The organism is Neorhizobium phenanthreniclasticum (assembly GCF_040066075.1).
GTDB classification, from domain to species: Bacteria; Pseudomonadota; Alphaproteobacteria; order Rhizobiales; family Rhizobiaceae; genus Neorhizobium; species Neorhizobium petrolearium.
Genome location: NZ_JBEAAL010000017.1, coordinates 57,672 through 164,365 on the forward strand (window position 1 = coordinate 57,672; position 106,694 = coordinate 164,365).

The 106,694-nt window shown below is 57.1% G+C and carries 88 protein-coding genes and 7 pseudogenes (1 of these 95 only partly in view); 65 read left to right on the forward strand and 30 right to left on the reverse strand.

Annotated features, from left to right (window positions below; all coding sequences use genetic code 11):
• From ABK249_RS20365 to ABK249_RS20405, 9 genes are all read left to right on the forward strand, one after another.
• Positions 1-5,338, forward strand: the 3' portion of a protein-coding gene (locus ABK249_RS20365; RefSeq protein WP_348863748.1) for an MBG domain-containing protein. Its footprint begins 1,886 nt before the window's first position; only the last 5,338 of its 7,224 coding nucleotides appear in the window; the start codon falls outside the window, past its left edge; the stop codon is at positions 5,336-5,338.
• Positions 5,335-7,122 (forward strand): ShlB/FhaC/HecB family hemolysin secretion/activation protein, encoded by a 1,788-nt coding sequence (locus ABK249_RS20370; protein WP_348863749.1) that lies wholly within the window; start codon positions 5,335-5,337, stop codon positions 7,120-7,122. The genes ABK249_RS20365 and ABK249_RS20370 overlap by 4 nt, the downstream gene beginning before the upstream one ends.
• A gap of 46 nt (positions 7,123-7,168) precedes the next feature.
• Complete coding sequence (locus ABK249_RS20375; protein WP_227703484.1) at positions 7,169-7,729, forward strand: invasion associated locus B family protein; 561 nt, start codon at positions 7,169-7,171, stop codon at positions 7,727-7,729.
• A 515-nt stretch (positions 7,730-8,244) separates the two neighbouring features.
• Positions 8,245-9,120, forward strand: coding sequence for a zinc metalloprotease HtpX (locus ABK249_RS20380; protein WP_348863751.1), 876 nt, complete (start codon positions 8,245-8,247; stop codon positions 9,118-9,120).
• 387 nt (positions 9,121-9,507) lie between these two features.
• On the forward strand, positions 9,508-9,723 hold the full coding sequence (locus tag ABK249_RS20385; RefSeq protein WP_348863752.1) for a hypothetical protein: 216 nt from the start codon (positions 9,508-9,510) through the stop codon (positions 9,721-9,723).
• A 49-nt stretch (positions 9,724-9,772) separates the two neighbouring features.
• The gene (locus tag ABK249_RS20390) at positions 9,773-10,213 is read left to right on the forward strand and encodes a DUF2267 domain-containing protein (RefSeq protein WP_227703487.1); all 441 of its coding nucleotides are present in this window, start codon (positions 9,773-9,775) and stop codon (positions 10,211-10,213) included.
• Positions 10,214-10,250: 37 nt separating this feature from the next.
• Positions 10,251-11,549 carry a glycosyltransferase gene (locus ABK249_RS20395; RefSeq protein WP_348863753.1) on the forward strand — a complete coding sequence of 433 codons (1,299 nt, stop codon included), beginning with the start codon at positions 10,251-10,253 and terminating at the stop codon, positions 11,547-11,549.
• A gap of 177 nt (positions 11,550-11,726) precedes the next feature.
• Positions 11,727-12,254 (forward strand): Hsp20/alpha crystallin family protein, encoded by a 528-nt coding sequence (locus tag ABK249_RS20400; RefSeq protein WP_227703489.1) that lies wholly within the window; start codon positions 11,727-11,729, stop codon positions 12,252-12,254.
• A 155-nt stretch (positions 12,255-12,409) separates the two neighbouring features.
• Positions 12,410-14,146 carry an HAD-IIB family hydrolase gene (locus tag ABK249_RS20405; protein ID WP_348863754.1) on the forward strand — a complete coding sequence of 579 codons (1,737 nt, stop codon included), beginning with the start codon at positions 12,410-12,412 and terminating at the stop codon, positions 14,144-14,146.
• Between the two features lie 127 nt (positions 14,147-14,273).
• Here ABK249_RS20405 and ABK249_RS20410 read toward each other — a convergent pair.
• From ABK249_RS20410 to ABK249_RS20435, 6 genes and pseudogenes are all read right to left on the reverse strand, one after another.
• Positions 14,274-14,597 (reverse strand): annotated as a pseudogene (locus ABK249_RS20410) (DDE-type integrase/transposase/recombinase); the annotation flags it as partial.
• 21 nt (positions 14,598-14,618) lie between these two features.
• Positions 14,619-15,656, reverse strand: a complete 1,038-nt coding sequence (locus ABK249_RS20415; protein ID WP_348863755.1) for a nucleotidyl transferase AbiEii/AbiGii toxin family protein — start codon at positions 15,654-15,656, stop codon at positions 14,619-14,621.
• Positions 15,649-16,239, reverse strand: coding sequence for a DUF6088 family protein (locus ABK249_RS20420; protein WP_037146528.1), 591 nt, complete (start codon positions 16,237-16,239; stop codon positions 15,649-15,651). Before ABK249_RS20420 ends, ABK249_RS20415 begins: the two co-directional genes overlap by 8 nt.
• Before the next feature lie 39 nt (positions 16,240-16,278).
• Positions 16,279-16,509, reverse strand: a complete 231-nt coding sequence (locus tag ABK249_RS20425) for a hotdog domain-containing protein (RefSeq protein WP_081952708.1) — start codon at positions 16,507-16,509, stop codon at positions 16,279-16,281.
• 48 nt (positions 16,510-16,557) lie between these two features.
• Positions 16,558-17,313 carry a hypothetical protein gene (locus tag ABK249_RS20430; RefSeq protein WP_227703492.1) on the reverse strand — a complete coding sequence of 252 codons (756 nt, stop codon included), beginning with the start codon at positions 17,311-17,313 and terminating at the stop codon, positions 16,558-16,560.
• 194 nt (positions 17,314-17,507) lie between these two features.
• Complete coding sequence (locus tag ABK249_RS20435) at positions 17,508-18,935, reverse strand: mannose-1-phosphate guanylyltransferase/mannose-6-phosphate isomerase (RefSeq protein WP_348863756.1); 1,428 nt, start codon at positions 18,933-18,935, stop codon at positions 17,508-17,510.
• A gap of 824 nt (positions 18,936-19,759) precedes the next feature.
• On the opposite strand from ABK249_RS20435, the gene ABK249_RS20440 reads away from it, so the two are divergent.
• From ABK249_RS20440 to ABK249_RS20455, 4 genes are all read left to right on the forward strand, one after another.
• On the forward strand, positions 19,760-20,872 hold the full coding sequence (locus tag ABK249_RS20440) for an acyltransferase family protein (protein WP_348863757.1): 1,113 nt from the start codon (positions 19,760-19,762) through the stop codon (positions 20,870-20,872).
• A complete protein-coding gene (locus ABK249_RS20445; RefSeq protein ID WP_037146534.1) occupies positions 20,862-22,283 on the forward strand; it encodes an integral cytoplasmic membrane protein in 1,422 nt (473 codons plus the stop codon). Before ABK249_RS20440 ends, ABK249_RS20445 begins: the two co-directional genes overlap by 11 nt.
• Before the next feature lie 107 nt (positions 22,284-22,390).
• Positions 22,391-24,031, forward strand: coding sequence for a GMC family oxidoreductase (locus ABK249_RS20450; protein WP_348863758.1), 1,641 nt, complete (start codon positions 22,391-22,393; stop codon positions 24,029-24,031).
• Complete coding sequence (locus tag ABK249_RS20455) at positions 24,021-25,043, forward strand: NAD-dependent epimerase/dehydratase family protein (RefSeq protein WP_348863759.1); 1,023 nt, start codon at positions 24,021-24,023, stop codon at positions 25,041-25,043. Before ABK249_RS20450 ends, ABK249_RS20455 begins: the two co-directional genes overlap by 11 nt.
• On the opposite strand, the gene ABK249_RS20460 is transcribed toward ABK249_RS20455, so the two are convergent.
• The 3 genes from ABK249_RS20460 to ABK249_RS20470 all read right to left on the reverse strand — a co-directional run bounded on the left by ABK249_RS20460 (position 25,040) and on the right by ABK249_RS20470 (position 27,922).
• On the reverse strand, positions 25,040-25,333 hold the full coding sequence (locus tag ABK249_RS20460; RefSeq protein ID WP_348863760.1) for a hypothetical protein: 294 nt from the start codon (positions 25,331-25,333) through the stop codon (positions 25,040-25,042). The two genes, ABK249_RS20455 and ABK249_RS20460, sit on opposite strands and share 4 nt — an antisense overlap.
• A 122-nt stretch (positions 25,334-25,455) precedes the next feature.
• Positions 25,456-26,739 carry a polysaccharide biosynthesis/export family protein gene (locus ABK249_RS20465; protein WP_348863761.1) on the reverse strand — a complete coding sequence of 428 codons (1,284 nt, stop codon included), beginning with the start codon at positions 26,737-26,739 and terminating at the stop codon, positions 25,456-25,458.
• Positions 26,740-26,851: 112 nt separating this feature from the next.
• Positions 26,852-27,922, reverse strand: a complete 1,071-nt coding sequence (locus ABK249_RS20470) for a glycosyltransferase (RefSeq protein WP_037146544.1) — start codon at positions 27,920-27,922, stop codon at positions 26,852-26,854.
• A gap of 325 nt (positions 27,923-28,247) precedes the next feature.
• Between ABK249_RS20470 and ABK249_RS20475 the strand changes: the two genes are divergently transcribed.
• From ABK249_RS20475 to ABK249_RS20485, 3 genes are all read left to right on the forward strand, one after another.
• Positions 28,248-28,973: a sugar transferase gene (locus tag ABK249_RS20475; RefSeq protein WP_081952709.1), complete on the forward strand. Its 726-nt coding sequence runs from the start codon at positions 28,248-28,250 to the stop codon at positions 28,971-28,973.
• Positions 28,974-29,189: 216 nt separating this feature from the next.
• A complete protein-coding gene (locus ABK249_RS20480; protein ID WP_348863762.1) occupies positions 29,190-31,214 on the forward strand; it encodes a glycosyltransferase in 2,025 nt (674 codons plus the stop codon).
• Positions 31,211-32,878: a Wzz/FepE/Etk N-terminal domain-containing protein gene (locus ABK249_RS20485; protein ID WP_348863763.1), complete on the forward strand. Its 1,668-nt coding sequence runs from the start codon at positions 31,211-31,213 to the stop codon at positions 32,876-32,878. The genes ABK249_RS20480 and ABK249_RS20485 overlap by 4 nt, the downstream gene beginning before the upstream one ends.
• A gap of 215 nt (positions 32,879-33,093) precedes the next feature.
• On the opposite strand, the gene ABK249_RS20490 is transcribed toward ABK249_RS20485, so the two are convergent.
• The gene (locus ABK249_RS20490; RefSeq protein WP_348863764.1) at positions 33,094-34,530 is read right to left on the reverse strand and encodes a lipopolysaccharide biosynthesis protein; all 1,437 of its coding nucleotides are present in this window, start codon (positions 34,528-34,530) and stop codon (positions 33,094-33,096) included.
• Positions 34,531-34,706: 176 nt separating this feature from the next.
• The gene (locus tag ABK249_RS20495; protein ID WP_348863765.1) at positions 34,707-36,731 is read right to left on the reverse strand and encodes a hydrolase; all 2,025 of its coding nucleotides are present in this window, start codon (positions 36,729-36,731) and stop codon (positions 34,707-34,709) included.
• Between the two features lie 233 nt (positions 36,732-36,964).
• On the opposite strand from ABK249_RS20495, the gene ABK249_RS20500 reads away from it, so the two are divergent.
• Positions 36,965-38,290 carry an FAD-dependent oxidoreductase gene (locus ABK249_RS20500; protein ID WP_037146554.1) on the forward strand — a complete coding sequence of 442 codons (1,326 nt, stop codon included), beginning with the start codon at positions 36,965-36,967 and terminating at the stop codon, positions 38,288-38,290.
• A 109-nt stretch (positions 38,291-38,399) separates the two neighbouring features.
• Positions 38,400-39,470 carry a glycosyltransferase family 4 protein gene (locus ABK249_RS20505; RefSeq protein WP_348863766.1) on the forward strand — a complete coding sequence of 357 codons (1,071 nt, stop codon included), beginning with the start codon at positions 38,400-38,402 and terminating at the stop codon, positions 39,468-39,470.
• Positions 39,471-39,512: 42 nt separating this feature from the next.
• Here the strand turns inward: ABK249_RS20505 and ABK249_RS20510 are convergent, their stop codons facing one another.
• Positions 39,513-40,535, reverse strand: coding sequence for a glycosyltransferase family 2 protein (locus ABK249_RS20510; protein ID WP_348863767.1), 1,023 nt, complete (start codon positions 40,533-40,535; stop codon positions 39,513-39,515).
• 356 nt (positions 40,536-40,891) lie between these two features.
• Here ABK249_RS20510 and ABK249_RS20515 point away from each other — a divergent pair, with 356 nt between their 5' ends.
• The 11 genes from ABK249_RS20515 (at position 40,892) to ABK249_RS20565 (ending at position 51,041) form a co-directional block, all read left to right on the forward strand.
• Positions 40,892-42,046: a glycosyltransferase gene (locus ABK249_RS20515; RefSeq protein WP_348863769.1), complete on the forward strand. Its 1,155-nt coding sequence runs from the start codon at positions 40,892-40,894 to the stop codon at positions 42,044-42,046.
• 23 nt (positions 42,047-42,069) lie between these two features.
• Positions 42,070-42,999 (forward strand): glycoside hydrolase family 16 protein, encoded by a 930-nt coding sequence (locus ABK249_RS20520; RefSeq protein ID WP_037146559.1) that lies wholly within the window; start codon positions 42,070-42,072, stop codon positions 42,997-42,999.
• 131 nt (positions 43,000-43,130) lie between these two features.
• Positions 43,131-44,168, forward strand: a complete 1,038-nt coding sequence (locus tag ABK249_RS20525) for an NAD-dependent epimerase/dehydratase family protein (protein ID WP_037146561.1) — start codon at positions 43,131-43,133, stop codon at positions 44,166-44,168.
• A complete protein-coding gene (locus ABK249_RS20530) occupies positions 44,165-46,237 on the forward strand; it encodes an acyltransferase family protein (RefSeq protein ID WP_348863771.1) in 2,073 nt (690 codons plus the stop codon). The genes ABK249_RS20525 and ABK249_RS20530 overlap by 4 nt, the downstream gene beginning before the upstream one ends.
• Positions 46,238-46,253: 16 nt before the next feature.
• Positions 46,254-46,496, forward strand: coding sequence for a DUF6894 family protein (locus ABK249_RS20535; RefSeq protein ID WP_037146563.1), 243 nt, complete (start codon positions 46,254-46,256; stop codon positions 46,494-46,496).
• A 163-nt stretch (positions 46,497-46,659) separates the two neighbouring features.
• Positions 46,660-46,782 (forward strand): hypothetical protein, encoded by a 123-nt coding sequence (locus ABK249_RS20540; protein ID WP_280114081.1) that lies wholly within the window; start codon positions 46,660-46,662, stop codon positions 46,780-46,782.
• A gap of 435 nt (positions 46,783-47,217) precedes the next feature.
• Positions 47,218-47,595, forward strand: coding sequence for a helix-turn-helix domain-containing protein (locus tag ABK249_RS20545; protein WP_037146668.1), 378 nt, complete (start codon positions 47,218-47,220; stop codon positions 47,593-47,595).
• Positions 47,595-48,827, forward strand: coding sequence for a type II toxin-antitoxin system HipA family toxin (locus ABK249_RS20550; protein ID WP_037146566.1), 1,233 nt, complete (start codon positions 47,595-47,597; stop codon positions 48,825-48,827). Before ABK249_RS20545 ends, ABK249_RS20550 begins: the two co-directional genes overlap by 1 nt.
• A 657-nt stretch (positions 48,828-49,484) precedes the next feature.
• Positions 49,485-49,751, forward strand: coding sequence for a hypothetical protein (locus ABK249_RS20555; protein ID WP_037146670.1), 267 nt, complete (start codon positions 49,485-49,487; stop codon positions 49,749-49,751).
• Positions 49,752-50,394: 643 nt separating this feature from the next.
• Positions 50,395-50,790, forward strand: a complete 396-nt coding sequence (locus tag ABK249_RS20560) for a hypothetical protein (RefSeq protein WP_348863772.1) — start codon at positions 50,395-50,397, stop codon at positions 50,788-50,790.
• On the forward strand, positions 50,787-51,041 hold the full coding sequence (locus ABK249_RS20565) for a hypothetical protein (protein ID WP_348863773.1): 255 nt from the start codon (positions 50,787-50,789) through the stop codon (positions 51,039-51,041). The genes ABK249_RS20560 and ABK249_RS20565 overlap by 4 nt, the downstream gene beginning before the upstream one ends.
• A gap of 315 nt (positions 51,042-51,356) precedes the next feature.
• On the opposite strand, the gene ABK249_RS20570 is transcribed toward ABK249_RS20565, so the two are convergent.
• Positions 51,357-53,216: an ABC transporter ATP-binding protein gene (locus tag ABK249_RS20570; RefSeq protein ID WP_348863774.1), complete on the reverse strand. Its 1,860-nt coding sequence runs from the start codon at positions 53,214-53,216 to the stop codon at positions 51,357-51,359.
• Between the two features lie 567 nt (positions 53,217-53,783).
• On the opposite strand from ABK249_RS20570, the gene ABK249_RS20575 reads away from it, so the two are divergent.
• Complete coding sequence (locus tag ABK249_RS20575) at positions 53,784-54,218, forward strand: MarR family winged helix-turn-helix transcriptional regulator (RefSeq protein ID WP_348863775.1); 435 nt, start codon at positions 53,784-53,786, stop codon at positions 54,216-54,218.
• A gap of 81 nt (positions 54,219-54,299) precedes the next feature.
• Here ABK249_RS20575 and ABK249_RS20580 read toward each other — a convergent pair whose 3' ends face one another.
• The 7 genes from ABK249_RS20580 to ABK249_RS20615 form a co-directional block, all read right to left on the reverse strand.
• Entirely contained in the window at positions 54,300-54,542 is a 243-nt protein-coding gene (locus ABK249_RS20580) for a hypothetical protein (protein ID WP_348863776.1), read from the reverse strand.
• A 422-nt stretch (positions 54,543-54,964) separates the two neighbouring features.
• Positions 54,965-55,270, reverse strand: coding sequence for a hypothetical protein (locus ABK249_RS20585; RefSeq protein ID WP_052182664.1), 306 nt, complete (start codon positions 55,268-55,270; stop codon positions 54,965-54,967).
• A gap of 957 nt (positions 55,271-56,227) precedes the next feature.
• Positions 56,228-57,028, reverse strand: coding sequence for a class I SAM-dependent methyltransferase (locus tag ABK249_RS20590; RefSeq protein ID WP_348863777.1), 801 nt, complete (start codon positions 57,026-57,028; stop codon positions 56,228-56,230).
• 23 nt (positions 57,029-57,051) lie between these two features.
• On the reverse strand, positions 57,052-57,741 hold the full coding sequence (locus ABK249_RS20595) for a hypothetical protein (RefSeq protein ID WP_348863778.1): 690 nt from the start codon (positions 57,739-57,741) through the stop codon (positions 57,052-57,054).
• Between the two features lie 643 nt (positions 57,742-58,384).
• Positions 58,385-58,807, reverse strand: coding sequence for a universal stress protein (locus ABK249_RS20605; protein WP_415926459.1), 423 nt, complete (start codon positions 58,805-58,807; stop codon positions 58,385-58,387).
• 62 nt (positions 58,808-58,869) lie between these two features.
• Positions 58,870-59,061 (reverse strand): hypothetical protein, encoded by a 192-nt coding sequence (locus ABK249_RS20610; RefSeq protein WP_348863780.1) that lies wholly within the window; start codon positions 59,059-59,061, stop codon positions 58,870-58,872.
• A 28-nt stretch (positions 59,062-59,089) separates the two neighbouring features.
• Positions 59,090-59,647 (reverse strand): nitroreductase family protein, encoded by a 558-nt coding sequence (locus ABK249_RS20615; protein WP_348863781.1) that lies wholly within the window; start codon positions 59,645-59,647, stop codon positions 59,090-59,092.
• A gap of 189 nt (positions 59,648-59,836) precedes the next feature.
• On the opposite strand from ABK249_RS20615, the gene ABK249_RS20620 reads away from it, so the two are divergent.
• Together ABK249_RS20620 and ABK249_RS20625 are read left to right on the forward strand one after the other, a co-directional pair.
• Complete coding sequence (locus ABK249_RS20620; RefSeq protein WP_348863783.1) at positions 59,837-60,877, forward strand: zinc-dependent alcohol dehydrogenase family protein; 1,041 nt, start codon at positions 59,837-59,839, stop codon at positions 60,875-60,877.
• 61 nt (positions 60,878-60,938) lie between these two features.
• A pseudogene (locus ABK249_RS20625) lies at positions 60,939-61,303 on the forward strand (site-specific integrase); the annotation flags it as partial.
• Between the two features lie 85 nt (positions 61,304-61,388).
• On the opposite strand, the gene ABK249_RS20630 reads toward ABK249_RS20625, so the two are convergent.
• Positions 61,389-62,099, reverse strand: a complete 711-nt coding sequence (locus ABK249_RS20630) for a GntR family transcriptional regulator (protein WP_348863784.1) — start codon at positions 62,097-62,099, stop codon at positions 61,389-61,391.
• A 230-nt stretch (positions 62,100-62,329) separates the two neighbouring features.
• Between ABK249_RS20630 and ABK249_RS20635 the strand changes: the two genes are divergently transcribed.
• The 8 genes and pseudogenes from ABK249_RS20635 to ABK249_RS20670 all read left to right on the forward strand — a co-directional run bounded on the left by ABK249_RS20635 (position 62,330) and on the right by ABK249_RS20670 (position 69,139).
• A complete protein-coding gene (locus ABK249_RS20635) occupies positions 62,330-63,910 on the forward strand; it encodes an ABC transporter substrate-binding protein (protein WP_348863785.1) in 1,581 nt (526 codons plus the stop codon).
• 1 nt (position 63,911) lies between these two features.
• Complete coding sequence (locus tag ABK249_RS20640) at positions 63,912-64,925, forward strand: ABC transporter ATP-binding protein (protein ID WP_415926460.1); 1,014 nt, start codon at positions 63,912-63,914, stop codon at positions 64,923-64,925.
• Entirely contained in the window at positions 64,922-65,938 is a 1,017-nt protein-coding gene (locus ABK249_RS20645; protein WP_348863788.1) for an ABC transporter ATP-binding protein, read from the forward strand. The genes ABK249_RS20640 and ABK249_RS20645 overlap by 4 nt, the downstream gene beginning before the upstream one ends.
• 1 nt (position 65,939) lies before the next feature.
• Complete coding sequence (locus ABK249_RS20650) at positions 65,940-66,875, forward strand: ABC transporter permease (protein WP_348863789.1); 936 nt, start codon at positions 65,940-65,942, stop codon at positions 66,873-66,875.
• Between the two features lie 92 nt (positions 66,876-66,967).
• The gene (locus tag ABK249_RS20655; protein WP_227705168.1) at positions 66,968-67,822 is read left to right on the forward strand and encodes an ABC transporter permease; all 855 of its coding nucleotides are present in this window, start codon (positions 66,968-66,970) and stop codon (positions 67,820-67,822) included.
• Positions 67,823-67,871: 49 nt separating this feature from the next.
• Entirely contained in the window at positions 67,872-68,690 is an 819-nt protein-coding gene (locus tag ABK249_RS20660) for a sugar phosphate isomerase/epimerase family protein (RefSeq protein WP_348863790.1), read from the forward strand.
• Positions 68,691-68,838: 148 nt separating this feature from the next.
• Positions 68,839-69,027 (forward strand): annotated as a pseudogene (locus tag ABK249_RS20665) (ISNCY family transposase); the annotation flags it as partial.
• On the forward strand, positions 69,017-69,139 hold the full coding sequence (locus tag ABK249_RS20670) for a hypothetical protein (protein WP_415926461.1): 123 nt from the start codon (positions 69,017-69,019) through the stop codon (positions 69,137-69,139). The pseudogene ABK249_RS20665 and the gene ABK249_RS20670, both read left to right, overlap by 11 nt.
• 206 nt (positions 69,140-69,345) lie before the next feature.
• On the opposite strand, the gene ABK249_RS34030 is transcribed toward ABK249_RS20670, so the two are convergent.
• Together ABK249_RS34030 and ABK249_RS20675 are read right to left on the reverse strand one after the other, a co-directional pair.
• A complete protein-coding gene (locus ABK249_RS34030; protein ID WP_463139871.1) occupies positions 69,346-69,570 on the reverse strand; it encodes a GGDEF domain-containing protein in 225 nt (74 codons plus the stop codon).
• Between the two features lie 182 nt (positions 69,571-69,752).
• Positions 69,753-71,240 (reverse strand): annotated as a pseudogene (locus ABK249_RS20675) (sensor domain-containing diguanylate cyclase); the annotation flags it as partial.
• 745 nt (positions 71,241-71,985) lie between these two features.
• On the opposite strand from ABK249_RS20675, the gene proV reads away from it, so the two are divergent.
• The 7 genes and pseudogenes from proV to ABK249_RS20710 all read left to right on the forward strand — a co-directional run bounded on the left by proV (position 71,986) and on the right by ABK249_RS20710 (position 79,824).
• Complete coding sequence (gene proV / locus ABK249_RS20680) at positions 71,986-73,218, forward strand: glycine betaine/L-proline ABC transporter ATP-binding protein ProV (RefSeq protein WP_348863792.1); 1,233 nt, start codon at positions 71,986-71,988, stop codon at positions 73,216-73,218.
• A gap of 24 nt (positions 73,219-73,242) precedes the next feature.
• Positions 73,243-74,124, forward strand: a complete 882-nt coding sequence (locus tag ABK249_RS20685) for an ABC transporter permease (protein ID WP_037146592.1) — start codon at positions 73,243-73,245, stop codon at positions 74,122-74,124.
• A 64-nt stretch (positions 74,125-74,188) separates the two neighbouring features.
• Positions 74,189-75,064: a glycine betaine ABC transporter substrate-binding protein gene (locus ABK249_RS20690; RefSeq protein WP_348863793.1), complete on the forward strand. Its 876-nt coding sequence runs from the start codon at positions 74,189-74,191 to the stop codon at positions 75,062-75,064.
• A gap of 66 nt (positions 75,065-75,130) precedes the next feature.
• A complete protein-coding gene (locus tag ABK249_RS20695; protein WP_348863794.1) occupies positions 75,131-75,445 on the forward strand; it encodes a helix-turn-helix domain-containing protein in 315 nt (104 codons plus the stop codon).
• Between the two features lie 172 nt (positions 75,446-75,617).
• Positions 75,618-75,793 (forward strand): annotated as a pseudogene (locus tag ABK249_RS20700) (IS630 family transposase); the annotation flags it as partial.
• 1,132 nt (positions 75,794-76,925) lie between these two features.
• On the forward strand, positions 76,926-78,014 hold the full coding sequence (locus ABK249_RS20705; protein ID WP_348863795.1) for a class I SAM-dependent methyltransferase: 1,089 nt from the start codon (positions 76,926-76,928) through the stop codon (positions 78,012-78,014).
• Positions 78,015-78,634: 620 nt separating this feature from the next.
• Positions 78,635-79,824 (forward strand): IS3 family transposase gene (locus ABK249_RS20710; RefSeq protein WP_348863797.1). Its coding sequence is split into 2 segments (ribosomal slippage): positions 78,635-78,887 and positions 78,887-79,824, totalling 1,191 coding nucleotides; the frame shifts between segments, so codons are not numbered across the junction.
• A gap of 141 nt (positions 79,825-79,965) precedes the next feature.
• Here the strand turns inward: ABK249_RS20710 and ABK249_RS20715 are convergent.
• Together ABK249_RS20715 and ABK249_RS20720 are read right to left on the reverse strand one after the other, a co-directional pair.
• Positions 79,966-81,300 (reverse strand): hypothetical protein, encoded by a 1,335-nt coding sequence (locus ABK249_RS20715; RefSeq protein ID WP_348863798.1) that lies wholly within the window; start codon positions 81,298-81,300, stop codon positions 79,966-79,968.
• A 163-nt stretch (positions 81,301-81,463) separates the two neighbouring features.
• Entirely contained in the window at positions 81,464-85,528 is a 4,065-nt protein-coding gene (locus tag ABK249_RS20720; protein ID WP_348863799.1) for a glycosyltransferase, read from the reverse strand.
• Between the two features lie 309 nt (positions 85,529-85,837).
• Between ABK249_RS20720 and ABK249_RS20725 the strand changes: the two genes are divergently transcribed.
• The 9 genes from ABK249_RS20725 (at position 85,838) to ABK249_RS20765 (ending at position 95,764) form a co-directional block, all read left to right on the forward strand.
• Positions 85,838-86,770: a phosphoglycerate dehydrogenase gene (locus ABK249_RS20725; protein ID WP_348863800.1), complete on the forward strand. Its 933-nt coding sequence runs from the start codon at positions 85,838-85,840 to the stop codon at positions 86,768-86,770.
• 32 nt (positions 86,771-86,802) lie between these two features.
• Positions 86,803-87,837: a Gfo/Idh/MocA family protein gene (locus tag ABK249_RS20730; protein ID WP_348863801.1), complete on the forward strand. Its 1,035-nt coding sequence runs from the start codon at positions 86,803-86,805 to the stop codon at positions 87,835-87,837.
• The gene (locus ABK249_RS20735; protein ID WP_348863803.1) at positions 87,834-88,412 is read left to right on the forward strand and encodes a D-sedoheptulose-7-phosphate isomerase; all 579 of its coding nucleotides are present in this window, start codon (positions 87,834-87,836) and stop codon (positions 88,410-88,412) included. The genes ABK249_RS20730 and ABK249_RS20735 overlap by 4 nt, the downstream gene beginning before the upstream one ends.
• A gap of 31 nt (positions 88,413-88,443) precedes the next feature.
• A complete protein-coding gene (locus ABK249_RS20740; protein WP_348863805.1) occupies positions 88,444-89,235 on the forward strand; it encodes a hypothetical protein in 792 nt (263 codons plus the stop codon).
• Positions 89,232-90,026, forward strand: coding sequence for an inositol monophosphatase family protein (locus ABK249_RS20745; RefSeq protein WP_348863807.1), 795 nt, complete (start codon positions 89,232-89,234; stop codon positions 90,024-90,026). The genes ABK249_RS20740 and ABK249_RS20745 overlap by 4 nt, the downstream gene beginning before the upstream one ends.
• A gap of 17 nt (positions 90,027-90,043) precedes the next feature.
• Positions 90,044-90,721 (forward strand): acylneuraminate cytidylyltransferase family protein, encoded by a 678-nt coding sequence (locus ABK249_RS20750; protein WP_348863809.1) that lies wholly within the window; start codon positions 90,044-90,046, stop codon positions 90,719-90,721.
• Positions 90,722-90,856: 135 nt separating this feature from the next.
• Complete coding sequence (locus tag ABK249_RS20755; RefSeq protein ID WP_348863811.1) at positions 90,857-92,248, forward strand: HAD family hydrolase; 1,392 nt, start codon at positions 90,857-90,859, stop codon at positions 92,246-92,248.
• A gap of 163 nt (positions 92,249-92,411) precedes the next feature.
• Positions 92,412-94,436, forward strand: coding sequence for a GSCFA domain-containing protein (locus ABK249_RS20760; RefSeq protein ID WP_348863813.1), 2,025 nt, complete (start codon positions 92,412-92,414; stop codon positions 94,434-94,436).
• Complete coding sequence (locus tag ABK249_RS20765) at positions 94,433-95,764, forward strand: hypothetical protein (protein ID WP_348863815.1); 1,332 nt, start codon at positions 94,433-94,435, stop codon at positions 95,762-95,764. Before ABK249_RS20760 ends, ABK249_RS20765 begins: the two co-directional genes overlap by 4 nt.
• Positions 95,765-95,962: 198 nt before the next feature.
• Here the strand turns inward: ABK249_RS20765 and ABK249_RS20770 are convergent, their stop codons facing one another.
• Positions 95,963-97,192 carry a hypothetical protein gene (locus tag ABK249_RS20770; protein WP_348863816.1) on the reverse strand — a complete coding sequence of 410 codons (1,230 nt, stop codon included), beginning with the start codon at positions 97,190-97,192 and terminating at the stop codon, positions 95,963-95,965.
• Between the two features lie 147 nt (positions 97,193-97,339).
• On the opposite strand from ABK249_RS20770, the gene ABK249_RS20775 reads away from it, so the two are divergent.
• Complete coding sequence (locus tag ABK249_RS20775; RefSeq protein WP_348863818.1) at positions 97,340-97,519, forward strand: hypothetical protein; 180 nt, start codon at positions 97,340-97,342, stop codon at positions 97,517-97,519.
• A 128-nt stretch (positions 97,520-97,647) separates the two neighbouring features.
• The gene (glf, locus tag ABK249_RS20780; RefSeq protein WP_348863819.1) at positions 97,648-98,790 is read left to right on the forward strand and encodes a UDP-galactopyranose mutase; all 1,143 of its coding nucleotides are present in this window, start codon (positions 97,648-97,650) and stop codon (positions 98,788-98,790) included.
• Between the two features lie 87 nt (positions 98,791-98,877).
• On the opposite strand, the pseudogene ABK249_RS20785 reads toward glf, so the two are convergent.
• A pseudogene (locus tag ABK249_RS20785) lies at positions 98,878-99,060 on the reverse strand (hypothetical protein); the annotation flags it as partial.
• Positions 99,061-99,131: 71 nt separating this feature from the next.
• Between ABK249_RS20785 and ABK249_RS20790 the strand changes: the two are divergent.
• Both ABK249_RS20790 and ABK249_RS20795 read left to right on the forward strand, forming a co-directional pair.
• A pseudogene (locus ABK249_RS20790) lies at positions 99,132-99,239 on the forward strand (IS66-like element accessory protein TnpA); the annotation flags it as partial.
• 46 nt (positions 99,240-99,285) lie between these two features.
• A complete protein-coding gene (locus ABK249_RS20795; protein ID WP_348863821.1) occupies positions 99,286-99,525 on the forward strand; it encodes a hypothetical protein in 240 nt (79 codons plus the stop codon).
• 12 nt (positions 99,526-99,537) lie between these two features.
• Here ABK249_RS20795 and tnpB read toward each other — a convergent pair whose 3' ends face one another.
• Together tnpB and tnpA are read right to left on the reverse strand one after the other, a co-directional pair.
• Entirely contained in the window at positions 99,538-99,705 is a 168-nt protein-coding gene (tnpB, locus tag ABK249_RS33940) for an IS66 family insertion sequence element accessory protein TnpB (protein ID WP_415926462.1), read from the reverse strand.
• A complete protein-coding gene (gene tnpA, locus ABK249_RS20800) occupies positions 99,702-100,043 on the reverse strand; it encodes an IS66-like element accessory protein TnpA (RefSeq protein ID WP_348863823.1) in 342 nt (113 codons plus the stop codon). The genes tnpB and tnpA overlap by 4 nt, the downstream gene beginning before the upstream one ends.
• A 355-nt stretch (positions 100,044-100,398) precedes the next feature.
• On the opposite strand from tnpA, the gene ABK249_RS20805 reads away from it, so the two are divergent.
• Entirely contained in the window at positions 100,399-101,169 is a 771-nt protein-coding gene (locus ABK249_RS20805; RefSeq protein ID WP_348863824.1) for an ABC transporter permease, read from the forward strand.
• A gap of 219 nt (positions 101,170-101,388) precedes the next feature.
• Here ABK249_RS20805 and ABK249_RS20810 read toward each other — a convergent pair whose 3' ends face one another.
• Complete coding sequence (locus ABK249_RS20810; RefSeq protein ID WP_348863826.1) at positions 101,389-101,571, reverse strand: hypothetical protein; 183 nt, start codon at positions 101,569-101,571, stop codon at positions 101,389-101,391.
• A gap of 625 nt (positions 101,572-102,196) precedes the next feature.
• Between ABK249_RS20810 and ABK249_RS20815 the strand changes: the two genes are divergently transcribed.
• The 4 genes from ABK249_RS20815 to ABK249_RS20830 form a co-directional block, all read left to right on the forward strand.
• The gene (locus ABK249_RS20815) at positions 102,197-102,568 is read left to right on the forward strand and encodes a plasmid mobilization protein (protein WP_348863828.1); all 372 of its coding nucleotides are present in this window, start codon (positions 102,197-102,199) and stop codon (positions 102,566-102,568) included.
• A 1-nt stretch (position 102,569) separates the two neighbouring features.
• On the forward strand, positions 102,570-104,768 hold the full coding sequence (locus ABK249_RS20820) for a relaxase/mobilization nuclease domain-containing protein (protein ID WP_348863829.1): 2,199 nt from the start codon (positions 102,570-102,572) through the stop codon (positions 104,766-104,768).
• 162 nt (positions 104,769-104,930) lie between these two features.
• Positions 104,931-105,860, forward strand: a complete 930-nt coding sequence (locus ABK249_RS20825) for a HEPN domain-containing protein (protein WP_348863831.1) — start codon at positions 104,931-104,933, stop codon at positions 105,858-105,860.
• A gap of 500 nt (positions 105,861-106,360) precedes the next feature.
• Positions 106,361-106,694 (forward strand): group II truncated hemoglobin (locus ABK249_RS20830; protein WP_348863833.1); only part of this gene is annotated, 334 nt, incomplete at its 3' end.

Genomic DNA, 106,694 nt, shown 5'->3' on the forward strand with positions numbered 1-106,694 from the left:
GCTGAGCGGTCTCGGGCACACGGTGGACGGATTGACCATCAACCGTCCTGGGCAAACAATCACCGGACTGATCGGCGCCTTGTGGGGGACCGTCAGGGACCTGACCCTGTCGAACGCATCGGTCTCCGGCAGCGGAAGGGTCGGCGCCGTTGTCGGCAACGTGCTCGCGGGCTCGCTCATAAATGTGCATGCGACGGGCAGCGTGACGGGCGCGGCGGGCCAGATCGGCGGGCTGGTCGGCTGGCTTGACCAGGGGTCTATCTCCGGGTCCTCGTCGGCCGTGACCGTCAGTGGCGGGGACGAAGTCGGCGGACTGGTCGGCCGTCTGCGTGCCGGCTCGATTTCCGATTCCTACGCCACGGGTTCAGTCACCGCAACCGGCGACTATGCCGGCGGCCTTGCAGGCGGTATCTATCAGGGCGGCACTGTCACCAATGTCTATGCCAGCGGCAGGGTGACGGGCCCGTCCAATACAGGCGGATTGATCGGCGGGGAAACGCTGGCGGGCCCGGTCACGGTATCGAACGCCTATTGGGACGTGAATTCCACCGGGCAGAGCACGAGCTTCGCCGGCACGGGCATCTCCAACGCCTCGGCCTATACGCAGGCGACCTATGCCGGCTTCGATTTCACCAATACCTGGGTGATGATCGCCGGCCAGACACGGCCGATACTGCGCAACGAATATTCAACCGTGGTCACAACCCCGGCTGCGCTGCAACTCATGTCGCTTGACCTTTCGGCAAGCTACACGCTGGGTGCCGATATAGACCTGACGGACGCATTCACTGCAGTCGGCGGTTACTACAGCGGCCTGTGGCGTGCTTCCGGCTTCGTGCCCATCGGCGACAACAGTTTTCTCTTTACCGGCAGTTTCGACGGCCAGGGCCACACCATCAGCGGCCTGACGATCAACCGCGCCGGAACCAACTATGTCGGCCTGTTCGGCTATACGAACGGCGCCACGATCGGCAACGTGACGCTCTCCGGCGGCAGCATCATCGGCAATGACGACGTCGGCGCGCTTATCGGCTACATGGTCGGCGGCTCGGTATCGGCGGCATCGGCGAGTGCGACCATTTCGGGAGTAAGCACCGGAGAGGCCAATTCCGGCGGCCTCATCGGAGCGGTCAATGGCGGCGCTGTGAGCGGTTCCTCGGCAAGCGGCAACGTCACGGGTGCCGGCTATCAGGTCGGTGGCCTTGTCGGCTACCTCCTCAACGGCGGCACGATCACGCGATCCTACGCCACGGGCAATGTCACCGGCACGAGCACCAGCGCGGGCAACGGTTATATCGGCGGTTTGGTCGGTGCCAACGGCTATAGCCTCGACGGCGGCACCATCAGTCAGTCCTACGCCACCGGCACGGTCACGGGCAGTTCCGGTCCCATCGGTGGCTTCGTCGGGCATAACGAGGGGACGATCACGGATTCCTATGCGACCGGCCGCGTGGTCGGTCTGGGATCGGCTTCCAACATCGGCGGGTTCGTCGGGGTGAATTATGTCAACGGCACCATCACCAATGCCTATTCGACCGGCTACGTGACCGGCGGCGCGCAGGTTGGCGGCTTCGCCGGCTACAACAACAACAGCGCCTCGGCAATCACCAACGCCTACTGGAACACCCAGACCAGCGGACAGTCGGTCGGCATCTCTGGCGGCCCCGGCAGTGCTACGGCCCGCACCACTGCCCAGCTCCAGGGCAGCCTGCCTGCCGGCTTCTCCTCGTCCATATGGGGAACTGGCGCGAACCTATATCCGTATTTCAAGTGGCAATACGCAGCGACGCCGGTCGCCGTTTCGGGCACCGCCTATAGCGATGCCGGCACGACGGCGCTGGCGGGTGCGAATGTGACCGCCGTATCCGCCGGCAGCGGCATGGGCAGCGCCGTCACTGGCGCCAACGGCTATTACTACATCATGCTCGCCCCCGGTTCCTCGCTCGCTTCGACCGGCGTCCTGACCTATCTCGACAATGGATCGACCAAGGGGAGCGCCTTCTCCGATATCGCCGGCGCCAACGGCGCGCAGAACGTCGCAATCTATGGCACGGCGGCGCACCTGATTACGGGCCAGACCGCGCTTACGGCAACTCAGGCCAACTATCTCGCCACGTTCGGCAGCTATGCCGACACCGATCTCGGCTTTCTCTCCCCGTCCTCCTTCGCGTCGCTCACCACGTCGGGCGGCTACGGCGTCTATCTCAACGCCTCCGGCAACTACTCGCTCGACGCTGACCTCGGTTCTGCAGGCCTGTTGTCGATCGACAGCGGCGGCAGCTTCGGCGTCAGCGGCACGGTCGAACTGTCGGCGGGGGGAGACCTCGACATCGCGGACGCCATCTCCTGGTCGGATGCCTCCAGCCTGAGGCTCACCACGGTCGCCAGCAGCGACATCACGCTGGGCGGAGCCGTCAGCGCCGCCAACGGCACGCTCGTCATCTCCGCAGCCGGCACCGCCACCACGTCGAGCGCCATCGATGTGGGCCTCTTCTCCCTCACTGCCGGCACCTGGAGACAGGTAGCCGGCACACTCGCCTCCTTCAACGCCACCGACTTCCGCCTCGGCACCGGCACCACCTTCCTGCGCGCCACGGGCGGCGACGGCACCTCGGCGACGCCTTACCAGATCGTCGACGTCTTCGGCCTGCAGGGCCTCGCCTCGGCGAGCCTGCTTACAGAGGATTTCGTTCTCGTCGCGGATATCGACGCCTCCGGCTCTTCCAGCTGGAATTCGGGCGCGGGCTTTGCCTCCATCGGCGAAGCCACCACATCCTTCACCGGAAGTCTCGACGGCGACGGGCACACCATCAGCGGCCTCGTCGTCAACAGACCGACCACCGATGCGGGCCTGTTCGGGGTCATTGGCAGCGGTGGCGCTGTTAGCGATCTGGCGGTCGCAGGTTCGGTGCGAGGTCTCAATGCCGGCCTCGTCGCAGGCGTAAGTGCCGGCGCGATCAGCAACGTTGCGACGTCGGGCAGTGTGGGCAATACGGGCTCTATTGCCGCGGGTTCCCTTGGCGGCATCGCCGGCATCAACGACGGCACCATCACCAATGTTGCATCCTCGGCCACGGTGGGCAGTGCCGACGACAGCATCGCCGGCGGGGTTGCCGGCACCAACAGCGGCACGATAAGCGCCTCCTACGCCACCGGGTCGGTGAGCGTGGGCGACGATGGCCGCGCGGGAGGTCTCGTAGGCTATAATTCCACCGGCAATATCAGCAATGCTTTCGCCACCGGGGCGGTCACGGCCGGTGCCGGCGTCGCCGGAACCGCCGGCGGCCTCGTCGGCGTCAATTCTGCGGCGATCATCAATACCTATGCCACAGGGAATATCTCCGGCGGCTCCACGTCCGGCGGCCTCGTCGGCGTCAATAGCGGAACCGTGGCGAACAGTTATGCCGCCGGTACGGTGCCATCTTCGGCAGCCCCCTATGGCGGGTTGATCGGCAACAATGCCGGCACTGTCACCGCGAGCTTCTGGAATACCGCCACCTCCGGCACCGACCTCGGGGTCGGGGTCGGATCCGCCAGCGGGATAACGGGACTGGCAATGGTCCAGATGTCAAGTCTTTCGACGTTCACAGGTGCCGGTTGGGACATCGACGACGCGGGCGGCACAGGCGCGGCCTGGCGCATTTATGACGGTTTTACCATGCCGCTCCTGCGCAGCTTCATGTCGAACCTCACCGTAACCGGCGGCAACAGTTCCAAGACCTATGACGGTTCGGCAAGCTCCTCGAGCGTCGGTACGGTCGTCTATAATCCTTCTGGCTACGACACGTCGCTTGTATTCGGCACCGCGTCGTACACGGCTTCCAGCGCCAATGCCGGCACCTATTCCGGCGCCGGCCTGACGCTCTCTGGACTTTATTCGAGCCAATTCGGTTATGATATGACCTTCACGCCCGGCACGCTCGTGATCGGAAGGGCGGCGCTGACGGTGACGGCAAACAATGCAAACAAGACCTATGACGGCGTTGCCTATTTGGGTGGCAACGGTGTGACCTACAGCGGTTTCGTGGGCGGCGATACAGCGGCGAGCCTCGGAGGCACACTTGCCTATGGTGGCACGTCGCAGGCAGCGACGAATGTCGGCAGTTATTCGATCACCGCCTCGGGCCTGACGTCTGGCAATTACGCCATCACCTACCTCCCCGGCACGCTGACGGTCTCGCCAGCTGCGCTGACGGTGACGGCGAACGCGCAGACGATTGCCTACGGCAATAGCGTTCCTGTGTTGACCTATTCGATCACGGCCGGCAGCCTTTTCGGTGGCGACACGCTGACCGGCGCGCTCACGACGGCCGCTTCGTCTACGTCCAATGTCGGCACCTACGGCATTGCGCAGGGCTCGCTTGCGGCATCGTCCAACTACGATCTGACCTTCGTCGGAGGCGACCTGACGATCGCCAGGCGGTCGATTACTGTCACGGCCGACGACCTGACGCGCGTCTACGGCGAGGCAAACCCGCCTTTCACCTACACGATCGGCGGCATGGGCCTCGTCGGTAGCGACACGCTCTCCGGCGAATTGGCCACTTTGGCAACGTCTTCGTCCAATGTCGGCACCTACGGCATTGCGCAAGGCACGCTTGCGGCATCGTCCAACTACGATCTGACCTTCGTCGGTGGCGACCTGACGATCGGCAGACGATCGATTACCGTCACGGCTGACGACCTGTCGCGCGTCTACGGCGAGGCAAACCTGCCTTTCACCTACACGATCGGCGGCATGGGCCTCGCCGGTAGCGACACGCTCTCCGGCGAATTGGCCACTTTGGCAACGTCTTCGTCCAATGTCGGCACCTACGGCATTGCGCAAGGCACGCTTGCGGCATCGACCAACTACGATCTGACCTTCGTCGGTGGCGACCTGACGATCGGCAGACGATCGATTACCGTCACGGCTGACGACCTGTCGCGCGTCTACGGCGAGGCAAACCCGCCTTTCACCTACACGATCGGCGGCATGGGGCTCGTCGGTACTGACACGCTCTCCGGTGCGCTGGCCACTTTGGCAACGTCTTCGTCCGATGTCGGCATCTACGGCATCACGCAAGGCACGCTTTCAGCGGATGGAAACTATTCGCTGAGCTTCTTTGAGGGAACGTTGACGATTACAGCAGCGTCGGCACCACCTATGCCCCCTCTCCCGCCGAGACCAGCCTTCGAACCATCGCAGCCCCTTGGACTTGGCGGCCAACCTTCCTCCGGGATCAACGACCCCTCTATGTGCCCAGCGGGAATGGTGATGGGCGGCGCTTGCGTATCACTTCCCCATCCGGCGAACCTGCCGATCGGCCCGTTCCTTACCGTCGGAGCGCTTCGGTGATCATTCACAAACCTGTTATCACCGGCATTCGTTGGTCTTCTTTCATCGGCCGGTCGTCATCGTTTGCGGCAGTTGCGCTGTTCGCCACAACAGGCAATCTAGCTGCCCAGTCGCCGGTGGTGGAACGTAACCTACCTCCAGCGGTCAGTGCCGCGGCCCCCACGGTCTCACTTCCGGACGAAGCGGTGATTGCAGCCGACGAACAGCCTTTAGGTCCTGATCTCGTCGGCATCCGCCTGATCGGGCCCGAAGAACAGCCAGACATCGGCCGTACACGCGGTATCGTGATCGGCGGCATCGGCGAGGGAAAAAATCTTGAACCGGAGTTAGTGCGTGTCCTTCGACCTTTCATAGGGCGGCCGCTGTCCATGTCGCTGATAGCCGATGCCCAATCCACCATCGCCGGCGTCTACCGGCATGCCGGCTATCCGTTCGTATCGGTAACGATCCCGCCTCAGGAGATTACCGCCGGTGTCGTCAATCTTCGGGTGATGGAGTTCAAATTCGGCTCGGTGACCGCAAGGAGTGCGGGGGGCACAGCCGCGAGCGGTCTTGCCGCTCAGGTAAGGGTCCCTGAAGCCGGGCGGATTTCCTCAGCCAGCGTTAACGAGGATCTGGCCTGGCTCAACCGATCTCCGTTCCGGCGCGTACAGGGCCTGTTTTCGCCAGGTTCGGCGACCGGAAATTCTGATCTGGTTCTGGATGTCACTTCTGGCAAGCCTTGGCAGGTCTATGCGGGTTACTCCAACACGGGGACCAAAGCCACAGGACATGACCGTTTCTTTCTCGGCGCGGGGCTTGCAATACCCGGCATCGATGGAGCGTTCGGCACGTATCAACTGACCGGATCATCAGATCTCTTCGAGGATCTCAGCGGCCTTTTTCCGGACCATAGCGATGGCCGCGCACGCTATCTGAGCCATTCGGCTCGCTTCGTCCTTCCACTCGACGGGCGCCAGGCGATCGATTTCAGCCCATCCTATATCGCCACGCGTCAAACGGAAGAAGGCTTCACTTTCGACAGCACGATTATCGAACTTCCGCTTTATTATCGCAGTGCGCTTTCCAACATCCTGCCGGGTATTTATGGCGGTGAAGTCTATGCCGGCGTCGAATACAAGCATCTGTCCCGCGATACCTTCTTCGCCGGGCTAGACCTCGGAGGTGCACAGGCAGAGGTGTTCCAATTAGGCTTTGGCTGGACGCACAGGTTTGCGGACGATCTCGGATCGACCGAAATCGATCTCCATATCAAGGCCAACCCCGGCGGTCTCTTCGGAGACAATACCGCCCGCGCATGGAACGTCTATTCGAATGGAACCGTCGCCGATACAAGCTACGCCTATTTGGCCGGCAGCGTTATCCGGGACACCGAGTTGGCAGCGGGCTTTCGATTTTCCAACAACGTCGTCTTTCAGTTGGCGGGCCAGTCTTTGCCTGATACCGAAAGGCTGTCGATCGGAGGATTGGACGGCGTGCGCGGATACGGCCTCAACGATGCGGTAGCCGACACCGGCATCATTCTTCGCAACGAATTGCGGCTCCCCACACTTTCGCCGCTTGGCAGCGACCGGCTTTCGCCCTTCGCCTTCATCGATCTTGGATTCGGATGGGACAGGATCTCCGACGAGAAGCTGTCGCTTGCCGGAACCGGTTTTGGTGTCGACTATAGTCTGGCCCAGAACCTCAATTTCAACGCCACAGCGGCATTCGCACTCGTTGACGAAGGCAGCCTCAGCGCCGGTGATTTCGACTTCAAACTCAGGCTGACGGCACGTTATTGATGCAGGCGGCTGTGAACCCAAAAAACGCAAGGAATAAGCAAAACACATGATCATCCACAACCCGTTCAAACGCGCCCTCACCGCAGCGTTGTTGTTGGGCTCGTCCCTGTTCCCAGCTCTTCAAGATCAAGCTCTTGCCCAGACGGCGCAGGCCACCCTGCCGGGCGGCGCCAACTCACTGCAGGAGACCTATCAGGACTGGAGGGTCGCCTGCGGCGTCGCTCAAAGCGGCAAAGTTTGTTCCATGTCGCAGTTTCAGCAACAACAAAACGGCCAGCGAATTCTCGCAATCGAACTGCAGCCGAGCAAGGATGGAAGCGTCACAGGCGTTCTGGCGATGCCGTTCGGATTACAGCTTGACGCCGGCGCGAACCTGAAGATTGATAGCAATCCTCCGCTTCCCAACCTAAGGTTCTCCACTTGCGTCCCCGCCGGATGCCTTCTACCGGTCAACTTCTCAGCAGCGAACGTCGCGACCCTCAAGACTGCCGCGACACTGAACATCACAGCGATTTCGCTCGAGGCTTCGCAGCCGGTCAATCTTTCCGTCTCGCTCAAAGGCTTTGCAGCAGCCCTTGAACGTCTCAACCAGCTTCTGAAGGGATGATGGGAAGGCTATGCGAAATATCACTAAATCCCAATCGCCAGTCCGACATGCGTAGTACCGCTACACGCGGCTACGAATGCGGAATAACGACGCGTATTCCGGAAATAGGTCGCCGCTGGGACCGCGACTCGATGCCGGCCCCCTGAGCGTCGATCTGTAAATGTACAAACTCTATAACTGAACTCATTGAAAAAGTTCACAATCCCGGTCGGCATGCAGGATCGTGATCGTTTGCCTGCCTTCCTGCCGCAAGCAAATCCCACAGCGCATCAGGTTCGCAGACGCGGCAGAGGTGGAATGAAACATCAGCGGCAAGATGGAACATTGCTCAACGCCTTGGCTTGCACCTCCTTAATCAACGCAACCGGAGTGCGACTGGCGTCCGTCGCCGCAATCGGTGCCGCCTCCAGGGGTGGAAAATGCGGCGGATCGTTTGCGCCATCTTGACCGCGCTCAACGCAGCCCGGTCGCCCTCCCGTTAAGATTTGCCGTGCTGGCAAAGAGTGGGAAGAGCGATGGACCGGCGGAAAATCATCAAAAAGCAATTGAGAACCGCACTTCATTCGGCTGTTCTCATCCTGGGCATGGCCATTATTGCAGCGCTTTGTGCCTACGGTTTGTGGGGCTGGAAAGGCATGTTCGCGGCCTTCTCGGGCGTCATACTCGGTTCAGCGCTGGCTCCGTCCTTTCCAGCCGAAGCGATCCTCCGCACCTACGGCGCCCGCCCCCTCGGCCGCGACGAACTGCCCGACCTGTTCGCGGCGGTAAGTACGCTATCCGTGCACGCCTCGCTGCCCAACGCGCCTGAACTCTGGTACATGCCCACACAAAAACCGCTCGCCCTCACGGTCGGCGTGCCGTCCAAATCTGCCATCATGCTTTCCAACGGCTTGATACGGCTGCTTACGAGACGCGAACTGATCGCCGTCATCGCCCACGAAATCGGTCATGTGCGCAACAACGATCTGCGCATCACGACGATCGCCGATATGCTTGCTCGCATGGCCTCCATCTTCGCCAATGCGGGCATCCTGCTTACGCTGTTCAACATCCCGCTTGTTATTGCCGAGCGCATGCATTTTTCGTGGCCAACCATCGTTTTGCTGATCGTCTCACCGACGATCGCCAGCCTGCTGCAACTGGCGCTGTCGCGCACCCGCGAGTTCGAAGCCGACATGGCTGCCGCAGATCTGACAGGCGATCCTGAAGCTCTGGTCGCGGCGTTGATGAAGATGGAGACCGTCGAGGGACGTTTTTGGGAATCCATTTCGCCCGGCCGCCGTATGCCTGATCTGCGTCTCCTTCGCACGCATCCTCTGACCCGCGAACGCGTAGGTCGTCTACGTGAGCGCGGGACGCATAATCACTTCAGCCGCCTGCCCTTGCCTTAACGGACTTCCAACCCATCCAGAGCCGATCCCGGAGGGGCGATCAACTTCAAATAGCATCCATACCGCGCCGGGCAACCCGCATATCGTCAGCTATGAACGAACCTAGCGCGGCAGGCGACAGGAGGCCGCCCATGCCTCGACTGAAAGGACGATCATCCCGCTCACGAGATAATCTACGGGTGTGCCTGGCCGACGAACGACATCTTTCGAAAAGAGCATGCGAATGTTTTCTTGAGTATTCCAAAATCCTTTGAGCTTGATCTCGATCACTGTTCGCTTGCCGGATGTCGTTATCATGGCCCCAATACCAACCTTATGGAGGCCGCCGTGCCGCTGAAATTAAAGTCAGGTTTTTTGACGTCGTCGGGAGACGAAGGACGGCTGCTGATGGATTCCGGGACCGGCGACGAGGTGGTCGTGGTTTCCTACAACGCGCTTGAGGCGATCGCAGACCCGCCGCGCGCCGACGAGTTCAGGCTGCAGCAATATATCGAGGCCTTCAGCCAGATCGCCAGCAACAAGTTCGACGAAAAGCAGTTCGGCCGGGCCGGCCACATTCGCGTCACGTCCGAGGACGTCCGCAACTGGCGCGTCTCTGCCTGACCGGCTTCGGTCTTGTCCCTTGCCGTTCTTCCAGACCATGGAGGTTGAAATGAGTGATACCCAGGTTGCAGCCCTCGATCACACGATCCAGCAGACGAATATCTGGCTGAAAAGGCTCGTGGACGATCATCATTTTGCTGACCGGCAACAGGCCTATAATGCGCTTCGGGCCGTGCTTCAGGCACTGCGCGGCCAGTTGACGGAGGAACAGGCGGTTCACCTGTCCGCTCAACTGCCGATCCTCGTTCGCGGCATCTATTTCGAAGGCTGGCATCTTGCCGCCGAAAAGAACAACACCCGCACCGTCGAGGAGTTTGCAGAAGAGGTGAACAAGCGCCTGCCGCCCCAGTTTCCGCGCGATCCGAAAACGACGACCGAAGCCGTCTTCGACCTTTTATGGAAGGAACTCGATCCCGGCCAGACTGCAAAGCTGATCGACGGCCTGCCGCTTCCTTTGCACCTGCTGTGGCCGATGGCTGCCCGCCGCTGACACGATAGGCGGCTATAGCGCGGCAACGGCGTCCAGCATGAATATCGTGATGTTCACCAACACCTTCACGCCGCATGTCAGCGGAGTGGCAAACAGCGTAGCCTCTCTTTCGGCAGGCCTGCGGGAGATGGGGCATCGCGTGCTGGTGATCGCGCCCGAATTTCCCGATATGCCCGCGCGGGAAGCGGATGTCGTGCGGGTCCCTGCGATCGAGCGGTTCAACAAGACGGATTTCTCGCTGCCCCTGCCATTGATCGGACCGTTGCAGGAGGTCCTTGATGAATTTCGGCCCGATATCGTCCATTCCCATCACCCCTTCCTTCTGGGAGATGCTGCGCTGAGGGTCGCGGCCGAACGCCAATTGCCGGTCATCTATACCTATCACACGCGTTACGAACTCTATGGCCACTACATCGCCACGGACGTTCCGCCGCTCGGCAAGCTGGTGCTGAGCCTGATGCTCGGCTATTGCGACCTTTGCGATGCAGTTATCGCGCCGAGCGAGAGCATGGCGGCTTTCCTGGTCAAAAATGGCGTCGAGACTCCCGTTCACGTGATCCCGTCCGGGATCGACCCTGATCGTTTCGGCAACGGGGATTTTTCACGCGGCAGGGCGGCGGCCGGCATCCCTGAGAAGGCTTTCTGCGCCGGGCATGTGGGACGCCTTGCGCCGGAAAAGAACCTCACCTACCTCTCGCAAGCCGTAAAACGGTTCCTGATCAGCGAACCGGATGCCCATTTCCTCGTCGTCGGTAACGGGGAGATGAAGGATAGTCTCGCTGCACAGTTCAGTTCGTCCGGCCTGTCCGATCGTGTCCATTTTGCGGGCGTGCTGCGGGGACAAGATCTTGCGGACGCCTATGCCGCGATGGACGTCTTCGCCTTCTCGTCTCTATCGGAGACGCAAGGGATGGTGCTCGCCGAGGCGATGACCGCCGGCGTTCCTGTCGTAGCGCTTGACGCTCCGGGAGCACGGGAAATGGTTCGGGATCGCCAGAATGGTCGGCTTCTTCCTACCAATGCCTCGACGTCGGAATTCGAACACGCCCTGCATTGGCTGTTTTCCCGTCGAGCCGGCGATCGCCGGGCGCTCGCCAACAAAGCCCGCCGGACAGCGCTGGCGTTCGACCGGAAAGTCACGATAGGAAAGACCCTGTCACTTTACCGGGGGGCGGTGTTGTCGCGCTCACTGGTCAACCGCATGGACGACAGGGCATGGCAGGCGGCGTCGCGACGAATTGCGACGGACTGGGAGATCCTGCGCAATTTCGGACAGGCCGTTAAGGACGCGCTGGTCGAGCGGGACGACGACAAGCAGACGACGCCCGTATCCTGAGGAATTCTTAATGCCGAAGCCGCCAAAATGGCGATGAGTGCTTGATCCGCGTCGATGTGACGGCGAGGCTAGCGGCCTTTGATGACGACGCTCCTGATCGGGAACGGAGAACCGGACTGCACCGGGTCCTCGACCATACTCAGATGCAGTCTCCCATTTTTAGAATAGGAGAAGGTTATGGCTGAACCAGCAAGCAAGCTTCCCGTCAAGAACGAAGAAAAATCGGTTCGTCCGGCGGGCGTCTGGTCTCCCTTCGAGACCCTTCGCTCGGAAACCGACCGTCTGTTCGACGACTTCGCCCCCTCTTCCTGGCGGCCGTTGGGGCGTTCCCTGTTCGGCCGGGAGATGCCGTCCCTAAACGGCTGGGCGGTCGTCGCTCCGGCCGTTGATGTCGTGGAGAAGGATGACGCCTTTGAGGTTAGCGCGGAAATTCCCGGCATCGATCAGCAAGACATCAAAGTAATGCTCTCCAATGGTTTTCTCACCATCCGCGGTGAAAAGCAGGAGGAAAAAGAAGACAAACAGAAGGAATATCACGTCTCCGAACGGCGTTACGGCTCCTTCCAACGGTCCTTCCAAATCCCTGACGGCGTCGATGCCGACAAGGTAGAAGCATCGTTCAAGAAGGGCATCCTGAACATCAAGCTGCCGAAAAGCGCCGAAGCCAAGAAGAACGAGCGCCAGATCGAAATAAAGGCTTCGTGAAGACGGTTTCCAATCGGGCATCATATCCTCTTTCGATGCGATGCCCGATCGCTCGACGGACGAGCGCATGTCACAAGTGACACGTGCGGCGAACCTGCATCACTGCTTTCACAACGCGGCCGCCCACGACGGACCACCTAATACCGGAGGACCGAATGTATTTCTTAGCCCTGGCCGTGGATTTTGATGGAACCATTGCCGAACACGGCTATGTGACACCTGCCACCGTGTCAGCGCTGGAGCGCTTGCGCCAGACCGGAAGAAAGCTGCTTCTGGTGACAGGCCGCGAGCTGAACGATCTGCAGCATGCATTCACGCAATTGGAAATCTTCGACGTTGTCATCGCAGAAAATGGCGCACTCCTGTTCGAACCGGGGACGCAAGAGGAAACGCGGCTCGCACCGCCGCCGCCTATCGAGCTGGTGCAGATGCTTGCGGACCGCAAGGTGACGCCCATTTCCGTTGGCAGATCAATCATCGCGACATGGCGACCGCATGAGACGGCGGTCATGAATGCCATCGAAGAGCTTGGCCTGGAGATGCAGATCATCTTCAACAAGGGCGCGGTCATGGTCCTGCCGGCCAATGTCAACAAGGCCTCAGGCCTACGTCACGCGCTTGCAACCCTCGGCATCTCGCCCCTCAATACGGTGGGTGCGGGAGATGCTGAGAACGACCACGCCTTTCTAGCCTGCTGCGGCTGTTCCGCGGCGGTCGCCAATGCAGTCCCTTCCCTGAAGAAAGAAGCTGACCTCGTCCTGTCAAAGGATCACGGCGACGGGATCGCGGAACTGGTCGAGAAACTGATCCGCGACGACAGGCTCCTCCTCCCCCTGACCAAGCGGGCGATCCTCGCCGGCGTTAGTCTCGAAGGCGAAGAGATCTATATCGAACCATCGGACATCATCCTGATCATCGGCAATTCCGGCTGCGGGAAATCCAGCTACATCACACTGCTGACGGAACGGATGGCCGAACGCGGATTCGAATTCTGCGTCGTCGATCCGGAAGGAGATTATCTCGGCCTTGATCACGCCGTGACTATCGGCGGACTTGCGGACCCACCCGCTACCGAAGAAGCTCTTCGGCTTCTGTTGCAGGCCAATATAGACGTCGTGGTGAACACGCTGGCGCTCAACCACGACGATCGCAGGCACATGTTCATGGATCTTGTTCCGGCCGTGAAAAAGCTCCAGCGGAGCTCGGGACGTCCCCACTGGTTCGTTGTTGATGAAGCACATCAATTTTTGCCGCCTCACGATCCCGGCAATAGGGCGGCGCCTCGGCTTGCGGCTGGCGCGATACTCGTCACGGTCGATCCCGCACGGCTTGCGCCGGCTGCGCTCGCGGAGGCATCGACGGTGATTGCCATGGGAAGTTCCGCCGGTCGGCTGCTGCAAGATCTGGCAGACATTCTGAAGATCCCAGGGCCGGCGCATGCACCTCAGACGCAGGGCACCGACTTCCTGCTCTGGTCGCCGCGGACGAACCGGCCGCCGCTTGTTCTCAAGCAGGAAAAGCCACAGCAGGCGCATCACCGGCATCGCGGAAAATATGCGACAGGCGATGTCGGAGAGTGGCGGAGCTTCTATTTTCGGGGGCCGCAGCTCGATATCAACTACCAGGCCAGCAACCTAGCCGAGTTTTTTTTGCACCAGAGCGACGAGGTCGATGACGAAATCTGGCTGCACCATCTTCGGTCGGGCGATTATTCAGCCTGGTTCCGTCATGTCATCCGCGACGACATCCTGGCAGCTGACGCCGCTCAGATTGAGAGAAACGAAAGCCTTTCGCCTCTGGAAAGCAGGAAGCGGATCCGGCAGCCGGTCACGGCGCGATACGTGATACCGGCGGTCTATAACGGTTCCGCAAGCCTCCCCACAGCATCGTGAACCAAAACGTTCCGTCTCGTCTCTACAAACGACCCGTGGAGCGGTCCCTGCCGTTGATCGAGGCGGGCACGCTGATCGGTGATGTCACATTGTTCGATTGAAGCCATGCGAAGGGGTGTGATTGAAATCAAGCGACCGCGCCGGTCACAGCCTTCCATTGCGCCATAGAGCGGATTCGATGAATGTGGATGGCGATTGCGGAGTGCTTCTGGTGGGACGGGACGAAGTGATTTCTGATTGCCGAAAAGACAGAAATGAACCGTTGCAATCCGCCGGTGGATCGAAAGCCTTGCATCGCCCGCTCTCGTTTCCGCAGCGGCAGGTGGGAATTTTCCGCCCGATTGTTCAGGCCTTTATGCGATCGATGTTCGACGGTAGGCATGAGATCCCGCTTTGCCGCTCCATATGAGCGAAGTTTGTCGGTGATGATCCGCTTCGGTGTGAGGGCTTCCCCCAAATATGCAGGATTGAATCAGCTATTGATTGTTTCTTGGAGCTTTCTAATTTTGGCCAGTATGTCGTCGAAAGAGAGCGGCCTTTCATCAAACATCATGGGCGCCGTGGCGCGATAGTCAGCGCGCAAATCTTTGATACGGGACTCGCTCGGCATCAGTCTCAAAGTACCAGGCCTCGCTGTATCATAGTTGGCCCAACTGGACCGGAAGAAGGTCGCCTTGTGCTTTACCACTGTTACTAGAAGGTCGAAATCGCCGGCCGCGGCTTTTCCCTCCTCGGTGTCGAGGAGCATCGCGAGATCATAATAGTGGCGGGAGAAATACTGCGGCGTTGCGGTCTCGGCGGGACGGTGCGACTCGGCGTGCAGCGCGGTCGCCTTTTCCCAGAAGGTCCGCTGCGCGGAAAGAACAGTCACGGAGCATTCCGGATCTTTGAAGAAATCCGGAAAATCCTCCGCCGCGTAGGGATGAATAAACTTCTGCTCGGTCGGCCATGGATCGCCGCGCGCACCGAGCTCAAGCTTCACCCGCGGAGTGATGTAGGCCATGCCTTCATATTCAAAGCTCGCAAGCGCAGGCGGATAGTGGAAGTTCACTGTCTGCACGTCGTTGGCATCTATTTCCAGCGACCACTTACCCTCGCTCGGCTCGCCCAATTGCTCGACGATCGCGGACTTGAGCGCCGGAAGAAGCTTCTCGGCAATATGCCGCTCGACGTCACTCACCAAGGCTTCAATCAGTTTGTTCGCTTGTTTCTTACTGATACCTTCCTTTTCCGGATCGCGGTCGCCGGTGTAGCCGAGCTCCGCTCGATCGAACGAAAGGTCGATGTCCTCGGAAAAGCGGCGGATGGCGCCGAATGCCTTGGAAAGGGATGTACCACCCTTGAAAACGAGGGTGGCTGCATCTTTTTTCTGCAGGCCGAAAAGACGCTTCAAAGTCCAGCAGACCCAGAAGTCCTTTTCGACGATCGTGTTGTCAACCCCTCGAAGGGCGCCTGTTTCGCCAAACAGGGCGGCTCGATCATCAGCCGGAAGGAGAGCCACCCTATCCATCGATCTCACCTGACGCGTTAGCGATCGATACGAGTGTCGGCCTCATCCAGGCTGGGGCCTGAACCGCAGAGGACGCAAGCATCTTCTTGTCGTTGGCTGACAGGCGGCGCACTGCAACCTGCGCAACGTCGCCGGCACGCATCGCTCCCACATGGCGAAGCGCTTGCACGACCGTGCCAGCCGCACTGCCAGGAGCGATCAAATGCTTGGGCGAGGCATGTCGCAGATCGACGACGCGCTTTCCCAAGACGATCTTGCGGGAGGGACCGTCGGTGAGGTAGGTGGTCTTCGCTGGCACCTGCGTGGTAAGCCCAAGTGCGTTCGCCGCGCGGGCGCCAGCAATCTGCAACTGAGAACCGGTCTCCCGTGCCAGCGCCTGGGCGATATCGTCCGGAGCTGGCGAAAGCAGCCCAAGCTGCGGATGGGCTTTCGGGAAATCGTACAGGCCGCGCGCGAGGCGCCGGAGCTTACCGCTCTTGACCAGTCGGGAAAGTGCTTGGTCCACGGCGGCGCGGCCAGCGATGCCCAAAAAGTCACTTGGCGTGAAGACGCCGCCGCGCCCGCGGGCGCGGACGCGCTTCATAATCTGATCCGGTACTGATGTCGCAGCGCTTTTCATAGGTCATAAAATAGTGCATCTTTTTCTGACATTCAAGTTCCGCATTTGGGGCCGAGCCCACTGGAAGGAAAAGCCAACGGTCATCGAGCTTCTTCCCGTGGCGACGACCCTGGCGATGGCCTCTACGATCGCTCCGACGCGGACCGGATGATGAAAATCGAGGCGCTCCGACGATGCGAGCACGGCAAGCTTCCGGCACAGTCTCGACGCTGCGACAAAGGCCGCCTTGGTCATGAAGGCGATCGCAGTGGTTCGTTAGGGCCACTTCTGCGATCCCGATTGTCAGCGAAGGCGCAGTCGTCGCTTTAGAAAACTATCTGCATGCGGATCTGCATAATGAAACAACGCCGTCGCCCGAACCGCGTCTTCATCGACCGGCTCATTCGTATGAATGCTGCGGTAACCCCAAAAAAGATACAGATTGCCCGGCACCATGGAAATGCGGTTGATCTTGACACCGTCAGCGCGGCGGCGAAGTAACCGCTGCATCAACACATTGTCGAGGATTGCCTTATCGGCGAGATTAAGCACGTAGGTCGACCGGATTTTCCGTGTATTGGGAATGATCAAGAAGTCGCCGCGCTTTCCAGATTGGGGAATTTGCACGGGCACCAGCGCGGTAATCACGTAAGAATCGTAGTGAAACATCAAGGAGTGTTTGGCAACGCTCCTTCCCGTAAGGCAGCGAAGGATCTGATAGAATTTCACCTCCGGTGCTTGCCGTCCAAGACTGCTGAAATAGAGGCGTGAAAAAAGAGCTTTGAATTCGTCGCAATTGCCAAGCTCGTCCAACCCGGACCCGCCGAGTTGATTGCTGGCGAGAGAGACAGACTGGTTCCCTCCAAGAGCAATGGCTGCGGCTACAAAGTCTTGCAGTCTGCCGAGATCGTCGGCCGAAAGAAAATCGGGCGCGCAATAGATCCCATCCTTATCGATTTTTTGGGCGATGCCGTGGACATCACTGTCTGACAGAGCAGACAGCCATCGTTTTGCACTGGTAAGATGAGGCATGGCAGGCTCCACATCAAAACTGAACATTGTTCCGGCTTCCAGTTCCCGTAAAACATATGCCGCGATATCACATATCGCGTTCTTCTGGCTTCTGCAGGCCTAGCGAGTCCGGTTGCAGCGCAAGCCCATATCCGGAATTTTCTGAGACGCATTCAACCAACTGGGCCTCGGGTTCACCACATCCTGCTGCGAAAATACCTCCGTGACCAAAGTCAGCTTCATCAGTTACGGCCGAATTCGTCGACGATGCGCATGATGTCGTCTTCGCCGAGATAGGAACCGGTCTGGACCTCGATCATCTCCAGCATGATCTTGCCCGGATTGGCGAGCCGGTGCACCTCGCCCTGGGGTATGTAGACGGATTCGTTTTCCCTCACGATCGTGACCTCCTCGCCGACTGTCACCTCTGCCGTACCCTTGACGCAGATCCAGTGTTCCGAGCGATGATGATGCTTCTGCAGCGACAGTTTCTTGCCGGGCGTTACGAACAGACGCTTCACCTGAAAGCGGTCGCCGTTAAGGATGGACGTATACCCGCCCCAAGGCCGGTAGGAGGTCGGGTGCGTTTCGGTGAGCGCCGCCGTCGTTTTCATGGCGGCGAGTTGCTTGACAAGCGTACCCACCTGCTGGCTGTCTTCCAACCTGCCCACATAGACGGCGTCCTCGCTGGCGATCACCGCAACCCCCTCCAGTCCCTGTACGGCCAGATGGCTGGTGCGAGACATCACCAGCGAGTTGCGGGTGTTGACCAGCGTGGCATTGCCAGAGGCGACATTCCCGGCGTCGTCACGGGCACCAAGCTTCCAGACCGCGTCCCAGCTTCCAAGGTCCGACCAGAGGAAGGACGAAGGCACCACGGCGGCATTGGCCGTCCTTTCCATGATCGCGTAATCGACCGAGATGTCCGGGCTGGCCGAAAACGCCTCCGCGTCGAGGCGGATGAAGTCAAGATCGCTGGCGGCCGTGGCGACGGCCGCCCTTGCGGCCTTCTCGACTTCCGGAGCAAAGCGGCTCATTTCGTGGAGCACCTGCGCGGCCATGAACATGAAGATACCGGAGTTCCACGCAAAGCCACCGGCGGCAACCATCTTCTGCGCGTCCGGCAAGGCCGGTTTCTCGACGAACCGTTTCACCTCGCATGCACCGGTCGCAAGCTTTTCACCGATCTCGATATAGCCATAGCCGGTCGCGGGCTCCGTCGGTTTTATTCCGAACGTTACCAGCTTTCCGGAAAGGGCCGTTTCTCGGGCAATACGGATCGCCTCGAAATAATCCTCACCGGCCGTGATCTCGTGGTCGGAGGCGAGGACCTGCAACACGGCGTCCTCGCCGAATTTGTCGGCGGCGAACGCCGCCGCGGCCGCAACTGCCGGGGCGGTATTGCGCGCCGCCGGTTCAAGCAGAATGCCGGAAAGCTTAACACCGAGTTCGCGCGCCTGTTCCGCGACGAGGAACCGGAAATCCTCATTGGTGATGACGACCGGCGCCTCGTAGAGCGCCTTGTCGGATACGCGCGACAGCGTCGATTGGAACAGCGTCTGCTCGCCAACGAACTGGATGAATTGCTTGGGCGCGCTAGCGCGTGAGAGCGGCCAAAGCCGGGTACCCTTGCCGCCCGCCATGACGACGGGAATGATCTTGGCTGTCATGCAAATGATCTCCGGTATTTTCGTCTGGCATGACCGATCGAGTTTGCGCGGCCCATGCGCGGATCAGTCCAAGCCCTCCATCCAGCAGGGTTTCAACGTCTCTTGCCAACCGCGCCTCGACATAGCAGCGCATTTCGGTGACAAGCCCTCGAAGACCGCTCGTTTCAAATTTCATGATATGGCGCCCCTCAGCGCAATTACCTTAAGGACGCACTCGCCTCGTCCTTGCCAAGCGCGATCACGCGATGGCTCCAAGTGCCCTGCTTTGGTTAACGACGAGCAGCCTCACGCCAGATCAGAACTATAACGCCCGCAAGATATCCCGCCTGCATCAAGAGCAGGGAAATAACTCCGTAGTATAAGGACTCCCCGACCGATCCGGACTGTACGTAAGATATGAGAGAAAATAACAATGTCGCCGCAAGCATCCGCAAATACACGCAAGGGACATACATCAGCTTGAGAAACCGCCTCATGGTTATTCCCCCGTCTTCTTTTTAAGCTTCTCACGGTAGATGAGTTTTTGCAATGCGAAAAGGCTCTCTGCCTCGGTATAGATCAAAAAAAAATTCGTATCGGACAATCCATTCAAGCAACAATTCGAAATAAGCAATGAATATTCGACGTCTTATGCGGAGAATCTTTAGAAAATACCGACACTTAATTGGCATCAATCAGCCGAGAGCATGGCGCTTGAGCAGCGTTCAAAAAAAATCAAGGAAATGAATAAAGATTTAACTTCCAAAATTTCTCGTCCTTGCATATTGTGCAATGCAACGCAGTATTACCTCGACAGTCTGTAAATCCACCTGATGGGGAATATTATGTCGATTGGCGAGCGATTTGACGGTGGCTACACAAGCGGGTTCGACTATCTTAGGGTAGCACTCGCGATATCTGTATTGTGCATCCACAGCTTCGCGGTTTCCTATGGAAAGAGCGGCGAGGTATTCCTGTTTGAGCCCCCATTGCGGGGGATCGTCACGTTTGTACTGCCTGCGTTTTTTGCGTTGAGTGGTTTTCTTGTCAGTGCAAGCCTCTTGCGGACGCGCAATCTCGCTCGCTTTCTCGGGTTGCGTGCGCTGCGTCTCGTTCCCGCCCTGGCCGTCGAAGTCACGCTATGTGCATTGCTGCTGGGACCGATATTTACGACATTTCCGCTTGGTATATACTTTTCCGACCCGCAGTTCTGGTCTTACTTCTGGAACATCCTCGGACACATCCACTATCTTCTCCCCGGCGTCTTTCGTGACAACCCCTTTTTTCAGGCCGTCAACGTATCGCTCTGGACGATTCCGTATGAACTGGAATGCTATATCGCCTTGACCATATTGGCCGCGACGGGCATCGCCCACCGGCGGGTATTCCTGCTGGTGGCCGTCGGACTGGCTCATCTTGCGGTGTTTGGACGTGACCTTCTCCGTGGGGCTGCGGACCTGCCCCTGGACGGGGCCTTACCGGGGCGGGTGCTGCTTTTATGCTTCCTCGCCGGCGTGGTGCTGTTCATCTACCGCGATCGTGTTCTGCTCACCCCTGGTCGAGCTGTCGTGGCGATAGCCTTGTCTTTCGTCATGCTCAACTTGCCCTATGCGCCTTTTTTCGCGGCATTTCCCATCGCCTACGCGACGGTGGCCATCGGGCTGACGGGGCTTCCGAAACACCGTTTCTTGGCAAGCGGCGACTATTCCTACGGCATCTACCTTTACTCGTTTCCCGTCCAGCAGACCGTCGCGCACCTTTTTCCATCCCATCGGGAATGGTACTTCAACATTGCGCTCTCACTTCCCCTCACGTTGCTTCTGGCAGTCTTCTCCTGGCATGCTGTCGAGAAGCATGCCTTGAAACTGAAGGGTATGATCCTCGGCAGGACGCGTATGCGAGGACCCATTTCTGCCGCAGCAGCGGTCCCGATCAGGGTGGCGGATGATGGCGGTTGAACCCATCGGTATCTTTGCCGTCCTTCTCGGGCTTTATTGTCTGGCGCTTGGTCTGGATGCAACAATCAAGGCCTTTGTCGTCATGACCATTTTCGGTGCTGCCGCAGCCTTTCTGCTGGGCTCGGCGAGTGTCCAACCTGCGCATCTGTTCTTGCTGTTCGTGGCCATTGCCGCATTTCGCGATCGGGAGAACGCCAGACTGGCCGTCAAAACGCTCGGGTTCGGGCAGCCGGGGTTCTGGCTCGCCTGTCTTGTCGTCTACGGCGCATTGAGCGCGTATTTTTCTCCCAGGATCTTCGAAGACGCGAGCATCATCGTCCCTTTGGGGGTGTCGGAACATCCCCTGAGCGGCGGCGTCGTTCGGCTTGGGCCTGTCTCAAGCAATCTCACTCAGACTGTCTATCTGGCTGCCGATCTTGCCTGTTTTGCAATGGTCGTGGCGGTCGGCTCCACCTTGAAAGGATTCCAGGCCCTCGTGGTTGGCCTGATTGCCTATGCATTCTTCAACGTCATTTTTGCGATCCTGGACCTGACCACGAGCGCCATCGGCGCTCAGGATATGCTGCAGTTTATCCGCAACGCCCAATATACTTTCCACGAAAACGACAAGGTCAACGGCATGAAACGCATCGTCGGTTCCTGGCCGGAGTCATCGGCTTTCGCGGGGACCACGCTTGGCATATTCGGTTTTACGGGCACAATGTGGCTCTGCCGGCGCAAATCGGAGTGGACCGGTCCTTTCGCGCTGATCTCATTCGTTTTGATCGTTCTCTCGACATCTTCGACGGGCCTGTTTGCTGCACCGATATGCCTGATGATCTTGTATTTCACGGCGCTGCTGCGTTGTGGCTCACGTAAAGACAGCAGCCACAGCACGGCCGTGGTGATCCTCACTCCGCCGCTGGCGGCCCTCGCTGCACTCGTCGTCCTGCTTCAGCAGGACATTTATGCGACGGTCTACAACTATGTGGATCTTCTCCTGCTGAGCAAGCAGACGTCGAGTTCGGCCGTTACCCGCGGTTCATGGAATATCTACGGTCTACAGAATTTTATAGATACGTTCGGTCTTGGCGTTGGCCTTGGAACGGCGCGCACCTCGAGTTTCCCGGTTGCTTTGCTGTCGAATGTCGGCATTCCCGGAACCCTGTTTTTCCTTCTATTTGCAATGACGGCCTTCGCGCCTGCCAATCAGCCATCACGCACATTGGCTTCGGACATACGGCTGTCTGCTCGCAACGGCTGCCTCTGCCTGCTGGTGGGATCCCTGGTGGCCGGACCCACTGTTGATCTCGGACTGCTATTTTTCATCCTTGCGGGGCTTGCTGCAAGCCGCCCTGCAAGTGACGGCGTCTCCGCTCCCTTCCTCACTCTGCGGGGCGGCGGCGACCAAATGACGGGAAAACCGGCTTAGCGCACCGCGCGCGTGGCAAATTGCAAGGCAAGCAGCGGAAATGTCGATGAAGGCCGAAGGATACGGGCTTTATTTGGCTGAATACCACGACGAAGGCGAGAATTACCATGGCAGTCATAGATCTTCACTCTGAACCCGGCGCGTCTATCTTTCCCCTCCTGCGCTGCGACCTTTGCATCGTCGGCTCGGGGCCAGCTGGGGCCACGATCGCCCGAGAACTGTCCAGTGCCCGCTTGAATATCGTTCTTCTGGAAAGCGGCAGGACGGAACGCAGTGCACAAATCGATGAACTTGACGCAATCGAAAACATCGGGCGCCCTCGAGCCAGGGATCAGTGGTCCGTTCGCAACCGGATCCTTGGCGGAAGCTCGCACACCTGGGGAGGACGATGTGCTGGTTTCGATGCGATCGATTTCCAAGAACGGCCCTGGGTTGCCGGTTCCGGCTGGCCGCTCAAGGTGGAGGAAATAGATCCGTTCCTGGATCGAAGTGCGTCGCACCTGGGATTGGCGATGGGACGCGGTTTCTCCGACGAGCGATTTTGGGACATTGCAGGGCGCACTCCTCCACGAAAGGAAGTTGATCCGTCACTTTTACTTCCCTTCTTCTGGCAGTTCAGCAGGGATGAAGCAGAATCCTATCCCTTTGAATATATGCGGTTTGGAAGGCATCTGCGGCAGCACTTGGGAGAAAATACCACGCTGGTCACTGGCGCAACGGCTCTGCGGGTTCTCAGCGTGGAGTCAGACACGTCGGTTCAAGGGGTCGAGTTCGCAACGCTTGATGGCCGGAAACACACGTTGACCGCCTCGGCGGTTGTCCTGTGTGCCGGCGGGATCGAGAATGCCCGTATCCTCCTAAATTCTGGAACCGGTGGTCGCAACGGTCTCGGAAATGGCCGAGATCAGATCGGACGCTACCTGATGGACCACCTTCGCGGCCCGACCGCATTCTTCCAACTGCCCGGATCGGGTCCCGTGCAACGCCGTTTTGGACGTTACAATGTGCAAAACCACTTCTTCCGAGCCGGCCTGAGGCTCAGCCCGGCCATCCAACAGCGCGAGAAGCTCCTGAACTGCGCGGGATGGCTGGGCGAAGCGGTGGCACCTGACGACCCCTGGGACGCGCTGCGGAGATTTTACGCGAAGAAGCCCCGCCTGCCCCAGGACGTGGTAAGCCTTGTCCGCAACAGCGCGTTGCTGTTGCACGGCGCCAAAGACTATTTCGGTGCCCGCAACGGTCTTCCGCGCAAGCTGCTGGAACTGACCTTGGATTGCATGTGCGAACAGGTTCCAGATCCAGACAGCCGCATTACCTTATCCGAGCATTGCGATCGGTTCGGCATGAGATTGCCGAAAGTTGACTGGCGCAGCCATCCTGACGAAGCCCGCACCATGCATCGCATGGCGGAACTGATCACGGCTGAATTCGACAGGATCGGACTTCCAAAGCCTATCCTGGCTGAATGGGTAAGGGACAAGGCGCCCATACCGGCAACTTTCGTTGATGTCGCCCACCCGACCGGAACCACGCGCATGTCGACCGATCCTTCCAAAGGCGTCGTGGATTCCAACTGCGAGGTTCACGGGGTCGCCGGCCTGTTTGTTTCCGGCAGTTCCGTTTTCCCGACGGCTGGACACTGCAATCCCACCCAGATGATTGTCGCTATGGCCATCCGGTTAGCGGACCACTTGCGATCGCGACCCTATAAATCTGCCCCTGTGGAGATCATCGCCAATGCCGGGTGAGACCGTCCTTGTCACTGGCGCCACCGGCCGGATCGGTCGCGTGGTCATCGCCGATCTCCTGGAGCGCGGTTACCGGGTTCGGGCAACCACGTCGAAACCATGGATCCCTTCCGAGGCAAACACACCGTCTGTCGACTGGCACAGGGTAGACTTTGCTGCCGACACCGACCTCAGCGCGCTGGTTAAGGGCTGCAGTGCAGTCCTTCACCTGGCGGCGGAACTTGGCAAGAAAGATCGTATGGCGCGCGTCAACATCGAGGCGACCGGGCGGCTTGCGCAAGCTGCCGAACAGGCCGGTGTCGCTGTTTTCTGTTACACGAGTTCGGTTGCGGTGTATGGGAGTGGTCTTTCCACCCTCATTGACGAAAATTCGCCCGTCCTGACCTTCGATCGCGACGTTTCTTCCGAGTATTGGGCTGTCGACTATGTGCGCGAATACGGCCGTACCAAGCTGGCTGGCGAACTGGCGCTGAGGCGCTTCGCCACCAAAACCCGCTACGTCATCTTTCGCCCCGCCGTTGTCGTTGACCTTGCCCAGATCATCGGGATTCGCGACTGGAACACGAGCAAGCGCATCCTTGCGTCGCATCGCCATGCCCATCACATCTATGTTGGTGATGTGTCGGACGCGCTGATTTGGTTCATGCAACGTGGCCTGGCAGGTGCAGGCCAGGCCGGCAGCGTCGAACTCTACAACCTGGCAGAGGACGATCATCCCTGCCCGCGGCACGTTGATTTCATGAAAAGGGCCTTCGCGGTGAGCGGTGATCGTCGCTATCGCACGCTCGCAGTACCATGGATCGCCGACTGGTTGCACGACTTCCTGCGGTTCCGTTCGCTCCCTTTGAGAAACCCCCTATGGCGAATGCGCTTCTCAAACGAGCGTCTTAAGGCGACTGGCTATCGTTTCCGGTTTGGCATGGCCAAGGCAGAAGAGCTTGCCCTCGCCAAATTGAAAGAGGAAGTGCAGGCACAAAGGCGGACGCCAGTGGTCGGCGAAACTCTCGCCTAGTCTGCAGAATATCGTGACTGGACCTTCCGCGATGCGGTTTCGCGCTTCCCAGCAGGCCGCCTCGAATAAAAAAAGTAAAGAAGCCAGTAAGAAACAACGTATCCAGCCTCGAGCAGCGCCGCAAACAGGAACCCCCAGCCGATTGCCTGCCACGCGGTACTTCCTGCCGCGTAACTCATCGCCGCATAAACGGCCATCACAATAAAGGCGACAATTGCAAACACTAAAATGGGCATGCGCAAGGCGCAAACTGCGCCGATCAGCACACAGACGGCGAACGCCCACCCCATTTAGGTTGCTCCGGCTTGGGTAGAAACTCCTATGTAGCGGATATCATTTTTCACCTTGCAAGTCAAAATTCGACCAAGGCAGATCCAGGCCCGAAGCTGGCTTTGCCTGACCGAGAGGCCGGTCACTCGGTCGCGGTCAGTTTCCGCTGAGCCTGGGGGATGCGGATGTTCGTTTCTCGCCCGCGCTCGACGCGAAGGACGTCGCCCGGCATCAGGGGATCGTTTTCGCCAACGATCAGGTTGTGCATACCGCCGTCGACAACCCGATTGACGGTCATCTCGAACGTATAGGTTTCCCCCTCTTCCGCCAATGCCGCCATCGCGGATGGCGCTCGAATGTCGAGATTTTTGAGAAGATCGCGGACCGTTTGCATCTTTTCGCCGTTCGACGCGAAGCGTTCCCGCAACTCGGCCGATTCCGTCAATGCATTCACGCGGTAGCGGTTGCGGGCAGCTGCAATGTCCTGGTCGACCTTTGCCAGATCTTGCTGCGTCCTGAATATTGCAAGCGATACATCCAGATTGCGGCTTTCAAGTTCGGCGACGTTCTGGCTTGCGCCAAGCTGCCGGGCCGACACGGTCAGCCCCTGGGCGACCAGCTTGTTGACCGAATTTAAATCGTTGGCGGCAAGTTCGATCTGCTGAGAGAGGGAACTGGCCTTGGCCTTCAGTGCCTCGATCTGGTTCATGGCAAGCATCTTCGCCCGATTGAGGGCTTCGATTTCGGCATTGAGTGAGCGTTCGCTCGCTTCGAATAAGGACTGCTCCTCCTGGATCATTCGTGCAATTTGGGGTTCGTTAGCCCGCTCGGTAAGTTCTTCAGGGAAGGTGACCGCCGAGGCGCCACTCAAAATGGCGTCAATTCGTGCCCGACGCGCCACCAAGCCGGCCCGCTCTGCTTCGAGCGCCCGAAGGTCGCCGCGGCTGGACAGCGCGTCGCGCTGCAAGCCGATGAAGTTCGGGTCCACCGGACCGATGCCGCCAGCCATGCTCAACGCCTGGATGACCGTCAGTCCCGGACTGAACGTGTATTTTCCCGGACTGGTCACAAGACCTGCCACGAAGAACGGGCGATAGGAGGAGATTTCGACGGAGGCGTTTGGGCGTTTCTGCAGACCTACCTGGCTTTGTAGCCTCTCGCTGATCGCATCCGACAATTCCTCGAGCGTCTTTCCTGCCGCAGGGACCGTTCCGATGATCGGCAGGGACAGATTGCCGGCCGAAGAGATGACGAACTCGCCCGTCAGTGGCACCCATTCGTAAGTCGTGGCGGTGCTCGGCCGCCACTCGAAGACACGAATCTTCAACGTATCTTGCGGACCAATGCGATAGTTTTCGAACGCATGGGCAAGACTGGTCGGCGCCATCGCCCCAAGCGCGACGACAAGCGCGAAAAACACGATCATCGATGCTCGAACTTCACGCAACGTGTATGATCGTTGACCGCTCAAAGAAGATAGGATGGAATTTTGCATCGCGTTTGGCATCCACTGATAGACGTTACAGTCAAACACCCCGTCACGCTGAGGCAGCGATTGTCACGCCGGTCGCCCGCGCAACGAATGTGCGGAAGCGATCGACGAAAACGTCACGGCGAAACTCGGCCGCCCGTGAAACGGCATCGGCCGGATTGAAATCCTGGCGCTCCAGCCGCTCCACGGCATCGATGAGCGCTTCCGTCGTCTGCACGTGGAAGAAGACGCCCGTCTTGTTGTTCACCACGGTTTCGGTTGCGCCGCCGCGACCGAAGGCGATGACCGGGCGGCCACTTGCCATGGCTTCCACCGGAACGATCCCGAAATCCTCCTCGCCGGGAAAGATCAGGCCTTTGCAGCGCGCATAACAGTGCTTCAGGACATGGAATGGTTGTGCGCCCTGGATAGAGACGGTCGGTCCTGCAATCCGCTTCAATCGATCCAGCATCTCGCCGCCCCCGATGACCACGAGTTTCGCCTTCATGCGGTTGAAGGCTTCGACGGCGAGGTCCGGCCGTTTGTAACTGACCAACTCGCCGACCATGAGATAATAGTCTTCGACCTCCGACATCGGGACGGGCCGGAAGGCGGTCGTGTCGACAGGGGGATAGATGATCGAAGCGTCGCGACGGTAATAACTTCTGATCCGTTGTGCCACGGTGGCGGAGTTGGCAACGAAGTCATCAACGCGGTTTGCCGTCGCAACATCCCACGTCCGCAAATAGTGGGCCATCGGCGGCATCATCAGACGCGTCATCGGTCCGGAGCTGTCGTAATACCTATTGTACATATTCCAGACATAACGCATCGGAGAATGACAGTAGCAAAGATGCAATGCTGGAGACGCGGGAATGATGCCTTTGGCGGGCCCGGATTCGCTGCTTATGACGAGGTCATAGGCTCCCAGGTCGATCTGTTCCAGCGCCATCGGCATGAGCGGCAGGTAGCGCTTATACATTTTCCTGGCATAAGGCAGCCTTCCGATGAAGGTTGTCTCAATCCGATGCTTCTTGATCTTGTCGGATATGGCACCCGGGTCATAGACGTGCGTGTAGATATCGGCGGTCGGGAAAATATCGCAGAGAGCCTCAAGGACTTTTTCGCCGCCGCGCATCCCCACAAGCCAATAATGTATGATCGCTACCCGCACGCCAAACTCCACGAAAAACACTAGGTTTGTTACTTTGGCGTACAATGCGGGTTCATGTCTTTTCGGCCTTTCTTATTGAAAAACCGAAAAAATCGACGCGGATTCTATTTCCATTTCGGTTAGGACAAGAATCCAGAGATCAGTTTGATTTCCCGCGCTGCACTCATGCATAGTGCAGCGCAATAATTTCATTGTCAAACCATTAAACACTTGTTAACGTAATTATGAGCCGAAGGAATACGGCTCTCTTCATACACCTATGATCTAGCTTATACAGGGGAGTACGCAGATGATGGGACTTGATCTCGACCGTAATCTCGGAAGATATCATAAGGCGCGCCAGTTTTCTCGCGATGCGTCTCATCATGCTTCCGAAATACGCCAAATAAGCGCCTCCATCGTCGCTTCAACCTGCATGAAATACTTGATGGACGTAACAATTGCGCTCATCGGCCTGCTTGTGCTTTCGCCAATGATCATCATGCTGATGGGGAGCCTCTTGATCCTGCAGGGACGCCCGATCTTCATCGCCCACCGTCGTATCGGCAAGAACGGTGTGATGTTTCCATGTTTGAAGTTTCGCACGATGGTGAGAAATGCCGACGAGGTTCTTTCACGTCACCTGAACGCCAATCCGTCGCTTCGGGAGGAATGGAACGCGACGCGTAAGCTGCGCGATGATCCGCGTATCACTCCATTTGGCGCGCTGCTCCGCAAGAGCAGCATCGATGAGCTGCCGCAGCTGATCAACATCATCCGCGGGGAGATGAGCCTTGTCGGTCCACGTCCGATCGTGGCTGGCGAAGCCGAGCTCTATGGGATCCATTATTCGGACTATATCCGGGTTCGCCCGGGGCTGACCGGTCTGTGGCAGGTCAGCGGACGCAGCGACATGAGTTACAGTGAACGCGTGCAGCTCGATGCCCGTTACGTGGCTGAGCAGAGCCTTGTCGGCGACATTGCGATCATGTTGAAGACGATCCCGGCCGTCCTGCTTTCGCGCGGCAGCTATTGACCTTTCCCTGCGCATTGGCGCGTCGTCCTTCTTGCAATGGCCTCAGACGGCGCGTGGGCGACACGAGATGCTTGAGCCACACAAGTCTCCCTCAAAGCGCTGTCGGCGCTTCATGGCAAAATTTCAACGGAAATAGACAGTGCGAAAGACGTTCGGGCTTCATTCCTCAATTCAGCGATACGCAACACCCGACGTCTGCCGACCGGGAGGTGTTTCATGAATGTCGCGGCCTTTGCAATCAATGGCCGATATCTGACGCAGGACATGACCGGGGTCCAGCGCTATGCCACCAATGTCGTCGCGGCCATTGATCGGCTTTTGATCGCAAAGTCCTCGGTGCTGTTCGCACCCGCTTGCGCCGCGGATGCGCGGTTGAGCCAGCTGCGCGTTGAAAAAAGCGGGCGTCTGACCAGCCATCTCTGGGAGCAGATCGAGTTGCCCTATCTCAGCCGCGATCACCGGCTTCTCAACCTGTGCAACACCGCGCCTGCGGCCAAATCGGACCAGATCGTATGCATCCACGATGCAAACGTCTTTGCAGCGCCGCAAAGCTACAACCGGAGTTTTCGGCTTCTTTATCAGCATCTGCAACCTGCCCTCGTTCGCCGCTCAACCCGCATCACGACCGTTTCACACGCGGCCGCGCGTCAACTGGCCAGGCATTTGCCCGTTGCTTTGCACGACATAGCCGTATTGCCCAATGGCCACGAGCATGCATTGCAGTGGGATCCTTCCCAAGCAACCATAGCCCCGATCCTGTCGGCGCCCGGTGGGAGACGCCGTCCCTATGTCCTCGCGCTCGGGTCTCGCGCGATCCACAAGAACCTGTCATTGTTGATCGACATCGCCCCTCATCTGGATGAGGCAGGCCTCGACCTCGTGATTGCCGGCGGGGGCGACAGCATCTTCACCTCATACGGTCTGCTGGACCGACCAAATGTGCGCATGGCTGGCCGGATCTCGGATGACGATCTCGCCTATCTTCTCGACCACGCGCTCTGTCTCGCTTTCCCGTCCCTGACGGAAGGATTTGGACTGCCGATCGTCGAGGCAATGGCGAGGAAATGTCCTGTGGTGGCGTCCAACTGCGCCAGCATGCCGGAAGTCTGCGGCAAAGCAGCCCTTCTCGCATCGCCTTTCGAGCCGAAGGAATGGGTGGATCTGATTTGCGGTTTAAAAGGGTCGCAGCAGCTTCGGCAGGATCTCATCGGGCAAGGGCTTGAACAGGTCCGGCAATTTTCCTGGGAGCAGACCGCGGCTCGATATCTTGAACTGCTGGTCGACCCAAAGGCGGACGTCCCAAGCCATCGTGCGGCTGGTGTCGGCCGCCCCCGCATCGCCGTCGTATTCGCAACGCGTGGACGCCCGCAGATCGTTGCCGCCTCCGTCCGTCACTTTCTGGCGACCCAGACACTGCGGCCCGACAGCCTCATCGTTTCTTGCGTTGACATCGCCGATGCCGGCGATCTTGTCGACCATCCCGACGTCACGGTCATCACCGGACCTGCCGGGCTGGCTGCGCAACGCAATACCGCTCTTGGCCATGTTGCTGCCGGCACGGAGATCGTTGCGTTTTTCGACGATGATTTTGTCGCAGACAGTCAATGGCTTGCATCGGCACTACAGATCTTTCGCGACGAAAGCCAGGTCGTCGGCTTCACGGGCCGGGTCCTTGCCGACGGTATCAAAGGGCCTGGCATCGCCTTTGCGGACGCCGTGCGGGTGGTCGAGAGCGGCCGGCCTCAACAGGTCTGGGCTGAGCCTTTCAGCCCCTATGGTTGTAACATGGCCTTTCGATTTGCGGCTATCGGCGACACGAGGTTCGATGAGCGCCTTGTTCTTTATGGTTGGCTGGAAGATCGCGATTTCGCCGCGGCACTTGCCAAGCGTGGTGGGAGATTGGTGAAATCCGCCATGGCCTACGGTGTGCATATGGGCGTCAAAACCGGCAGGGTAAGCGGCCGCCGGCTCGGGTATTCGCAGGTCATCAATCCGCTTTACATGATGGGCAAAGGTACGATGTCCCTTCCCAAGGTCGTCGACCACATTTTCCGCAACACCGCCAGCAATTTCGGACGTGCCGCCTGGCCCGAACCGTTCATCGATCGGATGGGAAGGGCCAAGGGCAACCTGCTTGCAATCGCCGACGCCCTGCGGGGCCGGCTGGAACCGGAGCGAGCCGCGGCAATTGCCCCGCAGCAGATTGCCGACAAGACCACCAATGCGAGGGAGCCAGCATGATGTTCAATAGACCCCGCCCGCTTGACATAACGTCGCGGGTCTGGCGGATGAATGAGATGCGGTCAGACGATAGCGGCGACGGTCCGATCGCCTTGCTGCGTGTCCTGATCGCTCTGGCGGCACGTTACAAGATCAGTCTGCTTACCTGCCTCTTCGCCGGATTGATGCTGGCTGGCCTTTATGCCTACTCGCTTCCGCCAACCTACAAGGCAACGGCAATACTGTTGCTTGAACCGCGCCGATCTGCAGCCTCAGCAGGGGCCTCCGGTAACGAGCAGAGCCTTGATCTCAATCGTGCAGACAGCGAACTCCAAACGATCAAGTCGGAGCGTTTGCTGTCGGGCGTCTTTGACAGCCTCAAACTTCAACGCAGCCCGGAGCTCGGGCCCCAACCACCCGGCGTGACTGACAAGCTCCTTGGATATATCCGCTCCTGGCTGGACACGGCCGAAGGCGGAAAGAGCGCCCCGCCGGCGACCGGTTCGTCCAGCATCGACAGCACGCTCGTCACCAATGCGGACATCGCGGCATTCTTGAACTTCACAAAGCGGATCAGCGCCCGGCGGGTCGGCCAATCTTTTGTGATCGAGATCGAATACGCCTCGTCCGATCCCACGCTTCCCGCACGCGTCGCCAACGCAACCGTGTCCGGCTACATGTTCCAGGTCATCGCATTCAAGGAACAGATCGCGCGCGCCGGCACCGACGCGCTGCAGGGCCGTCTTGATAGCCTCGCGCGTCAGGTCGACGCTGCTCGCGAGGCAATGCAGTCTGGAACGCTACCATCTATTCCAACTCCAGATGCCGACGCGCGCGTCATCGGCGCCGCGCTGCCCCCGCTCGGACCGTCGGCGCCGCGCAAGTCGCTGATCATTGCGCTCGGCGGTGTTCTCGGCCTCTTGGGTGGCTTCGGGTTTGTGGCCATCAAGCTCGCGCTCGATAGAAGGGTTCGAGATGGCAAAGAACTATCGCGTGAGTTGGACCTTCTGTGCCTTGGATCAATCCCTTACGTCGCCGGCGCCGACGGCGTGCCATGGCGCATCACCAATTTGCAGCAGGAACGGTTTGTAGCCGCTATTCACGATCTTCGCACATCCCTCGAAATCGCCTGTACGAGCCTGCGCAATGAAAACAGCATCGTGGTCGCGGTCGTCGCCTGGACCGCCGACGCCGGTGTATCCACGATCTGTAGAGGTCTTGCCGAACTCATCAGCCGAAGTGACCGGCACGTGACATTGTTCAAAGCTATAGACGATGATGATGACGGTAGCGGTCCGGCGGACAATCGCATGTCGCCGACCGGATCCCTGGCGGGCGCGACCTTTGCCAAGCTCATGCCAGACCAGCTTGCCTTCGACGAAATCGGCGGCGTGGCGGTCCTGCCGATCCATTCCGCGGATGTGAACGCCAACCTGTTTGCCGATTTCAGAAATCCGCGTGTCCGCCAGATTATCGACGCCGCCCGCTCCAAGGGAGACGTCCTTCTTGACTTGCCGGCTCTTTGCCATTCTACGGATGCATTGGCACTGGCAGCTTATGCGGATGTCGTCCTGGTCGTGGCACGTGCCGGTCAGACGACGATCGAGGAAGTCTCAGAATCCGTGCAGATGCTTCGCCGTACGGGCGCAAATGTCGTCGGGACCGTGATCAACCGCGCGCGATAACCGCCCACTGCCGCCCCCTACCTGTCCTATTCGGCTTCGTTCGGGATCGATCCGCGAAACGGCGTGGCTTTCGGATTGGAGCGGCGACGATACATGCGGCCGCCGGATGGTTGCGACACAAGCCATCAGCCGCTTATGTCCGGATGAGCGGGCGAAACGCAGCATCAGCCGGACTTTCCGATCTTGACCGACCGCGGCAGTCTTTGCCTGACCATTCAACGGTCGATCAGTTCGAGACGGCCGCGGCCGACCATTAGGCGCAAGCCGAGCACAAGCAGGACCGCGCCGTAGCTCGCACCCCCTGCCGCCACAACAAAGGCAAGTTCCACCACGTCGGGATAGTCATACGCGGCAATCGCATGACGCAACAGCAAGACCACTATCGCCATCGTGACCACCGCGGCTGCGATTTTCCATAGGTTTTTCAGTTGAGCGAGGAAACCGAGACCAAGCAGGAGGCGGACCTCGTTCAGATAAAAGACAAACATGAGGCAGGACAGGACGATCCTGGCGAGACTTACTCCCATCACTGACCCCAGATAAAGACCAAGGGGAATGAGAATGATCCGGAAACCGAGATCGATGGCATTGAGGCGGAATATGAGATGCGGCCGGTCCAGCGCCAGACTGACGGAATAAAGCGTCTGGAAATAGGGAATCGGGAGGACGGCAAGCGCGAGCAGACTGAGGATGGGCGCGGCTTCCTGCCATTTTGGGCCCAGCAGGAGATCGGTGGCCAGGTCGGCTGTCAGCGAGATCCCGACAGCGGCCGGCGCCGAGACGAGCATGACGAACCGGACCGCTTTGAGAAAGGCCTGTCGCACTCGCGCCTTGTCTTCGTTGATCTGGGAGAACGCCGCCAATACCGATTGCATCGCAGGGCCGATGAGGCTTTGCGTGGGCATGACCGCGACGTCGCTTGCAATGGCATATCGACCAAAAGTCGTGCGATCTGCAAAGCCACCGACAAGGAACCGGTCGAACTGCCAGTTGAGCGCCGAGATGAGCTGGGCCGAGCTGAACCAGCCGATAAAACCGGCAAAATCAGGCAGTTTGGCAAAAGAAAGAGCTGGCCTGTAGGGCGCCAGGATATAGGAGACGACCGTCGAGACCACTGACGTGGTGACGAGATTTGCAACGATCGCCCAATAGGCCCCGCCTGCCAGTACCACGACAACAACGACGGCGCTGGCGCAGAGCTTGCCTGACAGTTCCAGTATGAAAGTCTGTCGGAACCCGAGCTCTCGGTTAAACTTCACCATGGCGGGGCTCACCAGCCCCCGGCCAATAGGGCCGAGCGCAAGCACGGCAACGAGGTCAGCGAGCAAGGGCTCATGGTTGATCAGCGAAAAGGGCCAGGCGGCGATCAGAACCATGACACCGATGAGGATGCCTCTTAGCAGACCGATCGTGAATCCGGTGTCCAGATGGCTTTTTTCGACGGAGGGCAGGCGCACCAATGCCTGCGTCACCGGAACCTCCAGCACCGTGTCGACAACCGCAACGAGCGATATTGCCAAAGCGGCGAGCCCGAAATCTGCCGGAGTAAGCATGCGGGCAAGGACCAGAAGGGTGAAGAAGTCGATGACGCGCCCCGCAAAACGGGAGGAAACGAGCCAACCTGCTCCTTTGATTGCCTTTACCGTCAGCATCTATCACTCCGAAATAACATTGCGGCCTTCGGACCGGGCGACGACCGCTGCTCGCCGGTCGCCGCGTGGGCATCACCCCATTGCGCCGATTGCTCCAAAATCCTCCCTTGAATGAATTTTGCCCCCGCGTTGCGTGTAATCCGTTGCCGTCTTTCAAAAGACGCTCCTCGATGCCTTCATCTATTGAGCCGTGCCGACACCCCCCGCACGATGTGGACAAGCTCGAGCGCGGGCAAGAGCGCTGATTTCAGGCGGGGAAAATCGCGAGCGATCGCCCCTTCCCGCCACAGCTGGGACCTGAGCGATGTCACCCTTCGGGCGAAATCAGGAGCATCGGAGCGATGAAGGACGTGGACGCTTTCAGGTCGGCCAAAGTCGACTGACCGAGCCCCGACGGCCAATGCCTGCATATCGAAAGCGCCGGGATAGGTTATCGCCCGTTTCAGGTGTGGCCATGCGATGTCAACATCGCGCATGACCTGCGAGCCTGTCCGCAGTCGATCGATATACTGCAAAACCCCCGTTAGCAGCAGGTTTCCGGCGGCTGCATCGAGTATGCCATAAGCCGTCTCGCCGGCATTGCTGCGAACGCTACCATCGTCCGCTTCGCTAAAGTGACGAACGGAAGGGATCGCCGGTTCGAACAGGCTTTCGATGATCTGCCAGTAACGCAGGACGACCGTCTCCACCTTCAGGGGATTGTAAAGGTTGTTCTCGACCACCAAACCTGAGACCTGGTGGAAATGCTCTTCGCTGAGGCCCTTGTAATTAGACCGGGCAAACTGGATCGTCTCGAACGCTCGTTCAGGCAGGCCGGCGGCCAAGAGCCGCTGCGTACTGCCATAAAGCCCGGTATCGCAAAGGACGATGCGTGAGGCGTCGCCGGCAATTGTCTTCAGATGACGCACGAAGAGGTCGCTTTGTCTGGCGACGTCATCAATGATCATACGACCTTCAGGCGTCTCCAGCATGGAAAAGAAGCGATGCGCCTCAAATTTGTCCTGCCAGACTGCCGGAAGCTCGTAACGCCTGCTGCCGAGAGCGTTGGCCACATCTGCAAAGCTTCTCGTCTCAAATTCCCGGCCAAGTTCGTCAAGCACAGCGGGGCTGCGCCTTATCAGCGCCACACGCGCAGCAACCAGGCGGGAAACCATGATGTTCTCGCGCCGGATCCCAAGTGGCAGGTCAAGCCTGGCGAGCAGACGCTCAAACGCCTCCCTGATGCCAAGCCCTCCCCGCGCGCAAAACAGCAACGTGGCGTCGTCCCGCGCCTCCGCCTGAGAGGCATAAAGCCAGATGTTCAAACAGAACTGCGCGACGATCGGGCCGAACACTTCACGGCCAAACGCCGTTCGATCGTCGAGATCGGGCACACGTCCTTGCGACCGTACCAGATGATGCCCCACTCTTCTTATGGTTTCCATTCGTGCTCCGTCGGCACGAGCGGCCCATCGCTTGAAGCGCCCTTTGGGCAGATGCATCGCATTGATCCCCATCCTTGTGGGAACTTCACAATCGGCTATGTAGTCGTCGCCGATGTGCAGCATCTTGTCTGGCGCAGTCTTCTCCTGCGAAAGTACGACCGAGAACAGGCTACCGTGTCGCTTGCTGGCCCCGACTTCCGCGCTTGAGTAGATTTTGTCGATCAGACCGGGCCCGTGAAAATAATCGATCAGTTCTTTCAACAGACCGGTCGGCAATCCGGTGTCGGAAACCGCCACGACACGAATTCCGGCTTTGCGCTGCTGACGCAGCATCTTCGCCAATTCCCCATTGGCAGACAAAGACGCCTTCTCGATCATGATTTCGAGGGCCAGGCGCTTCTCGACCATGGATTGGGGAAGGCCGAGCATGATCAATTGGCGGGTGACGATGTCGAAGAGCTTCACTTCCCCAACGCCGCCGCCGACATTCAGTGCACGATAGGCAAGCTTTTCCGCGAGCTGCCTGGCTCGGAAAAGATGCTCGGCGCCAACCCGATAGCCTTGCTGGCACAAGAACTGCGCAAATCTTCGCTCGCCCTGCATGATCCGCGACCGCTGAGACAGCGGCTGACGCAGCAGCAGGGTGTCGAACACGTCCGTGGAAATAAGACCGATACCCTCCAAGGGCTGATGAATATGGTCGAACTGTTTCCCTAGCACTGAATAACCCCTTCGCCGTCGATTAATTTCGCCCCAATCTCGACCAGCGACGCGCATCGTCGAGAGGCAGCAAAAGCAGGATCAGTGAATTCACATTTGGCGAAACGGTAGCAGCGTCAAATCACAAGAGGCAAGTTAAAACTGAAATCTTTCAGCTTTATTCCGATTGACGTTGCAAAAAATACTCATACACAGATATTTATAAGGTATTGTTTTTGCGGGATCGACTCCTTGCCATACCGATAATACTATCAACATCAGTTACTGTATCGGCGAAATGGAGCGTTTGGATGAACGACGCAAAACCCCATATCATGCCCGTTTCTTCGATACAGTATTTTGACGTCGTCGTCATTGGCGCAGGCATTTCAGGACTTGTTAGCGCCTCAATATTATCAAGAAAAGGAGACCGTGTTGCTGTCGTGGATGACTATGACCACGTGGGCGGAAACCACATAGACTGGTCATCTCCGGAGGGGTATACATTCGATATTGGCAGTTTGATCTTCCAGGACGATTCACCTTTGCTGCGGCATTTCCCGGAGCTGCTGGCGCATTACATCCCGATCAATCCCAGTTGGGGCAGGCTCAACCCGCAGGGCAAAATCACCGATTATCCGATCTCGATCCGGGACGATATTGTTGGAGCCGGCCCTGTCGGTTTGCTGCGTATCTTCGGCTCGGTGCTTTATGCACGCCTGTTTTGCAGGCGACTGGACAGTGCGAGGGATTTCGCGCGCTTTTGGGTCGGCGGATATCTGCTTCATCGTTCCGGGCTGGAAACCTATATGCGACGTTTCTACGGGATTTCTCCCGACAAGGTCGATCTTGAACTCGCCCGCAAGCGCATGCTGTGGATTGCAGAATATGCCTCGTTGACGAACCTGATCAGGCTCGCCTTCAAACGCAGGAAAAGCAAGGGACGGAAAAACCGACAGATGGCCCGGCCCAAGGAGGGATACGCCGCCCTCTATCAGCCCGCCGTCGAGACACTTCAAAACGCAGGGGTCGCCTTTAAGCTGTCGGCTTCCATGAAGAGCATTCGCAAGAGCCCCTTCGGATTTGAGCTCTGCCTGGGAGATGGCACCATCGCATCCAACCGGATCATCTCGACCGTACCGATCGAAGTCGCCGAGAAACTGTGCGGAATCTCCCCCAGCTCAAGTCTCACGACCATCACGCTCATCTCGCTTTACTTCAGCTTTTCCGGCGATCGCGGCTTTGAGCGATCCATCATCTACAACTTTTCGCATGAAGGTTCGTGGAAGCGACTGACCGTTTATTCGGATTTTTATGGGCGGGTCATGGATCGGGAATATTTTGCCGTAGAGGTGATCGCCGGCACCGTCGCGTCGACCGAGCAAGCGGAAGCCGATTTCCGTCGCCATGTCGGTTCCAATCGCATGTTCCGGGGAGACCTGAAACTGGAAGGCAGCCAGACGCTGACAAATGCCTATCCGATCTACAGCAAAGGCGCGGCCGATGACGCCGCCGATGCCATCGTGAGACTGCGGGCTTTTGGGATTGAATCATTGGGTCGCCAGGGAGCCTTCAACTATCAACCAACGGCCAGGGTTTCCACGATCGACGTCGAGACGGCGATCGGGAAGCATTGATTGCGATTGTTTAAACCGGAGCGCCGCGCTTTTCACCTGCAAGAGGCAGCGCTCTGAAGCACAATTTTTACCACCGTGTCTTGACGGATCAGGCGGCGAGAGGTCGAACATGCGAATATTGCATATCCTCAATCATACGCGGCGTCTCAACGGCAATGTCCATGCAGCGGTGGATCTTGCCTGCGCGCAGGTCAGGCTCGGCCACCAGGTCTACATGGCAAGCGGAGGTGGCGATTTCGATCACCTTTTACGGGAGCGCGGGATTACAACACTCCTGGTCGACCATGAAAGAAAGCCCTCCAGGCTTGCCAGATCCCTGATCCGGCTGAATGGCCACATCCGGAAGTTCGACGTGGACATCGTTCACGCGCATATGATGACCAGCGCCGTTCTTGCCTTTCCGATCTGCAAGCTCAAGGGCATCCCTCTGGTGACCACGGTGCACAACGAATTCGAAAAGAGTGCGACGCTGATGGGCCTCGGCACTCGCGTTATCGCCGTCAGCGATGTCGTCGGCGGCTCGATGAGGCGACGTGGCGTGGCGGCTTCAAAGCTGAAGGTCGTGCTCAATGGAACGATCGGATCAAGCCGCATGGAAGGACGCAGCGGCGAGCCCAAAGCGCTGAAATCGCCATCCGTCCTGTTCGTTGGCGGGCTGCACCCGCGCAAGGGGTTGCCGGACCTGTTTGAGGCATTTGACCTCGTGCACGAGGAGATTCCTGGGGCGCACCTTTACATCGTCGGAAACGGGCCCCATCGCGACCAGTATACTAAGCTTGTAGCCTCTTTGAAATGTGCCCCCGCCGTCACGTTCGCCGGCTCGATCAGCGACCCCTACCCCTACATGCTGGCGGCCGACATTTTTGTCCTGCCATCGCATGCCGATCCAGCACCTTTGGTATTGTCGGAAGCGCGGGAGGCCGGATGCGCAATCGTCGCGACAGCGGTGGATGGTATTCCGCAACTGCTCGAGCATGGCGAGGCGGGAATTCTCGTGCCGCCGCGCGATCCATCGGCCCTGGCCAAGATGTTGATCCACCTTTTGAAGTCGCCGGAGCAGATCACCGCCTGGAAGGAGAAGAGCCAGTTGAGGATCGACTACCTGACGATTGATCGGGTGGCCAGGGAAACGATGGACGTCTATCGATCAGCAATCCCAAGCGGGAAAATGGGCGTCTGAACGCATGGCTGTGCGTCAGCTTCATCCCGGGCGCACATGCCGTCAGACGTAAAGAACGCGCTTCAGTTGCGATCGCAGTTGCTGTGATCGAGAAGGATCGACGCGGATCGCCGCGATATGCCTTGCCATCTTATTCGGCAAGACGAAGAGTGCGATCGCAAACAGCAACAGCGCAAGGCGCTTCTTGCCCGTGTTCTCGCGCATCACAGCACCGATATAGGCCGATAGCTGGCTTAAGTCAGGCCGCTTGCCATCGACCACCACGCTCATCGCCTTGAGCTCCATCACATAGGCATAATCGTTGCGAACTTCGATTTTTTCAGCTGCCGCGCACCGTTCCTGGACGAGCTGCGACAGATGATGCAAGCGCCCCATGAAGCGGTCCATATAGCCTTTCATGCGGCTTGAAGTGAGGACGGAAAAAGAGGACTGGTTGGAATTGTGGATCCGGTACTTTCCAAGGACCTTATCGATCGATACGACGCGCCCGACGAACGGGGCCAGGAGGTATGAAACGCCGTCTATGCCTCGTTCGTAATTCATTTCGCCAAGACCTTCGTAGACGTCACGCCGATAGATATTTCCCGAGGTTGGCGGGGTATTGTAGTACCCTCTCTTGCGGATCGACTGGATAAGGGGGCCGGAGTCCTCCGATGGCTGAAGCGTGGGAAAGGCGTTGCCGATCGGATCGCCGTTGTGATCGATCGGAAGAAGCATGAACTGGATCTTAGACACGTCGGGGCGCAGATATTGGGCAACTTGCGCAATGGCACCGTCGGCAATGACGTCGTCGGCATCCAGAAAATAGACAAAATCACCTTTCGATAAGGACAGACCGGTCAAAGATGTCTTGAGCTGACCGCGATTTTCCGTTCGCAAAGCGACGATCCGATCTTTGAATTCCTGGATCTTTTCCCAGGATCGATCGGTAGATCCGTCATCCACCACTACAATTTCAAGCCATTCGTAGTCTTGCGAAATAACGCTTTTGATGCATTCGCCTATATAACGCTCATAATTATAACAAGTGATGATAACGCTTAGAATTGGTTGGTTAATTTTCACCTTGCAAACCTTATCTACAAAGTTTATGTTGCATAGCAGCATAGCAAGTGAATTATCGTCCGTCTACAAGAATGGACTAGCAACCGCCAGCGCATGTAACTCATTTTGATAAGATCCCGGATCGTCGAATCAATGAGAAATATTCGGCGGCAAACAGCAATGTCTTGAAGAAATATCGTGAGCTTCGACCTGAATACCGTGGCGGAAAGCTTTAACAAGACAACCGCATCAGGCGAGAGCTGTGCCTAAACATGTGAACAGGTCGGCTGTCACTTCGCCGGAAGGCAGGTACAGCAACCAGAAACTGTTCGCTCTCGACAGAGATTTGTCACCTAAGGGCCGGAGGACGTGGACGAATGAAAATGACGGACGGCAAGCCGCGCAAGGGCGATGGGCTTCATCCGAACCGCCGACTTAAGATCCTTTATATTCAGCCCGGCACGAAGTCTTTTGCGGGGATTGAACGTGTGGTGGATGCCGTCTGCTCCATGCTGGCTGACAAATATGCCGAGGATTTCGACATCGACGTTCTGTACACGTCCGTCCATCAAAACCGGCCGGCGGAGCCGCGAAAATACAGCGTCATTGATCGGGCGGTAAAGACCCGGTTCGAGTTGATGCGGACCTTCCGAAGCGTCGTCAAGGCGAAGGATTATGCGCTCGTGGTGGTACCGCAGATCGAACCGACGGTGATCTGCATGGCCGCATGCCTCGGCCTTGATCGTCGTTTTGCGATCCACTTGCATGGTAATCCCGGTCGGGAGCGCAGCCACGCGAAGGCGAAGATATTGTTCTTTTTGATGCGCATCTATTTTCTGAGGAAAGTATCCTATGTCTTTGGAACGTCACCAAAACAGTTGGACGCCTTTAAGAGGATGTTCCACAGCAAGGTGCCACAGGTTTGGGTTCCCAACCCCGTCAGGAGGTTCGACTTTTCCGGCAAGGGAGAAGCCGGCGACAAAGCGGCGGTCACCTTCGTGAATGTCGGACGGTTCGCCTTCCAAAAAGGACAGGATATTCTTCTTCGTGCCTTTGCCGAAGTCGTCAAAGTCCGCCCGAACGCGAAGTTGAAGATCGTCGGATATGGCGCCGGCGAAACCGCTCTTCGCGCCGAGATCGATCGGCTGGGTCTTTCCGACGCGGTCTCGATTGAGCATCATCCCGTCAACCCCCAGCCCGCACTTGCCAACAGCGATATCTACGTGTCGGCGTCGCGATGGGAAGGCTGGTCGCTGGCCATATGCGAAGCATTGCGATTTGGGTTGCCGGTCATTGCGACAGATTGCGAGTTCGGGCCAAGCGACATACTCGTGGATGAGCGTCTCGGCCGGCTTGTACCGGTTCGCGGCGGAGAACCGCTTGTAAGCGCCATGATCTACTATTGCGACAACCTGACTTCGGAACGCCTCCACAGCGATTTCCGCAAGGGCTTCATTGACCGATACAGCCCGGAGCGAGTGGTGGATCTTCACGCCGATGCGTTGCGGGTTGCTGCAAGAGAACTTTTGTAACCACCGTCCCACGGAAGGGTGCCATGATGTCTTCATTGTCGCGGCGCGGCCTCCTGAAAGGCTGCGCTGGAGCCTTTGGGCTGACTTTTTCCTCTCATCGAAGCTCGGCCACCGCGCTGTTTGGCGACGATCCCACGCTTGGCCGCGAAGTCGTCTTCGAAGACCGGTTCCACACACTGGACTGGTCGGTTTGGGACGCGGGCCCGAAAGCGACCACGTCCGACACCGGTTTTTATGGACGGTCCGCTTTTGCCAAAAAGGACGGGGAAGAAGGCTTCAACCCGTATGCGATTGTCGACGACCCCATGGCAGAGGACGGGAAAGCTCTACAAATCTCCGCCCGCTACATCGGAAAGCCGATGAATGTGCGAAAATACTACGGAAATACATTGCCTGAGTTTCAATGGATTTCCGGCAATATTCAGACTGCGAGGAAAGACGGCACGATCCTCAAAGGATGGCGCAAAGGTTACTTTGAGGCACGGATGCTCTTTCCCCGGCATCCCGTCACCTGGCCGGCATTCTGGATGCTGAACGGGCGAAGCATTCTGCAGCCCAAGACCAGCATCGAGCTGGACATCGTGGAGCACAAAGGTTGGGAGCCTACGCTGTACGGCACGTATCTTCACGAATGGGGTCAGCCGGGTCAAAACAGCGAAAGCACCGGTGTCGAAACACCGGTTGACATGACGAAGGGCTATCACCGCTACGGCATGCTTGTCGATGATAACCGCTGCATCCCCTACTTCGAGCGCAGGCCGGTTGTCGATCGAAGGACGGGAAGACCTGCAGACTGGCCGATTACCCGCTCACGTCAGCTGGACAACGACGGCGATGTCTTCTGGCCGCTGCTGACCCTGGCGCTGCGCACCGACGTGCCGTTCCCACGACCGCTGCGGTCTGAGGACCGGTCGACCCACATGCGCGTCGATTACTTCAAGGTCTTTTCCTAGAAAAACGGAGGTCAGTCTGTATCGCGGACAACAGGTCCGCCCGATGGTTCCGCCACAAGCCTAGCCCATCAATGAACCTGCCCAGAAGAGCTTTAGCTATCCCGGCACAAAAGGACGTCAGAGGCAATAGGATGCGATACTTTATCACGGGCACCGCCGGTTTCATCGGCTTCCATCTTGCTCGACGGCTGCTGCAGGACGGACATACGATCACGGGCCTCGACGGGATGACCCATTACTACAACATCAAGCTGAAGCAGATGCGGCATGCGGCCCTGGCGCAGTTCCCGGCATTCCACCCGGTCATCGCCATGCTAGAAGACCGCGAGGCTGTGGAGAAGGCCATCGCAGAAGCCGACGCGGATGTGATCATACACCTGGCAGCGCAGGCCGGCGTTCGCTACAGCCTGGAAAACCCCAAAGCTTATCTATCGTCGAATCTCGAAGGGTCCTGGAACATTCTGGAGATTGCCAGACAGGTCGGGATCGGCCACCTCATGCTTGCTTCCACCTCGTCGATCTATGGCGCAAATGCGTCCATCCCGTTTCGCGAAACGGACCGCGCCGACGAGCCGTTGACGTTCTACGCGGCCACGAAGAAGTCGATGGAACTGATGGCCCACAGCTATTCGCATCTCTACAAGATACCGACGACCGCCTTCCGCTTCTTTACCGTCTACGGGCCTTGGGGCAGACCGGACATGGCGCTCTTCAAGTTCGTCAAGAACATCCTGGAAGACCAGCCAATCGAGATATACGGCGAAGGCGCAATGAGCCGTGACTTCACCTATATCGACGATCTGGTGGAAGCTGTGGTTCGCCTCTCGAAAATCGTCCCGTCGGAACCAAGCCGCATCGCGGATGCCCGCGTCGAAACACTGTCTCATCAGGCACCCTTCCGGATCATCAATATCGGGGGCGGTCAGCCGCAAACCCTGATGACGTTCGTGGAGACGGTCGAAAAGTCCCTCGGTCGCACCGCGAGGCGAAGACTTCTTCCGATGCAGAAAGGCGATGTACCGCATACGTTTGCCAGCCCTGATCTGCTTTATGCGCTGACCGGCTACAAACCGGATACGACGCTTGATGTCGGCGTCGAGGCCTTTGTCAGCTGGTATCTTGAAGCGTGCGATGAGCTCAACACTGCTCCGAAGGAGCTCGTTGCATGAGCTATAGACCGGAAATCGATGGGCTTAGGGCTGTCGCTGTTGTTTCGGTGCTGCTGTATCACGCCGGCATATGGCCCTTCACGGGCGGCTACGTCGGGGTAGACGTCTTTTTTGTCATCAGCGGATACCTGATTTCGGGGATCGTCCTGAGAGAGGTTCACGACGGGCTCTTCTCGGTGGTAGGCTTTTATAATCGTCGCATTCGGCGCATCTACCCGGCTCTGCTCGCGACCATCATCGTGAGTACCGTCCTTTCAGCCTTCACGCTTTATGCCGACGACTTCAAGGACTTCGGCCAGAGCGTGGTCGCGACGCTAACCTTTTCATCGAATCTGCTCTTCTGGTTTGAAACGGATTATTTTGCCCCGAACGCGGAACTGAAACCGCTGCTCCACACATGGTCTCTCGCGGTCGAGGAGCAATTCTATGTCCTATTTCCGCTGCTGCTGATCTTGACGAAGCGCTGGAGTTTTTCCGCCACCTTCTTCATTCTTTCATCGCTGACGCTCGCAAGCTTTTGCGCTGCGCAATATGTTTCAACGACATTTCCCGTAAGCGGGTTCTTTCTTCTGCCGTTTCGGATGTGGGAACTGCTGGCCGGCGCCTTGCTGGCGCTTTATGAAACAAGATATCCCCGTCTCAACGGTGGCATCGCGTCGCTCGGCGCGGTTTTGGGACTACTCCTCATCGTCTATGCCGTGCTCCGGCTGAACCAAGAAACGCCCTTTCCCGGGATTTTCGCACTGATACCCGTGTGCGGATCAGTGCTTGTCATCCGGTATGCGCATTCCTCGACCCCCGCGGCTCGGCTTCTATCGTCCAGGCTAGCTGTTGGCATCGGACTGATCAGCTACAGCCTGTATCTCGTCCATCAACCGATCTTTGCGCTTTACCGATACGCGCAACCGGCCGAGCCCTCGTGGCTGGAAATGCTCGGGCTGATTTCTTTGAGCGTTCTTCTGGCCGCGCTTTCCTGGAAATTTGTTGAACAACCGGTCAGAAAGGCGAGCTTCAGTTCGCGCAAAGTGTTTGCCGGTGCGACATTCGGCAGTTTGATCTTGATCTGCGTTGGCGCCGTCATTCACGTCAAGTCAGGGTTTCCGGCCTGGACCCTGGCGCGGCTTTCGCCGGAGCAAGCTGTCGTCTATCGAAATCTGTTGACTGAAAAGAGACGCGTCGACGAAATCGCCGATGGGAATAGGCTGACGGACTGCATTTTCCGCACAGCCGAGATGAACCAGGTGTTCAAGAACCAGTTCGCCGCCTGCGCAGCCCGTCATGGTCCGGCCCTGATGATCGTCGGGGACTCCCACGCGGGAAATCTCTTCGATGCCCTAGCTCCCATTTCGCAGCGCCCCTTTGTCGTTGGATTAAGCAAGGGCTTCTGCCGCGCCGTCGAAAGCAATCCCCAGTGCTTCTATGACACCCTGCTTGATTTCGCCGAGGAACATTCCTCATCGATTTCGCTCATCGTCTACATGCAGGCCGGCTTTTACCTGCTCGACGCCCCGGACGGCACGATCGGCAGCAGGGACATGTTCCACCGCTACGATGGACGCTCCTTCGATGCGAGCCGCCAGCGCATAACCTTGACGCTCTCCTACCTGCGCAAGCTCTCCCTTCACACCCCGATGGTTTGGCTGGGACCATGGATCGATCCCCATGTCACACAGAACCAACTGGTCGCCAGAGGTTGCGATGGACTGGCAGCTCTCCCAAATCCGTTCGTCATTCCCTCCTACAGACATCTCGATGAGATGGCCCGCTCCATGGCAGACCAACATCAGATCACCTACGTCTCCACGATCAGTGCTGTGAATTTCGACCCGCGCAACGACATTTTGGACTGCCGGCACGTCTATTTCATGGATGCAGACCACTGGAGCGAGGCCGGCGGAGCAAAATTCGGTCCCTTGGTTTTGTCCGCACTTATTCGAACGCTGCCGGATTGGCTGAACCCACCGGATGCGAACCGAAAGAAAAGGACACCGTTTTCGCGTCAAACGCGACGTACCGTTCCAACCCCGAGCACAAATGAGCCAACACGTGCGACTTTTTTTCTACCTTGAACTTGCTGGCAGCAGAATGGTCGACCCCTTGGGGGTCGAATGTGTGACGCTTGAAGCCGCGGTTGCGGACACGACCGCCGAAATCCGCGCGACGGTCGCCCAGCATCTCCTGCGCGGTGAGCCGCTGCCACTGATGAGGGTGAATATCATGGACGACGCCGGTCGGCTGTTAACGAGCATATCTGTCGCGGATGCCTTGAAGGATGTTCTGCCGTCTTGCTTCGTCAGCCATGGCCAGATGCTCGAAATTCGGCATTAGGCGCCGCGCGAGCCCAATATGACGGACCTCTAATGCACACCAATTTGATGCCCAAGCGGATACGGGTCAGGAGACGCAGATGTCGAGACGAATGAACACTTGCCGATCGGGCAAAACCACCGCTCGACGCAGACCACGAAAGCCCATCAAAAAGAAGAGCAAGATGAGCGAGGTCACGATCGGTCAACAAATCATCCGTGATCTACCTACTGCGTCCACCGCGGAAAGTGGAGATCTTGTTATTCCTTTCAACCGTTCACCGATGGGGCTGGCTCGGGAAAAATGAACAGTTGAGATCAATCGTTTTCGGCTCCCTAAGAAGGTAACATGCCGGACCAGGAGCCATGGTGACGAAATCCCCTTGCCGCAACCATTCATGCCGACCGCAAGCGCGATCTCTGCAGCGGATGCGCTTTTTGGGTACAGCTGGAAATCGGTATGCGGGCTATCGTTATCCGTGAGGGGCGGGACGCGGAGGCAGCACGGCGCGTGTGTCAGCAGCATCGGCTCTTACGGAAGCAAGGCGCCGGCCGGTCGGCTGAGCCTGTCCGAGAACACCCTGTCGCAGGGCTGGGCGATGAAGGTTCCATCCCCCTGGCCGTGCGCTCCAACCATTTTTTGTTCCACGTTGAAACGATCGCTGCTGCGGTATTGTTGAATTCGACAATTCATCATATATGATACAGTATAAAACATTATTCTTCGGATATGGATGATTACCGTGGGATCTCCGAAATCGAATGCCGCCCTTGAAAGGCTTGGAAACGACCTCCGTGGCGCTCGCTTGCGACGTGGCATAACCGTCGCCGATCTGGCGGTGCGCGCGGGTACGTCGCCAAGCACGGTTGCCCGTCTTGAAAAAGGGGATTCCGGCGTCGGTATCGGCACGCTCGCCGATATCCTGGTGGTGCTTGGTCTCGTCCACCGCCTGGCGGATTTGGTCGACATCCGCAACGATGATCTGGGCTTGGCATTGGCTGGTGAACGCCAGCCGCGTCGTGGACGATCTTTTGCCACGATGCTGCGCAGACAGAAGGCGAAGGGCGAGATGCCAAAGGATGACGCTGATGTCGTCGATCCGGATGGAGCGTCGTTCTGATGAGCAACTTCAACGCGCACGTTGTTCTCGGCGAGAGCCTGACCCCGGTTGGTCAATTACGGTTCACAAAAGCCGGGCCACGGCAGTTTTCGACCTTCACCTATGATCCGGCCTGGATCGAGAATCCGCGCTCCTTTGCCGTGCAGCCGAGCCTTTCTCTTGATGCAGGGCCATTTCATGCGTCTGGCCAGTCCGGAAACGTGCGCGATGCGCTTGTGGGCGCCTTTGCCGACGCCGCTCCGGATAGCTGGGGTCGCAGGCTTCTGGAGCGCGCCTACGGCAGTGGCCTGTCTGAATTTGAATATCTAACCCTGTCCGATGACACCTGCCGGCAGGGTGCTTTGCGCTTTCTCGATGATGAAGGACAGATCATCCGGGGCGGGGCGGCTGATGCTGTGCCACGCCTTGTCGATCTGGAGGTCATTACCGCCATCGCCCGGGCGTATGAGCAGGGCAAGGATATCTCCGCTGAGCAGATGCAGGCGCTTGCCGGTGCGGGCGGTTCCGGTGGCGCGCGTCCCAAAGCCAACGTTCGGGATGGCGAGACGCTCTGGCTGGCCAAATTCACATCTGTCCATGACCAGGGGCCGATCGAGCGCGTCGAGATCGCCACGCTCCGCCTTGCCCGAGCTTGTGGAATCCGGACGCCGGAAGCAAGACTGGAACTCGCTGATACGCCCTTTCCGGTCGCCCTGATTCAGCGGTTCGACCGTCGCGACACCGCACGGATTCCCTATATCTCGGCGCGAACCGCGCTGGGAAAGACCGGAACCGAACTCGGTTCATATACGGAGATGGTCGATTTCATGCGTGCCTATGGCGCCTATCCACAGGCGGATTTCCGCGAGCTCTTCCTGCGTTTGATTTTCACGATCCTCGTATCAAACAAGGATGACCATCTGAAGAATCACGGCTTTCTTTATGTAGGGTCGGGCCGCTGGAGATTGTCCCCGGTTTTCGATGTGAACCCGGCGCCTGATCGCAATCCACATCTCGAAACCGCGATCTTGGAGGGGGGCGCTCACGACCGGTCTATCCATTTGGCGCTGGAAGCCTGCGAGTTTTTCGAGGTCGTCGAGGCAGATGCGCGACGGATGATCCGCCAGACCGCTCGAAGGATCGCCGAAGAGTGGCGGGAGGCTCTTCGCGCCGTGGATGTATCCGGTGCGGCGGCGCGCGAATATGAAGCCGCCTTCGTGAACGACCAGACCGAGATTGCACTCGCCATTTAATGTCAAAAATGAACAGTATCTTTGATATACATGTCAAATATGATGAATTATGATTATTCATGGGGCTAGAAATCCGATTGAAATTTCTCCCCTCTACGATGCCAGCGCCGACACGTACGTCTGCCTTGCCGGAAAGGCACTCACATACCGATACACCACGTAGGAAATGGGCCTGATGTTGCGCCGCTATTCGGGGGAATGCTTGTCGATCATGTCCTCTCAGGGCCGAATGCACGACGGGCAAGACCGATGGATTACACTTTGAAAACACGAGCATCTGATCAAAGCCATGTATTCCCGGATGGAGGAGAACCCGCCCCTCATGCGCGCCCGACGACGCACAGTCGAGCATCTGTTCGGCACCATCAACGCATGGACGGGCTCACCCCGCTTCCAAATGCGCAGGCTACCAAACGCTCGAACCGAGATGGCACGGCACGTTCTCGCCTCCAGTTTTAAGCGGGTAATCTGTATGATCGCCGCAGGAGCACTTTTGAATGCAATCGCCGCCTCAGCGGACGGATGTACCGCTTCTGCAGCAATGCAGACGAAAAATCTTGCTCCGATAGGTTGAGGCCACTAAAAATATTCTACCAGTTCTGCTGGAGGTTTCCCATTTTCCAGGGGACGCGACATTGGAATGAGGAGCAGGTGCCTATGACGAAAAAGCCAAAGCTGGAGCATTCGGATTTCTCCGGCGAATTCGAAGACGATAGTATTACCGTCCTAGTGGACATTCATAGGCTCGCCGGCAGTAACGACGGGTGGACCCTCGAGGTGATCTCGCAGGAAGAAGACGTGACGACGTGGGAGGACAGTTTCACCAGCGACAAGGAGGCGTGGGAGGAATTTCTCGCCACGACGGAACGAGACGGCATTCGTTCGTTCCTCGGCGACGACGACGCCACCCAGTCCGTGCACTAGGTAGGACCGGCCGACGGAGTAATAAGCGCGACTTCGCCCGTCCATGCGGGCGCGTTCGGTCGGCTGAAACGAACGCAGCGCTTACACCACCAAAATCATCACATCGAGGAACGAGAACTGTCCTCGCACGGCAGTTGCGGGATCCTTGATGGTGGTGCCGCCACCTGCCGGCGGCGCACTCCGCCAATTTGATCGTCTGCCTAGAAGACAAACAAGTAAAGCAGGATGATCACGAAAATAGGAACGCCCATCGCCCACAACACAACACCCTTAAGCATCGTCTTTCTCCTCTGTTTCCGACACACAACGCGTTGCGTGGGCCGCGGTTCCTGCCCGCAGGAAGATGGAGATTTCGGATCGACGACGGCTGCTTCGGGCCGGTCGTTGCCTAGACTTATCGTTGACGTCGGACATATCGATCTACAAAATTCCGGCATTCGATCCGGTGCACCAACCACACACATCCTGAACGTTCCGGACCAGGATCATCCTCAGGATGCTGTATTCGAATTTCAGGCCATGCGAACGCTCCGCGACGGGCCGCTGTAAATTCCCAAACGGGGGATGACAAAAATCAATGTAGCGATCGGTTCGTCGAGACAGTCTGACGTGGAGTTCAGCTTTCACTCGAGGCAGAATCGCCATGGCAAAATCGGGAAAAATCGTAGCGATCCGCGGCGCAGTGATCGACATCACCTTCGCGCCGGAAACACTTCCCGAAATTGACGAAGCTCTTTCACTTCAGGGCGAGACCGTCACTTTGCTGGCAGAGGTACAGGCGCATCTCGACCGTCACACGGTCCGCGCAATCGCGCTCCAGGCAACCAGCGGGCTTCGGCGGGGCGACGAGGCGGTGCGTCTCGGCCAGCCGCTCAACGTGCCCGTCGGCGATGCGGTCCTGGAACGACTGATGGATGTCGCCGGCAATGCCGTCGATGGTCGCGGGGAATTTCCAGCCAGCCTGCCGCGTCGCCCGATCCATCGGCAACCTCCGGCGCTCGTCACTCAACCGATCTCTTCGTCACAGGCATCAAGGTGATCGATCTCCTGACGCCGATCGCCCGGGGCGGGAAAGCCGCCATGTTCGGCGGCGCGGGCGTCGGCAAGACGGTTCTCGTGATAGAACTCATCCATGCAATGGTCGAGAGCTACCGGGGTATTTCCGTCTTCGCGGGCGTCGGCGAGCGCTCCCGCGAGGGGCACGAAATGTTACTGGACATGACATCCTCCGGCGTACTCGCCCGCACCGCACTCGTCTTCGGCCAAATGCCAACAATGTCGTCCGTATAAAGGTAGACCGGATCGGCAGCCGGGGTCGGAACGTAGGCTTTCCGCATTCGAAAGATCGGCCAAGGACCGGAACCAAGGAAATCTTCTCGCGGCACTTCGGCAAAAGCTGCCTCAACATGTTCATCGACAATTCTAACAGCCGCCGTGATCTGCTTCGCATAAGCTCGACGCACGATCTTCAATTCGTCCGGTGTCATCAGCCCATCAACTCCAATGAATAGCTTCTCTGTCGCGAAAATCCCGTAGACTGTCCTAAAACGCCGCGGATAGAGGATCTTGCCTAGGTTTCCCGATGACCACTTTTTGGATCGGCTTTCATGCTTCCTCGACTGCGTTGGCAATGTAACCGCCGGTCTGCCGTTTCCAGAGGCGGGCATAAAGCCCGTCGCGTTCGAGTAGAGCCGACGGCGTTCCCTCCTCGACGATACGGCCTTTGTCGAGCACAACGATCCGGTCCATACTGACGATCGTCGATAGACGGTGGGCGATGGCGATCACCGTCTTACCCTCCATTAGGAGCGCGAGCTTGTCCTGGACCGCTGCCTCAGCTTCGCTGTCGAGCGCCGACGTCGCCTCGTCGAGAACGAGGATCGGTGCGTCCTTGAGCAGAACCCGGGCGATGGCGATCCGCTGACGCTGCCCGCCAGAAAGCTTCACTCCGCGGTCGCCCACGAAGGTGTCATAGCCGGTGCGGCCCTCGCCGTCCCTGAGATCGGCTATGAAGCCGTCGGCTTCGGCCAGCATTGCGGCGCGTTCCATCTCCTGATGCGAGGCATCGGGCCAGCCATAGCGAATATTGTCGCCGACGGAGCGATGCAGTAGGGAGACATCCTGGGTGACGACGCCGATACTCTCCCTGAGGCTTGCCTGCGTCACGCTGCGAATGTCCTGACCGTCGATGTGAATCGCACCGTCCTGGAGGTCGAACAACCGCAGGAGCAGACTGACCAGGGTCGACTTGCCGGCGCCAGACAGGCCGACGAGTCCGACCTTCTCACCGGCATCGACGGTGAGCGACAGGTCCTCGATCACGCCCGGCCCCTGGCGGTACGCGAACCGAATGTTCCTGAATTCGACCTTGCCCGTGGTGACAGCAAGCGGCCGGGCGTTCGGCGCGTCGGTGATGGTCGGAGGTGTGGTGACGACCGGCATCGCGTCGCGGATCGTGCCCACGGCCTGGAATATCTGCTGCCCCATATTCAGAAAAGCGCGGGAATTCGCGTTGAGCCGCTGAACGATTGCGATCGAGGCGACGAACTGACCGGTAGTCACCAAGCCCGAGACGAGACCCCAAAATCCCACCGCAAAATTGGCGATGATGAGAATCACGTTGAGCAGGACCACACTGCTGTCAGTCGTCAGGTGGACGCGCCTTTCGCGTTGCTGCGTCTCGATAGCGTTTCCCATGACGGTCCGCATCGCACCCGCCTCGCTGTCTTCGGCCGCAAACAGTTTGACCATCTGAATGTTGCTATAGAGGTCGGTCATGGCGCCGACAATAAGGCTGCGCGCGCGGGCCGAATGGCGGGACCGTTCCGAGAAATGTGGCACCGCCACCACCGCAAGCGCGGCATTCGCAGCAATCCAAATGAAGACCGGGATGGCCAGCGGCCAGGAAAGCGTTGCAAGCAGCACAAGCGACCCGACAAACTGCACCAGGAAATATGGCAAGCTCTGGAACGCGACAGCGATCTGCTGTTGCACGGCAGAAGCGACCTGCGAAATGCGTGAGGCAACCTGGCCAGCGAAAAGGTCGTGGAAGAAGGCAAGGTCTTGGTGTTCGACTGCCTTGTGGCCCTGCCACTGCATCGCGGCCGGCATCGACACGGCCAACACCTGGGAACGCAGCGTGTTGCCGAGAAAGATGAGGAGCGGCATTACCGGGAACAGCAGCACGCCGAGAACCGTCAGGGTCGGCCAGTCCTCGCGCAGGAAGACCGTTGCACCTTTTGCGCTCACCCCGTCGACGATGAACGAAATGCCCCAGATTGTCGCGAGGTTGATCCCCTCGATCGCCATCATGAATATGGCGACGGCTGCCAGCACGCCGCGGAACATCCACGAGAAATGCATAAGCAGCGCGAAAGGCCCCGTCGCCGGCAGCGGTGCATAGGGGATGTCGAGTGGACGGACGAGCGTCTCGAAGGGGCGATAAATCAAATCCAAAAGCGACATATCGGAGGCAAACAGGCGAGGGAATGGAAATCGCCGGTAGTTAATCACGGATTGGCCGGCGGGAAAACTCAAGCCGGTTTGAATGTCCAGGTTGCCCGTGGGCGGCACTTCGCTTTGCAAGATTCCAAACTACGATAGCGGCCATTTATCGACAGGTCTGAAGAAGGCCGCGCTCGACCCCATGCGCGAGCACCTTAGGGTATACCCCCGAGTAATATGCCGCCAATACAGCCCGCACCGTAACATCTGGGTTCGACATGAGGGCTGCGAGATCATTCGCTCGGAGAAACTATCCGGTGGGAGCCGGATCCGATCTTTTAGACCAGTCTCCGCATTCGACTTGTCGGGGACAATCCACTTGGCTGCCGCGTTGTCTCCGGCTTGTACATCGAAACGCGATCTGATTGGAAGCGCTCGGTAGCATCGTGAAGCACCCTCGCAACGACCTTGAGCTGTGGTGTGGGTTGCCCTGGCTTGCCGTTGAAGATCGACCTTGAATGCTCTTGCGAGCTATCTTCTGCAGCTCTATCCCTGCAATATTGATCCTCCTCGTTCGAGTAAGCCCAGATGAGCCTTGGTCAGGACCAGTTAGACATTGAGATATTCAAAGGACTGGCAGGGGTGCGGCTCGCCATGCGCCGGTTTCTCGCCTTCAGCGAAGCGGTCCTGACCAAGGCGGGCATTACCTCCCAGCAATACCAGGCGCTTCTTGTCATCAAGGTCGCTGCGAACAACACGATCATGATCAAGCAGTTCGCAAACGATATGCTGCTGTCACATCACGCCGCCGTGCAGCTCGCCGACCGTCTCGTGGCCGCAAAACTTGTGCTGCGTACAGCATCCCTCGAAGACAGGCGCAGCGTTTTTCTGAAGCTGACAGCCTCTGGAGAAGCGCTTCTCGACACGCTTGCGCGTGATCACCTTCGTGAGATGCTCGCACATGAACCCCTGCTGGCCGAGTCTCTTCGGCGCCTGCGCCAGATGGGCGAACCGGACGCTTAAAACCGGATATCAGCGATGGCTGGGCCAGCGCAGCCTCCATTGCCTGCCACGACAAAACGCGTTGATCGCGCTATCCAACAGCTACCTGACCTGCATTTCGTGGTCGTCATCGTTCCTGCCGGGAAATCTGAGCTTCGTGGTCGTATCCGTGAAGAACCGTGGGCCGACCAATCGGACCCGCTTTCCGGCGATATCGACGATATAGCGCGGTACATCGGGAGCGCCCGTGGGCCGTACCTGCGTTGCCGCGGCGGCAGGCAACGAGCTGAGCCCGACGCCCAACAGTGCGAGCGCTTTTAAATAGGGTGCCGTCCTCAATCTCATGATGAGCATCTCCCGAAGCGAGCACAGTCCATCTGACGCTCGGACCTTTGTTCCACGCAACGCAGCAAGATTATTCCCTGGAGGATGGCTCGCGTCCCGCCACCGGCAATATCTTCGCCGCACCAACCGTCTCCCATCGGATGCCAGCGCTTTGGTCAGGGTTTCTTCGAAATTTGACCGTCATCCTCCGCGGGCGTTTTCCCTCGCGATACATCAGATAAATTGCGGTGCAGCCTTCCCCTGCCTGCGCAACCGATAGCAGTTGTCCTGGTGTCGTCACGAGCAGGCCTTTGGCTGCAGCGGCACAGGTTGAGACCTCTCCAGCCTTGATCGGATGGGCCAGGAGCAAAAGTGCAAGCAGAACCAAGGGTCTTAACGTCATCGGGACCGGACACAGCGAGATGATTGAAACGACCTGCAGGCTAATGCAGCCTCGACAGGTTGCGGAGCTCCTCCGGCTCAAAGAGGGCGTCGCAGATTTCCTCAATCATCACGCGAACGGCACCCGCGACCGGTGGCGAAAGAGTTTCGCCTTGCCGGGCGGCATGGGCAATGCGGATCAATCCTTCCAGTTCAGCTATGTTATCGATCAATCCGTCCAGCTTCTCCTCGATGTCGGGGGGCAATGAAGCGGACATCAACAAACCGTCGACGTTCAAAATTCCCCGCTCGCTCAGTTTGCTTTCGAGAAGCAGTGACAGCTTTGCGAATTCATCTATGTTGGCCATGTCTCCCCCCGATTTGGCACCTTCTCAATTTGCGAGGTTTAGCCTCCGCCATTTTTTGACGCGCCCGCAATTCGGGACATTTTTTATCATTTATATCACGTCGTGATACAAAATGAAAGAATAGAGCTTTGTCACAAAGATCATTTCGGGCGAGGTCAGGCGCTCTTGAGGACGGCTTCAAAATGTCCCCTGTGCAGCACAGCCCGTGAATGACGCCCTCACATCCAGCAAGGCCTTTCTAGCGGTCGCGAGGTGACGGATTGTTAACCTGGTGCCGACGATTAAGCATGAAACCCTGTCAACCCTATGTTTCGCTCGGATGGGATGATGAACCTGCAATGTCTCGACACCAGCATCCCTAGCGCAAACGAGGTATCGCATGGACTGATACCTTTGTCAGTAACCCAGACTGCCGTGAACTCGCCAGCTCTCGATAGCCGGCCGAGAGGAGGGGGCCTCGACGGTTCGCCTTCACCCTGCCACTTGGCTTTCGGGATCAATGAAGGAGCGACAACCATGCATTTATGGCCCACGCACTGATGAGCCGGTGAAGGCCAGAGCCGCTCGGGTCTGCTTCACTGCACAAATACGCGCTATCGAACTTTGCTGTTATCTGCTGAATGACACGCGGTGCACGCCGCCCCCCAATGCCACAATCTCGCAGAAGTAGCGAATCTTCCCCATCCCGGCCAAGTTCGGCAACCGCATCCTTTAGCGAGGCGACGTCGTTTCCAACAAATGCTTCTCTATAATCTGCCACGGCTCGTCTTCCTGTGATGAGCGGCGGCTCCGTCCACCCGAGCCCCCTCGGAAGACCGTGTCGGCGAGCCACTCCAAGCATGAAGACAGAGATACAATATCACCTTGTCACGATCAGGACGTCATAGGGTGGTCGAGGCGATGGGAGAATCTCTTGGCGTTGAAGGAAAGATATCCAGCATTGACCCGATAATGTCACTATTGCCCCCAGAAGGATTCCGTCTGGCGAAGTGACCTGCGCATGATCACGTCTGATAAATCGCTTGGCAGGTAAGGGAACATCCAGAGATAATATTCCGGGTTTCTAGGGTTGTTCGGCCGGTCTATTTCCGTGGGGTAGAGCGTCTTGGATGGAGCCCGGTTAACTAAGTCAGTTTTAATATAACTGACCTCAAGGCATTCCGGCGTGAAGAAGCTGTCCACCCTCGTCATCTTGGAACAGTTGTTGGCGTGGACATGGAACAATGTGAATTGTTCGTTTACCTTCGATAGGCTCGCCTTCACTTTTTTTCTATGATCATTGTCCGTAAGCCGCTCAAGGCGGTGGATTTCCATGCTGATCTGCGAAAATGCGGAAAGAGTTTCAGGCGCTACCGCAGAGAAAACGTCCCATTCAGCGTTTTCAATATCCATCTTCAGGATCCCCTGGTTCTTTTTCAGACCGGCATCGCGAACTATGGACGCCAATGAAATCATTTTGTCCGCCAGATCGTCCTGCGGCCCTAACCCAAGCTTGAACCACTGGGCATTTTCGTATTTTTCTGGCGGAGCATCTATGGTGTGGTCGTATTGGAATATGCGCTTTCCAAGCTTTGCCATATCCCGGTCGAAGGATGATTCCTTATTGATCCCTATGCTGATGACGGTATCGGAAATGTCGAACTTGTCGGCCATGATGTAGCCGCCGTCCCGCTCATGCCCCACCCTCACCTTCAACAGATCGATATCCCATGGACGCAACAATAGAAGGGTTTCAAAAATCTGTTCGGTAAGGCCCATGCCGCAATCTCCTCTTAGGTAAGTCATATGCCATAGATGAAGGAGGCGTATTCTGTCCACACACTTTGCAGATCAGCGTTGAACGCGGGTTCGTATCGACCGTAGACTGCAAGCTCTCCGAAATATCCTTTCCATGGGCTGCCGCCATACCGATCGCTGCCGAGGACGACGCGGGATTTTGGCCTTACTGCGGCAGGGGCTTCTGTCTCGACAAAAGGCTCGCGGTTCATCCATGCCCTGATTTTGCCGCCTGTGTAGCCGCAGAATAGCGACGTAATGGTTTCAGGCTCAACCGGGATACTGATCTCGTGCTGGCCACAATACCGGATAGCAATGACTTGTTCTCCGCTAGGGATGTAGATATCGACCCCATCGGACGCAAGCAGATATTGGTCGGCCTCAGATGGCATTGACATGAAGAGCAGGCCAAACGCCCACCCTCTGCCATAGGAACTCCAATACTCATGCACATAAGGAGCAGGTGACGCGAAAGACGCGAGGTGGATGCCAGAATCTATTTCAATCGCAATTCGTGCAGCCTTTCCGATCGGCAGAAGTCGATTACCTGACTTCGAGCGATCAACGAAATCGGCTATGTGGTCCGTCTGTGTTATCCCGACCGTTCCGTAGTGCGCGGAATAAAGGCCACGAATCCCGGGCGATGAGAGCGCTGCTATGAATTTTCGGTCGTCGGGTCGCTTGGGTATACGCATGGGACCTTTCGCATTTGATCAGAAGATGGTAGCTATAAAATGGTTACTTCCACTTTCCAATCGATATCGCCATTGCTCGGGGCAATCGCTTCAGGTTTGGCGTGATGTTGTGGCGCGGCATGACGAAACAGTGATTGATGGAAGGCTTCGAATCGACGGAGCCCATCATGCCTCTTCTCCTACCTTGGCGCGCCATTCTCGCTCATTTTTCACTGCTATTGGATCCACGTCGGAGTTGGCGCGCGGTCTATCCGCTGCCGGAAATCATGCTTCTCGTACTCTGAGCGACGCTCATCGACATGGAGGATTTCGTCGAGATCTGGCTTCGGGTTGACAAGCGCATGGATTTTCTGCGGCGCTTCCTGCGCTGCGAGCGCGGCTTGCCTCGCACGACACGCTCGATGCTATAATTGATGCGCTCGATCCCGATCTGTTCAAGGCCTGTTTCGCCTCCTGGGTCGGGGCCTTGCCGGTTGCGAACGGGAGATCATCTCCATCGACGGCAAGACGTTGCGCCGTAGCCATACGCGGCCGGGGGCGCGAACCGCTGCACATGGTCTCGGCCTGGGCGGCCCGGCAACGTCTGGTTCTCGGCATGAAGCGACCAACGCCAAATCCAACGAGATCACGGAAATTCCGCTTCTTATGGAACGACAACGACTGCGCAGGATGCGAGGCTTACAAGTTTCTGAGATACGCTGCCAAGCAACAATCCGGTCAGCCTTCCCCGTCCACGACGTCCGACGACGATGACATCCACCTTGTCCCGTCGGGCCTTGTCGATGATCACTTCAGCGGTGTCGCCCCAGGCCGACTGTACTTCAACGTCGCCAACACCTGCTTTGTGCGCGCTTTCCCTCGCCTGGTGCAGGATTTGATTTGCCAGTCCTTCAATGGCGTCGCCGACACTTCCCTCCGCGCGCGCAAATTGCTTCACGTCCTCCGTCGCGTGCCCCTCGACTGTCAGAATCGATAGTTTGCCGCCACCTGCCAGCGCCATGACGGTAACTTTCGTCGCGCGCGCCGCGCTTTCCGATCCGTCCGTGGCAAGCAGAATATGTCGCATCAGCACTTCTCCTGGTCGTCTGGCGGCAACAACACCAAGGATGAAACAAGACCGCTGCCTTGTCATACAGATGCCGCCACGGTCTCATCCTGTGGATCGGCGACCAAGCAGGCCATGACAGTGCTTGCTTCCTCGGCGCCGATCTTGCGTGAGATGTCTTTACCGATACCTGTTCTGTCGCCGGGGATGATTTTGATCGTGTCCTTCAGTTGTCTGGGCAGGCTTCCTCTTGATATCCGCGGCAATCCAGACATTCGTCAGATGCTGCGGCGACAGTCTGCATCAGTCCAGCCAGCGAAGACGTGCGCGATTGCGCGGCACAGGCGGCATCGGCTCGCTCGGGTGGCCGACGATAATCGGCGCGACCGGCACGAAATCCTGCGGCACACCGATAGCCTCACGCCCTTCTTCCGTCTCCAGCCAACGCTGGGCAAAGCCGATCCAACAGGAACCGAGCCCGCGAGCATAGGCGGCGAGCATCAGGTTTTCGGCAGCAAGCGAGGCATCTTCGACGGCCCAATCGCCGCTCCTAGCAGAAATGACGATCAGCGCTGGAGCGTGATAGAAGATATGAAAATCCGGATTTTCCAGGTGCTCGCGCAGATGAGGTGGAGGAGCGTTATCTTGGTTTGCCTTCAGTACGTGAGCCTTGGCCGCCGATGAGATCCGATCGAGCAGCGGTTTGCTTCGAATAACGGTGAAATCCCACGGTTGTTCATTGACGGCGCTTGGCGCCTGTATGGCAGCCTCGACCAAAAATTCGAGCACCGACTTGTCGACCGGCTCCGCCGTGAAGGCCCGCGTGGCCCGACGGCCATAGATTGCCTCGATGAGTTCCATTTAAATCGTCCTTGCTGTTTTCCTCTGCTGTTATACCTCCTTCCGGGAAGGGCATTGATCTCAGTCAGTTGTGGGCGGCGCGCGTATCCAGGGACGAACTAGCGGGCATTGATAGGGATCAAGGCGATTTGCTCCTGTGGTGCGACGTTGATCGAAAGCGGCGTATCCGCCTTAACCTGGGGAAACATCATGAAAGCTCTCGTCTATGAAGAACCGGGGAAGAAAAGCCTGCAGGAGAGGCCTGTCCCGAAAGTCGCCGCACCGACCGACGCGATCATCAAGGTCACCCGGACGACCATTTGCGGCACTGATCTGCATATATTGAAAGGCGATGTGCCGACCTGCACGCCAGGCCGCATCCTCGGACACGAGGGTGTGGGAACCGTCGAGGATATCGGTGCCGGCGTGACCCAGTTCAAGAAGGGCGACCGGGTATTGATCTCCTGCATCTCGTCCTGCGGCAAATGCGAATATTGCCGGCGCGGCATGTATTCGCATTGCACCACAGGCGGCTGGATCCTCGGCAATACGATCGACGGCACCCAGGCCGAATATGTGCGCATTCCCCATGCCGATACCAGCCTTTATCCGATCCCGGACGGCGCTGACGAAGAGGCGCTCGTCATGCTGAGCGACATCTTGCCGACCGGCTTCGAATGCGGTGTCCTGAACGGTAAGGTTCAGCCCGGCAGCACGGTTGCCATCGTCGGCTCCGGGCCGATCGGGCTCGCCGCGCTGCTGACCGCGCAATTCTATTCGCCGTCGGAAATCATCGTGGTCGATCTCGACGAAAACCGGCTTGAGGTCGCGAAACGTTTCGGCGCGACTGAGACGGTCAAGGCGGATGGAGAGGCGGCGAAACGGCGCATCTTCGATCTGACCGATGGCAAGGGTGTGGATACGGCGATCGAGGCCGTCGGCGTCCCTGCCACCTTCGAATTCTGCCAGGAGATCATCGCGCCCGGCGGCGTCATCGCCAATGTCGGCGTACATGGCGTAAAGGCCGATCTGCATCTCGAAAAGCTGTGGTCGCAGAACATCTCGATTACGACCCGGCTGGTCGACACGGTCTCGACGCCGATGCTTTTGAAGACAGTGCAATCGGGCAAGATCGATCCGAAGAAACTCATCACCCACCGCTTCAAGCTCGACGAGATCCTCGATGCCTACGATACCTTTTCGAGAGCGGCGAGCACGCAGGCGCTGAAAGTCATCATCGAAGCAGCATGATCCGAAGAAGCGAAAAGAGGCCAGGCTGCAGCACTCTGCCGCCTGGCGTTTCCTAATGTCTAGCGGCGGCCCTCGCGACGCGCTCGACGCCTGGCTTGACCTCGCCAGGATCGAAAGTGGCAGTGTGTTCCGGGCGATTGATCGCTGGGGAATGTCTCGCAGCGTGCGCTTGATCCAAAGGGATCAACGACATCGTCAAGCAGCGGGCGCAGATGGCGGGACTGGACCTGGAGGAATTTTTTAGACCATGGCTTACGCTCCGGTTATCTCACCGAAGCGGCCAACCGAGGCATCCCGCTGCCAGAGGCCATGGAGCAGTCCAGGCATCGATCCCTCCAGCAGGCGTCAGAATACGACAACCATGCGCAACGGCCTAGTGGCAGGGCCACCCGGATGCTGTCCTTAATGTCCGGGCCGCGGCTATAGGCCTGGCCATTACATAGCGCATGACCTCAAGCTTTCATGGATGCACGGAAATTCGCGCAAGAGACGAAACCTGCGCCCCGCGCGATCAACGCCCCTCAGCCTGGAACGACAGCCGAATAAGCTGACTGTTCATCGCAGCCCTCTGGCACTCCAGCAGCAGACCATTGTCGATGCGCCCGGTCGAGTGAACCACCAGCACCGGCGCATTGACCGGGCACTGCAGCAGGGCTGACTCCCGTTCCGTCGGCAACCGCGCCGCCACAGTGGTCGACACGCGGCGCAACTGGCCAAGCCCTTCGCGCCGCGCGATCTGCGTCAGGGAATCCGTCTCTTTCAGCTTTCTGTCCAGGTCCACCACGAGATCGGCGCGTATGTGCCGCACCGTCAGGATGAACGGCACTTCGTCGCCGAGGATCAGCGTGGTGACGCGCAGCAGGGGATGCCCGCTCTCGAGGTGGAGGATATTGGCGATCTCCTCGTCTGCCGGCACCTCCTGGCTTTCCACGATGCGGATGGCGGAGCGCACGCCCTGCTGGTCCAGCACATCGCGGAAACGGGAGGTTGCATCCACTTCATAGGTCAGCCCGGTCTGCATGACGAAGGAACCGCGACCGTTCACGCTTCGGATCAATCCCTCCTGCGACAGTGCCAGATAGGCGCGCCGCACCGTGTTGCGGCTGACGCCATACTGTTCGGACAAATCAAATTCAGCCGGAACCTGGCTGCCCGGCAGCATCTCTCCCACCAGAATGGCCTTCTTCACCGCCTGATATACCCTGAACCATTGCGGCTCCATCAATCGTCCCCGCCCCCTGAAATTCCATAGCTGTACCTACAGCTGTCATGCGCATTTCACAATGAGCCCTTAAGGAAATTCGCATCGCGGCGGGCGCACCGAAAGTGAGCATTCCGCCGGGCAACGCAGATCATCGTCACGTCATCATCGACGCTTCATCACGCCGGACGCGGGCCTCTCGCGTTGTTGCGGCACGCCCCTTTGCTTGCCATTTTCAGAAGGTCAAGAAAATGACTGGAATCACCCGTCGCCATCTCCTTTCCCTTTCGGCAGCGTCAACGGCTGCCTTTGCCATGCCGCGTTTTGCCTCGGCACAATCCGCCGACCGCCCCGCCGTGACTGTTGCCGTTCAGCGCATTTCCACCTCCAACACGCTGGAAATGCTGACGGAACAGTCGAACGTCGGCGCTCGCATCTACACGAGCTATGCCGAAACCCTGCTCGGCAATGACTGGATCGGCGACATGTCGCTGCAGCCGCAACTGGCGACCGGCTGGAAGCGCCTCGACGATCGAACAGTCGATGTGGACCTGCGCGAAGGCGTCAAGTTCCACAACGGCGACGTGATGACCGCCGAGGACGTGGCCTTCTCCTACGGTCCCGACCGGATGTGGGGCGGCGGATCAGTCGAGGTTCCCGACAATGTCAAGGCCGTGGCCCGTCAGGCACTTCCTGCCTTCGAGCGGATCGAGGTGCTCGGGCCGCACAAGATCCGGCTGCACAACGCCTCCATCGATCCGGTTCTCGAAGGTCGCCTTTCGGCCTCGATTGGCATGATCGTCAGCAAGCGCGCCTTTCTCGAAGCCAAGAGCTGGATGGACTGGGCGCGCCAGCCTGTCACCACGGGTCCCTATTCGGTCGCCGAATACAAGCCGGATTCCGTCCTGACGCTGGCCGCCTTCGACGATCATTGGGAAGGCCGACCGCCGCTTCGCCAGATCCGTTTCGTGGAAACGCCGGAAACGGCCTCGCGCATCAACCTGCTGCGCTCCGGCGGCGCCGATTTCGCCTGCGACATCCCCCCGGACCAGATCGCAACGGTGGAGGCCGACAAGCGCTTCAAGGTTGTGGGCGGCCCGATCAACAACACGCGCTACACCGTGTTCAACAAGTCTCATCCGGTGCTGGCCAATCCGCTGGTGCGCCAGGCGCTGACCCATTCCGTCGATCGCGAACTGATCGTCGAATCCCTGTGGAGCGGACGCACCGAAGTGCCGCGCGGCCTGCAGTGGACCTTCTATGGCGACTTCTACATCGCCGATCACGAGAACCCCGCCTACGATCCGGACAAGGCGCGCGCTCTACTGCGCAAGGCAGGCTACAATGGCGAGCCTATCCCCTACCGGGTGCTTAACGACTACTATACCGCCCAGACGGCCACCGCCCAGATCAATACGGAAAACTGGCGTTCGGTCGGCCTCAACATCAAGCTGCAGATGGTGGAGAACTGGGGCCAGATCAGCGAAGGTGGCCCGGAAACCCGCGGCATCCACGATTGGTCGGCGGCAGCCAGCCTGCCGGACCCCTATGTACAGATGTCCGGCTCCTGGGGCCCTGCCGGTTCGCCTTGGAGAAACAATCAATGGCGGAACGAAGAATTCGGAAATCTCTCCCAGGAACTCGGCTCCAGCACTGATCGCACCCGCCGCATCGCAGTGTGGCGCCGCATGCTGCAGATCATCGAGATTGAAGATCCGGCCTATGTCGTCCTGCACCGCAACGCCTCCTTCACCGCCAAGCGCGCCGATATCAAGTGGGTGCCCTCCCAGTCCTTCGTCATGGATTTCCGTCGCCACAACTGGAGCGCCTGAGGTGATGGCTTTCGTCGAGATCCGGAACCTCTCGGTCGCTTTCGGCCGCTCACCGGCCTTGCGGGGCATCAATCTTGCGGTCGAGCGCGGCGAAGCGGTCGGGCTGGTCGGCGAGTCCGGTTGCGGGAAGTCCGTGACCTGGCTCGCAGCACTTGGCCTGTTGCCTGCCTCGGCGACGGTGCGCGGTTCCGTTCTCATCGATGGCACCGAGATTCTCGGTGCCCCGAAGGCGCGGCTGGAGCCGGTGCGCGGCGGACGGATCGCCATGATCTTCCAGGATCCGGCGGCGAGCCTCAATCCCGTCCATCGCATCGGGCGTCAAATCGGCGAGGCGCTCGGCCTGCATCGCGGCATGACCGGGCAGAGGGCGAAGGCGGAGGTCATCCGCCTGCTGGATCAGGTCGGTATTCCCGATGCGAAGAACCGCATCAATGCCTATCCGCATGAACTCTCCGGCGGGCAGAACCAGCGCGTGATGATCGCCATGGCGCTGGCCGGTGAGCCGGAGCTTCTGGTGGCCGACGAGCCGACGACGGCGCTGGATGTCACCATCCAGGCGCAGATCCTCGATCTCTTGACCACGCTCCGGCGCGATACCGGCATGGCGCTGGTACTGATCTCGCATGATCTCGGCGTGGTGTCGGAAACCTGTTCGCGCATTGCCGTGATGTATGCCGGCCGGATCGTGGAAGAGGCGCCAAGCGGTCAGATTTTCACCCATCCGAACCACCCCTATACGCGCGGGCTGATGGGGGCCTTGCCGCCGCTCAGCGGCGCGCGGCGCCGGCTGGTAGCCATTCCCGGCAGCGTGCCGGAGGCGGCGCATATGCCGCAAGGCTGCGCCTTCGCGCCCCGCTGCAGTGCGGCAACCGACCGCTGCGCGGAAGTCGATCCGGTGCCACTGCCCCTGACGCAGGACCATAGTGCAGCCTGCATCCATGCCAGACCATACCACCAGGCAGGCCATCCGTCGCATCATCAGGCTGCGACGACGCGCGAAAGGGCCATGCAATGAGTGCGGGCACGGCAGATCTGCTCGAAGCGCGTGATCTTGCGCGCAGCTATACGGTGCGGCGTGGGCTGCTGGGGCGCCCGACCGTCGTGCGGGCCGTGGACGGGATTTCGCTCCGCGTGGCGCGCGGCGAAACGCTGGGGCTGGTCGGCGAATCCGGCTGCGGGAAATCCACCACGGCGCGGCTGGTGCTGGGCATCGAGCCGCCGGATACCGGTTCTGTCATCTTCGACGGAAGCGCCATGCCGCCCAGCGGCACGGCGGCCTGGGCGAACCTTCGCCGGCGCATGCAGATGGTCTATCAGGATCCGCTGGCGGCCCTCGATAGGCGTCTGGCCGTCGGCGTGCAGATTGCCGAGCCGCTGGATATTCACCGGATCGGCACCGCAGCCGAACGAGAGGAACGGGTCGCCGCCGTGATGGAGGAGGTCGGTCTGCAGCCGCATCATGTCGCCCGGCATCCGCAATCTCTGTCCGGCGGGCAGCGCCAACGCGCCGTGATTGCCCGTGCGTTGGTGACCAATCCGGATCTACTCGTGTGCGACGAGCCGATCAGCGCGCTCGACGTCTCGATCCAGGCGCTGGTCCTGAACCTGCTGACCGACCTGCAGGAGCGCCTCAAGATGGGCATGCTGTTCGTCAGCCACGACCTTCGGGCCGTACGCCAGATCAGCCAGCGTGTCGCGGTGATGTATCTCGGCCGGATCGTCGAGGAAGGCGATCCGGATGCGGTGCTGCACGAACCCGCCCATCCCTACACCCAGGCACTCGTCTCGGCGATTCCGCATCCGGGCAAGACGACGAACCGGGTCATCCTTCAGGGTGATCCGCCCAACCCCGCCAATCGCCCGACGGGCTGCGCCTTTCATCCGCGCTGTCCGGTCGCCACGGCGACCTGCCGGACTGAGATCCCGGAACTGAAGCCGCGCCGCAGCGACGGCCGGCGCGTCGCCTGCCATATCGCACACGGGGAGGCGGCAGCCGCCCGTGCTCCCGCTTTGCTGGAGACCTGCTGACATGCTGCATTACCTTCTTTCCCGGCTGTTGCGTGCGGCCGTCAGCATCATCATGGTCGTGACCTTCGTTTTCGTCGTTCTGCGCATGTCGGGCGATCCGGCCATGGTGATCATGGGCGCCGATGCACCACCGGAGGCAATCGACGCCTTCCGGAAGTCCTGGGGTCTCGATCAGCCGCTATGGGTCCAGTATTTCTCGTTTTTCGAGGCCGTCTTCAGCGGCGAACTCGGCCGGTCCATGCGCGATGGTCGCGATGCGATGGCGGTGGTGCTGGAGCGGGTTCCCTCGACCCTGGCGCTCACCGTGCCGGCCTTCCTCGTGAACCTCATCGTGGGCGTTCCCGCCGGCGTCTATGCCGCGCTTCACCGCAACTCGCTGATCGATCGCTGCGTCATGGTGATGGCGGTCACGGGCTTTGCCGTGCCCTCCTTCATCCTGGCCATGCTGCTGGTGCTGATCCTCTCCGTCAATCTCGGCTGGCTGCCCTCGGCCGGGCAGGACAGCTGGCTGAACGCCATCCTGCCGATTGCCACCATGGGCTTCGGCGGCGCCGCCCTTCTGGCGCGCTTTACCCGCAGCGCCATGCTGGAGGTGCTCGGCCAGCCGTATATCCGCACGGCAAGCGCCAAGGGCCTGCCGTGGTCGGCCGTGGTCTGGCGTCATGCGCTGCAGAATGCGGCCATTCCGACCATCACCATCATTGGTTTCATGCTGGGCGGTCTCGTCGCGGGTGCCGTTGTCGTCGAGAGTGTCTTCTCCTGGCCCGGCGTCGGCCGGCTGCTGGTCATCTCCGTCGCCAACCGGGACCTCGCCATCGTGCAGGCCATCGTCCTGATGATCGCCATCACCATGGTCGCTGCGAACATGATCGTGGACGTTCTCTACGGCCTGGTCGACCCGCGCATGCATGGGCAGGCAAGGCCGGCGCGCCGCTGATGATCCACACCGTTTCCTGCCCGCGCTACCCTTGAAGGAGCCAGAACATGGCCGATACCACCTCCTCAACCGCCGCGGCCGGCGGTTCCCCGATGGCGCGGTTGAGGTCGCTGCTGGAGCGCCTCAACCGCATGCCGATCCTGATCACCATTGCCGTCCTGTGGCTCGTTCTGATGCTGGCGATTGCCGTTTCGGCCGACCTGATCTCGCCCTACCGATTTACGCAGATGGACCTGCGCAACCGGCTGAGCCTGCCGGTCTTCATGGGCGGCAGCTGGAGCCATGTGCTCGGAACGGATGAACTGGGGCGCGACGTGCTGTCCAGACTGATCACCTCGATCCGCATGAGCCTGCTGATTGCCTTTGGCGCCACCATCATCGGTGCCGTGATCGGGGTGACGCTGGGGTTCGTCGCTGCGCATTTCCGCGGGATCGTCGAACAGGCCGTTCTGGCGCTGGTGGATTTTTCCGCCGCCATTCCCTTCCTGGTGCTGGCGCTGGCGGTGCTGGCCTTCTTCGGCAACTCGCTGGTGCTGTTCGTCTGCCTGCTCGGTTTTCACGCCTGGGAACGCTATGCGCGCATTGCCCGCGGCCTTGCGATCAGCGGCCGGATGCATGGCTATGCGGCGGCCGTGCATCAGCTGGGGGCCTCGCCCTGGCGCCTCTACGGCCGCCACATCCTGCCCAATATCGCCTCGACCCTGATCGTCTCGATGACGCTCGCCTTTCCGGAAATCATCCTGCTGGAAAGTGGCCTCTCCTTCCTGGGGCTCGGCATCCAGCCGCCGGGCACCTCTCTTGGCAACATGGTCGGTTTCGGCCGCGAATATCTGTCGTCCGCCCCATGGATCATGCTGGCGCCGGCCTTCGTCATCACCGCCACCGCGCTATGCGTCTCGCTTCTCGGCGACTGGCTGCGCGACCGGCTGGACCCCACGCTTTCCTGATCTTCCCTCCCCCGCAGCGTGCTGCTCGACACCATAGAAGGACCATACCATGTCTGACCTGCCCATTCTTGGCGCCGCCATGACGTTGAAGGACGTCGAACTGAACCGGGACTGGCTGCTGGAGAAGCCGCGCGATCTCGAGCTGCAGGATTTTGTTCCGGCCGAAGTTCTCTGCGGCGATTGGCAGCCGCTGGTGGAGCGTGCAAAGCAGCTTCTTGACGGCCATCAGGGCCGCCTCGGCATGCACGGTCCCTTCATGGGCCTCAATATCGCCTCGGCCGATCCGGATGTGCGGGCACTGGTGGCGCGGCGCATGGAGCAGGCGCTTGACGTCGCGGCCGCGCTCAACATCACCCAGATCGTCATCCACAGCCCCTATACGACGTGGATGCACAACAATCTCGACAACTGGCCGGAGCAGCGCCAACGCGTGTTGGAGATGACGCACCAGACGCTGGATGCCGCGGTGAAGCGCGCCGAGGACCAAGGCTGCGTCTTCGTGCTGGAAAACATCGAGGACAAGGACCCCGCCGAGCGCCGCCGTCTGGTGGAAAGCTTCAATTCGCGCGCATTCGCGCTGTCGATCGATACCGGCCATGCGGCCTATGCCACCGGTTCCACCGGCGCGCCGCCGGTCGATTACTTCGCCAATGACGCCGGCAACCTGCTGCAGCACGTGCATCTGCAGGATGCCGATGGCTATGCCGACCGTCACTGGCCGGTCGGCCACGGCAGCATCAACTGGCGCGCCTTCTTCGCGCGTCTTGCCGGCATCACCTCCAATCCCCGTCTGATCATCGAGATCCGCGACAAGTCACAGATTAAGGCCTCTGCGGCCTATCTGGCGAACCTCGGCGTCGCACAGTAACTGGTCTCGTCTGCGCCCATAAACGGCAAGATTTTGGAATTGTTATGGAAATCGCGCTTGTTGTGCGGGCAAGGCCCGGCGGCTTTAGGTACGCTTTAGCATCGAGCCACTGATTCTAAAGACAAACCCACAGCCGCCGGAGCCGACAATGCGCCAAGAACGCACCGTCCAGGGCTCCATATTCGATCTTTTCGCCGAGCACGAGATCGGTCGTGAGTTGGAGGCGATGTCGCAGCGGCTGGATGGCCATCGCGATCTTTTGGAATTGGCGACGTCCGATCTGCGCCGACAGGGGGGCGCGGCGACCGGCCTGAGGTGTGCGCGACATGGCCTTCCATAAGAAGCGCCTCCAGATCGAAGATATGGTCAGGAGCCGCCGGCTGTATCGCAAGCTCAGAAACTTCCGGGCCGGCATCGAAACCGGCATCTCCTGCCTGAAGCGGACATAGAGCCTGACCCGCTGCACCTGGCAACGCGACCGCATGATCGATCCGCGCGATCGTGCCTGATGGCTGCGGCGCGTGGTATTTCACCTCCCCTTGAAGCTTCTTTGCCTCGACCTGCAATTGCCGCCTCGCGCGCTTGAAGGCATCATTGATGGCAAAGTTCAGATCGGAATGGCGCTCGTCGCCGTGATCGAGCGCCTACCGGAATCTCATGACGCAGTCCCCGAATTGGGTTTCATGTAGGATTGCTCTCCACAGATAACCTGATTGCGTCCAGCATTCTTTGCACGGTAGAGCGCGGCATCGGTCTCGCTAAACAGGGCGTGTGTGGTGACGTCGGCTGGCGCTTCTGGTGGCAAAGTGGCCAGTCCGATGCTGACCGTGACATGACCAGCGGGCGGGTTGCCTTCGTGAGCCAGCGCCAGCACGCGCACTTGCAGGCGAATTCTTTCTGCGACAGCTCATGCCCCTTGGATATCGGTGTCGGAAAGCAGAACCGCGAGTTCCTCACCGCCATAACGGGCGACGATATCGCCGGGCCGTTTGACGCAATTGCGCACGACAGCGCCAATCTGCCTGAGGCATTCGTCCCCGGCGGCATGACCAAGGTATCGTTAAACTGCTTGAAACGGTCGGCGTCGATCATCAGGAGAGAAAGTGGCATGCGGTTCCGGCGGGCGCGCTGCATCATTTCCCCAAAGCGGTTGTTGAAGAAGCGTCGATTGGCAAGCTTCGTCAACTCGTCGGTATTGGCCAGAGCATCCAGTTCGTCCTGCTTCTTCTTGTGTTGTGTAACGTCTCGCGTGATCGCAACAACCCGGGTCGCGACTGCCTTTTCGCGAGCCGGCAACTTGCTCAACGCCGTTTCAAGCCAGACCTCCTCGCCATCCGGCTTGGTATGCTTGATGATGAACTGCTCCTGCATCGAGCCGTCCTGCAGCCGTTCGGCTGCGGAGCGCACTGTTGCTTCAGCATCCCCCGCCATTCCGGCAAACACGCTTTTCCCGATAAGCCTTTGAGGTTCGATACCCAAAATCTGCTTTGAAGACGGAGAAACGTACTCCCTGATACCGGCCTCGTCGAAACGTGCGATGACGTCGCTGGACGATTCCGCCAACAATCGAAATTCCGCTTCGCGCGCCGCCAGCTGCGCTTCGCTCTCCCGGCGCAACTTCAGTTGATGGCGCCAATGCAGTGCCGCCAGGCTCGTCACGGCCAGCAAGACGGCGGCGTAGAACCAGCGGGCCTTTGCGGTTCCCGTCCACTCCAGGAAAACTTCCCGTTCGGAGGCCGCGGCAAGCACGACGATGCCCGTGCGTCCGCTTTGATAGAAGCCGCCGATCCGAACTTTCCCATCGACGGGCGACTGATAATCATAAGCGCCAACAGTCCTTACCTTGAGGTGATCGGCAAACAGTTCGTGCGCAGAAATATTGCTGCCAAGGAGCGTTTCCTCCATCGGACCGCGGGCCATGACAATGCCATCCCCGCGAAGCAGCAGGAATGATCGGTCGCTCGAAACACCAAAGTTCCGGAAGACGTGAATGAAGTGATTGACGCGAATGGTGGAGACGACGACACCCCCGAAAGAACCATCCGGCAACACCACCCGCTGTGAAATCGGCAGCACCCACCGATGGGATAACCGGCTCTTGATCGGCTTACCCAGAACGGGCAGCCGGAAGGGACTGGACTTATGAAACCGGAAATATTCGCGGTCGGCGTAATTCATTTTTGCCGGCGCCCCCTCGGCTGATGTCGCAACCATCTGACCCGTGGCATCGATATAGGAGAGCGTATCGAGGGTCGGTGACGCCCTCATCTGAAACGCGATGGCCGTTTCGATTTTCGCCGGCATCTCGGGATGATGCTGTTCGTCACGGATCTCGGAAATCAGACTGGCAAGCGACAACCATGACATCTCGATCGTGTCGTCGGCATGTTGCGTGATTGCCTCTGCCGTCTGGATCAGGCTCGTCTCGACACGCGCAACCTGCGCCTTCCAATTGGCGTACTCCCCCCAACTCAGCAGGGCAATGAAAGCACCAAATCCAAGGACAACAGCAGCCGTCGTCAGTGTGGATCGGAATGTTGCAGCTTGCATCGTCGGTCTCCGGAGGCCTTCGCAAAGCCCCAGGTCCGCCGTTGTATCTCATTGAATGCTAAACAACCAAGGCCTCGCCAGGATGAAATATCACTCGCGAAAACACGTAAGGAACGAGAAAACGGCGTTTTTCATCTCCTTTCAAGACGCGGGTAGAGGTGAGTTTCATATGCGGTTCGGCCTCCGCCCCGCGCGCGCCCAAGAAGCGCTGTAATAGATCTCTCCTCCCCTTAGCCGGGAACCGAAGATCGGGCGCCTGGAACGTCGTTCGGCATTGCCGGCCATGCTGACGCCGGTCTGGCGGATTGGAATGCTTTCCGCCAGTCGCCAGGCAAGGTCCTCAGTTTTTAACCGGCGACCGTCTGCACTTGGACAACATTCGCCGGGCGAATTGCGCACCGAGCGGAACAATCGAAATGCTTTTCTTTCAATCATTTAAAGTGGCCGTTCGGAGAATTCGGATTTTTGTATGGACATCTGAGATTCATCACCTTAAAAAAGCGCTCGTCTTCGCCACGGGAATGCACTGGGCCTTCCAGACTTGAGCATTCCTTAATCTTCGGCAATGTCTCTCCGTTCGAATTATTCCGAAAACAGGGAGAGATATTCGAAAAACAGATGATGGCGCATGTGCCGCTATCGAAGAATCCACCGAATACTCGCCTCGCGGAGCCCTATATTCTCCGGATGTCGAGCCTTAACTTAAGGAGAGCGCCTCCGCTGTTGAGCCGGGGCTTATTTCAAAATGGCTTTTGCAACTGAAAATGACGCGTCGGCTGAGCCGGCTTCGACCAAGATCAGTATCAAGAATGTTTATAAGGTTTTTGGCGAGCGACCTGAAAAGGCGCTCGACCTGCTGAAGCAGGGAAAAAGCAAATCGGAAATCCTGGCCGAAACGGGGTGCTCGATCGGCGTCAACGATGCCAGCTTCGAGATCAAGGCCGGCGAGATTTTCGTCATCATGGGCCTTTCCGGCTCCGGAAAATCTACACTTTTGCGCCTGCTCAACCGCTTGATCGAGCCGACATCCGGCAAGATTGAAATCGATGGCCGGGATATTACCCGCATGTCGCGCCGCGAATTGATCGAATTGCGCCGACGCGACATCAGCATGGTTTTCCAGTCGTTTGCGCTACTGCCGAACCGCAATGTTCTCAACAATGCCGCCTTTGGTCTCGAGGTCGCCGGTGTCGGCGAAGCCGAGCGGAGAAAAAAGGCGCTCGCAGCGCTCAAGGCTGTCGGACTTGACGGTTACAGCGAAAGCCGGCCGGATCAGCTCTCCGGCGGCATGAAGCAGCGCGTCGGATTGGCGCGGGCGCTTGCAAGCGAACCGACGATCCTTTTGATGGACGAGGCTTTTTCCGCCCTCGACCCCCTGATCCGCACGGAAATGCAAGATGAGCTGGTCCGCCTCCAGGCAGAACACAGCCGCACGATCGTTTTCGTCAGCCACGACCTCGACGAAGCGATGCGCATCGGCGACCGCATCTGCATCATGCAAAGCGGCAATGTCGTTCAGGTGGGTACGCCGGACGAGATCGTCCTCAACCCGGCAAACGATTACGTCCGCTCCTTTTTCCGCAACGTCGACGTTTCGCGGGTGTTCAGAGCGGGAGATATCGCCCGCAAAACCCAAGTCACGCTGATCGAACGCCAGGGCGTCTCTGCGGCGGCGGCATTGGAACGGATGAAGAACTTCGACCGGGAATTCGCAATCATCATCGGTCGGGACAAAACCTACCACGGCATCGTAAGCCAGGCATCGCTCGTCGAGAAGATCCGTTTAAAAGCTGCCGATCCTTATCGGAGCGCCTTTCTTTCCGACGTCGAGCCTATCGCTGCCAGCGAACCGTTGTCGAACGTTCTGGGCAGGGTTGCAGGCAGTTCCTGGCCCGTGCCAGTGGTCGATGACGAAAACCGCTATGTCGGTTCCATCAGCAAGTCGGCTCTTCTCGAAACGCTCGACCGCGCAAGCTGACCTTTAGAAAGAACGGACAGACAGATGACTTTCGATATCGGCGACGGCGTCGACAGCGCCGTCAATTACATCCTCGACAACTTTGGTCCCCTGCTCGATTTCATTGCGGCGGCGATCGGTCTGGTGACGAACGGCATACAGGACGCCCTTCTGGCTACTCCCATGCCGGTCGGCCTTGCTGTTTTCGTCATCCTTTCGCTGTGGCGCGTCGGATTGGGTTTTGCCGTCTTTACCGGCCTGTCGCTTTGGCTGGTGGAGCACATGCAGCTCTGGTCGGCGATGATGGAAACGCTGTCGCTTGTGATTGCCTCAACCCTGGTCGCGATGCTCATCGGCCTGCCCTTGGGCATTGCCATGGCGCGCAGCGATCGGGTCGCAACCGTGGTAAGGCCGGTGCTCGATCTGATGCAGACCATGCCAGCCTTCGTGTATCTTATTCCGGCGGCGATGTTTTTCGGCCTTGGCGCGGTGCCCGGCACGATCGCAACGGTCATCTTTTCCATGCCGCCGGTCGTCCGGCTGACCAATCTCGGAATCCGGCAGGTGCATGTCGAATTCATCGAAGCCGGCAACGCCTTCGGCTGCACGGCTTCCCAGCTCCTGTTCAAGGTGCAGTTGCCGAACGCCATGCCCTCGATCATGGCCGGCATCAACCAGACGATCATGCTGTCGCTGTCGATGGTGGTCATCGCCTCGATGATCGGCGCCGGCGGCATCGGCAATACGGTTTTGACCGGTATCCAGCGGCTTGATGTCGGTACCGGCTTCGAGGGCGGTATCGCCGTCGTCATCCTGGCCGTGATCCTCGACCGGATCACGCAGAGCCTCGGAAGAGAGGGCGCCGGTATCTGGCGCGTGCTTTTCCAGAAAACAGCACGACAGGAGGCAGCACAAGCTGCCACCTGATCTCGCGCTGAACCATGGCGGCCGACATGCCGCCGCATGCGAACCTTCAAAAAAAGGAGCAGTTATGTTCAAGACACTCGTTACAATGAGCCTCGCGGCCGTTTTGTTCGGCAGCGTGACCACGGCGACGATGGCGCAGGATGCCAAGCCGGTCAAAATCGGCTGGGCGGCATGGTCGGATGCGGAATTCGTCACCAAGCTTGCGGCCAAGCTCATCAAGGACGAGCTTGGTCAGGAGGTCGAACTCGTCCAGACGGACGTCGCCCCCCTTTATCAGGGCGTCAGCCGCGGGGACCTCGATGCCATGATGATGGCCTGGCTGCCGCAGACCCACGCCGATTATTTCGCCAAGGTCAAGGACAAGGTCGAAACGCTTGGCACCGTCTATCATGGGGCAAAGCTTGGCTGGGTCGTCCCGAAATACATTCCGGAAGATGCGATCGGCTCGATCGAGGACCTGAAGAAGGCTGACGTCCAGGAGAAGCTGAAGGGGCGTATCGAGGGCATCGATCCGGGTGCCGGACTGACCCGCCTGTCCGAAAAGGCGATCAAGGACTATGGCCTGGACGACTATAAGCTGCAAATTTCCAGCGAGGCGGGAATGCTGACCACGGTCGATCGCGCCATGCGTTCGGAAGGATGGTTCGTGGCGACCTCCTGGAGCCCTCACTGGATGTTCGGCAAATACGAGCTGCGCTACATCGACGACCCAAAGAAGTCGCTCGGTGAAGCGGAACATGTGGACGTTCTGGCGCGCAAGGGCTTCAAGCAGGACAATCCGAAGGTCGCCGACTTCCTGTCGCGCATGAAGCTGCCGCTCCCTGATCTCGAAAGCGCGATGTTTAATGCCCAGGAGACCTCCTACGACAAGGCGGTCGAAAAATACATCACGGACCATCCGGATCAGGTCAAGGCCTGGCTGGGCAAGGACGAAGGCTAAGCCATTCACGGGGCTTCGCGGCGAAAGCGTTTGCGAAGCCCGCTTCACATTTAGGGAAGTTTGACAATGTACGATGGACAGATCGTTTCGGCATTTGCCACGGACGATACAATCGGCGGGCGAATCTCGCTCGCGCGCGACGCACTGAACATGTCGATCGAAGACGCATCCCGGATTGTCGGGGTCACATCAGAAACCTGGCAGAACTGGGAAAATGACCGTTCTGCCCCAAGGGCCAACCAGCTCGACAGGATCGCCGGAACCCTCCAGGTGAGCCTCGCATGGCTGCTCAGCGGACGGGGTACAGGCCCTGACTTGGCATCACCAATGCTGCCTCATTGTCTAATAGACGAAAGCGAACAGGAACAGATGAGAGACTGACGGCGAGCATCCGGCGAAGGAATTTTTCGACCATCGCCGCCCACACTCAACGCCGGAAAATAGTCTCCATGCGAGCCATGCTAGAGCAGGTCCTGCGATCGATGAATCGATTGTTAGGTGACAACTGGCCGAACCGAAGCTGCTTCAACATCCGCAGCAAAGAGGTGGATGATCTCGACAGGCCGCAGCCAGGTTCGGGGTTGGGATTTCGACGGCGATCCGTTGGATCGCAAGAGCGAAGGAAGGTGAGCCGACCTTCCAGCCGCAAGACTGGAGGCATTCGTCGTCGCACTGATCGAAGACCGTAAGGACGTGACCCTCGATGAAATGGTCGAGCGCTTAAGCCTTGGACCCCGTCCAATCGAAAACTGGCGCCGCGTGAGTGCTGGACTGCTCCAGGCGCGAAAGCCGAGATTGAAGATTACAGGCCATCAGGACAGTGCCTCCATTCCGAAACGTGCGATATAAAACTTCTCCAGTTCACCGAACTCGTCGAGGGTCAGAGCGACCATGGCGGAGGTGACGTCGTGTGGCGATGCGGCCGGAGCTTCTCCATGATGATCTCAACCTGCTTCTTATTTGCTGCCGGCAGGCTCAGGTAAGAGGGATCGTTTGCCCAGTCCCAATAGATGATGCTATCACGATCAGCCGCCCGTCGCTCCAGCCGGGCAAGCTTGCCTGACGCGCTCTTCGTCGGCCGATCCTTTTCTCAAGAGCTTCAGTCGCGCCTCGTGCTCGACAGCCTCCATCGGGGTACAAAGCGGCTGCACAAGCTGGCGATAAGCATTCTTCGTCTGTGGCGAGATCGGCCCGGGCGACGCCCTGGAGAGGCGCAGAGAGCGCCCCAGGCACATCGGCGGCACTGGCGACCTTGGGGAAGTTGTCGACCGTCACGCCCCCGCCCCGCCGGACCGGCGCAATCCATCCATGCAGAGCTTCAGAGCCGAGCTGTCTGAACCGCCTTTATATGGCTTACGGGTGAGTCTGGTCGCTTCCTTGCCGAGAAGCCGCTCGTCGCAAGCGTGGTCTGAGACCTGGTGCCTTTCGGCTTACCGGGATTGACCTTCGTGAACCTGCCTTTACGGACGCGAGGACCGTTGTCCTTTTCCGTTGTCAAGGCGGCCTCGTCCGCTCTGCAGTCCGTAAATGCACCCACTGAAAGGTCGAATTGCTCCTCTCAGGAACCGCAAGAATCCTCTCATTTTCGCTCATGGCGGAAGCCAGGCAAAGTATTTCGGGCCCTTTTTGCTGTCGAGAAGTCCCGTTATCGCTAGTCATCCGCTCCGCACGCATAGGAGGTCATCTTCAATCGGAACGGTCGTCCTAAACAGTAGAGGTATTTGGAAGTGTCTGCCAATGCTCGAGGACGCATGAGCCACGATCTCGCGCCCACCGGTAACATTAAGCAGCCATTGACTATCAGGATACGCAGACCTACGAGTCGGCCTCAATATGCTGTACTTGTCCGGGGGAGATAAAGGTGGACTATTCGAAAGCCCTGCCATTGCGATTGGCAATTTCATCCGCGGATGCTGTTGGTGATCGAGTTACGGTTTGTGGGTGGAGGCTCGGGGCTTCAGCTGACTGCAGTCTTGAGTTCTTCGACGAACAGGGCCTCAAGATTGTAGGCGAGCTCACGACAGATATTCGTCGCGATGACGTCGCGAAATCGTTCCCTGATTACAAAGAAGCGTCGGCCGGATGGACGTTTGCCTTCGACGCGAAGGAAGTGCCTTCAGTCATCTCCGCCAAACTTGTTGGCAAAAGTCGCAAAGCAACGGCCGACAAGGCTGTTAAGAAGAATGCGCGGGCAACTGCGACAGCGGCGTCACCAAGCCCGACGGGCGAATTGCGGACAGCGCTAGAAAAGATAAACAAGGGCATCGAAAATATAGTTGAGAACACCGTCAAGCCTTTTCCGAAGGTGAGCGCCTGGCTCGACACCCCGCCCAATGGCAACCACGCCTTGTTCAAAGAGTTGTCTGACCGAGCTCTCAAACGGACCGCCGACATCGTAGAGGCAGAAATGAGCGATGCCCTGCTGTTCTTTAACATGCGGGAGTTTCACGAGTATTGTCTCTCACGAGCACCGCGCGAGGGCGCGCATTGTGAGTTTGGTGTCTTTTCGGGCAAGACAATTAACTTGTTTGCAAAGCTGCGTCCGGACATCACGTTCCATGGCTTCGACAGTTTTGAGGGCCTGCCCAATGAGTGGACAGGCTGGCAGCATTTCGATTTCAATAAATCTGGGAAAACGCCGCCCGTGGAAGCCAACGTTGAACTGCACGTCGGGTGGTTCAACGAAACCCTTCCGACCTATGTGGAAGGGATCGAAGGCACCGCATTTCTGCACATTGATTGCGACATATACTCTTCCACGCGAGACATATTCCAGGCACTAAAGCCCAAAATCACGTCTGGCACAGTCATTCTCTTCGACGAGTATTTCTGTTATCCGGGTTTTGAAAAGCATGAGCGGCTGGCATTTAAAGAACTCCTCGAAGAGACTGGCCGCCGGGCCGACTGGTTCGCTGTATGCGGACAGAGGGCGGCCTGTGTGATCCAGTAGCCATTCCTTCTTTGGCTTTCCGACACCCACCAGCCGCGCCTTTGCGGTCTTAGATCAACGTCAAGGAAGAGGCAGAATTCAACGCCAAGTCGCCGCCGATACCGAGAAACTGTTCGATCGCAAGCGTGGCCCTCAGCAGCTGCAACCTATTCTAAACTGGCCGTCCGCTCATGTGGAAGTCTGTGATGAGCCGATCATAACTGTTGCATATCGGCACTCGACATTGCCGAATGTCGAGTGCTTCAATCGACTCCTTGTCGATATCGATTCTTGGAGGTGAGTATGAAGCACATCCGTGAAACGGATCTGGCTGCGGAATTTCGCAAGGTCGTCTGCCACGACTGCCAAAAGCGCCCTGACCGGAACGTGAAGGACTTCTGGACGCAAGTGGGGTTTATCTATCGATGCTCCCCATGTTCGGAAGGACATGCTTCCTCAGTCGAAGCGTAAGCGCGGCCGGAGCGGCCCCCTCTCATTTCCTGGCCGACATACGGACATGGTATGGCGGGATCCGCCAGTTCCTCGTGGAAACCAACACAATGCGATCCGTAGATGATCTGACCTGCCACTAAGAATTTCCTCCAGAATTGATTAGAGTCCGGCCCATTGAGGACGGACGAATGAAGAAGCAGAGATTTACGGAAGAGCAGATTATTGCAGTGCTGAAGGAGCAAGAGGCAGGTGCGAAGGCAGCCGATCTCTGCCGCAAGCATGGGATTTCAGAAGCGACGTTTTACAACTGGAAGGCCAAATACGGCGGCATGGACGTGTCCGAGGCGAAGCGTCTGAAGGCGCTTGAGGAGGAGAACGCCAAGCTGAAGAAGCTGCTGGCCGAGCAGATGCTGGATGTGGCCGCACTCCGCGAGCTTCTATCAAAAAAATGGTAGGGCCTGCCGCCAAGCGTGACGCCGTCGCGCACCTGAAAGCCGTCATGGGCCTTTCGGAACGGCGGGCCTGCCAGATCATCTCCGCCGACCGCAAGACGATCCGCTATCGGTCCTGCCGACCGCCGGAGGTCGAACTGCGAACAAAGCTGCGTGACCTTGCCAATGAACGGCGGCGTTTCGGCTATCGGCGACTGTTCATCCTGCTTCGACGGGACGGAGAGCCGTCCGGGGTTAATCGCATCTACCGGCTCTATCGCGAGGAAGGACTTTCCGTTCGCAAGCGCAAGGCCCGGCGGCGTGCCGTCGGCATGCGTGCACCGATCCTGGTCGAAGCGAAGGCCAATGCTCGCTGGTCGCTAGATTTCGTGCATGACCAGTTCGCCTGCGGTAGGCGCTTCCGCATTCTCAATGTCGTCGACGATGTGACGCGCGAGTGCCTAGCCGCCATCCCAGACACCTCGATCTCCGGGCGTCGCGTGGCGCGGGAACTGACGACACTCATCGAGCGGCGTGGCAAACCCGGTATGATCGTCTCCGACAACGGCACCGAACTAACGTCGAATGCCATCCTCGCCTGGTCGAAAGATCACAAGGTCGAATGGCATTACATCGCCCCGGGAAAGCCGATGCAGAACGGCTATGTCGAGAGTTTCAACGGGCGCATGCGCGACGAGCTGCTCAACGAAAGCCTGTTCTTCGGCCTCGATCATGCCCGAAGCGCCATTGCCGAATGGGCGGTCGATTACAACCATTTCCGGCCGCACTCATCGCTCGGATACAAAACCCCGGCAGACTTTGCCGGGATCATCGCCGCAACCGGCTCCAACGCTGCGCAAGATGAGAACTTCGCGTTTCCGCCGGTTGCTCACACCGCGCCACTTGGCGTATCCAAAACCGCCGGGGCTCTAGTCGCCGCTGGATGAAAGTTCAGTGGCAGGTCAGCCGCTGGATGAAAGTTCAGTGGCAGGTCAGATCTATCCCCCACGCCGGGACAGCGAACCATGACCATCCCATCGGGAGGATCGACACTATCGGTAACATTTTGCTTGAGGCAATGCGCGGGGTCAATTCTTCGATTCGCTTGACAACAGCGATAAGCTTGCTGCTGTCTTGCGCACAACGATCGTATCCTCGATCGTCTCGGCCAGTTGTGTCAAGCTTCGAGCGAACGGTATGCTTGGTGCATTTCCGGGAAACGAGTAGAGATAATGCCGCAGCAATCGAGCGACATGACTGCTCCAAGCCAGTTGTTGAGAAGGAATAAACCCGCCCTCTATCGCCGACTGAATAAGGGGTAAGATATCCGAAAGCTCCTCAGCCTGATAATGGCAACAGCTACCGCGAAGTTGATTGTAGCCAAGCATCACAAGGGGCTTTTTACGGGTAAGCGCGACGTAGCTCACCTGGGAGAGTATCGTGACGACACAGTCAGCGAGATCAACGCACGCGTTTATATCGAAATTACCCAGGACCACCACATTGTCGCTATCCTCCAGCCTCTGCGCCTTGGATGCGAAGGGGTGCGGTTTGTAAAGTAGAAGCCAATTATTCTCCTTCGCTAATTGCGCTAGATAATTTGCGGCATCTCGGGAAGTGGAGAAAATAGGCGAATGAAATCGGCGCGCTTTATCGTTATAAGGAATCGTGCCCGAGGCGTGATCATTGTGCCCCGCAAAGAGCACAAGGGGGCGTCCTTTAGCGCGCGAACGAAGGTCTTGCTCAACTTCACCTAACGGAACCTGCAATCGTCTGTTTGACTCGCCATTCCGTAGATGCATTAGAATATCCTCCGCGATACCAATATCATGCGCATCCAAAGGTAGAGAATTGAACGACTCAGCAAACTGAACAACGTCGCTTTCCCCCATCTGGCCACTCAAATCGAAATTAAGAGTCCCGGGCAGAAGTCCATATTCAACAAATGCCACCCTCGTGCTCAGCTTGGTTGCAGCAACCTGAGCGGCTTGCGAGAGAGGATGAAATTGATTCCAGACCAGCATAAGGGCAGGTCTATATCGTTGAATTGCACGAAGCGTGAACTGGAATGAGAGCGCCACGCTCTGACGCGCGTGCTTGTGACGGGGGTTCAGTTCATTCTCCGCGCGGAGCTTAACGAGTCGATCCCCAAGATCATCCAAATCTTGGCCATCCACCGCAGAAGCCCCGCTCAAAAATGAGAACAAACTCGACCTTGATGTGTGCCGAAATATTTCCTTAGGTGCCTTGATAAAAATGGGCGCTCTCTGAGCTTTCGGAACGGGTTCATCAACACGGCTGCGCAAACCATCCAATATAACAACCGGACGCGGATCAAGTTCAGAGGCGAGTTCATACAGGAACTCGTATTTATCAGAAACACCACAATAATCAACCAGCATTACCGATGCACGATTCTTCATCAGCGCCCAATCACTATGATATCTATTTGGCATCTAGATAGTTGCACTTCCGCGCCAACACCACGACGACCTTGGTCAGAACCTGCTCTTGATATGACAGTGGAGTGATAGCCTTTAACGGATCGCAACCTATGCGCACCAAGAAATTTGATTTCACACCCCGCTATGTTGTGCTTTTTTCATTGAAGCCTTCCATAATACCAAAAAGCTTCTCGATCGCATTTTGGTAGGTGAGCAGGGAAAAATCTGTCTTCTCACCATAGGGAAAGAGGTCCCTTTCCAACAAACCTGCAAGATGACGTTCGTAGCGAACAATGCGATGCTCATGGTCCTTCTTGTCCAAAGCATCCCTAATACACAAATCAAGACTATCATAATCATCAAGTTCGTAGGCGGCGTGTACTCCAGACAACGTGTTACGTCCTAAAAGAACCGTCGGTACGCGGTGAGCGAGTGAAATATAAGCCAAAGACGACAGCAGCGTCACAGTGACATCTGTAGCCTCTATGCAATCCGTCGCATTTGCCTCGCGAACATAGACCAGTCGCTCATGGTAGATATCCAATGGACGCGGAAACAGGTTTGGGTGGGGTTTGTAAACGACAAAAAAATCTAACCGTTCTGCAGTCTGCAAAAGGGCTTCGAGGCCCTCTAATGTATCCCGATAGTAAGGAGAATGAATCTTAGCGCGAGGGTGGTCTGCGGGCAGGTTTCCGGATTGCCAATCATTGACACCCGCGTAAAAAACAATCTTGGCCTTCTTCCTTCTTAACGTCTCAATGATCTGACTTGCAGCTGGCGTCCCTGCGTGAGGCTTTCGGTCTAGCCGGTTCGCGCTTATTGCCGCTATCACATGACGCGCTTGTCGAAAATAGCGTTCGTTATTGGCATCACTTGGATCAAGCATAATCCCCGTAGAATCCGATTCCGCCATCATTCCATGCGCGTCGATCGTCATCGTCCCTGGAATCATTCCCTCGTGGATAACCGCGCTTGGAATTCCATATCGGTCGGAGACCGCTCGACCGAGAAGCATGAGGCTATTCCACTGATGCCACAGCAGAACCATCGAAGGCTTCAACAGCTTGACAACTGTTTCGACCTTCAAATGCTCTTCCCTGATCTGCTCCTCGATCTCCGTCCATGGTTTCGGTCGCCTGTTGAGCGCGAAAGAAAATCCGTGCAACATCCGCTGAATATAATTTAGGGCTTCACCATCGATCGACTGAGACTGAGATTTCAGGCCCAGCCTTTCTGTGATGTCACCGAAACTTGGATCGAAGAAATTGATTTCCGGTATTTTACATCCCGCAGATACTTTACTGTGGTGTAACAGGACAAGATCGGCTCCGGCCTTGTTCAGTTCTCTTCTAAGCTGCTCTAAAGCTACGCGCTTCTCGCCGCGCTCCAGCGCGTTCAAATTGTGTATAATCAACAATATTATTTGCTGACATCCAGATTGAAGCGGAGCCCCAGTAAGCATTGAACGAAGCATATTGAGGCCGTCACCAGTAACCGAAAATTGGAAATATTCGTCTGGCACTGATATGGCTTCCACCCAATCTTTATTGTCCTTGACCGTATACTTTGTTTTTCCAACCGAGCCATCACTCAAGTGAGTCCGCAGGATTAATTCATCGCCCGCAGAAACCTTATCGATGACCACACTCTCAACTCTCCACCTGAAAAACCTAACACCGCCCGGCAGCAACCTCTCATCAATTGCAGCGGTGCCGATTAAAGCTGAGTTACGCATAACTTCAAGCTTCTCTAGGTTTTCCCCACTAGTACGGAATGTACCCCGCATCCAAAGGATTCGCCAAGTCGGATCAAACAAACAATCGTCGACTTTGAAATTTTCGCTCCTCTTGATCTTTATGCTCTTGACCAACTTTTGAGCCAAAAACCTCCCATCCTGGAACAATCGAAGCATTATACCGTCATCCAATTCACCGTCATAAGGTGCGCTGAAAGCGAAACCGAAATCGTCCCTAGTAAGACTTTTCATTTCTTTGGCGACGTCCGGTCTCGGATATCCGTTTTGCGCGATCCCCATCATTGTCATATCGCCGCGCCATATCTCGATCTGAATGTTATCGGGCGAACTAATCCACCCGCGAACTAGCAGCTCGCCTGTATGCTCACTATAGCTACACTCACTCACAGCCCACTTTGGCCCAGCGAGTTTGAGGGCATCCGCCGCTTCGACAACCGAAGGTGCCTTAGCCCAAAGTTCTCTTATCTTTGGCCACCCCTTACCAACCGCCGCGATCAACATTGGGAGGCGGGCGCTCGCCTCTACAAGAGGCGATACATAAGGCGATGACCGAATTTTCAGGGGCTCCCCCGAAGTTTGCATGACCCGTTGGAGCCCCTGCCGCCCTTCCAGGGCCTGTTTGGTGATTGCCTGGCATTCAATGTGGGCCTTACCAGAGATGGTTGCGCCATCTCTCAAAATCTGAAGCGGCTTCGCCGAGGAAAGAACCGCGTTCGCGGTAAACCTGCCCTTTCCCACAATCACGCCTTCCCTGAGGACAAGCAGGCGCATCGAACTCACATCGAACGCCGCAGTGTCGATGGTACTACTCATGAAGCCATAGTTGCCGGGGTGCGTGGAAGCAAACAGCCCCTTGTAGCCTTCGTCCTTTAACGCCGTATATAAACTGACGACCACTCCTTTCTTGTCCATAAGATAAAGAGCATCGTAAGCCTTTTCCGGATATACCCATCCGGAAAGAATGGCGCAATTTCCCGTCCGAAGGGCTCGTTTCAACCGATACTTTTTTTCGGAAAACCACGGGACCTTCTTCTGGTTGATCCGAAGGTTAGCCAAGGAGAGCTTAACGGTGACATTGGTGTCCTGCATTTCGATATCGAGAACACACTTTGATATTTCTTCCGGTGACGCTTCAGAGATTAGCTTGATGAAGAAGGCATAACGCCATCCCTCTTGCGCCCAACCCTGTTCATGAAATTGAACGGACACGATCTGATTGGAGCTTGATGTCACCTGGGCCAGACGAAGCTTCGACGAAACAGTGAAGATCAGATGCAATTGGCTATTGACCTTTATCGCAGACGCAGCCGAGAGACCAAAACCAACAGAAAGGTCGTCGTCCTTGATCCGCTGGTTAATTAGCCGCGTCTCTAAGTAGGTGCTTACGACCTTCTCAAGGGCAGCACCTCGCTGATCCACATCCGTAAGATAGACTACCCGAGCGTCATCGGAAGTCCGGACCGGCCCCGCCTCAAGTGCTTTTGCCAGCTTGTCACGCAGGGCTGTCACATCACCGACCGGAGCATAGCGAATTAGTTCCCCACAGTTTTCTCGAACAACTGGAAGATCGTACGCTACACAGGGCGTATCGGCGGCAAGAGCCTCAATCGGTGGATAGCCGTACCCTTCGAAATAAGAGGGAAACACCACCGCCGCCGCCCGTTTTAGAAGAAGGAACTTTTGGCGGTCCGATATACCAAAAAAAGGTTCGATCTGCACGTCAAATTGCTCGGCGTGCTGACGTAGTTCGTGCAGAAAAACGTCGGATTGTTGCGGATCACCTATAACGATACCCACCTTATAGCCGCGGAGCTCAGGGCCGATCAGATCTTTTATGTCGCCGCCGCCTTTGTGCTTATCACTCGGCCGTGAAAACAGCATTACGAACTTCTGGCGAACCTGCGCCGGTACTGTTGCGCAAGCGACGCTATTGATGGCAGGCTGCCAAATTGCAAAGTCGGATTCCGGCGGAAGATCACGGTAATATTCTCTCGCAAACTTTTCCGATTCATTTGCGCTGCAAATGATGCATGCTCCTTCTTGCGCGACATGCCTCCACTCCTTCCATCTTTCCTCCGGCCGCTTCGTCGGAGAACAGGCATTAAACCAGTTCGGAGATTCATAATTTATCAAAAACAAAGCCGCTTTCGCATGACGAGCGAATCTAATGGCATTTCTGTAAAAACGAGGCAGAAAGCTCATCTGGGGCGCAATAAATACTGCATCGAACCTTGAATCTGGCAATATATCGAAATCGTTGTCCGTCAGCACGATGTTGACTGGATTGCCATCACTAATAGGTGCAAGATCATCTGCAAATATAGGGCGATTGTTCGTAATAAAGTATACTTGATGGCCCCGCCGCGCCAGTACGTGAGCTATCATCATGGCGTGATAACGCCCGCCCGAAAAAGCGCTCTTCGGGCAAGTGGTAAAAACTGCAACCTTCACGACTGAGCATCTTCCTGTTGGATCGTTGCGGGGTAGTACCATTTATGTGCTTACACACATCATTTTGTGCATTCAATAGCAGGTGGACTACCCAGTTCCTCTCGTAGCATAAGCATTCGTTGCATCCAATGTTCTGGTTACGCGACCACGATAGCAACCATAATCGAACTCGAAACCTTCCATCGGACGCACGTCACTCGCATGGAGAGGCGCTTCTGCCCCCCCTATTACCGCTGGCCCTTGTCCATCCGATCAAATAGCATTACAGCAAGATCCGGCTGGCTTGTTCAAGATAGGTGTGTCGATCCGATGAAAAAGGTACTTGTCTCTAACATTATGATGTTGAAGGAGAAAGAGCGGTTCGATAAAGCCATTCGAGACTTGGGATATGAGCCGACTTGGGCCGCGGCAGACCAATGTCTCACGGAGCAACAGTGCATTTCGCTGGTCGGTGAGATCGATGGCTGGCTCGCTGGGGACGACGCCATTACGGAAAAGGTGTTGCTGGCCGCGCTCCCCCGACTGAAAATTATTGCAAAATGGGGAACTGGTATCGACAGCATTGACTTAGACGCAGCGAAACGATTGGGGGTTCCGGTCAAAAATAGCCCCGCCGCCTTCGCGAACGCGGTTGCAGAAGTCGCGCTTCATTACATGCTGTCACTTAGTCGCCATCTCGTGGCAGTCGATCGGACTGTTCGAGCGGGGGGATGGCCAAAACCGCAAGGCCGAGAACTTTTCGGCTTGAAGCTTGGCATGATCGGATTCGGAGCAATCGGTCAGCGTATAGCGGAACTCGCGACAGCCTTTGGGATGGAAGTAATCTTCTTCGATCCCTTCGTAAAGAATGCCAAAGTTATTTTTGGGAAAATCATCCACCCGGCCTCGCTGGATACGATCGCAGCCGAAAGCGATATCGTGTGCCTTGCCTCCAGCTACAACAAGGACAACCATCATATCGTGGGACGTGACTTTCTTGGAAAAGTGAAACCATCGGCCTTTCTTGTTAACGTAGCACGCGGGCCGCTGGTTGATCAGGAAGCTCTTATTGATGCACTCCATGAAAACCGCCTCGCTGGAGCCGGTCTTGATGTTTTCGAAACTGAGCCGTTGCCCGCCGGCAATCCGCTCCTTGCGATGAGCAACGTAGTGCTCGGCAGTCACAACGCGAACAATGGCCGATCTGCTGTTGAGTACGTTCACATGAACACGCTGAGCAACCTGCAATCGGTGCTCGGGTGACCAGCGGCGCAATCTCGAAGGAGAGCGAAACTTTGAAGTACGGCATTATCGGTTACGGCGGCATGGGAGCAATCCGCCACAACGCAATGCGGGCAATCGGCCAGAATGTTGCGCACAAAATTTACGAGATCAGGCCCGTCCCTGAATTTCGGGATTTGCTCGTAGACGACTATCGCAAGATCATCGACGATCCAGAAATCGAAGCCGTTATTATCTGTACACCGAACTTCCTCAACAAAAAGCTGACCATTGAGGCTCTAAAGGCTGGAAAACACGTGTTCTGCGAGAAGCCGCCAGCATTCAACGGAACCGAAATGGAAGAGATCATCGAGGTCGAAGATCAGGCAAACCGGGTGCTGATGTATGGTTTCAATCATCGCCATCATGGTGGTTCTATAAAAATCCGCGAAACGATTGAAAGTGGTGAATACGGTAGGGTCCTCTGGCTGCGCGGACGCTATGGCAAATCAGTCGACGAAAATTACTTCGGCAACTGGCGCGCTAACAAAGAGTTGGCTGGAGGCGGCATCCTCCTCGATCAGGGCATTCATATGCTCGATCTTTTCCTACAAATTGGCGGCGACTTCGATGAGATGCATGCCTTCGTTTCCAACCTCTATTGGAAACTCCCGGGGATTGAAGACAACGTGTTCGCTATATTTCGCAATTCAACGAGCGGAACGTGCGCCTCACTGCATTCAACCATGACCCAATGGCGGCACTTGTTTTCGTTTGAGGTCTTTCTTGAGCGCGGCTACATGGTTCTTAATGGCCTCAAAACCCCCTCAGGAACCTATGGGGCCGAGGCTCTCTCTATTGCCAAAAACCGTTCGAACGCACCTGCGGCAACCTGGGAAGACGAAGAGGTTCACAGATACGATGTCGATCAATCTTGGGAACGAGAAATGGCCAACTTTGTCGCTGCCGTGAACGGTACCGTTACTCCAAGATCGCGAGACTCCTTCGAAGCTCTAAGGGTAATGCGAATGATCGATAGGATCTATGACAACGAAAGGCACCAAAGCGGTCAGCTCTTCACCAAGCTAAATGGAGAAATGAGTTTATGATGGACGCCAGCGGCTTCTTTCTATCCTATTTTGCCGAATACGAGAGACTAGCATTCGGGAGCAATGTCTATCCCATCATAGAAAAGTTTGCCGAAGTGGCAATCAATGTTCGAAAGAGCGGAAAGAAGATGATGTTCGCCGGCAATGGCGCGAGCGCATCGATATCCGAACACGGCGCCGTCGATTTCACCAAACAAGGCAACGTTCGTAGCGTCACCTTCCATGATCCTAATCTCATTACCTGCTTCGCAAACGATTTCGGTTATGACCATTGGCTTGCCAAAGCGATCGAGCATTACGGCGATGACGGCGACGCGGTGGTGCTGACCAGTGTCAGTGGAGAGTCTCCTTCTGTCGTAAACGCTGCCCGTTACGCGAGAAGCCGTGGGATGTATGTTATTGCTTTCACAGGGCGAAAGCCGGACAATACGCTGGCACAGTGCGCCAATTTGAATTTCCATGTCGCATCCGATGCCTACAATATTGTCGAGAACATTCATAGCATCTGGATGACAACCACCGTCGACTATCTCATCGGAAAGGCAGTATACGAGACCCGCGCCTATCAATTGTGACATTCCCGGACGATGAATTAGTGAGGCCACAGTGAGCATGAAGGAAGCGCCCTATTTTCGGACTGAAATGACTCCCATTAGGAGCGTGCACCTATCGCCCACCCAGATTCCAGCAAACATTACGGAAGCCTATCGTGGGCTCCATCGCATCATCGATTGCGATCCAGCGTATGGAGCCGCCTGGAAACTGGGAGGCACCACTGCGGCGACCCAGCGCATCTTCAAAGTGAATAAGCTCTATTTTGGCCCGCTTCACGAGCGCGAGGTTGCCGTTCTCCCGTCTGCAGCACCGGCTTTTCAAACATACGAGTTAAAAGGAGAAGCGGAAATCGCCCTTAGAATAGCATCGACGGCGGCCGACTTTTTGAGAGCAGATCGAAAGAACACTGATGAAGCACCGCTTTCGATGCTTTTCGATGCCTGGTGCGCTGCGCTGGAACTACCTTCCTCGCCAATTGAAAACTTGGCAGACATAGGTGTTACAGCTCTTATTGCCGATAGGTGTGCCGCAGGCTTTCTCGCTCTCGGACGAGCCCACCCTGTGGATGATTTCACGAACTGGGCCGGCAGCGTTTTGCGTGTGAAGCAGGATGGCCAGACCATTGCCACCGGAGGTTCCTCCGCCCTTCTATCCCCTCCAGATATCTGCGCTCGCAGTTTTATCATCGAAGCATTGGCGCAAGGCTTTAGCCCAAGGCCAGGTCAGTGGATTTCAACAGGCGGCGCGACACCTTGCGTGAATTTCACGGCAGGTGCAGACATCTCCGTGTGTTACAATGATCACGAGGAATTAAGATTCGTCGCCGGAATCGGAACCGCATGATGTCGGAACTTGGCACACTCGGCACTGTCCTACGTCGCGCTGGTGATCTCGTTGATTCCGCGAGATTTTCCGATGTCACTGAGAAATCAGAGCTGGACTATGTCACAGATGTAGACCTACGACTGGATGCATTTTTGACAGAGCAACTCGCTTTACTAACGCCCGGGATTCCTGTCTTCAGCGAAGAGCGTGCAATGCAGCGTCCCACCGGTGCATTTTGGATCATCGACCCTATCGATGGGACTCACAATATGATGGCTGGCGTACCTCATTATGCGGTTTGCGCTGCCTTCTTCGACGCAAACGAAGCCCAGATGGCCGCCGTGCTGGATGTGGCAGGACAAGATCTGTATCTTGCCAAGAAAGGCAAGGGAGCAACTCTTAACGGTTCGCCGCTACGTCTCACAAATAAACCATCGACCCTTGCGGCAATTTCCTCTGGAGCCCTCGACGCCTTGAATGAGCGAAGTGACATTTATGCGTCACTACGCACCATGGCGAAGATCAGGAACCTTGGTAGCCAGTCGTTGCATCTCTGTTACGTGGCTGGCGGGCGCCTAGGATTTGCGATTTCACAAGAAGCTCGGTTTTGGGACGATGCCGCCGCTCGACTAATCGCTGAAGAAGCTGGAGCCTGTTACCATTCATTTGCAGCAAGCGAGAACGGCGACCTTCTCGAACTTGCCTTTTCAAAGGCGCCCCTGCGCAGCCTGTGTGCCCATCCAGACATTTTTGAGAGTATAGACCGTTTGATGACCCCATTGTGGTGGCCGGATTTCGGACGAGCATAAGCAGCGAGGAAAAAACAATGTCAGGAAAGCTCATCGCTATGATCCCGGCCCGCTTGGGCTCCCAGCGACTCAAGAAGAAGAACCTCGCTCTGCTAAATGGTGATCCTCTGATCGCTCACGCAATCCGCAAGTGCTTCGCATCAAATTGCTTCGATGAAGTTTGGGTGAATTCTGAAAGCGAAGAAATTGCGGAAGTCGCTCTTGCAGAAGGCGCGAATTTCCACGAGCGCCCTGCAGAATTGGCTAACAACGTGGCAACGTCCGAAGATTTCGTTGGCGAGTTTTTTCGCAAGCATGAATGCGAAGCAATTTTTCAAGTCCATTCCATCGCCCCATTGTTGATGGCAGGAGAGATCAAGGGATTTGTGGAGACTTACAAGCAGGGCGAATATGACGTTCTGCTGTCCTGTATCCTGGACCAAATCGAAGTCGCCTTTGAAGGAAAGCCCGTTAACTTCACATTCGCCGAAAAGACAAACAGCCAAGATCTTAAGCCGCTGCAGCGTATAACCTGGTCGATCACCGCGTGGCGTCGATCCGTTTTTCTGGATGCACTCAGCCAGAGGAAAACTGCTACTTATCATGGGCGGGTGGGCTTCTATCCAGTAGGGCCGATATCCGGACACGTCATCAAGACCCAGACGGATCTCGACATTGCCGCGGCGCTGATCGGTGTAATAGGCCGTCAAGCTTAGGCGGACCAGGGTATCTGCGGGGCCGCAGATACCCTCTCAAAATAAATTTGTGAGGCCGAGCATTCGGTGATCTATCTCTTATGATGCGATTGCGTTTAGGTCTCTCCGTCAGACGCATGGGCAGAAACTTTTCCGATGACAGGATTTCTCCGCTCTATTCTTTGCTCTACCGGAAATTTTGCCACTTTCGGCCAGGCATCCGCTTTCTCTCTATCCCAGATATTGAAAACCATAGACGACCCTTCTGTGGAAATTGTCAGTTTCGATGTCTACGACACCCTCCTCGTCCGCCCGGTAATCGAACCAGCCGACCTATTTTTTTTAACCGCCCTGAAGCTACAAAAGCAGCGGCTTTCAGGAGACTTTATTGCATCTCGTAAGGAAGCCGAGCGATTGGCACGACGAAGAATGCGAGAACAGGATCCGCTTCGGGAGGAGCCAACTCTTGACGCGATTTACGAGGCCCTAGCAGAGATCACCGGGCTTTCCGCCAGGGAGGTAGCTGGTATCAAAACAGTCGAACTCGACAATGAACGAAGATCGCTTTCAGGCCGAAAGCTGATCCGGGAAATCTATGAGCACGCTCGTCAGAAGGGCAAGAGACTCATAGCGGTATCAGATAGCTACGCTTCTCGTGATTTCATCTGGTCGGTGCTCCAAGAAGAAGGCTTCCAAGCAATCGAGCGAGTATATGTTTCCTCTGAGTTTGGTCGATGCAAAGCAAGCGGAAAGCTGTATTCCATTGTGCTTGAGGATCTAAATATCGTCGGTTCAAAAATGCTACATTTGGGCGACAATCTACACTCCGATGTCAAGCGAGCACAGGATGCCGGGATAAGGGCTGCGTATATCCCATCGGCTGTTTATACATATTTCGCCCTTCGCGATTTCGCAAAATTGTGGGCACAGATCGGCGATGACTTGCCCATGGAAAGCCGCCTTCTTTTGGGGATGATTATCAATACCTGCTTTGATCGACCTGACAAGAGGCAATGGAAACAGGGCACTCTCTTTAATGACGATGACCATGCCTTTGGATATGGCTATCTCGGCCCGATCCTCCTGCTTGCCCAGAGCACGAAGTGTCACAGCGAAATCGCGCCTGTAGGTCAATGGGTGCAGGCAACCGATGACACTGATGCCGACACTCCAGCTTTCGTACGCATGAAGAATTCCGCAAACAAATTCCTTGCTGACGCGGAAGCATTGCTTGGCGATCGCCTGAAGAATTCTCTGAACTTCCGGAATCTCTGCGATATTCTCTTTCGAACCGTTGTACACGTGCACTCGGCGAGTGACAAAGCACTCTTGGGAGCCCTTCCTGCCATTAATCCATCAATCAAGGCATCCGTCCCGGTAACCCTTCTTCCGTTTTGCCGACGAATGGAGTTGATTGCCCTCCGGCCTTTACTCGGAACAAGAGAATATGCTCGACTGATCGTGAGCCGTAGCAGTTTCTTCGCTAGCACCCAAAATCCAGCCTTTAAATTCTATCATAGATTGCACGCAAAATGTCGGGCCGGTTGACATATGCGCCGTTAAGTGAAATGCGGTGCGTTAGTTCAGGCACGACGGTCGCTCGCGAGCACACGTCTGCGCCATCTTGGCGAGCGCGCGAATAGGCACGAACCACCAGCTTGGCTATGGCTGGTGTCACACTCGGGTTTGATGTGGAGAGAGGTGAACAATCGTGGGATATCGGATCGCCGTAATTGGAAATTGCCAAGCGGAAACTTTGACGCGGTTCATACGCGCTTTGTCACCAAACGACCAAGTGCAGTTGTTTACTCACAGTGATGCGACCGATGAGCGGAAGAGACGTGAAAAGGAAATCGAGCTTGCGAAATCAGAGATCATATTTGCCCAACCGCTAAGATCAGACGCTTTCGGAGCATTTTCATTCAATTCGCTGAAAGCTCGAGACAATTGTTTTTTCTTTCCCCCCTTCTCTTTCCCGGCTTTCCATCCAGATTGCGTTTATATTGGCCTATCCAAAGCCCTGCAAAACACTTCTCCGGTCGGAGACTACAGTTCATCTATCGCAGTTTATAGTTACTTGCATGGATTGAGCGTCGACGAAACCGTAAGGATGTTTAATGAGACAGTTTATCAAAAGCTTGGGTTTTTAGATATATGGGAACCGACTCGAGCCATTCTACTTGCCAACTTTAAAGAATTGGGACACGATATAACGGATTTATTTGAGAGCTGGAGCAACCGTGGCCTGTTCATGCATACGATTAACCATCCTCTCTCGTTCGTCAGTGGAGATATTGCGCAACGACTATTGTTAAATGCCGGAATTCAGAGCCGCTATACTAATATTACCAGATTCGTATCTGATCGTGGCGCCGATGATATAGTTTGGCCAGTCTACCCGGAAGTAGCGAGCAAGCTCGGCATCGAGGGTGAATTAGCGTTTAAAGTTTCGGATCGCCATGTGCCCGTCGAAAAGCGACCGCATATTATCGACCTTCAAGAATTTGTTCACGGTAGCTTTGAACGTCTTAAAGCGATTCCCCGCGAAGCCTTGATCTGTAGAAGCGTCGCCAAGAGCCACGATGAGTCGATGGACGTCATTGGCAACATTATTACCCGTTATCGGCAACATGGATCAAACTCTGCATCCGACCACAAAGACATCAATAAAGTACAGCATCCCTATAAGGGGCTACCAGATCCTCAGTTCTGGAAAAGGGCAATCTCCAGCATTCCCATTCCAGATGTCGATCCAGTTGTTTCGATGGATTTGAAAATTAGTGCGGGCGATAAGATAGCTACCGCAGGCAGTTGTTTCGCGCAGCATATTGCCTCCCGTCTTCAGAAGAAGGGCTTTTTCTACCTCGTCTCTGAAACCGCTCCGGAAGGCCTTTCCGAGACTCAAGCAAAGGAACGCAACTACGGAGTCTTCTCTGCACGGTACGGGAATGTTTACACAACTAGGCAGCTTGTACAGCTATTCGATCGGGCGATGGGAACTTTTGTTCCCGAAGATTCAATTTGGTCACATCCCGTCGCGGGCTTTGTCGATCCTTTCCGACCACAAATCGAGCCAGCAGGTTTTCCTAACGCGCGGTCCGTCACTGAATCGCGAGAAGAACATTTACACGCTGTACGAAGAGTCTTGCGAGAGGCTGATGTATTTGTCTTCACACTCGGGTTGACGGAAGCATGGCGGTCAAAGAAGGACGGGGCCGTATTCCCGCTGGCACCAGGAGTTGCAGGTGGTCTATTCGACCCAACGCTCTACGAGTTTGTTAATTTTACAGCTCCAGAAGTTGCCGCAGATTTGATTGAGTTCATCGAGAAGCTGAGGGGTATCAATTCTCGATGCCGAGTTCTACTAACTGTCTCTCCGGTACCACTGGTCGCGACATATGAACCGCGCCACGTCCTTAGCTCGACTATTTACAGCAAGTCTGTTCTCCGCGTAGCCGCCGAGGAGGCATGCAGTGCGCTTCGCGACGTATTCTACTTCCCTTCGTATGAAATCATCACAGGAAATTACAGCAAAAGCATATATTTCGAAGATGATATGCGTTCAATCAATCAAGAAGGCGTTGATCATGTAATGCGCCTGTTCTTCAAACACCTAACGACAGGGTCGATAGACGAAGAGAAGAATTCTAAAGCGCAGCGAATAAACGAAGAACTTCTAACGCGAATTAGCAGTGTCGACGAAGTTGTCTGTGACGAGGAGGCACTTGATAGATGAGATCCGCCGAGCAGGGCGCGCGGCCGATGCTCAATGGCAACATCGAGAATTTTGGTTACGGTTTGCTCGGACCATACCTCGTTGATTTTTGCATTTGGCTGCGAATGCGAAAACAAGAGCTTGATGGAGATGCATGTCTGCTGTTTCTAGCCCGAGACGGCTACCTTATACAAAAGATCTACCGGATTCTATTTCCTGAGGACGCTGAAGTAGCCCATTACGTGTTGGCGTCGCGGGCCACCAACCGCTATGCAGAACTTGAGACAGAAGAGAAGATCCTAAAGTTCTATTCATCTCTGGCCAAAGCGAACCAAGAGAGTGAGGCTCTGCTGACAATCTATCGTTTTCTGGGCCAGCCCCGCTTGTTGCGGCCGCAATCGCCCCCCCCTGCTCCCAACACTAAAGGTAGATTTTCTCGTACAGATTCCGAAGAATGTCGTTGGCCGGAAGGTATTAAGGATCTTCTGCCACATATTATTGCACGTTCCGAGCAATACAGAAGCGAATATCGAAGATATCTTGATGCTACTTTGGCTAGCAGATATCCTATTGTGGTTGATATTGGTTATCGAGCGAAAACTCAGCAATTTTTCTCAAAATTGCTCAACACCCCAGTAGGGGGATTCTATCTTGTTACTCATAAGAGCGCAAAAAAAGTGGCTCGCGAATCAGGCCCTATCACTGCCTTTGATGCTGGGTTTATTGCGCCAGACTCTTCAGAGAGCTTTGTGAATCGACACCGCTATTTTTTCGAAGTCATTCTATCCGAGCAACGGGGGACGTTTCATTATTTCGATAAAGACAGTTCGCCAGTTTACGATGATTTTGTTTCCGATCCGAGATCCAGAACTATCGGATTAGCCATCGAACGAGGGGTGATGCGATATGCGATGTATTTCAGACGCTTAGGTAATCCTCAGGACGCACTTATTGAAGCGCGAGATAAACTGAAGGCATTTCTCGATAGCCCGCACGCAGACGACGCCGTGTTGTTTACAGGGCTGACCTTCGACGACCGTTTCAACGGTATCACTCAAAGATATGTCGTGATCCCCCCTGCCGAACGCCAGCAAAAGTTTGCGCTCTGGGTTCAGGGACAACAAGCAATTGATGTTAAATGCCGTTCAACGCCCATGGCCAATGCAAATCCCGGTTTTTGTCGTAAGGTAGAAATTATCATCATGGATAGGCTTCTAACCAGAGCACATTTCGCATGCTATATGTCGAACCGTTCGCTTTACACGAAGCAAAATGGAGGTGTTTTTTATCTCCTTTTTTCGGCCTTTAAAGGATTCATCAAAAGAGCAATACATGCATCACATGGATAAGTCGCCACTGGCGCGAGATAGCGCTCGTCGATCCCGATATTCACGCGGACTACTGCCTCGCCAATAGTGTTTCCGAGGTAGAGTTAGAAATCTGTTCACTCTCTAGCAAGCGACCCCCCGCATGTCTCCGGCAAATCGAAATTCGCGGAGGCCCTCGTCAACCACTGAACTGTTTGTCCCGCTCACGCCTGAGATGGATTAGTTGGCTGCAGCGATCTGGACGTTTGCCGCTTTCTTACCTGCCCCCGTCAGCAACGTGACGAAGAGCCTTTGCTCAACCTTCACCTTAGGAACGGTCAGCACCACCTCCCACCCACCGACTGTCAGGCTCTCATCGGGATGCTGGCGCCGCACGTCAGGCCGCGACATACCAACGCGTGCCTTTCCGATGACTCCCACACCATCCATGCTCAAAATAATCTCGACCTGTGCCTGATCCGAGACATACCAGCCATTTGCCCGCAGCACACCTGTCCTGCTGTCCAATACGGCTTTCGATATGGCCAATTTGGTCTGCTCGATCGGGCACTGATTGATATCATCAAAGATGATCTGCGAACTTACTTTATATGAGGGCGCGATGGTGGGAAAGTCCTTCCAGGCACCACCTCCGAAATGAACGATGCGCGGGGTGTTTCCGCTGAGACGGTTGATGAAATGACCCGGCTCACGCTGCTCAACGAGCGCCTTCCCCCCTCCGCACAGGTGCAGGATTGTATCCGGGGGGAATTCGACGAAGAGATCCGGGCGTTCACAACGCAATGCTCGGGCCAGATCTTGGTCATGCCAGTTGGCATCCCTGATCAGCGCAGGTGGCAGTGAAATGAAGCGATCCCTGATCTCCGTGAACAGGTCCGCCATCACATCTGGCCGAGCGACGATGAAGCCGATATTCACCTCATGACGGCCACCGTCATGACTCCATTTTCCAGTGTGTCGACGATATGCCGAGTCCTTCAACCACAGACTGCTGCCCGGAAGGATGGGATTGTCCTCCTTGCCGTAGTTAATGCTACCGTTTTCAGCCAGAGCGAACAAGTCGATGATAGTATGCTGGAAATAGAGATCGTTGTCGGTTACTGCGACGGCGTCATAGTCTTTTCCGTGACGAGCGAACCATTCGAGATAGATCAACTTGCTCATCCGTTTGTTGCGGTAGGCCCGAAATTCAGCCAGGGCCTCACGTTCCGATCTGTCGGGAAATATGGTCTGCCAAGCAATCCGGTGTTCCGCCCATCTCATGTCATCGATCCAATAGTCGATACCCAGTCGGTCGAGATAGGTTTTGGCACGCTCCGAAAGGCTGGTGGACAGTACACAAATGTCGCCCTGATAGCCGCCGCGTGCGGTATCGCGTAGCGTACTCGTCATCAGATGCGAAGCACCAAGCTGCGGATCGTTGGCGGTAAAAAGCAAACAGGTTTTCATGCCGCAAATCCACTCCCCAAAAGTGCCGGCCTCTGCCTGTTTGCGTAGTGAGCATTACCGAGGGCGCCAGTCAAGCTTGAGTTCCATGCGCACGTACGCGGCAGCCAACCCTGCACTCGCCGACGCGGCAGGGACGAACTCGTTAGCATGAGCGACAAGGTGAAACCGTTTTCAGATAAGACATTCTGCTCGCAATCCATCCCTCCAAACATAGGCGCTGTCAATCTTGCAGCCTCGCTACCTCGCAATGCCTATGACATGGTCAAGCGGAATTTGGTAGGGTGCAGGATCGCTGAAGAAGCCGCATCACAGGCGATCTTTGGTTGATAGGCCCTCCTGCGTTGGTTACCCGTGGCGGTTATATGGCGATGTCCTGGGTTAACCCTATTGCGAAGCCGCACGCGACTATGCAATTTGGCGGCGCTTCACTCGGTTATGGATTTGAGGCGGTTCGAATGACACGTATTCTGATAGTTGGCGCAGGCTTTGCGGGAGCCGTGCATGCAAGAGAGCTGGCTGACGCAGGCTTCGAAGTAGATGTTATTGATAAGAGAAACCATATCGGTGGAAACTGCTTCGACTACGTCCACGAAAGTGGAGTGCGGATACATCGATATGGCCCGCATCTTTTTCACACATCAAGTCAAAAAGTCGTCGATTGGCTGACACGCTTTACGGGATGGATCCCCTATGAGCATCGAGTAGTTGCGCGCCTATCGGACAAGCGACTTGTACCCCTCCCGGTAAATCTCGATACAATTAATGAAGTATTCGGCACGAGATTTGAAACGGAAGATGCCGTGACAGCCTTTTTAACTACCAAGTCTGTTGCAAGGAGCGAAATTACAAGCGCAGAAGAATATCTATATTCCGCGATCGGCACTGAACTGACAGATTTGTTTTTTCGGCCCTATACCTCAAAAATGTGGGGAATGAGTCTTTCGGAAATAGATGCTGCGGTCGTACGTAGACTACAGATCAGAACGAGCCGAGATGATCGTTATTTTCTTGATGACTCGTTCCAGGCGATGCCGAAAGATGGCTTCACGACACTATTCGAGCGGATGCTGAACCATCCCCGGATCCACGTACGGCTCAGCGAAGCCTTCGACAAGGAGCGCTCGGAACAGTACGATTTCTGCTTCAACAGTATGCCGATTGACGAATATTATAGTTTCGCCTTTGGCGAACTCCCTTATCGGTCGATCAAGTTCCACCTTATTGAGGTTCCGATCACTCAAGCTCAAAGTCGAGTAGTGATCAATTACACGGATGCATCTCCATACACCCGTGAGACATGGTGGCATGTGCTGCCAGGTCACCATATCTACCGCACCAATAACGTTGTGCAGACTATTGAGGAACCCTGCGACTACCGCTTGAACAATTTCGAACGATACTACCCTGTCAAGAATAAGGATGGCAGATTCGATTTAGTCTATCGCCGATACGCGGAGCAGAGGTCTCATGGGGGCCACATGAACTTCATTGGCCGCTGCGGAACTTATCAATATCTAGATATGCATCAAGTCATCAACCAGTCCCTCATGAACGTCCAGAAGTGGTTACGGGACCGCGCTTCCTTTCAAGCGTCCTGATCGTAAACTCCGTAGAGATCAATAACGCGCGCTTCAGACCGCACAGTTCCGCCATCAATAAGTAGGCATTCGCCGAGGACCGCAGGGCTAGGTTTTTTGCACGATCGGCGCCGCCACTCTGCAGCTAGAGCCTCGACGTTTTTGCGGAGATTGGCGGCGTCGACGTCGCCAGGATCGTAGAGTGCGTAGCCCCCACCATTTTACAAGTTCGTGGTGACGCTCATGGTTGGTGTCTGCAATTGCCTTGAGGAACTCTTCGCAGCCCCATGGACCGCCGACATCCTCAGGTGGACATCGTCCGACAACCTCGAGAAGGAAGGGATCATCGAAACCAGCGGAAGCCGGAAAGCCGTATGGAGGTGGTGAGCGCGAACGGTCGCCGAGTAGTCGCTGATCAGACGGTGGATGTGGAGGCGTTGCTGCGGATCCGCGGCTTAGAGACGCTTTGACGATAAACCCGTTCCCGAATATGATGCCACCAAAGTGGACGTACCGATGATCAGCTTGATGAAAGCGGCGGAGAAACTCGGTATTTGCGTCGGATCGGCCAAAAGCCTGGTGCAGAGAGGAATTTTACCTGCAACGCAAATCCTTCCCGGCTCACCGTGGATGGTTCCCGTCGAAGCATTATCCTCGGAAGCCGTCCGGATAGGGGTGCAGGGTGTCATCGATCGACGCCCGAAGTTTTATGAAGATTATCAATACGATAAAGTCGTCCGGTTGTCCGGAATCTGATGGAGGGATGCATTATGAAGCGCACTGTCCGCTTTTCCCGCGGAAGACAAAAACGTCACCCTTGAACGGGTCTCGACCCAGACCTTCCTGCACGATCAGAGCCAGGCCCTGCATTCCCTTGCGCATATCGCAATGGCCGCTCGCAATCCAAACCCGCACGCTCGAACTGATCGGGATCATTTGAGCGCACGCATCACTGCTGCGGCAAGATCACAAAGCGCCCCGGACGCAATCCTCACATTGATACCGTTCGCAAAGTCCACAACGATGGTTGCCGCACAACCATCGCCGTTGCCAGGAACGTCCAGGACAGTCGCCGACACGAAAGCGGGCCCATCTTTCACAGACAGCGCTTGGCGCCGCCACGTGTAGAGCAGCCCCGTCGAAACATCAAAACGACGCGCTACCTCCGAGACATTTGCCCCCGGAGCAAATGCTGCCTCCAGAATTTCCAGCCGTTCGTCCGGTGACCAACGACGACGCCTTTCTTGACCCGTCAGCAAAATGGCCTGTGCCATAGTTCCTCATTGCGCTCTTAAGTCCACTCTCAAGAGCGCAAAATCACGATATCGCCAAAAACTCGCAAGGCGGTCCACGCCGGAGGGATACGAACCACGCCGGCTTTCTCAGGAGAATTGGAAGCGTGCGGTAATGTTGGCCCTTCGCGAACTGTCGTCGTGCTTGGGCGCTGAAGTGATCCCTTCGCCTCGGGTTTTTCTTTGTCTTCTATTGTTCTTCTCCGATTTTGGCATCGAAAGGCGCCGCCGCGGTTGCACTGGGACCTGGATGAAAGAAGTCGAAATCGAGTTCCGGCTTGAAGTCGCCGCTTTGGTGAGGGTATGAACGAACCAAGGACAGTGATGGAGCACCATCTTGGATCACTTAAAATCTCACATCCGAATTGTGTCGGCGTTTCTCTTGAGAGAAGTGGCAACGAGATATGGGCGTAGCCCAGGCGGCTATCTTTGGGCTTTTCTTGAGCCAATCGCTTACGTCGCGGTCATGAGCGTGATTTTCGGTGCGTTTGCGCGGTTGCCTGCACTCGGCGCATCCTTCCCGCTTTTCTTTGCCACAGGCTTTCTCGCTTATAACATGTATAGCGGTATGGCGAGTTATTTGACCTCAGCGGTCAGCGCCAACAAGGGACTGCTACAGTACCCGACGGTTTCACCAATTGATCCGATCGTCGCCAGAGGCATCCTTCAGGCGATCACTTCTTTGCTTGTCGCCTTCGTTATTCTTTGGGTGACACGCCATGGCGAAAAGCACCCTCACAGCTTGCTCTGGGGTGATATCATCGAGGCAATGGTATTCGCATGGGCTCTTGCCACTGGCGTCGCCCTCGGGAACATCGTCCTTTTCGAACGTTTTCCGCTTTACGAAAAGCTGTTCGGGATCATAATGAGGCCGCTCTTTGTGCTCTCGGGCGTGTTCTATGTACCGCGCCAGATGCCGCACCCATTCAGAGAGTTTCTCCTCGCAAATCCCGTCACACACGTCGTCATTCTGTTTAGAGAAGGCTTTTATGGCGCTGACATAATGGATGGGATGGACCTTCCCTATCTGTTTTGGTTCTCGCTGATATTACTGTCTTCAGGTCTTTTCATTTTTACTGTTTGGCCAGTGGCGCGGCGCCAAAATTGAAGCATAAGCTCAATGCATGCAGCCACCCCTGGCAGCAGTTGTCGGTAAATCCTCGGCCAAGGCAGTCGCGGCCGACATTTTAGTCCTGGTGTAGCGGCAAGGACGAATGTTCGTCGCCTGGTGCGGCGCCTGCCGCCAACACCCGTGCGGCGGTGATCATGGATGATTGTCATTGGTTAGAGGCTGCAACAGCGTAACCGTCATGCTTTTTGCCTTTCGCTAGGTTGCCAATGCCGCCAGGATGAACTGTGCCACCACGTCTCCATACTGAGCGATGCCGTACTTGCCATAGTGGATGCCGTCACCGAGAATGATCGAACTGATGCGGGTGTCGGCGTTCGGCGTGCCGGCCGTCCATGGAAAGCCGTTTTCACGGCTCACTGTGGCATAGATCGGCACCATAAGAACCTTGGCATCTCAGCCGGCTGGCAGACATTCGCCTCGGAACCGAAATAGCAGTGATGCCCAGATGCGGGGCAATTGCAAGGCTCGCCGAATGCGTACCCTAAACCGCCTATTTTTTTGGACGACCAGAAGCTAGATTTACCTTAGCCACCCCGCCACTATCCACGATTGAGAGATCAATTTTGTGGCAACTGAGCGCGACGATTGGCGCCATGACGTAGCCGGTGATGGCATGATCGTGAAAGACAGGGCCTACCCTTTTCGGCGACGTCGATGCCCATCAGGAAGCGGAAATATCAGCCAATCACGAATTTAAGTTTACTTCTTTAGTTATAAAACCAAAATTGACCGTTGTGATTTTTCTCGTAAAAATATCAAAAAGAACTTCGATTATTTATATAACATATTGAAATTGCGCACTTATTATTAATGTCTCCGCCACAAAAAGATAATACGCCTGATATTTAAAAAAAGAGGAATATGACTAATATCGTTATCAGACCTGGATCAAGGACAAAAAATGGGATATTCTCGCCGCCGCTTTCATGAGCCTCAAGGCGAGGCTGGCGCTACGCTCAAAAGAGCGGCAGATCCAAAAGGGTAGCGGTTGAGGTTTGGTTACATGGGCCAGCAGCAAAGAGCAAAATGTATCTCCGTCCGCGTGACAGCGAATGAGCTTGCTGCGATCGCGGAAACCGCGGCGCGGGCGCAAACGACAGTGACTGATTTTGTTCGCTCCGTGGCGCTCGACCGTGCCGGGGTTCAGCCGTTCTATTCCGAGGAAGATCGTCTGCTTCTCCTCTTTTTGCGCGATGAGCTCAAGCGGGAGGGGCTGAACCTCACGCGCCTGTTGATCTCCCTCAACCGCGAAGAACGGTTTATCGAAGCGTCTTGCAAGCAAGAAATACTCGGCATGCAGCGGGTGATCGCGGCTTTGTGCGTAGAATTATCCGCTCATACGAAAAGACTGACGACACATCCAGGGAAGAGTTGAAATGCAACCATTATATCGCCGCCTTGCGGAGGAGTGGCTTGGTCAGCGCGAGACACTCCTGCCAGAGCTTTCGAGAAGGGCGCAATGGCTTGAGGACGATTGGCGCCGGCGCGCACGCGCCAGCCTTCCTCCCGAGACACTGGGACATGCCGGTAGCCATGCCGGGCGCTTGCCGCATGAGCGATTCGATCGCAGCAACGAACAAGAAATGAGGCAACGTTTTGTCGGCCTCGCTTCGGGAGCCCAGCCTGCGGTCGTCAAGGTGGTCGGCTTTGGCGGCGGGACGGGCGTCAGAAAGCTCGTTGATTATGTGTCGCGCGGCGGCGAGGTGAAAATCGAAAATGAGCGTGGCGAAACACTAACGGGCGGCCAAGCACCCAATATTACCGTGAGGGACTGGGAGCCCCTCCTCAGTAATCGGAAGGCGAGCCAGGACCTTGGACTGTTCGAAATCGAAGTTTCCTGGCAGGCTGCGCACAGGCCGCCTGAGGATGCTGGTTTACTGATTGCCAGACACGCCTTCAAAGACAGACCATTTGCGTTCGCTGTGACCCAGGATCCACAATCCGTGCGCATAGAAGGATTGGTCGTGCTTCTGTCTCCGACAGAAGGCCGTCTTCCAGCCGATCGTCGGGAGAGCGGAGCGATAACCGCGCGACTGAAAGAAACGCTGTCGCGAGAGGCTGAAACGGTAAGCTTCCAGTTCACCGGTCATGGCCACGGCGTTCGATATGGAACAAAGCGTCTTCGAGAGCTCGTTGATAAGCATCCAGGCCAAATTCACGACGAGCACGCCAGACCGGTTGCTGACGTCAGTGCGGCAAATGAGCTTGTCCGTCGGCGGTGGCGGGACAACCTCGGAAGCAGCCGGCCGCGGGATACGCTGCATTTGATCATATCGGCGAGCAGTGGAACGGACGCCGCACGGTTTCAGGACACTGTCCGGGCCTTCCTCGCCGAAGAATTCAAGGGACACCGGTATGTATTTGCAGTGCATGACCCGGTGCGAGATCCGAGGCCGCAGCGTGAGGGGGGAAAAAGACCCCACATCCACGCGCATGCTGTTATTACGACAGTGTCAGACTACGGTGATCGATTGAAGACTTGGGTCACCGATCTTCGACGCTGGCGCTTGAGCCTTGCGGAAAATGCCCGTGCCAACGGCATCAATATGGAAATGACCGACCGCCGTGAAACGGTGACAGCACCTGCATATACGAACCATCACGTTCGACCTGTCAACTATGTCGGCCGCACAGAGCATGAGGGTACGAGTTTCAGCGCACAACGCCGTTACGATTATAAACGCTTGGAGGTTCCGCATCTCGCCGGCGGCGAGCGCAGCCGAGACTATCGCGCAATGGCTCGGCAGAACTGGCAGGCGTTGGCCAGCCAGGGCTACAGCGAGACAGTCCAACAGTTCGCAAGATCGACCCTTTTCCGGTTTGGGGTAGCCGATCGACGATCATCAAATAGACGGTCGGAATCCGTCAGACAATTACCGCTCACGTCTGATCGGGCTGCTGGAGCGTCGGAGAGGTTTCACTCCGAGGCGACCCCAAGCGGAGAACCCCACCGCGGAAACGGGGAAACGATGGCAAATGCTGCCGAGAGGTCCAAGCAAGATCTGCGGGAGCTTGAACGGAAGCTGGCTGAGGGAAACGATCGCAGCGTCTCTGAACCCATTCGAGGACCCCATCCGCCAGCGCCGCGTCCCATGCCGGAACAAAAGAAGCATGCGAGAGAAGCGGCCGAACAGCACTACACCGGAGAACGACCTGATCCCGCCGCCTCCGCGCCGGAAAGTCGCAGCCTCGCCGAGATCGCGACGTCGGTCTTCAGAGCGTTCGGGCGCCTGAGAGAAGCAGCGATCCGGTCGAAACATGACGAGCATGACCGTGAGGTGCTCAGATCGGCAATAAGACAAACTATGCAAGACAGAATATTAAAATTATCGGAAATCCCAGGGAGCGGTAGAATTCACGACTGGTCTACCATTGAAAGCCATGCCGATCGAAGCTCTGCGACGCAGGGGGCAGAAGCCGGCAGAGCTACTGCCGTACCTGCTTGGCAATTGGAACAGAAACGCGAGAGTGGTGATCGGCAACGTGATGTTGCAGCATTATCAAAGCCTGAGAACGCCTTATGGGCTAGCCGGGAACGAGATCGTGATAATGACCGAGACGAGTACGAGAGGTGACTTCGCTCATGGGAGCCGATGACCTTCGAAGCCAGCCTTCCAATGTTTCGCCAACCTTCAGCGCTTGCGTCCTTGACGGCGGGGATAGTCCGAGGTGAATGTTGAATGCCAATCGGATCCGAGCGCGGAAGGTGCAGCTACGAGTAAGGTGCGACTGAGACCATGGACACGGGTGTTTTGGTGACGGACAACAATGACGGCCTCGGCCATCTTCCGGAGCGCAAGCAGCGGGAGTTGGCGCGCGCCTTGAAAATCATCTTCGAGGAATTCGAGGCGGCACAGCAGTCGAAGCTTTCCGAAAAGAAGAGAGCCGGGCGGATCTTGAAGGTCATCCTCTTCGGTTCGCACGCCCGCGGCGACTGGGTGGACGATCGCAAGAGCGGTTACCGTTCCGACTACGACATTCTCGTTGTCGTCAACCTGAAGAGCGTCGGGGAAGACAATGATCTCTGGCACGATGTATCCGATCATTTCCTGCGCGAATTGACGATCACCAAGGAAATCGAGACGCCGGTCAACATCATCGTTCACACGCTGCAAGACGTGAACGACCAGCTGGCACGCGGACGGCCGTTTTTTATCGACATCATCCGCGACGGCATCATGCTCTACGAGAAGGAAGGCTATCCGTTTGTACCGCCAAGACTTCTCAGCGAGGACGTGGCGCGAAAGGAGGCCCAAGGTTACTTCGAAAAATGGCTTCCTGCTGCGGGTTTTTCCCTTCATCTCGGTCAATATTCTTTGGGCAGTGGGCAAATCAATCATGCTGCATTCAATCTTCATCAGGCTACAGAACAGCTCTATCACTGCATCCTGCTCGTCCTTACCCTCTACTCGCCAAAGTCGCATCGCCTGAAATTCCTACGCTCTTCGGCCGAGCGGATCGACGCGCGACTGATCGAGGCATGGCCGCGAGATACCAAATTCGCCCGCCGCTGTTTCGAGCGGCTCGACCGCGCTTATGTCGATGCAAGGTATTCGCCGCATTACGAGATCACGGAGGAAGATCTGGAATGGCTGATCGAGCGCATAACGGTTCTGCAGTCGCTCGTCCGGATAAGCTGCGAAGAGCGTCTTATGAAAATGCCGTAGCCCGAGTGCCATCTCCTCCGCCTCCATAGGGTGAACTGCCACGCTCGAGGGCTGGCTAACTCCTCCTAAGGTCGCTGAACCAACCGACGGCTCCGAACTCCCTGCCAAGGGTACACGATTCGCTCTTGCGCAGGCGCTCAATGTCCCGGCGACAATGGCTGCAGTGATCGCTACTTCATCCTGCCTGGCGCCTGAAAGCATGGATGGCGCCTTCGATGATCACAATGAAGCCGTTCAAAACGAAGTGGTCGGCCTGGGAGAAGCGAGTTCACCAGGCAATGAGGACAGACGTCTCAGCCGGTTTCGTCACCGGGACGCATACTTCTCCAGCAGCGGAGATTCTTGAAACGACCAAGACCAAAAATTCCGGCCAGATCGCAATTGCCTCTCACGGATGCGAAGGCCTCAGTTGCATCATGCTCGAGAGCCAGGCTACGGAAGTCGCCGAGAATCCGGAGATCCCCGCCTCATCGTCAACGGACGTCCCCACGAGACCATCAGTGCCGGACGATCCGACCTCCCACGGAAAGTCATCGTCAACCTCCGAACAGCCGATCGGCGGCGACACGACGGTGCGCCCCCTAGTGAAGCGCTTTTATGAACTGATGGATACGCTGCCGGAAGCAGCCCGTTGCCGTGCCATCCATCCGCCGAGCCTTAAAGGCAGCGAGGCGAAGCTTTACGATTATCTCACCGGTTATCTCGGAGGCCCTCCGGTCTATGTGGAAAAACATGGCCATCCGAGGCTGCGCGCCCGCCATTTCGCCGCGGCAATCGGCCCTCAGGAGCGCGACGAATGGATGCTCTGCTTCCGCCGTGCGCTGGACGAGACGA

Coding starts and splice junctions, on each gene's coding strand:
- tnpA (WP_348863823.1), bottom strand. CDS start 100,043: ATGGCACAGGCCATTTTGCTGACGGGTCAAGAAAGGCGTCGTCGTTGG.
- ABK249_RS20490 (WP_348863764.1), bottom strand. CDS start 34,530: ATGCTGACGGTAAAGGCAATCAAAGGAGCAGGTTGGCTCGTTTCCTCC.
- ABK249_RS20535 (WP_037146563.1), top strand. CDS start 46,254: ATGGTCGACCCCTTGGGGGTCGAATGTGTGACGCTTGAAGCCGCGGTT.
- ABK249_RS20400 (WP_227703489.1), top strand. CDS start 11,727: ATGGCTGAACCAGCAAGCAAGCTTCCCGTCAAGAACGAAGAAAAATCG.
- ABK249_RS20415 (WP_348863755.1), bottom strand. CDS start 15,656: ATGGATAGGGTGGCTCTCCTTCCGGCTGATGATCGAGCCGCCCTGTTT.
- ABK249_RS20745 (WP_348863807.1), top strand. CDS start 89,232: ATGATGTCGGAACTTGGCACACTCGGCACTGTCCTACGTCGCGCTGGT.
- ABK249_RS20610 (WP_348863780.1), bottom strand. CDS start 59,061: ATGTCTGGATTGCCGCGGATATCAAGAGGAAGCCTGCCCAGACAACTG.
- ABK249_RS20460 (WP_348863760.1), bottom strand. CDS start 25,333: ATGGGGTGGGCGTTCGCCGTCTGTGTGCTGATCGGCGCAGTTTGCGCC.
- ABK249_RS20540 (WP_280114081.1), top strand. CDS start 46,660: ATGAGCGAGGTCACGATCGGTCAACAAATCATCCGTGATCTACCTACT.
- ABK249_RS20685 (WP_037146592.1), top strand. CDS start 73,243: ATGACTTTCGATATCGGCGACGGCGTCGACAGCGCCGTCAATTACATC.
- ABK249_RS20435 (WP_348863756.1), bottom strand. CDS start 18,935: ATGACAGCCAAGATCATTCCCGTCGTCATGGCGGGCGGCAAGGGTACC.
- ABK249_RS20695 (WP_348863794.1), top strand. CDS start 75,131: ATGTACGATGGACAGATCGTTTCGGCATTTGCCACGGACGATACAATC.
- ABK249_RS20750 (WP_348863809.1), top strand. CDS start 90,044: ATGTCAGGAAAGCTCATCGCTATGATCCCGGCCCGCTTGGGCTCCCAG.
- ABK249_RS20515 (WP_348863769.1), top strand. CDS start 40,892: ATGAAAATGACGGACGGCAAGCCGCGCAAGGGCGATGGGCTTCATCCG.
- ABK249_RS20620 (WP_348863783.1), top strand. CDS start 59,837: ATGAAAGCTCTCGTCTATGAAGAACCGGGGAAGAAAAGCCTGCAGGAG.
- ABK249_RS20690 (WP_348863793.1), top strand. CDS start 74,189: ATGTTCAAGACACTCGTTACAATGAGCCTCGCGGCCGTTTTGTTCGGC.
- ABK249_RS20440 (WP_348863757.1), top strand. CDS start 19,760: ATGTCGATTGGCGAGCGATTTGACGGTGGCTACACAAGCGGGTTCGAC.
- tnpB (WP_415926462.1), bottom strand. CDS start 99,705: ATGATCCCGATCAGTTCGAGCGTGCGGGTTTGGATTGCGAGCGGCCAT.
- ABK249_RS20395 (WP_348863753.1), top strand. CDS start 10,251: ATGAATATCGTGATGTTCACCAACACCTTCACGCCGCATGTCAGCGGA.
- ABK249_RS20500 (WP_037146554.1), top strand. CDS start 36,965: ATGAACGACGCAAAACCCCATATCATGCCCGTTTCTTCGATACAGTAT.
- ABK249_RS20505 (WP_348863766.1), top strand. CDS start 38,400: ATGCGAATATTGCATATCCTCAATCATACGCGGCGTCTCAACGGCAAT.
- ABK249_RS20390 (WP_227703487.1), top strand. CDS start 9,773: ATGAGTGATACCCAGGTTGCAGCCCTCGATCACACGATCCAGCAGACG.
- proV (WP_348863792.1), top strand. CDS start 71,986: ATGGCTTTTGCAACTGAAAATGACGCGTCGGCTGAGCCGGCTTCGACC.
- ABK249_RS20575 (WP_348863775.1), top strand. CDS start 53,784: ATGAGCCTTGGTCAGGACCAGTTAGACATTGAGATATTCAAAGGACTG.
- ABK249_RS20670 (WP_415926461.1), top strand. CDS start 69,017: ATGGCCTTCCATAAGAAGCGCCTCCAGATCGAAGATATGGTCAGGAGC.
- ABK249_RS20445 (WP_037146534.1), top strand. CDS start 20,862: ATGGCGGTTGAACCCATCGGTATCTTTGCCGTCCTTCTCGGGCTTTAT.
- ABK249_RS20580 (WP_348863776.1), bottom strand. CDS start 54,542: ATGAGATTGAGGACGGCACCCTATTTAAAAGCGCTCGCACTGTTGGGC.
- ABK249_RS20385 (WP_348863752.1), top strand. CDS start 9,508: ATGGATTCCGGGACCGGCGACGAGGTGGTCGTGGTTTCCTACAACGCG.
- ABK249_RS20555 (WP_037146670.1), top strand. CDS start 49,485: ATGACGAAAAAGCCAAAGCTGGAGCATTCGGATTTCTCCGGCGAATTC.
- ABK249_RS20755 (WP_348863811.1), top strand. CDS start 90,857: ATGACAGGATTTCTCCGCTCTATTCTTTGCTCTACCGGAAATTTTGCC.
- ABK249_RS20725 (WP_348863800.1), top strand. CDS start 85,838: ATGAAAAAGGTACTTGTCTCTAACATTATGATGTTGAAGGAGAAAGAG.
- ABK249_RS20530 (WP_348863771.1), top strand. CDS start 44,165: ATGAGCTATAGACCGGAAATCGATGGGCTTAGGGCTGTCGCTGTTGTT.
- ABK249_RS20560 (WP_348863772.1), top strand. CDS start 50,395: ATGGCAAAATCGGGAAAAATCGTAGCGATCCGCGGCGCAGTGATCGAC.
- ABK249_RS20655 (WP_227705168.1), top strand. CDS start 66,968: ATGGCGCGGTTGAGGTCGCTGCTGGAGCGCCTCAACCGCATGCCGATC.
- ABK249_RS20520 (WP_037146559.1), top strand. CDS start 42,070: ATGATGTCTTCATTGTCGCGGCGCGGCCTCCTGAAAGGCTGCGCTGGA.
- ABK249_RS20605 (WP_415926459.1), bottom strand. CDS start 58,807: ATGCGACATATTCTGCTTGCCACGGACGGATCGGAAAGCGCGGCGCGC.
- ABK249_RS20550 (WP_037146566.1), top strand. CDS start 47,595: ATGAGCAACTTCAACGCGCACGTTGTTCTCGGCGAGAGCCTGACCCCG.
- ABK249_RS20485 (WP_348863763.1), top strand. CDS start 31,211: ATGATGTTCAATAGACCCCGCCCGCTTGACATAACGTCGCGGGTCTGG.
- ABK249_RS20455 (WP_348863759.1), top strand. CDS start 24,021: ATGCCGGGTGAGACCGTCCTTGTCACTGGCGCCACCGGCCGGATCGGT.
- ABK249_RS20375 (WP_227703484.1), top strand. CDS start 7,169: ATGATCATCCACAACCCGTTCAAACGCGCCCTCACCGCAGCGTTGTTG.
- ABK249_RS20525 (WP_037146561.1), top strand. CDS start 43,131: ATGCGATACTTTATCACGGGCACCGCCGGTTTCATCGGCTTCCATCTT.
- ABK249_RS20635 (WP_348863785.1), top strand. CDS start 62,330: ATGACTGGAATCACCCGTCGCCATCTCCTTTCCCTTTCGGCAGCGTCA.
- ABK249_RS20765 (WP_348863815.1), top strand. CDS start 94,433: ATGAGATCCGCCGAGCAGGGCGCGCGGCCGATGCTCAATGGCAACATC.
- ABK249_RS20630 (WP_348863784.1), bottom strand. CDS start 62,099: ATGGAGCCGCAATGGTTCAGGGTATATCAGGCGGTGAAGAAGGCCATT.
- ABK249_RS20405 (WP_348863754.1), top strand. CDS start 12,410: ATGTATTTCTTAGCCCTGGCCGTGGATTTTGATGGAACCATTGCCGAA.
- ABK249_RS20660 (WP_348863790.1), top strand. CDS start 67,872: ATGTCTGACCTGCCCATTCTTGGCGCCGCCATGACGTTGAAGGACGTC.
- ABK249_RS20450 (WP_348863758.1), top strand. CDS start 22,391: ATGGCAGTCATAGATCTTCACTCTGAACCCGGCGCGTCTATCTTTCCC.
- ABK249_RS20590 (WP_348863777.1), bottom strand. CDS start 57,028: ATGGGCCTTACCGAACAGATTTTTGAAACCCTTCTATTGTTGCGTCCA.
- ABK249_RS20430 (WP_227703492.1), bottom strand. CDS start 17,313: ATGTTCAGTTTTGATGTGGAGCCTGCCATGCCTCATCTTACCAGTGCA.
- ABK249_RS20380 (WP_348863751.1), top strand. CDS start 8,245: ATGGACCGGCGGAAAATCATCAAAAAGCAATTGAGAACCGCACTTCAT.
- ABK249_RS20570 (WP_348863774.1), bottom strand. CDS start 53,216: ATGTCGCTTTTGGATTTGATTTATCGCCCCTTCGAGACGCTCGTCCGT.
- ABK249_RS20715 (WP_348863798.1), bottom strand. CDS start 81,300: ATGAAGAATCGTGCATCGGTAATGCTGGTTGATTATTGTGGTGTTTCT.
- ABK249_RS20420 (WP_037146528.1), bottom strand. CDS start 16,239: ATGAAGCGCGTCCGCGCCCGCGGGCGCGGCGGCGTCTTCACGCCAAGT.
- ABK249_RS20825 (WP_348863831.1), top strand. CDS start 104,931: ATGGACACGGGTGTTTTGGTGACGGACAACAATGACGGCCTCGGCCAT.
- ABK249_RS20475 (WP_081952709.1), top strand. CDS start 28,248: ATGATGGGACTTGATCTCGACCGTAATCTCGGAAGATATCATAAGGCG.
- ABK249_RS20645 (WP_348863788.1), top strand. CDS start 64,922: ATGAGTGCGGGCACGGCAGATCTGCTCGAAGCGCGTGATCTTGCGCGC.
- ABK249_RS20470 (WP_037146544.1), bottom strand. CDS start 27,922: ATGCGCGGCGGCGAAAAAGTCCTTGAGGCTCTCTGCGATATTTTCCCG.
- ABK249_RS20795 (WP_348863821.1), top strand. CDS start 99,286: ATGATCAGCTTGATGAAAGCGGCGGAGAAACTCGGTATTTGCGTCGGA.
- ABK249_RS20465 (WP_348863761.1), bottom strand. CDS start 26,739: ATGATCGTGTTTTTCGCGCTTGTCGTCGCGCTTGGGGCGATGGCGCCG.
- ABK249_RS20495 (WP_348863765.1), bottom strand. CDS start 36,731: ATGCGCGTCGCTGGTCGAGATTGGGGCGAAATTAATCGACGGCGAAGG.
- ABK249_RS20425 (WP_081952708.1), bottom strand. CDS start 16,509: ATGACCAAGGCGGCCTTTGTCGCAGCGTCGAGACTGTGCCGGAAGCTT.
- ABK249_RS20615 (WP_348863781.1), bottom strand. CDS start 59,647: ATGGAACTCATCGAGGCAATCTATGGCCGTCGGGCCACGCGGGCCTTC.
- ABK249_RS20820 (WP_348863829.1), top strand. CDS start 102,570: ATGCAACCATTATATCGCCGCCTTGCGGAGGAGTGGCTTGGTCAGCGC.
- ABK249_RS20480 (WP_348863762.1), top strand. CDS start 29,190: ATGAATGTCGCGGCCTTTGCAATCAATGGCCGATATCTGACGCAGGAC.
- ABK249_RS20770 (WP_348863816.1), bottom strand. CDS start 97,192: ATGAAAACCTGTTTGCTTTTTACCGCCAACGATCCGCAGCTTGGTGCT.
- glf (WP_348863819.1), top strand. CDS start 97,648: ATGACACGTATTCTGATAGTTGGCGCAGGCTTTGCGGGAGCCGTGCAT.
- ABK249_RS20815 (WP_348863828.1), top strand. CDS start 102,197: ATGGGCCAGCAGCAAAGAGCAAAATGTATCTCCGTCCGCGTGACAGCG.
- ABK249_RS20595 (WP_348863778.1), bottom strand. CDS start 57,741: ATGCGTATACCCAAGCGACCCGACGACCGAAAATTCATAGCAGCGCTC.
- ABK249_RS20585 (WP_052182664.1), bottom strand. CDS start 55,270: ATGGCCAACATAGATGAATTCGCAAAGCTGTCACTGCTTCTCGAAAGC.
- ABK249_RS20650 (WP_348863789.1), top strand. CDS start 65,940: ATGCTGCATTACCTTCTTTCCCGGCTGTTGCGTGCGGCCGTCAGCATC.
- ABK249_RS20735 (WP_348863803.1), top strand. CDS start 87,834: ATGATGGACGCCAGCGGCTTCTTTCTATCCTATTTTGCCGAATACGAG.
- ABK249_RS20810 (WP_348863826.1), bottom strand. CDS start 101,571: ATGGTGCCGATCTATGCCACAGTGAGCCGTGAAAACGGCTTTCCATGG.
- ABK249_RS20775 (WP_348863818.1), top strand. CDS start 97,340: ATGAGCGACAAGGTGAAACCGTTTTCAGATAAGACATTCTGCTCGCAA.